Source organism: Leeuwenhoekiella obamensis (genome assembly GCF_055391795.1).
This window is the reverse complement of record NZ_AP029251.1, coordinates 1,104,729-1,220,071: the sequence shown is the minus strand read 5'-3', so window position 1 is coordinate 1,220,071 and position 115,343 is coordinate 1,104,729. Positions and strand designations below refer to the sequence as shown.

General features: G+C 37.7%; 104 protein-coding genes and 3 tRNA genes (2 of these 107 cut by a window edge). 56 read left to right on the top strand and 51 right to left on the bottom strand.

What is annotated here, in order from left to right; translation table 11 throughout:
• The 6 genes from rny to ACZ5L8_RS05415 all read left to right on the top strand — a co-directional run.
• Positions 1–584, top strand: partial view of a ribonuclease Y gene (gene rny, locus ACZ5L8_RS05440; protein WP_464440266.1) — the end only. The gene continues 982 nt to the left of window position 1, outside the view; 584 of the gene's 1,566 nt are visible here — the last part of the coding sequence; its start codon lies off the left edge, out of view; the stop codon is at positions 582–584.
• A 122-nt stretch (positions 585–706) separates the two neighbouring features.
• Positions 707–781, top strand: a tRNA-Pro gene (locus ACZ5L8_RS05435).
• Positions 782–886: 105 nt separating this feature from the next.
• On the top strand, positions 887–1,126 hold the full coding sequence (locus ACZ5L8_RS05430; protein ID WP_464440265.1) for a GIY-YIG nuclease family protein: 240 nt from the start codon (positions 887–889) through the stop codon (positions 1,124–1,126).
• Positions 1,117–1,227, top strand: a tRNA-Pro gene (locus ACZ5L8_RS05425). Before ACZ5L8_RS05430 ends, ACZ5L8_RS05425 begins: the two co-directional genes overlap by 10 nt.
• Before the next feature lie 103 nt (positions 1,228–1,330).
• The gene (locus ACZ5L8_RS05420) at positions 1,331–1,570 is read left to right on the top strand and encodes a GIY-YIG nuclease family protein (protein ID WP_464440921.1); all 240 of its coding nucleotides are present in this window, start codon (positions 1,331–1,333) and stop codon (positions 1,568–1,570) included.
• Positions 1,561–1,671 (top strand) — tRNA-Pro (locus tag ACZ5L8_RS05415). The genes ACZ5L8_RS05420 and ACZ5L8_RS05415 overlap by 10 nt, the downstream gene beginning before the upstream one ends.
• 81 nt (positions 1,672–1,752) lie before the next feature.
• On the opposite strand, the gene ACZ5L8_RS05410 is transcribed toward ACZ5L8_RS05415, so the two are convergent.
• Genes ACZ5L8_RS05410 through ACZ5L8_RS05395 form a run of 4 tightly spaced genes read right to left on the bottom strand, consistent with a single transcriptional unit; the run spans position 1,753 to position 6,834 of the window.
• Positions 1,753–4,389, bottom strand: coding sequence for a carboxypeptidase-like regulatory domain-containing protein (locus ACZ5L8_RS05410; RefSeq protein ID WP_464440264.1), 2,637 nt, complete (start codon positions 4,387–4,389; stop codon positions 1,753–1,755).
• A gap of 1 nt (position 4,390) precedes the next feature.
• Complete coding sequence (locus ACZ5L8_RS05405; protein WP_464440263.1) at positions 4,391–5,194, bottom strand: GLPGLI family protein; 804 nt, start codon at positions 5,192–5,194, stop codon at positions 4,391–4,393.
• Between the two features lie 27 nt (positions 5,195–5,221).
• Entirely contained in the window at positions 5,222–6,013 is a 792-nt protein-coding gene (locus ACZ5L8_RS05400; protein ID WP_464440262.1) for a GLPGLI family protein, read from the bottom strand.
• Positions 6,014–6,033: 20 nt separating this feature from the next.
• On the bottom strand, positions 6,034–6,834 hold the full coding sequence (locus tag ACZ5L8_RS05395) for a GLPGLI family protein (RefSeq protein WP_464440261.1): 801 nt from the start codon (positions 6,832–6,834) through the stop codon (positions 6,034–6,036).
• Between the two features lie 484 nt (positions 6,835–7,318).
• On the opposite strand from ACZ5L8_RS05395, the gene ACZ5L8_RS05390 reads away from it, so the two are divergent.
• Together ACZ5L8_RS05390 and ACZ5L8_RS05385 are read left to right on the top strand one after the other, a co-directional pair.
• Positions 7,319–9,727 carry a TonB-dependent receptor gene (locus ACZ5L8_RS05390; protein ID WP_464440260.1) on the top strand — a complete coding sequence of 803 codons (2,409 nt, stop codon included), beginning with the start codon at positions 7,319–7,321 and terminating at the stop codon, positions 9,725–9,727.
• Positions 9,728–9,748: 21 nt separating this feature from the next.
• Positions 9,749–11,116, top strand: a complete 1,368-nt coding sequence (locus tag ACZ5L8_RS05385) for a hypothetical protein (protein WP_464440259.1) — start codon at positions 9,749–9,751, stop codon at positions 11,114–11,116.
• 85 nt (positions 11,117–11,201) lie between these two features.
• Here ACZ5L8_RS05385 and ACZ5L8_RS05380 read toward each other — a convergent pair whose 3' ends face one another.
• From ACZ5L8_RS05380 to ACZ5L8_RS05370, 3 genes are all read right to left on the bottom strand, one after another.
• Positions 11,202–12,767 (bottom strand): M81 family metallopeptidase, encoded by a 1,566-nt coding sequence (locus ACZ5L8_RS05380; RefSeq protein ID WP_464440258.1) that lies wholly within the window; start codon positions 12,765–12,767, stop codon positions 11,202–11,204.
• Positions 12,768–12,779: 12 nt separating this feature from the next.
• Entirely contained in the window at positions 12,780–14,945 is a 2,166-nt protein-coding gene (locus tag ACZ5L8_RS05375) for an AAA family ATPase (RefSeq protein ID WP_464440257.1), read from the bottom strand.
• Between the two features lie 64 nt (positions 14,946–15,009).
• Positions 15,010–16,536: a glycoside hydrolase family 43 protein gene (locus ACZ5L8_RS05370; RefSeq protein ID WP_464440256.1), complete on the bottom strand. Its 1,527-nt coding sequence runs from the start codon at positions 16,534–16,536 to the stop codon at positions 15,010–15,012.
• A 96-nt stretch (positions 16,537–16,632) separates the two neighbouring features.
• Here ACZ5L8_RS05370 and ACZ5L8_RS05365 point away from each other — a divergent pair, with 96 nt between their 5' ends.
• The 3 genes from ACZ5L8_RS05365 (at position 16,633) to ACZ5L8_RS05355 (ending at position 18,999) form a co-directional block, all read left to right on the top strand.
• Positions 16,633–17,853 (top strand): sulfite oxidase, encoded by a 1,221-nt coding sequence (locus tag ACZ5L8_RS05365; RefSeq protein ID WP_464440255.1) that lies wholly within the window; start codon positions 16,633–16,635, stop codon positions 17,851–17,853.
• Positions 17,850–18,326 carry a monoheme cytochrome C gene (locus ACZ5L8_RS05360; protein ID WP_464440254.1) on the top strand — a complete coding sequence of 159 codons (477 nt, stop codon included), beginning with the start codon at positions 17,850–17,852 and terminating at the stop codon, positions 18,324–18,326. Before ACZ5L8_RS05365 ends, ACZ5L8_RS05360 begins: the two co-directional genes overlap by 4 nt.
• 91 nt (positions 18,327–18,417) lie before the next feature.
• A complete protein-coding gene (locus tag ACZ5L8_RS05355) occupies positions 18,418–18,999 on the top strand; it encodes a TlpA family protein disulfide reductase (RefSeq protein WP_464440253.1) in 582 nt (193 codons plus the stop codon).
• Between the two features lie 85 nt (positions 19,000–19,084).
• On the opposite strand, the gene ACZ5L8_RS05350 is transcribed toward ACZ5L8_RS05355, so the two are convergent.
• Together ACZ5L8_RS05350 and ACZ5L8_RS05345 are read right to left on the bottom strand one after the other, a co-directional pair.
• The gene (locus tag ACZ5L8_RS05350) at positions 19,085–19,438 is read right to left on the bottom strand and encodes a DUF202 domain-containing protein (protein WP_464440252.1); all 354 of its coding nucleotides are present in this window, start codon (positions 19,436–19,438) and stop codon (positions 19,085–19,087) included.
• Positions 19,439–19,504: 66 nt separating this feature from the next.
• Positions 19,505–22,189, bottom strand: a complete 2,685-nt coding sequence (locus tag ACZ5L8_RS05345) for an alpha-L-rhamnosidase (protein WP_464440251.1) — start codon at positions 22,187–22,189, stop codon at positions 19,505–19,507.
• 184 nt (positions 22,190–22,373) lie between these two features.
• On the opposite strand from ACZ5L8_RS05345, the gene ACZ5L8_RS05340 reads away from it, so the two are divergent.
• Positions 22,374–22,817, top strand: coding sequence for a hypothetical protein (locus ACZ5L8_RS05340; protein WP_464440250.1), 444 nt, complete (start codon positions 22,374–22,376; stop codon positions 22,815–22,817).
• Here the strand turns inward: ACZ5L8_RS05340 and ACZ5L8_RS05335 are convergent, their stop codons facing one another.
• Positions 22,818–23,255 carry a c-type cytochrome gene (locus tag ACZ5L8_RS05335; protein ID WP_464440249.1) on the bottom strand — a complete coding sequence of 146 codons (438 nt, stop codon included), beginning with the start codon at positions 23,253–23,255 and terminating at the stop codon, positions 22,818–22,820. It abuts the gene before it with no gap.
• Positions 23,255–24,385: a PQQ-dependent sugar dehydrogenase gene (locus ACZ5L8_RS05330; RefSeq protein ID WP_464440920.1), complete on the bottom strand. Its 1,131-nt coding sequence runs from the start codon at positions 24,383–24,385 to the stop codon at positions 23,255–23,257. Before ACZ5L8_RS05330 ends, ACZ5L8_RS05335 begins: the two co-directional genes overlap by 1 nt.
• A gap of 238 nt (positions 24,386–24,623) precedes the next feature.
• Here ACZ5L8_RS05330 and ACZ5L8_RS05325 point away from each other — a divergent pair, with 238 nt between their 5' ends.
• From ACZ5L8_RS05325 to ACZ5L8_RS05300, 6 genes are all read left to right on the top strand, one after another.
• On the top strand, positions 24,624–27,035 hold the full coding sequence (locus ACZ5L8_RS05325) for a zinc-dependent metalloprotease (RefSeq protein WP_464440248.1): 2,412 nt from the start codon (positions 24,624–24,626) through the stop codon (positions 27,033–27,035).
• Complete coding sequence (locus ACZ5L8_RS05320) at positions 27,014–27,478, top strand: 3-hydroxyacyl-ACP dehydratase FabZ family protein (protein ID WP_464440247.1); 465 nt, start codon at positions 27,014–27,016, stop codon at positions 27,476–27,478. Before ACZ5L8_RS05325 ends, ACZ5L8_RS05320 begins: the two co-directional genes overlap by 22 nt.
• A complete protein-coding gene (locus ACZ5L8_RS05315) occupies positions 27,475–28,740 on the top strand; it encodes a beta-ketoacyl-[acyl-carrier-protein] synthase family protein (protein WP_464440246.1) in 1,266 nt (421 codons plus the stop codon). Before ACZ5L8_RS05320 ends, ACZ5L8_RS05315 begins: the two co-directional genes overlap by 4 nt.
• Before the next feature lie 32 nt (positions 28,741–28,772).
• Positions 28,773–29,021, top strand: a complete 249-nt coding sequence (locus ACZ5L8_RS05310) for an acyl carrier protein (protein WP_464440245.1) — start codon at positions 28,773–28,775, stop codon at positions 29,019–29,021.
• Positions 29,022–29,101: 80 nt separating this feature from the next.
• The gene (locus tag ACZ5L8_RS05305; protein WP_464440244.1) at positions 29,102–29,707 is read left to right on the top strand and encodes a nitroreductase family protein; all 606 of its coding nucleotides are present in this window, start codon (positions 29,102–29,104) and stop codon (positions 29,705–29,707) included.
• Positions 29,704–30,087: a hypothetical protein gene (locus tag ACZ5L8_RS05300; protein WP_464440243.1), complete on the top strand. Its 384-nt coding sequence runs from the start codon at positions 29,704–29,706 to the stop codon at positions 30,085–30,087. Before ACZ5L8_RS05305 ends, ACZ5L8_RS05300 begins: the two co-directional genes overlap by 4 nt.
• A 74-nt stretch (positions 30,088–30,161) precedes the next feature.
• Here ACZ5L8_RS05300 and ACZ5L8_RS05295 read toward each other — a convergent pair whose 3' ends face one another.
• The 3 genes from ACZ5L8_RS05295 to ACZ5L8_RS05285 form a co-directional block, all read right to left on the bottom strand.
• Positions 30,162–30,644, bottom strand: coding sequence for a hypothetical protein (locus ACZ5L8_RS05295; protein ID WP_464440242.1), 483 nt, complete (start codon positions 30,642–30,644; stop codon positions 30,162–30,164).
• Positions 30,645–30,654: 10 nt separating this feature from the next.
• A complete protein-coding gene (gene hpf, locus ACZ5L8_RS05290) occupies positions 30,655–30,957 on the bottom strand; it encodes a ribosome hibernation-promoting factor, HPF/YfiA family (RefSeq protein WP_464440241.1) in 303 nt (100 codons plus the stop codon).
• Between the two features lie 97 nt (positions 30,958–31,054).
• Complete coding sequence (locus ACZ5L8_RS05285; protein ID WP_464440239.1) at positions 31,055–32,029, bottom strand: TerC family protein; 975 nt, start codon at positions 32,027–32,029, stop codon at positions 31,055–31,057.
• 286 nt (positions 32,030–32,315) lie between these two features.
• Between ACZ5L8_RS05285 and ACZ5L8_RS05280 the strand changes: the two genes are divergently transcribed.
• The gene (locus ACZ5L8_RS05280) at positions 32,316–33,173 is read left to right on the top strand and encodes a formate/nitrite transporter family protein (RefSeq protein WP_464440238.1); all 858 of its coding nucleotides are present in this window, start codon (positions 32,316–32,318) and stop codon (positions 33,171–33,173) included.
• Between the two features lie 103 nt (positions 33,174–33,276).
• Positions 33,277–33,474, top strand: a complete 198-nt coding sequence (locus ACZ5L8_RS05275; RefSeq protein ID WP_464440237.1) for a hypothetical protein — start codon at positions 33,277–33,279, stop codon at positions 33,472–33,474.
• A gap of 307 nt (positions 33,475–33,781) precedes the next feature.
• On the opposite strand, the gene ACZ5L8_RS05270 is transcribed toward ACZ5L8_RS05275, so the two are convergent.
• Genes ACZ5L8_RS05270 through ACZ5L8_RS05260 form a run of 3 tightly spaced genes read right to left on the bottom strand, consistent with a single transcriptional unit; the run spans position 33,782 to position 35,560 of the window.
• On the bottom strand, positions 33,782–34,582 hold the full coding sequence (locus ACZ5L8_RS05270) for an ImmA/IrrE family metallo-endopeptidase (RefSeq protein WP_464440236.1): 801 nt from the start codon (positions 34,580–34,582) through the stop codon (positions 33,782–33,784).
• Positions 34,569–34,964 (bottom strand): hypothetical protein, encoded by a 396-nt coding sequence (locus ACZ5L8_RS05265; protein ID WP_464440235.1) that lies wholly within the window; start codon positions 34,962–34,964, stop codon positions 34,569–34,571. Before ACZ5L8_RS05265 ends, ACZ5L8_RS05270 begins: the two co-directional genes overlap by 14 nt.
• Positions 34,943–35,560, bottom strand: a complete 618-nt coding sequence (locus tag ACZ5L8_RS05260; RefSeq protein ID WP_464440234.1) for a hypothetical protein — start codon at positions 35,558–35,560, stop codon at positions 34,943–34,945. Before ACZ5L8_RS05260 ends, ACZ5L8_RS05265 begins: the two co-directional genes overlap by 22 nt.
• Before the next feature lie 152 nt (positions 35,561–35,712).
• On the opposite strand from ACZ5L8_RS05260, the gene ACZ5L8_RS05255 reads away from it, so the two are divergent.
• Positions 35,713–36,960 (top strand): hypothetical protein, encoded by a 1,248-nt coding sequence (locus ACZ5L8_RS05255; RefSeq protein ID WP_464440233.1) that lies wholly within the window; start codon positions 35,713–35,715, stop codon positions 36,958–36,960.
• Between the two features lie 209 nt (positions 36,961–37,169).
• Here the strand turns inward: ACZ5L8_RS05255 and ACZ5L8_RS05250 are convergent, their stop codons facing one another.
• On the bottom strand, positions 37,170–38,261 hold the full coding sequence (locus ACZ5L8_RS05250) for an acyltransferase (protein ID WP_464440232.1): 1,092 nt from the start codon (positions 38,259–38,261) through the stop codon (positions 37,170–37,172).
• Between the two features lie 19 nt (positions 38,262–38,280).
• On the bottom strand, positions 38,281–38,871 hold the full coding sequence (locus tag ACZ5L8_RS05245) for an ankyrin repeat domain-containing protein (protein WP_464440230.1): 591 nt from the start codon (positions 38,869–38,871) through the stop codon (positions 38,281–38,283).
• 221 nt (positions 38,872–39,092) lie between these two features.
• On the opposite strand from ACZ5L8_RS05245, the gene ACZ5L8_RS05240 reads away from it, so the two are divergent.
• The 4 genes from ACZ5L8_RS05240 to ACZ5L8_RS05225 all read left to right on the top strand — a co-directional run bounded on the left by ACZ5L8_RS05240 (position 39,093) and on the right by ACZ5L8_RS05225 (position 42,992).
• A complete protein-coding gene (locus tag ACZ5L8_RS05240; protein WP_464440229.1) occupies positions 39,093–41,174 on the top strand; it encodes a helix-turn-helix domain-containing protein in 2,082 nt (693 codons plus the stop codon).
• A gap of 155 nt (positions 41,175–41,329) precedes the next feature.
• Complete coding sequence (locus ACZ5L8_RS05235; RefSeq protein ID WP_464440228.1) at positions 41,330–41,875, top strand: hypothetical protein; 546 nt, start codon at positions 41,330–41,332, stop codon at positions 41,873–41,875.
• Positions 41,876–41,961: 86 nt separating this feature from the next.
• Entirely contained in the window at positions 41,962–42,363 is a 402-nt protein-coding gene (locus tag ACZ5L8_RS05230; protein ID WP_464440227.1) for a response regulator transcription factor, read from the top strand.
• 104 nt (positions 42,364–42,467) lie between these two features.
• Positions 42,468–42,992 carry a DUF4199 domain-containing protein gene (locus tag ACZ5L8_RS05225; RefSeq protein WP_464440225.1) on the top strand — a complete coding sequence of 175 codons (525 nt, stop codon included), beginning with the start codon at positions 42,468–42,470 and terminating at the stop codon, positions 42,990–42,992.
• 332 nt (positions 42,993–43,324) lie between these two features.
• Here the strand turns inward: ACZ5L8_RS05225 and ACZ5L8_RS05220 are convergent, their stop codons facing one another.
• Complete coding sequence (locus ACZ5L8_RS05220) at positions 43,325–44,020, bottom strand: hypothetical protein (protein WP_464440224.1); 696 nt, start codon at positions 44,018–44,020, stop codon at positions 43,325–43,327.
• A gap of 135 nt (positions 44,021–44,155) precedes the next feature.
• Here ACZ5L8_RS05220 and ACZ5L8_RS05215 point away from each other — a divergent pair, with 135 nt between their 5' ends.
• Genes ACZ5L8_RS05215 through cyaB form a run of 5 tightly spaced genes read left to right on the top strand, consistent with a single transcriptional unit; the run spans position 44,156 to position 50,021 of the window.
• A complete protein-coding gene (locus ACZ5L8_RS05215) occupies positions 44,156–45,388 on the top strand; it encodes a M48 family metallopeptidase (protein WP_464440223.1) in 1,233 nt (410 codons plus the stop codon).
• Positions 45,389–45,440: 52 nt separating this feature from the next.
• Complete coding sequence (locus ACZ5L8_RS05210; protein ID WP_464440222.1) at positions 45,441–47,645, top strand: RelA/SpoT family protein; 2,205 nt, start codon at positions 45,441–45,443, stop codon at positions 47,643–47,645.
• A gap of 23 nt (positions 47,646–47,668) precedes the next feature.
• Positions 47,669–48,133, top strand: a complete 465-nt coding sequence (locus tag ACZ5L8_RS05205) for a Fur family transcriptional regulator (protein WP_464440221.1) — start codon at positions 47,669–47,671, stop codon at positions 48,131–48,133.
• 5 nt (positions 48,134–48,138) lie between these two features.
• Entirely contained in the window at positions 48,139–49,410 is a 1,272-nt protein-coding gene (locus ACZ5L8_RS05200; RefSeq protein ID WP_462598481.1) for an adenylosuccinate synthase, read from the top strand.
• Positions 49,411–49,454: 44 nt separating this feature from the next.
• Positions 49,455–50,021 carry a class IV adenylate cyclase gene (gene cyaB / locus ACZ5L8_RS05195; protein WP_464440220.1) on the top strand — a complete coding sequence of 189 codons (567 nt, stop codon included), beginning with the start codon at positions 49,455–49,457 and terminating at the stop codon, positions 50,019–50,021.
• On the opposite strand, the gene ACZ5L8_RS05190 is transcribed toward cyaB, so the two are convergent.
• The 4 genes from ACZ5L8_RS05190 to ACZ5L8_RS05175 all read right to left on the bottom strand — a co-directional run bounded on the left by ACZ5L8_RS05190 (position 50,016) and on the right by ACZ5L8_RS05175 (position 54,948).
• Positions 50,016–50,534 carry a DinB family protein gene (locus ACZ5L8_RS05190; RefSeq protein ID WP_464440219.1) on the bottom strand — a complete coding sequence of 173 codons (519 nt, stop codon included), beginning with the start codon at positions 50,532–50,534 and terminating at the stop codon, positions 50,016–50,018. The genes cyaB and ACZ5L8_RS05190 overlap by 6 nt on opposite strands.
• A 6-nt stretch (positions 50,535–50,540) precedes the next feature.
• Entirely contained in the window at positions 50,541–53,126 is a 2,586-nt protein-coding gene (locus tag ACZ5L8_RS05185) for a phosphoenolpyruvate carboxylase (protein WP_464440218.1), read from the bottom strand.
• 105 nt (positions 53,127–53,231) lie between these two features.
• Complete coding sequence (locus ACZ5L8_RS05180; protein ID WP_462598485.1) at positions 53,232–53,711, bottom strand: Lrp/AsnC family transcriptional regulator; 480 nt, start codon at positions 53,709–53,711, stop codon at positions 53,232–53,234.
• 61 nt (positions 53,712–53,772) lie between these two features.
• Complete coding sequence (locus ACZ5L8_RS05175; RefSeq protein ID WP_464440216.1) at positions 53,773–54,948, bottom strand: M14 family zinc carboxypeptidase; 1,176 nt, start codon at positions 54,946–54,948, stop codon at positions 53,773–53,775.
• A 277-nt stretch (positions 54,949–55,225) separates the two neighbouring features.
• Here ACZ5L8_RS05175 and ACZ5L8_RS05170 point away from each other — a divergent pair, with 277 nt between their 5' ends.
• From ACZ5L8_RS05170 to ACZ5L8_RS05160, 3 genes are all read left to right on the top strand, one after another.
• The gene (locus ACZ5L8_RS05170) at positions 55,226–55,657 is read left to right on the top strand and encodes a helix-turn-helix domain-containing protein (RefSeq protein WP_464440215.1); all 432 of its coding nucleotides are present in this window, start codon (positions 55,226–55,228) and stop codon (positions 55,655–55,657) included.
• A 41-nt stretch (positions 55,658–55,698) separates the two neighbouring features.
• Positions 55,699–56,076, top strand: coding sequence for a DNA topoisomerase IV (locus ACZ5L8_RS05165; RefSeq protein ID WP_464440214.1), 378 nt, complete (start codon positions 55,699–55,701; stop codon positions 56,074–56,076).
• A gap of 100 nt (positions 56,077–56,176) precedes the next feature.
• Positions 56,177–58,087: a tetratricopeptide repeat-containing sensor histidine kinase gene (locus tag ACZ5L8_RS05160; RefSeq protein WP_464440213.1), complete on the top strand. Its 1,911-nt coding sequence runs from the start codon at positions 56,177–56,179 to the stop codon at positions 58,085–58,087.
• Here the strand turns inward: ACZ5L8_RS05160 and ACZ5L8_RS05155 are convergent.
• The 7 genes from ACZ5L8_RS05155 to ACZ5L8_RS05125 all read right to left on the bottom strand — a co-directional run bounded on the left by ACZ5L8_RS05155 (position 58,084) and on the right by ACZ5L8_RS05125 (position 67,394).
• Complete coding sequence (locus ACZ5L8_RS05155; RefSeq protein ID WP_464440212.1) at positions 58,084–60,138, bottom strand: hybrid sensor histidine kinase/response regulator; 2,055 nt, start codon at positions 60,136–60,138, stop codon at positions 58,084–58,086. The two genes, ACZ5L8_RS05160 and ACZ5L8_RS05155, sit on opposite strands and share 4 nt — an antisense overlap.
• 84 nt (positions 60,139–60,222) lie before the next feature.
• Positions 60,223–62,880: a DNA gyrase/topoisomerase IV subunit A gene (locus tag ACZ5L8_RS05150; protein WP_464440211.1), complete on the bottom strand. Its 2,658-nt coding sequence runs from the start codon at positions 62,878–62,880 to the stop codon at positions 60,223–60,225.
• Positions 62,881–62,913: 33 nt separating this feature from the next.
• Entirely contained in the window at positions 62,914–64,770 is a 1,857-nt protein-coding gene (locus ACZ5L8_RS05145; RefSeq protein WP_464440210.1) for a DNA topoisomerase IV subunit B, read from the bottom strand.
• Between the two features lie 134 nt (positions 64,771–64,904).
• Positions 64,905–65,942, bottom strand: coding sequence for an ACR3 family arsenite efflux transporter (arsB, locus tag ACZ5L8_RS05140; RefSeq protein ID WP_464440209.1), 1,038 nt, complete (start codon positions 65,940–65,942; stop codon positions 64,905–64,907).
• Between the two features lies 1 nt (position 65,943).
• Positions 65,944–66,549 (bottom strand): arsenate-mycothiol transferase ArsC, encoded by a 606-nt coding sequence (locus ACZ5L8_RS05135; RefSeq protein WP_464440208.1) that lies wholly within the window; start codon positions 66,547–66,549, stop codon positions 65,944–65,946.
• Between the two features lie 24 nt (positions 66,550–66,573).
• Positions 66,574–67,047, bottom strand: coding sequence for a DUF6428 family protein (locus ACZ5L8_RS05130; protein WP_464440207.1), 474 nt, complete (start codon positions 67,045–67,047; stop codon positions 66,574–66,576).
• A gap of 17 nt (positions 67,048–67,064) precedes the next feature.
• Positions 67,065–67,394 carry an ArsR/SmtB family transcription factor gene (locus ACZ5L8_RS05125; protein WP_462598496.1) on the bottom strand — a complete coding sequence of 110 codons (330 nt, stop codon included), beginning with the start codon at positions 67,392–67,394 and terminating at the stop codon, positions 67,065–67,067.
• 155 nt (positions 67,395–67,549) lie between these two features.
• On the opposite strand from ACZ5L8_RS05125, the gene ACZ5L8_RS05120 reads away from it, so the two are divergent.
• The 5 genes from ACZ5L8_RS05120 (at position 67,550) to ACZ5L8_RS05100 (ending at position 72,897) form a co-directional block, all read left to right on the top strand.
• Positions 67,550–68,029: a ferritin-like domain-containing protein gene (locus tag ACZ5L8_RS05120; protein ID WP_464440206.1), complete on the top strand. Its 480-nt coding sequence runs from the start codon at positions 67,550–67,552 to the stop codon at positions 68,027–68,029.
• A 200-nt stretch (positions 68,030–68,229) separates the two neighbouring features.
• On the top strand, positions 68,230–69,423 hold the full coding sequence (locus ACZ5L8_RS05115; RefSeq protein ID WP_464440205.1) for a pyridoxal phosphate-dependent aminotransferase: 1,194 nt from the start codon (positions 68,230–68,232) through the stop codon (positions 69,421–69,423).
• Between the two features lie 18 nt (positions 69,424–69,441).
• Positions 69,442–70,599 (top strand): AEC family transporter, encoded by a 1,158-nt coding sequence (locus tag ACZ5L8_RS05110; protein WP_464440204.1) that lies wholly within the window; start codon positions 69,442–69,444, stop codon positions 70,597–70,599.
• A gap of 12 nt (positions 70,600–70,611) precedes the next feature.
• Entirely contained in the window at positions 70,612–71,958 is a 1,347-nt protein-coding gene (locus ACZ5L8_RS05105; protein WP_464440203.1) for a dipeptidase, read from the top strand.
• A gap of 120 nt (positions 71,959–72,078) precedes the next feature.
• Complete coding sequence (locus ACZ5L8_RS05100; RefSeq protein ID WP_464440202.1) at positions 72,079–72,897, top strand: SDR family oxidoreductase; 819 nt, start codon at positions 72,079–72,081, stop codon at positions 72,895–72,897.
• 2 nt (positions 72,898–72,899) lie between these two features.
• On the opposite strand, the gene ACZ5L8_RS05095 is transcribed toward ACZ5L8_RS05100, so the two are convergent.
• The 3 genes from ACZ5L8_RS05095 to ACZ5L8_RS05085 all read right to left on the bottom strand — a co-directional run bounded on the left by ACZ5L8_RS05095 (position 72,900) and on the right by ACZ5L8_RS05085 (position 80,841).
• A complete protein-coding gene (locus ACZ5L8_RS05095) occupies positions 72,900–73,310 on the bottom strand; it encodes a DoxX family protein (RefSeq protein ID WP_464440201.1) in 411 nt (136 codons plus the stop codon).
• A 315-nt stretch (positions 73,311–73,625) separates the two neighbouring features.
• Positions 73,626–75,914 carry a translocation and assembly module lipoprotein TamL gene (tamL, locus tag ACZ5L8_RS05090; RefSeq protein ID WP_464440200.1) on the bottom strand — a complete coding sequence of 763 codons (2,289 nt, stop codon included), beginning with the start codon at positions 75,912–75,914 and terminating at the stop codon, positions 73,626–73,628.
• A complete protein-coding gene (locus ACZ5L8_RS05085) occupies positions 75,886–80,841 on the bottom strand; it encodes a translocation/assembly module TamB domain-containing protein (protein ID WP_464440199.1) in 4,956 nt (1,651 codons plus the stop codon). The genes tamL and ACZ5L8_RS05085 overlap by 29 nt, the downstream gene beginning before the upstream one ends.
• Positions 80,842–81,072: 231 nt before the next feature.
• Between ACZ5L8_RS05085 and ACZ5L8_RS05080 the strand changes: the two genes are divergently transcribed.
• Positions 81,073–81,366 (top strand): hypothetical protein, encoded by a 294-nt coding sequence (locus ACZ5L8_RS05080; protein WP_464440198.1) that lies wholly within the window; start codon positions 81,073–81,075, stop codon positions 81,364–81,366.
• A gap of 58 nt (positions 81,367–81,424) precedes the next feature.
• Here ACZ5L8_RS05080 and ACZ5L8_RS05075 read toward each other — a convergent pair whose 3' ends face one another.
• Positions 81,425–82,174, bottom strand: a complete 750-nt coding sequence (locus ACZ5L8_RS05075; protein ID WP_464440197.1) for a hypothetical protein — start codon at positions 82,172–82,174, stop codon at positions 81,425–81,427.
• Between the two features lie 173 nt (positions 82,175–82,347).
• Between ACZ5L8_RS05075 and ACZ5L8_RS05070 the strand changes: the two genes are divergently transcribed.
• Positions 82,348–83,622, top strand: a complete 1,275-nt coding sequence (locus tag ACZ5L8_RS05070; protein WP_464440196.1) for a carboxypeptidase-like regulatory domain-containing protein — start codon at positions 82,348–82,350, stop codon at positions 83,620–83,622.
• 69 nt (positions 83,623–83,691) lie between these two features.
• Entirely contained in the window at positions 83,692–84,204 is a 513-nt protein-coding gene (locus tag ACZ5L8_RS05065; protein ID WP_464440195.1) for an ExbD/TolR family protein, read from the top strand.
• Here the strand turns inward: ACZ5L8_RS05065 and ACZ5L8_RS05060 are convergent.
• Positions 84,201–86,429 (bottom strand): hybrid sensor histidine kinase/response regulator, encoded by a 2,229-nt coding sequence (locus ACZ5L8_RS05060; RefSeq protein WP_464440194.1) that lies wholly within the window; start codon positions 86,427–86,429, stop codon positions 84,201–84,203. The genes ACZ5L8_RS05065 and ACZ5L8_RS05060 overlap by 4 nt on opposite strands.
• 242 nt (positions 86,430–86,671) lie before the next feature.
• Here ACZ5L8_RS05060 and ACZ5L8_RS05055 point away from each other — a divergent pair, with 242 nt between their 5' ends.
• On the top strand, positions 86,672–87,292 hold the full coding sequence (locus ACZ5L8_RS05055; RefSeq protein WP_464440193.1) for a WbqC family protein: 621 nt from the start codon (positions 86,672–86,674) through the stop codon (positions 87,290–87,292).
• On the opposite strand, the gene ACZ5L8_RS05050 is transcribed toward ACZ5L8_RS05055, so the two are convergent.
• The 8 genes from ACZ5L8_RS05050 to ACZ5L8_RS05015 all read right to left on the bottom strand — a co-directional run bounded on the left by ACZ5L8_RS05050 (position 87,284) and on the right by ACZ5L8_RS05015 (position 95,872).
• On the bottom strand, positions 87,284–89,521 hold the full coding sequence (locus ACZ5L8_RS05050) for an ATP-binding protein (RefSeq protein WP_464440192.1): 2,238 nt from the start codon (positions 89,519–89,521) through the stop codon (positions 87,284–87,286). The genes ACZ5L8_RS05055 and ACZ5L8_RS05050 overlap by 9 nt on opposite strands.
• A 106-nt stretch (positions 89,522–89,627) precedes the next feature.
• Positions 89,628–90,650, bottom strand: a complete 1,023-nt coding sequence (locus ACZ5L8_RS05045; RefSeq protein WP_464440191.1) for an endonuclease/exonuclease/phosphatase family protein — start codon at positions 90,648–90,650, stop codon at positions 89,628–89,630.
• Positions 90,650–91,549, bottom strand: a complete 900-nt coding sequence (locus tag ACZ5L8_RS05040) for a rhomboid family intramembrane serine protease (RefSeq protein ID WP_464440190.1) — start codon at positions 91,547–91,549, stop codon at positions 90,650–90,652. Before ACZ5L8_RS05040 ends, ACZ5L8_RS05045 begins: the two co-directional genes overlap by 1 nt.
• Positions 91,549–92,316, bottom strand: coding sequence for a rhomboid family intramembrane serine protease (locus ACZ5L8_RS05035; protein ID WP_464440189.1), 768 nt, complete (start codon positions 92,314–92,316; stop codon positions 91,549–91,551). Before ACZ5L8_RS05035 ends, ACZ5L8_RS05040 begins: the two co-directional genes overlap by 1 nt.
• Positions 92,313–94,178 (bottom strand): DNA mismatch repair endonuclease MutL, encoded by a 1,866-nt coding sequence (mutL, locus tag ACZ5L8_RS05030; RefSeq protein ID WP_464440188.1) that lies wholly within the window; start codon positions 94,176–94,178, stop codon positions 92,313–92,315. Before mutL ends, ACZ5L8_RS05035 begins: the two co-directional genes overlap by 4 nt.
• A complete protein-coding gene (locus ACZ5L8_RS05025; protein ID WP_462598516.1) occupies positions 94,179–94,463 on the bottom strand; it encodes a riboflavin synthase subunit beta in 285 nt (94 codons plus the stop codon). It abuts the gene before it with no gap.
• A gap of 130 nt (positions 94,464–94,593) precedes the next feature.
• Positions 94,594–95,094, bottom strand: a complete 501-nt coding sequence (gene ribH / locus ACZ5L8_RS05020; RefSeq protein ID WP_464440187.1) for a 6,7-dimethyl-8-ribityllumazine synthase — start codon at positions 95,092–95,094, stop codon at positions 94,594–94,596.
• 16 nt (positions 95,095–95,110) lie between these two features.
• The gene (locus tag ACZ5L8_RS05015) at positions 95,111–95,872 is read right to left on the bottom strand and encodes a tetratricopeptide repeat protein (RefSeq protein ID WP_464440186.1); all 762 of its coding nucleotides are present in this window, start codon (positions 95,870–95,872) and stop codon (positions 95,111–95,113) included.
• Positions 95,873–96,021: 149 nt separating this feature from the next.
• Here ACZ5L8_RS05015 and recF point away from each other — a divergent pair, with 149 nt between their 5' ends.
• The 3 genes from recF to ACZ5L8_RS05000 are packed head-to-tail and all read left to right on the top strand — an operon-like array spanning position 96,022 to position 97,810.
• Positions 96,022–97,101: a DNA replication/repair protein RecF gene (gene recF / locus ACZ5L8_RS05010; protein WP_464440185.1), complete on the top strand. Its 1,080-nt coding sequence runs from the start codon at positions 96,022–96,024 to the stop codon at positions 97,099–97,101.
• On the top strand, positions 97,098–97,514 hold the full coding sequence (locus ACZ5L8_RS05005) for a lipocalin family protein (protein ID WP_464440184.1): 417 nt from the start codon (positions 97,098–97,100) through the stop codon (positions 97,512–97,514). The genes recF and ACZ5L8_RS05005 overlap by 4 nt, the downstream gene beginning before the upstream one ends.
• Positions 97,514–97,810 carry a DciA family protein gene (locus ACZ5L8_RS05000; RefSeq protein ID WP_464440183.1) on the top strand — a complete coding sequence of 99 codons (297 nt, stop codon included), beginning with the start codon at positions 97,514–97,516 and terminating at the stop codon, positions 97,808–97,810. The genes ACZ5L8_RS05005 and ACZ5L8_RS05000 overlap by 1 nt, the downstream gene beginning before the upstream one ends.
• 51 nt (positions 97,811–97,861) lie before the next feature.
• Here the strand turns inward: ACZ5L8_RS05000 and ACZ5L8_RS04995 are convergent, their stop codons facing one another.
• Both ACZ5L8_RS04995 and ACZ5L8_RS04990 read right to left on the bottom strand, forming a co-directional pair.
• A complete protein-coding gene (locus tag ACZ5L8_RS04995; protein ID WP_462598522.1) occupies positions 97,862–98,281 on the bottom strand; it encodes a nucleoside-diphosphate kinase in 420 nt (139 codons plus the stop codon).
• Between the two features lie 96 nt (positions 98,282–98,377).
• Positions 98,378–99,376, bottom strand: coding sequence for an alkaline phosphatase D family protein (locus ACZ5L8_RS04990; RefSeq protein WP_464440182.1), 999 nt, complete (start codon positions 99,374–99,376; stop codon positions 98,378–98,380).
• Positions 99,377–99,484: 108 nt separating this feature from the next.
• Between ACZ5L8_RS04990 and ACZ5L8_RS04985 the strand changes: the two genes are divergently transcribed.
• Genes ACZ5L8_RS04985 through ACZ5L8_RS04975 form a run of 3 tightly spaced genes read left to right on the top strand, consistent with a single transcriptional unit; the run spans position 99,485 to position 102,208 of the window.
• Positions 99,485–100,501 (top strand): DHH family phosphoesterase, encoded by a 1,017-nt coding sequence (locus ACZ5L8_RS04985; RefSeq protein WP_464440181.1) that lies wholly within the window; start codon positions 99,485–99,487, stop codon positions 100,499–100,501.
• Complete coding sequence (gldI, locus tag ACZ5L8_RS04980; protein ID WP_464440180.1) at positions 100,494–101,057, top strand: gliding motility-associated peptidyl-prolyl isomerase GldI; 564 nt, start codon at positions 100,494–100,496, stop codon at positions 101,055–101,057. Before ACZ5L8_RS04985 ends, gldI begins: the two co-directional genes overlap by 8 nt.
• Complete coding sequence (locus tag ACZ5L8_RS04975; protein WP_464440179.1) at positions 101,054–102,208, top strand: peptidylprolyl isomerase; 1,155 nt, start codon at positions 101,054–101,056, stop codon at positions 102,206–102,208. Before gldI ends, ACZ5L8_RS04975 begins: the two co-directional genes overlap by 4 nt.
• A 55-nt stretch (positions 102,209–102,263) precedes the next feature.
• On the opposite strand, the gene ACZ5L8_RS04970 is transcribed toward ACZ5L8_RS04975, so the two are convergent.
• Positions 102,264–103,724 carry an aminoacyl-histidine dipeptidase gene (locus ACZ5L8_RS04970; RefSeq protein ID WP_464440178.1) on the bottom strand — a complete coding sequence of 487 codons (1,461 nt, stop codon included), beginning with the start codon at positions 103,722–103,724 and terminating at the stop codon, positions 102,264–102,266.
• Positions 103,725–103,851: 127 nt separating this feature from the next.
• Between ACZ5L8_RS04970 and ACZ5L8_RS04965 the strand changes: the two genes are divergently transcribed.
• Both ACZ5L8_RS04965 and ACZ5L8_RS04960 read left to right on the top strand, forming a co-directional pair.
• Complete coding sequence (locus tag ACZ5L8_RS04965) at positions 103,852–104,136, top strand: 4a-hydroxytetrahydrobiopterin dehydratase (RefSeq protein WP_464440177.1); 285 nt, start codon at positions 103,852–103,854, stop codon at positions 104,134–104,136.
• Positions 104,137–104,198: 62 nt separating this feature from the next.
• Positions 104,199–104,924: a YebC/PmpR family DNA-binding transcriptional regulator gene (locus tag ACZ5L8_RS04960; protein WP_464440176.1), complete on the top strand. Its 726-nt coding sequence runs from the start codon at positions 104,199–104,201 to the stop codon at positions 104,922–104,924.
• A gap of 50 nt (positions 104,925–104,974) precedes the next feature.
• Here the strand turns inward: ACZ5L8_RS04960 and ACZ5L8_RS04955 are convergent, their stop codons facing one another.
• A complete protein-coding gene (locus ACZ5L8_RS04955; RefSeq protein ID WP_464440175.1) occupies positions 104,975–105,679 on the bottom strand; it encodes a DUF4294 domain-containing protein in 705 nt (234 codons plus the stop codon).
• A 115-nt stretch (positions 105,680–105,794) separates the two neighbouring features.
• Between ACZ5L8_RS04955 and ACZ5L8_RS04950 the strand changes: the two genes are divergently transcribed.
• Entirely contained in the window at positions 105,795–106,883 is a 1,089-nt protein-coding gene (locus ACZ5L8_RS04950; RefSeq protein ID WP_462598531.1) for a M42 family metallopeptidase, read from the top strand.
• An 84-nt stretch (positions 106,884–106,967) separates the two neighbouring features.
• Here ACZ5L8_RS04950 and ACZ5L8_RS04945 read toward each other — a convergent pair whose 3' ends face one another.
• Positions 106,968–107,831, bottom strand: a complete 864-nt coding sequence (locus tag ACZ5L8_RS04945; RefSeq protein WP_464440174.1) for a DUF5694 domain-containing protein — start codon at positions 107,829–107,831, stop codon at positions 106,968–106,970.
• Between the two features lie 291 nt (positions 107,832–108,122).
• Between ACZ5L8_RS04945 and ACZ5L8_RS04940 the strand changes: the two genes are divergently transcribed.
• Both ACZ5L8_RS04940 and ACZ5L8_RS04935 read left to right on the top strand, forming a co-directional pair.
• Positions 108,123–108,683 (top strand): DUF4494 domain-containing protein, encoded by a 561-nt coding sequence (locus ACZ5L8_RS04940; protein ID WP_464440173.1) that lies wholly within the window; start codon positions 108,123–108,125, stop codon positions 108,681–108,683.
• Between the two features lie 163 nt (positions 108,684–108,846).
• The gene (locus ACZ5L8_RS04935) at positions 108,847–109,167 is read left to right on the top strand and encodes a hypothetical protein (RefSeq protein ID WP_464440172.1); all 321 of its coding nucleotides are present in this window, start codon (positions 108,847–108,849) and stop codon (positions 109,165–109,167) included.
• Between the two features lie 34 nt (positions 109,168–109,201).
• Here ACZ5L8_RS04935 and ACZ5L8_RS04930 read toward each other — a convergent pair.
• Positions 109,202–110,439, bottom strand: a protein-coding gene (locus tag ACZ5L8_RS04930; RefSeq protein WP_464438539.1) for an IS3 family transposase whose coding sequence is annotated in 2 segments (ribosomal slippage) — positions 109,202–110,097 and positions 110,097–110,439 — 1,239 coding nt in all. Because the reading frame shifts where the segments join, the coding sequence is not laid out codon by codon here.
• Between the two features lie 170 nt (positions 110,440–110,609).
• On the opposite strand from ACZ5L8_RS04930, the gene ACZ5L8_RS04925 reads away from it, so the two are divergent.
• From ACZ5L8_RS04925 to ACZ5L8_RS04915, 3 genes are all read left to right on the top strand, one after another.
• Positions 110,610–111,299: a hypothetical protein gene (locus ACZ5L8_RS04925; RefSeq protein WP_464440171.1), complete on the top strand. Its 690-nt coding sequence runs from the start codon at positions 110,610–110,612 to the stop codon at positions 111,297–111,299.
• Positions 111,300–111,498: 199 nt separating this feature from the next.
• The gene (locus tag ACZ5L8_RS04920; protein ID WP_464440170.1) at positions 111,499–111,840 is read left to right on the top strand and encodes a hypothetical protein; all 342 of its coding nucleotides are present in this window, start codon (positions 111,499–111,501) and stop codon (positions 111,838–111,840) included.
• Positions 111,841–111,910: 70 nt separating this feature from the next.
• On the top strand, positions 111,911–114,079 hold the full coding sequence (locus ACZ5L8_RS04915; RefSeq protein ID WP_464440169.1) for a TonB-dependent receptor: 2,169 nt from the start codon (positions 111,911–111,913) through the stop codon (positions 114,077–114,079).
• Positions 114,080–114,162: 83 nt separating this feature from the next.
• On the opposite strand, the gene ACZ5L8_RS04910 is transcribed toward ACZ5L8_RS04915, so the two are convergent.
• Positions 114,163–115,343, bottom strand: the 3' portion of a protein-coding gene (locus ACZ5L8_RS04910) for an NAD-dependent succinate-semialdehyde dehydrogenase (RefSeq protein ID WP_464440168.1). 178 nt of this gene lie beyond the right edge of the window; 1,181 of the gene's 1,359 nt are visible here — the last part of the coding sequence; its start codon lies off the right edge, out of view; the stop codon is at positions 114,163–114,165.

The following is a 115,343-nucleotide window of genomic DNA, read 5'->3' as shown; positions in this document are numbered from 1 at the left end:
AGTATCGTTCTTCTTATGGTCAGAATTTGCTGCAACACAGTAGGGAAGTAGCAAAACTTTGTTCTGTAATGGCGTCAGAACTTGGGTTAAACCCAAAAATCGCAAAACGCGCCGGACTATTACACGATATAGGTAAAGTGCCAGAAACCGAAACTGAAATGCCACACGCATTACTAGGTATGGAATGGGCAGAAAAGCATGGCGAAAAACCAGAGGTTTGCAATGCGATTGGTGCTCACCACGATGAGATCGAGATGAAAACACTTTACGCACCGATCGTTCAGGTATGTGATGCGATTAGTGGTGCAAGACCTGGAGCAAGACGTCAAGTATTAGACAGCTATATTCAGCGTCTTAAAGACCTTGAGGATATCGCATTTGGTTTTGGCGGTGTGAAGAAAGCATACGCGATACAGGCGGGTAGAGAACTTCGTGTGATCGTAGAAAGTGAGAAAGTAAATGATGAAAAAGCAGCATCATTATCCTTTGAGATCTCTCAAAAAATTCAAACAGATATGACATATCCTGGTCAGGTGCGTGTTACAGTAATACGTGAAACTAGAGCAGTGAATATCGCAAAATAGGTTTTGGCTTAAAGCCAAAAAGTATAGCGTATAAGCTTGCTCAAAATAAGCTAATACCTATATTTGCAAACCTTCAAAAAAACAAACCTACGCATCGTAGGTTTTGTTTTATACATAGGTATCGGGATGTAGCTTAGTCCGGTTAAAGTGCGCGTCTGGGGGGCGCGAGAGCGGAGGTTCGAATCCTCTCATCCCGACAGTTTTGAACCCAATCATTTAGATGATTGGGTTTTTCTTTTCAGTTAAGAAAAGCTTATATTCAGTATATAGTTCTGTCTTAATTTAAACGTATTAACCTTCCAATGTTCTATGTATACATCTTATTTAGCAAAAGCTTAGATAAATTCTATACCGGGCAGACTGCCAATCTTGAGAGAAGATTGATTAGACATAATTCTAAACTTGTTAGATCTACTAAGAATGGTATTCCATGGGATTTAAGATGGTCTACCCAAGTACCGAGTAGAGCAGAAGCTGTGTTGCTTGAGCAGAAAATTAAGAAACGGGGAGCTAGAAGATATTTAAATGATATTGGGATGTAGCTTAGTCCACGCTAAGGCGTGGCAGGCCTGTCCCGCCAAGGCGGGATTAAAGTGCGCGTCTGGGGGGCGCGAGAGCGGAGGTTCGAATCCTCTCATCCCGACAGTTTTGAACCCAATCATTCAGATGATTGGGTTTTTCTTTTGAGTTAAGATTCTTATATTCAGTCAATAGTCCTTTCTTAATTGAAAAGTATTAACCTTCCAATGTTTTATGTATACATCTTATTTAGCAAAAGCTTAGATAAATTCTATACCGGGCAGACTGCCAATCTTGAGAAAAGATTGATTAGACATAATTCTAAACTTGTTAGATCTACTAAGAATGGTATTCCATGGGATTTAAGATGGTCTACCCAAGTGCCGAGCAGGGCAGAAGCAGTGTTACTTGAAAAGAAAATTAAGAAACGGGGAGCTAGAAGATATTTAAATGATATTGGGATGTAGCTTAGTCCACGCTATGGCGTGGCAGGCCTGTCCCGCTCTGGCGGGATTAAAGTGCGCGTCTGGGGGGCGCGAGAGCGGAGGTTCGAATCCTCTCATCCCGACAAAAATAAAAACCTGCTAATACTAGTTAGCAGGTTTTTTATGTCTTAATATTTCTTGTTGATACAATTTAGTTTTTCAGGTTATAACGTAAATTTCAAACTAGCTAAAGCCTGTGATGGTCGCAGTTGATAGCTACTTTGCACATAGTAATATTCGTTATTGTAAGCATTGATAAATGTATCTGTATTCAGGATATTTCTCCAGCTGATGTTTAGATCCATTTTGGGTTTGTTGAAAGTAAATTGATAACTAAGATTCACAAAATAGTTATTCCCATTATTTGAAAAAGAATTGCCGTAGTATTCGCCGCCAGCGCTTAAATATTGATTTTCTTTAGGATAAAAATAAAGGTCTAGCGTGTGTTTTTGAGTTATAATAGTTTCAAAATCACTATCCTCAAAACCTGATGTATATGTTGAATAATTACCTGAATAATTAGCAATTAACCAACTAGAAACTTCAGTGTCTACGCTTCCGCGAAAATTTAAATTTCTTGTATTTACATCAGCAAGCGTATTGTTTAAAAGCTGTTGTCTTTGAGATAAACTGTAAGATGAATTAAGCTTAAGCGTGGTCTCTATTTTTCTAAAATATTTACTCCCGCCTGCACTAAAACTATGAGTGCTAAAGCTGTTATCGCGAGCTACAGCTTCTAGGATTGTTGTTCCGTTTTCATCAATATTAGAACTGTAGAGTAAATTGTTTTTAGAAAAATTATAAGAATAAGAGGCGTTAAGAAATAGTTGCTTTAACGGATTTCTATAGCCTAAACCAGCACTATACCTCTGTCTTGTTTGCTCAGAAATTGGCGCGTTATATCTATTTAAGTTACGATACCCGTTCAGTAGAAAGCCATAATACAACTGCTGAAGTTTACCAAAATCATAATGCAATCCTGCAGAAGCATTTGCTTCCCAATACGCAGAAAGCCTTTTCTTTAAATCAAAATAAGGTTCAAAGACCAATCGATCAAGATTTCGTTTTTCTTCAAAGTTTTTATCTTCTAGATCAAAACTTTTAAACTGAAGCGGAGTATCTAATCTTAAGTTCCAAGTTTCATCTTTACTTTCAAACTGTAGTGAATTTTTAAAGTATATCGAAGATTCAACAAATTCGGTTCTATTTTTAAAGTCAGTATCTACAACCTCTTTAGATTCATCGAGAAAAATATCAGTGTCCAATTGTTCATTCTTGATCGAGAATCCCAGTCGTGGAGTAATGGTAAATTTGCCTAGCGATTTAGTGAATCCTGCAGCATTATCAGTATAAATTTTTCTGGTTGATACTAATTGTTGAAGATCTTCATATGGATCACCATTATTAAAAATAGCTTCAAATTGACCGGGTTGTACTAGAAGATTCTGATTGTTTTCTGAGAAACCTGTGTTTGAAGTAAAAGTGATCAATTGTTTGCCTAAAGTTCTAAGCAGCCGCAAATCGTTTTTGAATCCGAAGAAAGGATTATCCAGTTGCTGCGTGATCTGTGTATCTGGACGAGTAATCAAACCTCTTTTCGAGTTCCATGATCCATTGAAACCGAATTTGTCTTTAAAATAATTTTTATCAGAATTATTCTCTAATGTTAGTTGACCATCTAACTCACTTAAGAATATTTTGTTATTGGTATTCTCGATCACATCTATGGTATCAGTAGGCGTAAAATAGCGTGTTTGCGTACTTCCATCTTGCTGTTGATAATCATTGAGGTAAGAAATATTCAGTTTTAGGTCTAGATCCTTTTTTACTCGCTGCAAGACATTACCTGAAAGTAAATGAGCGTTATTATCTAGCCACCGTTCTGAAGAGAAAGGTGGTTGTGATACATTTTGTATTGAGAGCCAATTTTCATTATCAATATCAAATCCATCTTCATAATAGTTATATGAAAAATTCATAATCTCACCAGAAACATCACGGCCAGTGTTGTTGCTTTGATAGGTAACGATCGCCTGCCACTTTTTTGTAAAGATCATGGGCGTTACATTAGTTTGCCACAGCAGAGGCGAAGCACCAATCCCGATGGACGCTGTTCCGCTAAAAGTGATATCATTTTTAAGCTTTATATTAATTGAAGCTCTTTCAGAAAACACTAAACTATCTAAGACCTTTACAGGTTGATGGTTTTCAAGTATTTCAACTTTAGAAACAGCATCGGCTGAAAGATTATTATTCGCTAAATTATAGCGACCTTCTAAAAGGTCTAAACCTTCGATGTAATATTTTTCAATGGGCTCATCCTTATAAAAAATTTTCCCGTCGGGTCGTATATCGATTCCTGGGATTTTCTTCAAAACATCAGCGATAACGCGGTCATTTTTGTCTTTAAAAGCCGCTACCGAAAAACTAAGTGTATCACCTCGTTGCTGTAAAATTTCAGATTTAACGATAACCTCTTTTAAAGATTCTGTAGAGGCTGTAAGTTTTACTTCTAAGATCTGTGCCGAATTCTTTATGACTTTCTCAAATGGAGCAAAACCGATGTAAGAAACTTTCAAAAAGAGTGAATCGCTCTTATCTTTTACAGCTACTTTAAATTTACCATTGGAGTCTGAAATGCCATAAGCTAAGATCGAAGAAATTGAATCTTTACTGATCATTACCGTAGCTCCACTCAACTTTTCATTTTGCTCATCTACAACAAGCCCTGTGATCTCAGTTTGCGAATAGCTCGCACATACAAGAAATATTGATAGAATAAGAAAGAAGCCCTTTTTCAACCTACTCTAGTTCTAAAGGATTATTTTCTTTCTCCAGCATTTCGGTAAAGGCCGCTACCATTTTTTTGTGCCATTCGGGATCAAGTTTATTATTAGTGTTATGTCCTTGTGCTCGCATATGTGTCATAGGATCTCTACAATATTCATGCAATCTTTCTGCAATATCTTCTTGAGTACTTTGAACATATTGATTAAAATTCATCTTATAAGTAAGTGCAGGTGCAAGCTTCTCTAGGCCTATAAAGGAGAAAACATAATCATTCCCTGTGTCTGCAATTTCTAAAATCAAACCCGGCAAGCCATTAAATTTATAAGGCCCGTCTGAAACCGGAACCTCTGTAGTAAACCAGGCCACATAATCCCGACCGGCAAATGAAGTAGTAGCTTTTTGAACTTTATAATCTTTAATCATTTTTGTTTCAGGATAGATTTCCCAGTCAAAAAGGCTCAAATCCTGCACATAGAAAAAATCGGTCATTGGAACAAAAACCGAATTATACATTTTCGATGCTTCCCGATCTTTGATGGTTTTGATAAAGAATTTTGTCACCGCCAGACGCGATGTGCTTCCGTTATTTCCATTTATTACAAGGGGATTTTCCAATACATAAGCTCTGCTAGAAAATTGAGAAATCTCATCACCTAAATACAAGATCATAAATTCTGATCTTTTTTCTGTTGAAGTAGAATCCAGTTTAAAATCTAGCTTATAGGTAACCTTATAATCGAATTTTCCTTTTAATTTTTCCTGTGCTGAAATCTTGTAAAAACAGCATAACAATAGTATAAATAGCTTTAGCTTCATTATGGTTGTTGATTGATGATTTTTTGACTATTCCAGTTCTATAGGATTATTCTCTTTCTCAATTAGTTTAGTAAAGGCCTCTATATATTGTTGATGAACTTCTGGTGTGATATGTACGTTAGGATTATTTGCATATGTAAAAGGGTCCTTTCGAAAGCGTAGATAAGTCGTACTAAATTCTTCCGGAGTTGTTTTTATAAGCAGATTCAATTTTAGCTTGAAGTCTTCTTTTGGCGAAAGCCTTTTTAAAGCAAAAAACTCAAAATTCCATTCATTTTCAATATCTGAAATCTCTAGAATTAATCCTGGTAAACCATTGAATTTAAAAGGGCCATCTGAAATGGGAACTTCTGGAGTAAACCAAGCGACATAATCCCTACCCGCAAAGGTTGTTGTGGCTTTTTGAACTTTATAACCTTTTATTTCTTTGGTCTCATTTTCAATCTTCCAATTAAACATATTCTTATCCTGTTCAAAGTAGAAGCGGTCTTTAGCCATATTTTGAAAGTAATACAACTTCTCTTTTTTAATATCCTTAATTATTTGATAACTAAAATTTGTTAGAGCTTTTTTTGAGGTAGTACCAGAGTTTCCTTTTATGTCTACTTCACCTGCGAATTTTTGAGCTCTACTTAAATATCTAGAATAATCATCTCCAAGATATAGAACCATATATTCACTTACGGGTTCAACTTGTGTAGAATCTAATTTAAATGACAGATTATAAATTACTTCATACTTAAAATTATCTTTTATAGTTTCCTGCGCTGATAGGCCTAAGGTAAAAAGGGATAGTAGTAAAATGAGTTTTAGTTTCATAATGTTCGTTATTGATGATGTTAGTGCTTAATTTCTATTGGATTATTTTTCTTTTTATATTTCTTAGCGAGTTCTTTTTTCTGTTTAGCTTCGTCTTCTGCGCTCCAACCAAATTTTATTCCGGCCTTTTGCATGGTGCCAATGGGATCACGATCATAATCATCTCTCACCTGATCAAGCTCTTGTTGAGAAACCATCTTATAATTCTCAAGATTTAATAGTTGATCAACAGGTTTTTGCAATTCCTGAAATCCCGTTAAAGTAAAGTGATACTGATTTTGTAAATCTGAAATTTCTAAAATAAGACCTGGTAAGCCATTAAACTTATATGGTCCGTCTAAAAAAGGTAATTCTGAAGCAAACCATGCATTGTAATTCCTACCTGCAAAGGTTCCCGTAGCTTTTTGAACTTTAAAGCCTATAATTTCTTTGGTTTCAGGCAGAATTTCCCAGTTGATCTGTTTTAAATCCTGCTTGTATTTTAATTCGTATTGAAAAACCTTTTCAGCCAATACAAGTTTGTTTTCCTTATAATCTTTATAGATAGAATACTTAAAATCAGTCATTGCATTATACTCATCCATCCTCATCATTTCTGGAGTAGGCAAATGCTCTAAAGAATCTTTTACCGCTTTACCCAAACTAGAATAACGCGAGTGATCTTTACTTAAATAAAGCACGCCAATCTCAGATTTTATAGAATTTACATCTGTGGAATCTTCCTGATACTGGAGCTTATAAGTTGCTTTGTAAGAATAAGATTCTTGAGCCTGCAAATTCCCTAAACTAAGCAATATGATGGCGAGTAAAAGTTTTTTCATTATTTATAATGCTATTGATTATTCAGTTTTTAAAACATTCTATTAGTGGGAACTATTAAATAACAGTTTAGCGTAAGCTCAATATTAAAATAGATATGCTTTTCAGCGAAAAGGAATTACCTCATAATTATCTATACACCAAAAATGTTTAGTACATACTAGAATGATTCGAACCTTCATTCTCTTTAAAAGTACAATTATTTATAGTTATAAAACTTTTATTTAAACTTATTTCAAAATCGGAAAATTTGAAACTTGGAATATGATCGTATAAAATGTTTCAGTGTTAGTTGGAGTAGAAGAGTTATTACCGATAAATGTCTTAAGATACCTCACGATTTATTTAAACAGCACAATAACTAAATCGATTATTTTTAATTTAATTCGTTGAAAAACAAATAAAATTAAATCTATTTAGATTTATTCCAGATTCTATTTGAACTTAATCTAAATAAGCATAGTTTTGCAATGTCAATAATTACTGATGAAGCAAACTATACTTTTTCTTTTATTTATTCTCCCATTAGCGGCATTTTCACAGCACACTTTAAGCGGTACTATTTACGACGCTAATGGATTCTTAGCCACAAATGCCGTAGTTAAAATATCTAAAGGTGATTTTACAGATGCTGCACAATCCAATTCTTCAGGATTTTACGCATTTCAAAACCTTCAATCTGGCACATATACGCTAGAGATTATTCACGGCGATTTCATCGATTTTGATCAAGTTGTTATCAATAATAAAAGCACCCAGCACAACATTCAATTAAAGAATGAGAAGGATTATGAACTTGATGCAGTCACGCTAAAGGGCGAAAGCATCAAAATGAAAATGGAAAAAGAGGGTTTCGCGGTAAGCGTAGTAAATACTGAAGAAGCTAGCTCTAGAAACATTCAAACTAACGAACTTCTTAATACAACGGTAGGAGTGAAGATCCGTCAAAACGGTGGTCTTGGTTCGCAAGTGCAATACAGTCTCAACGGACTTTCGGGCAGTGCGGTGCGCATTTTTATTGATGGAATTCCTATTTCTACTTTTGGTTCTTCTTTTAATCTTAATAGTATCCCGCCTTCTATGATCAAGCAGATCGAGGTTTATAAAGGTGTGGTTCCTGGTCACTTGTCTGATGATGCGCTAGGTGGTGCAATCAACATCGTCCTAGATAAATCTTCATCAACAAACCTTAACGCATCACTTTCTTACGGTTCGTTCAATACATTGCAAGCAAGCGTTAATGGACTTTACCGCGTTGACAAATCTGGTTTTACGGTTAAGGCTTCTGGTTTTTATAATTATTCTGATAACGATTATAAAGTAAGCGGTAGGAGCGTGGTGGTTACCGGTCTTGGCGGCGTTCAAACGCCTATCACTGCAAGAAGATTTAATGATGCTTATAGATCAGCCGGCGGTATCGTTCAACTAGGTTATACTGACGTGAAATGGGCAGATCAATTCTACGTAGGTTTTACCGGTTCTGATGATTATAAAGAAGTGCAACACGGTGCATTTATGACGATCACTCCATACAAAGGCAGATTTTATGAGTCTGATGTGGCGCTGGCGAATTTGAGTTATCAGAAGAAAGATCTTTTTACAAAAGGTCTAGATGTAAATATAAATGGGTATTACGGAAAGCGCAATCGCAAACTAAGCGATACAGTGGCGTGGGCGTACAGTTGGAATGGTGAACGCGCCATAGACTTTAGAGGAAATGAATTTCAATACACTTGGGGTTCACAGCAAGAAGGCGGCCCAACGCTTTTAAATATAAATCGCAATGTCGCTTCTATACGCACCGGAGTTTCTTTCGCTTTAAGCGAAAACCATAAACTTCTCCTTAACCACGTGTATAGCGGTATTGATCGTGAGGACAGCGATGAACTTCGCCCTCTGCTTGAAAATACTTTTGTGGGAACACGTGATCTACGCAAGAACATCTTGTCTTTTACCTATGAGTTAGATGCTTTTCAAGATCGATTAAAAGCCAGTTTGTTTGCTAAACATTACCAACAAAAAACCATTAGCAAAGATCCTGCGATCGCAACAGATGATAATGGGAATAGGGTAATTGTTGACGAAGTGGTAAGCAGTAATAAAGAATTTGATGGTTATGGTTTTGCTGCTTCATACGGTTTAACTCCAGAGGTTTTTATTTTGGCTTCCGCCGAAAAAGCGATACGCTTACCTAATGAAACCGAAATTTTTGGAAATGATGGTGATAACGTGGTTGCAAACTCAAGCATTAATCCAGAGCAGAGCAATAATTATAATCTAGGGTTTCGTCTAGGAGCATTTAATTTCAAAAAACATCAATTTACCGTTTCAACAAATCTGTTTGCACGAAATATTAAAGATAGAATAGGTCTTCCTATTGAAACCTCTCTTAATGTAAACGATGAGCTTATCGTTTATGTAAATCAAGGCAGCGGAACATCTAAAGGCTTTGACGCACAACTTAATTATAGCTACGATAATAATCTGACGGTAAATTTCAATATTTCAAAATTTGATCTTAAGATCGAGAATCGAGGTACAGAAGTAGCAGTGCCTAACACCCCTTTCTTAACGATGAATGCAAATGCGCGTTATTCGTTAAAAGACCTAATACAGAAGAAATCTCGTCTCGATCTTTTTTACACCATGTATTACACAGATGAGTTTTCTTATCTGGTACCGCAAGGATCTAATACGGTGGGCGATGACTTCTTTAAAGTGCCAGAACAGTTGGCGCAGGATTTTGGCGTAAGCTACTTTTTCCCAAACAAAAGATTCGTACTCAGTTTTGATGTCAAGAACATCTTTGATAAACCGGTGTATGATAATCTTTCTGTGCAAAAACCGGGAAGAGCATTCTATGTGAAACTTAACTATTCAATAAATAAATTTTAATCTTTTAAACATCAATTAAAAATGAAAAGAGTTTTCTTAAACTTTAGAGCATTTGCATATATCACACTTGCCGCCGGTTTAATGACCGCATGTAGTACTAGCGACGATGTAAATGATGATCCTGTAAATCCAGATCCAGATGAGAGTTCACGATGGATCACAGTTGCTGCAGCAAGAATGGGTGATAATCCAGGTGATGGTAATGGCGGGACTTTGATCTATTCACTATCTAGTGAAGATGCAAAAGATCCTTCAGTTTCTATAGCGCCGTTTGATAATGGTTTTATCGTACCATCTAACAGAACAGCACGTTTACAAGCTTCAGAAGATGGTAATACTATTTTTAACATTAGCTATGCAGGTGATACCGGCGGAAATTACACAAAATACACTGTAGAAGGTGGTCAGAATTTCGTGCAAACGGGATCTGAGATCAGTATTGCGCCTTACGTAGGATCTGCACCTAGATGGATCAAATTATTTGATGGAGATCAAACAGGTGCTGCTGTTTATGTTTCAACAGAAAATCAATTTAATGATAACGGAACTCCTGAAGATGAGGCTGATGATTTCTATGAGCGCACTGAGGCAAAAATGGGAATTGTAACGTTAGATCTTCAAAACTCTCAAATTATAGAATTTCAGGAGCATAGCGTGCCACTTACTGCTGAAGAAGAAGCGCAAGGATATTATATCTCAAGAATTGATATGCCTACGCTTAACGCTGCCGGAGACAAATTATACATCGGTGCACGTTTAAGCAAGGTTGACCCAGCAACAGGAGAGCGCGACAGAGATGCAGAACTTCTTGCTGCTAAATCTATTGTTCTTGATTATCCATCATTACTTAATCCTGTAGTGATCACATCTGGTGTGGGGATTGGTAATACAAACGGTTACCGTAGCATCAATGCTTTTGAATATAATGGAAGTGTTTATCAAGCAGGGCAAAGTGATCCTCAAGGTTCTCACATCTTAAAGATCGGTGCTAACAATCAGTATGATGATTCTTACGTATTCAATCTTGACGATGCGCTAGGTGTAGATGACGCTTATATCTTGGCTTGGAGACCAGCAGCAAACGGTAAAGCGGTTCTTGCTTATCGTCATGCAGGTTCTGCAGAAGGTGTTGCAGGTGCTCAAGGATTCTTCGCACTTGTAGATCTTAATACTAAGACAGCTCAAAAAATAACAGATATTCCTTATGATCCAGATTTCTACCTTTTCCAGTATCAAGGTTTTGCGGTAAATGGCGATGAGATCTATGTTACACAGGCGCCTGTGGGACAAAACGGAAATATCTATGTAGTTAACACGGTTACAGGCGAGGTTACTAAAGGTGCCGAGCTTGTTAATGTAGAAGGCAGCCACTTTATTGGTGCATTCTAATTTAATTAGTTTTCCTTCAATTGAAAAGGCTCTCAGTTATTGAGAGCCTTTTTTTATTTTTTATTCTTTGGCTGCAGCCAAAATCTTACTCATCTGATGCTGGGATCAATCTTGCGCTTAGATCTGGTGTTTCCATATCTGCATCCAGCGGAAACATTGGACGTTTAATGTTTTTGTATCCTAATCTTTCAAGATCTTGATCTACTCCGCCAGGCGTTAATGCCATGATCCAGTCGCCACGCATGTTATATAATTCTGGTACGAGATAGCCTATTTTAACGACTACAATATCTGCTTGCGTTGGGTCAAGGCCTAGATCTGTAAAATCTTTCTTGTAGTGATATGGTTTACGCATTTTTGTCACGATCACATGAATACTTCCTACTTTTACAACCACTTCAACTTCTGCATCGCGATCTCCTTTTCTTATGGCTTCAACTGTACCTGTCAATGCTAAGGGTGGTGCATAACGATCATCAACCGCCGCACCCACCATTCCGGTTACGGTATTGCCTTCGCCTGCTTCTAGGGCTTTTGCTATAAGGTCTGGTCCGGGAATTGAAGCATAGATCAATGACGGTCCATTATCCGACTTAAATTCTGAGCGATTCAGTAATTTTTGAAGTGTCCATGTTACATCGCCAGCGCCACCAGCGGTGGGATTATCACCCATATCACTGATCATGAAAGGTTTTTTCTCGCTCTTTAAAGCCAGTTGTAAACTTTCTTCTAAAGTTCCTACGGGAGCGACAAATTCAAATTCATTGCGCACATCCCAAAATGCGTTCGCAAGCTTTTCCGCACCAGCGGTAACCTTATCTTTATCCTCGCCAGTAACCATTACCACGGCATGATTTCTAGGTTCATCTGCCCAAGCATAACCTATCCAGATCGCAGCATCAATCACACCTTCTTGATCTGCAACTTCAGGAACTTTAGCATATAGACTTTTACCAGGTTCAATGCGGGTGCTGGTTTTTTCTCCAGGAAGCAAAATGGGCACAGGAACCCAAGCTTTGTACGCGGGTTTGCCTTTTCCGTTTTCTAAACGTTCTAGCAACAAACGCACAGAACGCTCTTTAGACTCTAGCGCATCTTCATGCGGCGCCATCCTGTAACAAGTTATCAAATCACTTTCTTTAGCCAGCGTTTCTGAAACATTACCATGCAAGTCCATAGAAGTTGAGATCAAAACATCTGGACCTACAACTTCACGAATGCGTGTGATCAAATCTCCCTCTGCATCCTCAATACCTACAACGCTCATCGCACCGTGAATATCAAAGAACAAACCGTCATAAGGTTTGCCTTTTTCGAGCATTTTTAAGGTTTTTGAAACCATGCTTTCATAAGCTTCGCGTGTAACAATTCCGCCAGGAATAGATTTACCTAACAATGTAGGAATCCACTCTGCACGCTGCCTGATGTCGCTATCAGTATCAAAAAATGAATATCGATTAAAAATAGAATCACCTATACGCGCATGAAACGCAGCTTCTTCTGTTTGCGCAGGAGAAAATGTGCTTGACTCGATCCCAATACCCGCAATAGCGATACGTGGTAAATCTTTTTTTTCTTCTTGTTTTGCGCTGTCTTTACAGCTAAAAAACGTTAGAGAAATGAGTAGGAGTAGGAGAGTGGAAGTTTTCATTTGCTTTATTTTTTATCCAATCATTCTTTTGTAATGTTCTTCGTATTTGTTTTCTACAAATACTAATCTAAAAGCCTCTTTGAAATCATTGTAATCGAACTCTTTAATATCAAATATGTTTTGACCTAGGGAATGTGATTCTCTATTTATGTATCTATTAAAAGACTGAAACCTATTCTCTTTCATAATAGGTTTCTGGAAAAATGTTCCTAAATCTCGTTTCTCCACAAAATTGAAGAAATATTCAATTATGTTTCTCATACAATTGGCAATAAGTGCTGGTGATTGCTGTTCATCTTTGACAACCTGCCAATAGGATTGATAATCATTTTGAATTTCTTCATACTTCATTTCAAGAATTTGACTGCCATCATGATTTTTAATTAACCTGAACAAATTTTGATTTTCTTTTCTGCGAGTGTGATTGGTGTCGGTTAATTCGTAGAAAAAATATAAGCTATGAGTTAATATGAAAATTTGCTCATATCTATCATTTCTTAGGAATTCTTCGTGTATTAAACGTCCAATATTAAAAATGTATATGTGGGAAAGACTTGATATCGGATCATCGATTACGATTATTTTCTTTTTATCTTCTTGGTCTACACTTTTTTTACCCCTGCACATTTCAATGAAATAGAGAAAACTAATTATCATTTTCTCACCTTCACTTAGGCTTTTGAAGACTTCATTATTACCATCCTTTCTTTCTACCTTATAGAAACTTTCAGAATGCCTTACTATTTTGAAATCTTGTATTCCTAGATCTAATAAACCGTTATTTATATTCTCAATCGCCTTTTCGACATTCACTGTAAGTTTCTGCTGATCAACAATTATTTCATTTTGAGATTTTAAATAACCTAATAGTTCTTCTTCAGTTTTGTTGTATACTTCAATTTGGTCCGATAACTTTTGGTTTGCTGAATAATAAGCAGAAATAGTCTGATCATATTCCAACCGCATAATTTTCCAAAATTGTGATTTCAACTCATCAAGTGATTTATCGATATTATCAATTTTATCATTATGCTCTTTCGTCGCTTCATTAACTTTGTCAATAATCTTATCTATTTCTGTAATAATACTTGAGGTTGAGTCTAAAAATATCGATTGGCTCGGAGAATCTATTTTGTCTTCGAGAAGTGTTTTGTTTTTAGAAAATACAGCTTCTAATTCCTTGTATTTAGCATTAAACTCTTTTTTATAATCCTCTAGTTTAGGATTCTCTTCAAATTGTGATAATAAGGGAATTGACGAAACTGCATTAGTATATTCACTTTGTATTTCTTGTAATTTTGAAATATCTTTCTCGTAAGATTCATCAAAATATCCCTTTAGTTTTTCAACCAAATCTTCTGTTATTGTTTCTTCTTGACAGAAAGGACATTTTTCCTTAATCTCTATATTTTCAGGCAAATAGTTTAAACCTGTTTTAATCCAATCTGAACTACCTAATCTGGTAATAAATTCTCCCACTGTACTATTATCACTCCCAACAATTACCTTAGATAATATCTCATCAAATTCATTCTTTAAACCTTTAAAATTTATTTTAGGAACGTAAGTTAATTTCTTTGCATCTTCACCTGTCAATGACTGAATTTCTTTCTTTATTTCCTCAATAGTTTTACTCGGTTTAGTTTCTGATTTACTAATTTGGATAATATGTTCAAATAGTTTAGAACTGTTTCCTTTTAAACCAGCTAAGCAGAATTCAAAAACTCTATCACCACCTGTATATTCAGTTTTTATTTCCCATACTTTTTTCTTTGCTATATCTAAAGCATCCTTCTTTTCTTTTGAAAGATTTTCTAAATTTCTTTTATTCTGATCAAATACATTTTGAGTTTTCCTGATCTCATTTCTTGCATTTTGAATTTTCTGTTCAGCGTTCAGATTGCTCTTTGATAAGGTGAAAATTCCTTTCTGATTTTCTGATTCATAGAAATTTTCCTGAATAAATTTTTGATTATAAACTAAAACTTCATTTTCATCACTAAGCCCTTCTATGGAACAATTGATATATTTCGGGTCATCTTGATTGTAGAGATAATTAGAAATTGTACTTTTTCCTGTACCATTCAACCCATAAATTAGATTAGCTTTTCTGTCTGTCTCTAAAACTTTCAAGGTTTTGTAGCTAGCTACTCTTTCTAAGGATATTTTTTTAATCATGCATTTAATAAATTATTCAGTTTAGAAAACCATATAACTATTTCCTTATGTATAATGGCATAGATCAATACTCCACACTAAACTCCTCAAAAACACCTTCATCATCACCGGTGGCGCCGTCTTTGCGTATTTGTAAGCCCACCTTCATACCAGAAGACCACCATGCAAGATTATCGCCATTTACGCTATAGAGGTCTTCATAACTGCTGCCGTCTGTACTGAAGCTAAATGATATCGCACTAGAGTTAGTTACTTTGGCTTTAAGCCAAATTGCGCTCGCGTTTTTTAGCGGTTTTGAGTCCATCTCGATAAACATCCCGTCTTGCACTTTCCATAAGATGATCTTGTCGTCTTTTGTTCCCAGGCCGATGCTGTTGTCTTTTGTAGTGTACAGCACCAAACCTTTAAGCGCGCTATTTGTATTCACCACTTGCGTAGCAAATGTAAAATCTGAGTCGTCGGGAATCACACAAAGTACGGCGCCTGTTGGGTTTTTAGCGTCTGGTTTACTTTCAGTAAGTGTGAGGGTGCTGTTTTTAACTTTAGTCTTAAATTCACCGTTCTTGACGTTATATTTCCAGTGTTTTTTGAGTTGGCTTCCGCCAAAATCATCTTCAATATCTTTCTCTAAACGTTCACCATCAACTAGGTTTTGTTCTACATTAAAATAAGGCCAACCGGATTGCTCATCCCAATAGATCTCACTAAGCACCGCCGCACGACCTAACGATGGAAAACCTTTCGAATTATACGCATGGTATAAATAGTACCACTTGTTATCTTTTTGTACGGCAGTACCGTGACCCGGACACTTCCAGTCTGCATTGCCCACAAGTATGGGGTTTTGCTCATGCTTGACCCATGGTCCTTTCATACTTTTGGCTCTAGCCACACCCACCATATAATCACAATCTTTACCGCAACACGCGTTACCAGAATATAGCATATACAGATAATCGCCACGCTTCACGATCGCCTGACCTTCAATACCGCCACGCTCCCAGTTATCAACCTCTGCGGTAACAACGGTAAATTCTTCACCATCCAACTCCAGCAGATCATCTGAAAGTTTTGCACCTAAGATCGTAATAGGTTTATCTGGCGTTAGACCGTAAGCCTTCCATGTGATATAGGTTGTATTATTCTCTTTATACACATAGGCGTCAATGGCTTCGTCGCCCCAATCAATGATCACGCCTTTGTCTTTAAAACCTTTGGTGATATCCTTTGTAGTTGCTACTCCCACTTTAGAAACTCCGTCAGTGCCGCGAGCGGTGTAATAGCAGTAAAATGTTCCGTTGTCATAATACAATTCTGGAGCCCAGAAACTGCCCATGGTCCATTTTGGCTTTTCTTGAAAAACAGCGCTTATCAACTCCCAGTTCTTAAGGTCTGTAGATTTGTAAATAGGGTAGATAGGTGCCCAGTCGCCAGTAGTTCCTGTGGCATAATATGTTCCGTCAACCTCAATGATAGAAGGATCTGGCAGTTCTCCCGGAATTACTTGTTGCTGTTCAACTTGTGTTTGTGCACTGCTAAAAATGGGTGTTAATAGAAATATGCAAAACCCTAAAGCGTATAAAATCTTCATGTATGTTAAGTGTTTGTATCTTGTGATTTTTATGCGAATAATCGCTTAAATTTAACTTCTTTTATACCATAACCCACAAGCTAAAACGATTTTTCTGTGAATAGACGCAAATTTGTCCGTAAAACTTCTCTCACAACTTTTGCCACCATCATCGGTGCTGATATTGTTTTTGGCAACCTTATGCCCGCTGATTATAAACCACTTGCTCTGCAAGATCCAGATCCGTTTAAAATGTTTTCGCTTAATGCGGAAATGACTGTTCTCAATGATCGTCCGTGGAATATCGAGGCAAAAGCACACTTGCTTGATGAGAAAGTGACGTCTAATAAGAATATGTTCATCAGGAACAATGGTCTAATTCCGCAGGGAATTAATGCTGAAAATTGGCAGATAAAATTTGATGGAGAATCTATTCTTAACCCAAAGACATACACACTTCAGGAGTTAAAGTCAAAGTTTAAGCAATACACGTATCAACTTACATTAGAGTGTGGTGGTAACGGCAGAAGTGAGTTTGACCCACCTGCAAAAGGTAATCAATGGACGATAGGCGCTGTGTCTTGTGCAGAATGGACCGGCGTTAGACTTGCTGATGTTTTACGTGATGTGGGTGTAAAAGATGATGCTGTTTACATAGGTTATCACGCCGCAGATCTTCACTTAAGTGGCGATACCACAAAAGAGCCTATAAGTCGTGGCGTGCCGATGCAAAAGGCGTTTCAAGAAGAGACTTTGCTTGCCTTTAAAATGAACGGAGAAGACATACCGCTGGCGCATGGCTATCCTGTGCGTTTGATCGCTGGTGGCTGGCCAGCTTCGGCTTCAGGGAAGTGGATCAATGGTATAAGCATCAGGAATATTATTCATGACGGTGCAAAAATGACCGGATCTTCTTATCGCGTGCCTTGCAAAACGGTCGCTCCAGGCGAAAAGGTCGCAGACGAAGATATGTGCATCATTGAATCTATGCCGGTAAAGTCGCTGATCACGTATCCTAAGAGCGGCGCGATGATAGATTTTGGCGAAAGCCTAAACATTAGAGGTCACGCGTGGGCAGGAGAACTAGAAGTCAGCAAAATTGAATATTCTATTGATTTTGGCTCCACTTGGAAAACGTGTACACTTGAGAAACCCGCAAACCGACTAGCTTGGCAACATTTTTCGGCTACTATAAAATTCCCAAAAGAAGGCTATTATGAAGTCTGGGCTCGCGCTACAGACAGTAATGGCGTGAGTCAGCCCATGGTTTTACCCGGCTGGAATCCTAAAGGATACCTCAATAATGCAAGCCACAGAATCGCGATAAAAGTAAAATGATGCAAAAAGACAAACGGTGGATGTGGAAGTCGGGATCTCTTAGAAAAAGCATTTGGATCGCTATAGGAATTCTTGTTGTCAATGCGGTGATCGCTTTTATGCTTTTCAGCGAAAAGGACTCCGATGTCGAAACGCAAGGAGAAGAATATTCTACTGAAGGATTCATACAGATCGAAGAAAAAGATATCGTTGACGGCATACACGTTCCCACGGGTTTAAAAAATGCTGAAGGTCTTAAGGCGGTGGTGAATAATTGTACCAATTGCCATTCGGCAAAACTAGTGATGCAAAACCGCATGACCGCTGAGCGATGGGCTGCGACAATAGACTGGATGCAAGAATCACAGAATCTTTGGGATCTGGGAGAAAATGAGCAAGTGATCATTGATTATCTGGTAACCAACTATCCGCCAGAGCGTAAGGGAAGAAGGGCTAGTCTTAAAGACATTGAATGGTACGAACTTGAAGATTGATCTGCGTAACCTTTGTCACCTTCTATTTTTGAGACAAATTCTAATTTCACGGTTTTAGAAATTTGGCGAAAGCCAAAACCTATTATAATCTATGAAAAGGAAAAAGCTCATCAAAAACCTATCGTTTATTGCGGTGGTCATTATCCTTTATGTCACGGGATTACACGTGGAAGTTTTGGGATTCTTTCAACGTGGACTTCTATTTACCGGCATCATAAAGCCTGATATTGAGCAGACAATTACTTCTGAGAAGGACGAAGCTGTTTATCTCGAGGACGTGAATTTTAAAATGCGCGACGAAAACGCCCAAACCGTAAATCTGCAAGATCTAGAAGGTAAGATCGTTTTCTTGAATTTCTGGGCAACGTGGTGCCCGCCGTGTGTCGCAGAAATGCCAGGTATTCAAAACGTTTATGAAGAAATAGGAGATGACGTGGTTTTTGTGCTAGTTGCTTTTAATGAAGATTTCAAAACAGCCCAAGATTTCAAAGCCAGAAAAGACTATGATTTCCCTATTTTTCAACCATTAGAAAACCCATCAGGAATCTTAAGTACGGGTAGTTTGCCATCTACTTTTGTTTTTGATAAAAGCGGTAAAGCTGTGCTTAAACATACGGGTATGGCAGATTATGATAATGCTAAATTCAAGGAGTTTTTAAGATCGTTGATGTGATTTTTTCGCTGCAGCGAAAAGAAAAAAGCATTAAAAAATCCCACAACTATTGCGGGATCGTTCATGTTTAAATTTCGCCGAAAGGCTACTGAGAAGATTGTTCAGGCTCAGAAGGTTTTGTCAAAACATCGTCGTCTTCCTCAAGCCAGTATAGTTTCTTTAATTCGCGCTTGATCTTGATGATACGCACAAGACCGATGATAAAAATGATAGGAGCGATGCCAACGAGCACAAAACCTATCTCTTTGATTTCGATAAGCAGATCGAGCTTAATGATTGCAAATCCGGAACTCATCAACACAATAAAGGTTCTAAAATACGCCAAGAACGTGCGCTCATTAGCAAGGCGTGTTCTGTCTAGCGCTAAACGGTCTGACAGTCTACGTTGCCTGGTAGCTTTGCTGGCGTCTCTGTTTTTTCTTTTTGTGAATCTGCCCATCAAACCAAAAATAAGAAAAGCGCTCGTTGTATTAAGCGCTTTTAATTTTTTATAAGGTTAATATTTTCATTCAGTTATCTCAAAAACGTATTTTCCAGAACTTAAATTATAAACAAAACCTTGTGACCAATCATCATGAGCAGATGTGCTTTTACCATCAACCAAGCGCACATCTTTACCCATTAAAATAACGGTCGCTGTGCTGTTTGGTGGGATTTCGCAGGTATATTTTGTTCGGTTGCCATTCTTTTCCCAAGAAGAAGTGATCTTGCCATAAGGGCCAGTATGCTGTGCAGTGAAATTATCCAGACCCGCAACAATATTCGGTTTTAAGATAACATTCTTGAAACCAGGTTTGCTCTCATCTGGTAAAATCCCGCCAAGACCTTTGTACATCCAAGCGCCCACAGCGCCAAACATAATATGATTAAGCGAGATGTCGCTCTTAGAATCAATATCCCAATTCTCATAAAGCGTGGTCGCACCATTCTTGATCCACCAGCCCCATGAAGGATAGGTGTCTTGCGTAGCGATTCTATAAGCTACGTCAGCGTGGTTATTTTCGCTTAAAGCGCCAAGAATAGATTTTGTACCCAGTAATCCCACATTAAGATGATAATCGTCTTCGGCAACGCGTTTTGCAAGGTTGTCGGCTACTTTTTGCTTAAGATCCTCAGGAACAATGCCCCAATATAATGGCGCGCTGAGTTCTGTTTGAAACCCGCTGCCGTAGATACCTGTTTCGGTATTAAGGTATTTTTTGTTTATCGCAGTTTTGATGTTTTCGGCAAGCGCGGAGTATTTTTCAAAATCCTTTTGATTGTCAAAATGTTTTGCGGCTTTCGCCAAAATGCTTGCGTCCACATAGTAGTAAATCGAGGAGGTAAGTTCTTTAGGCGTTACATCTGCCACCGGAACCCAATCGCCCAATCCCAAATCTGTCAAACCGCCATCATAGCTAATGGCCGTGATATGGTCAACATATTTTTTTAAGGGTTTGTACATCTTATGAAGCGTTCGGTCGTCGCCATAAAACTGGTATAATTCCCATGGAATGATAGCAATCGTACTCGTCCAGTCTGGCCCGTTGCCCCAATCATAACCCCAGCCGCCCCAAGTAGGAATTATAGAAGGAAGCACACCGTTAGGCTTTTGCTCATCGCAATGATCTGCCATCCATTTTTCATAAACGGTAATGGCATCAAAATTATAAAGTCCGGTTTCTACGTTAATGTGAGCATCGCCCGTCCAGCCGTTTTTTTCACGCTGCGGACAATCGGTAGGATATCCAAAAAGATTAGAAAGATAAGCAGCATTAGTTGCGCTCCAGATCTTGTTCAAGATTTCGTTAGACGAATTGATCTTCCCGATAGGTTCAACATCGCTATGCATGAATTCACCTTTCAGGCTTTTCTGCGTAAGCGCAATAGGTTTTTCACTTTTCACCTCCACATATTGAAAACCTTTGTAGTTGAATTTTGGCATAAAGGTTTCTTCATTTCCGCTTAGCGTGTAAATATCGGTTTGAAAAGGATCTAGCGTGTCTTTAGGACGATAATGCACATCAATGTTTGAAAGGTCGATATTGCCTGTGCTGTCCAGTCTTTCAGCATGTGTTACCCAAACGCGAGAACCTTTTTCACCTTTTAGCGTAAGCTTAGAAACCCCAGAAATATTCTTACCCAGATCAAACAGATATTTCTTATCGCTAAACTTCTCCATGTTTACCGGCTCAATTTCCTCAACATTGCGAATGGGAACCATGGCCTGTGCGGTTATATTTTTAGAAGGAGCATTCACGGTAATTGCATTTTGCCAATCTGTGTCATCAAAACCGGGAGAATCCCAACCTTTGATTTCTTTAGTGGCATCATAATGTTCGGCGGTGTAAATACTATTGAAAATTACCGGACTCAAGGCTGTTTTCCAAGAATCGTCTGTGCTTATCGTTTCTGAAGTTCCATCGCTATAATCTAACTTGATATTCATGCAAAAACGAGGTCTTGCACGCCATCCTGCTTTGTCAAAATTCCATACAGCCGTAGATTGATGATTGTACCAGCCGTTGCCCAGCAAAACTCCCATAGCGATATCTTTTTCTTGAAATTGACTTGTTACATCATATGTGACATACAAATTCCGGCGGTCAAAACGTGTGTAAATAGGATCAAGGCGATGATTGCCTACTTTTTTACCGTTTAAGTAGAATTCATAAAGTCCTGCAGCTGTGATATAGGCACGAGCTTTAATCACTTGTTTTTCGGTTTTGATTTCTCTTCTAAAATAGGGCGCAGGCTTCAGGTTTACATCATTCACATCAGTGATCCATTTGCCATCCCAATTTTTCTCCTGCATCATTCCGGTTTCAAAAGAAGCGATCTTCATTTTGCTTTCCGCGGAAGCGACTTTAACCTTGACGCCCCAATAATATTTTGTGAACGGTTCTAATGGTTCGCCATCAAAAACCACAAGATTGCGAGAAGAAGACTCCATCATATTCCATGTTTTTGCGGTCTCATTTGCCACGGCAGCAGAATCTTTGTCTACATAAATATGAAAAGCGCTCTGTTGTATCTGGCTGTCGCCGGAATTGATCCTAAATGTAAATCGAGGCTCTTTTGTATCTAAGCCAATAGGATTCTCTAGATACTCTGTTTTAAGGTCATAAACTTCTATTTCTGGCGGATTTTCACAAGAAATAGGAAAGATTGAGACAGCAATTAACAGCAGAATAAGATGATGAATCTTCATGGAATTTACCTTTTTGATCGAAAAGTGTTAAAGATACATCATAAAGAGTAAAACGTTTAACGCCTTGGAATTGCGCGCTATTACTGCTCTTTTAATAATTGTGAGTGTAATAATATTTTAACAATATTATTCGTAAATTAATAAGGCTTTGATTAGCGTATTCTCACTTAAACACCCCAATATTATGAAGAATGTAATTTACCCTCTCGCATTATTAGTCATTTTAATCACTTTTAGCTCTAGCGATACAAAGCCAGAAGAAGCAAAAATTCTAGGCGCATGGGAGTTAGTCGACTTTTATTTTTATGAAAATAACGAAGTAAGCGACACCGTGATCCCAACAGAAGGATATAGGCAAGTAAAAATGTACACTAAAGATCGTGTGATGTGGACGCGTTCTGCTCCTGTAGATTCTACAGAGTGGTTTGGTTACGGTCGTTACATCACCACAGATGATCGATTGATCGAAACGCTAGAATATGGTTCAAACTCTATGATGCAGATCATTGACACGATGCGCATGTTCACGTTTGAATTGCAAATAGATAAAGATCATTTTAGACAAATAACCCTAGATGAAAACGGAAATAGATTCTCGTCTGAAAACTATAAAAGGATAGATCAATAATTACTTTTTCTTTTCGATCGCTTCAACTTCTTCAAGGGTTACCATTTTTGCAGTGTTACCCCAAGAGTTGAAAATATAGTTTGCTACGTCGCGAACTTCTTCCTCATATAAACCGGGATCTGGCATAGGCGTTTGATAAGAATTACCGTTAACGGTGATCTTTTCAGAAAGGCCATATTTTATCGCCTTAATGCTAAGCTCTCGGTTTTTCTTTATAAAATCTGACTTTGCCAGCGGGGGATATACATTTTCTAATCCTTCGCCTGTAGCCATATGACATTGCAGGCAGAAGTCTTTATACACTTCTGCACCGCGTTGCATACTTTCTTTAAGTTCTTTATTCTCTTGTTGAAGTATAGTGTATGATGTGTCTTCTTTTGGGTTAAACCCAAAAAATAACATACCGCAAACTCCAATAATTACCGTGAATATCTTCATTACTTAGCGATTAGCTTAACGATACCAAGACCTTCAACACCTACATAGATATAACCATCTGGCGCTTGACGCACGTTTCTTACACGACCTACACCATCAATAAGTTTTTCTCTTTTTACAACTTCTTCACCATCAAGATAATCTGCTTCTAGGTATAAGAACTTAAGCGAACCCGTCAATAAATGTCCTTTTAATTCTGGGTATTTATCACCTGTTACAAAAGTCATCCCGCTAGGTGCGATAGATGGTAACCAGTAATAAACTGGCTGTTCCATGTTAGGTCTAGCAGTTTCGTCTGTGATTTTTGTACCGCTGTAGTTAATACCATAAGTGATCACTGGCCAACCGTAGTTTGCGCCTTTTTTGATCACGTTAATTTCGTCACCACCCATTGGCCCATGCTCATGCTCCCAGATCTCACCGGTTTCTGGGTGAACCGCCATACCTTGTGGATTACGGTGACCATAAGACCAGATCGCTTTTTTAGCATTTGGCTCGTTGTAAAACGGGTTATCCTGCGGAATGCTACCGTCATAATTTAAGCGATAAACTTTACCGTTGTCTCTTGTAATATCTTGTGGATTCACATCGCGATCACCACGCTCACCAGCAGAGAAATATACATGACCAGCATCGTCAAAAACTATTCTACTTCCAAAGTGTTGCCCCTTTGTAGTATTAGGCCCAGCTTTATAAAGCACTTCTACATTGCTCAAAGTCGTACCGTCAAGTTTTGCACGCATTAAAGCGGTGTTAGCACCTTTTTCTTCACCTTCAGGAGAAGCGAATGTAAAATAGATCCAACCTGTATTTTCATAATCTGGATGCAATTTTATGTCTAGAAGTCCACCCTGACCACGGCTAGAAATTTCAGGAAGGCCCGTGATGTTCGTTTTTGTTCCGTTTTTAAAATGGATGAGTTCACCACCTTTTTCTGTGATAAGAATGCTACCATCCGGTAAAAAATCCATTCCCCATGGGTTTGTAAGGTCAGACACCACAACTTCATGTGTGTATTTGTCAGAAACCGTGATAGGAACATCATTTTCTTTTACTTGTTCTACATTCTGTGCGCATGCAGAGCTAATAACTATAGAACTTAGCGCAACGATAGTATGCTTTATATTCATGGTGATGGTTTTTCTCATTGGCCCGAAAATTAAGGTTTTTCCAGCAATTAATGTGTTTTGATTTGGCTGCAGCCAAAATAAATCTGCTATCCGCCTGATTTTGACGATTGATAATTTAAGACTGTATTCATTACTGATTTAGGATTGGAGTAGGGCAACTTTTGGCGAAAGCCTAAAAAAAATAGCTTTACTAGCTGTGAGATTAATTTGAATTACCTTTAAAGACCAATCCTCATGTATGAAAAACATTTTTACCCTAATTGCTTTGCTTGTGATTCAGGTGGCGAGCGCGCAATTTCTTACTGATAAAAAGAATGTGTCGTCTCAAGATGGCTTCTTTAAATTCTATTATAATGACGATGAAGGGAAGCTGTTTCTTGAAGTCCCACAAGATAAGATCGATGCAGAATTCATCTACGTTCATTCTTTAAAAAGTGGCCTTGGTTCTAATGATATTGGGTTAGATCGCGGTCAGCTGGGCGGAACTTCAATCGTGAAGTTCATCAAAGCAGGCAATAAATTATTGCTGCTAGAACCTAATCAAAAATACCGCGCCGTCACTGATAATGCGGCCGAAAAGAGATCAATTGAGCAGGCCTTTGGGAAATCAATTCTGTATGGATTTAAGATCGAAGAAACTAAGGATAAAAAATACTTGGTCGATCTCACTGATTTTCTTCTGGAAGATGCTCACGGGATAATTTCTACCTTAAAAAGAGCAAAAGAGGGCACGTATAAAATTGATAAAAATAAGAGTGCCATTGCCATGGAAAATACCAAGGCGTTCCCTAAAAACACGGAGTTTGAATCGTGGATCACACTCACAGGAGAACCCACAGGAAAACTAGTACGCACCGTAGTTCCTGATGCAAACAATATTACTGTTCTGCAGCATTTTAGCTTTGTAGAATTACCAGAATCAGGATTTGAGCCTCGTGAATTTGATCCAAGAAGTGGATCTTTCTCTATTAGTTATGCTGATTATTCTTCGCCGGTTTATGAACCTATTGAGAAAAGATTTATCACAAGACATCGCCTAGAGAAGAAGAATCCAGAAGCTGCGGTGAGTGAAGCCGTTGAACCCATTATTTATTATCTCGATCCAGGAACTCCAGAACCTGTGCGCTCTGCTTTGATAGAAGGCGCTAGTTGGTGGAATCAAGCTTACGAAGCTATTGGTTATAAAGATGCTTTTCAGGTAAAAATGTTGCCAGAAGGCGCAGATATGATGGATTTGCGATACAATGTCATACAATGGGTGCATAGAAGTACGCGCGGCTGGAGTTATGGCGCCAGCGTTACAGATCCTCGTACGGGCGAGATCATTAAAGGGCATGTAAGTTTAGGAAGTTTAAGAATTCGTCAGGATTTTATGATCGCACAAGCCATGATGAACAAACCGTTTGCAGATTCTGATGAGAATTATCAACCCATGCTAGATTTGGCTCTAGCCAGAATACGACAATTAGGTGCACATGAAGTGGGACATACATTAGGTTTTGCACACAATTTTGCCGCAAGTGTAAGCAACAGAGCTTCAGTGATGGATTATCCACATCCTACTTTGACGCTTAAGGATGGTGAAGTAGATTTTAGCAACGCTTATGACACAGGAATAGGCGAGTGGGACAAGATCACGGTGGCGTACAGTTACAGCGATATCCCAAAAGGTGAGCAAACAAAAACCTTTCTTGATTCTATTTTAAATAGCGCTCAAGAGCAAAATCTACAATTTATCTCTGATGCAGATGCTCGCGCTGCGAGTGGCGCACATCCAGATGCGCATCTTTGGGATAACGGTGCAGACGCGGCGCAGGAGTTAAAAGATGTTTTGGCTTTACGCCAAAAAGCTATCCAGAATTTCTCGCTAGATAACATCAGAACTGGCGAGCCGTATACGGTTTTAGAAGATGTATTTGTGCCTTTATATTTTTACCATCGTTATCAAACGGAAGCCGCGGTAAAATCTGTTGGTGGAGTAGATTATCGCTATGCGGTAAAAGGCGATATGCAGAAAAAGCCAATGATCTTGCTTTCGCCAAAAGAACAAAAAACTGCTCTTGATGCTGTTTTATCTACGCTTCAAGCAGAAAATCTTGCGATCCCAAAAGATAAATTAGATCTTTTTCCGCCTAGAGCGTACGGCTACGGAAGCACCAGAGAAAGTTTTAAAGGTAAAACCGGGATAACCTTTGATCCACTTGCTGCTGCTGAAACTGCAAGCGACATGACACTTACATTTTTGCTTAATCCAGAGCGCATGAATCGTATCGTGGCGAATCATGGGATGGATGACAAGCAATTCTCTGCTAAAGAAGTGATCAACGAACTTATTAAAGAAACATTTGAAGTAAAGCAAAAAGACAGTTATCTTGTAGAAGTTCAACAAACTATAAATTCACAAGTGGTAAGACATCTTAAGAATTTGTTTGTTCATAAAAATGCAACTCCGCAGGTAAAGGCAGAAGCGATGAGCGGTTTGCTTAAGATCGCAGGTCTTGAAAATGAGAATATGGCTTACGCTAAATATTTAAAATATGATATCGCTCAATTTCTAGAGCATCCAGAAAAATTTGAAAGTATACCATCGCCAAAAATACCAGATGGTTCACCAATAGGCACCTACCAATGCATCAATCCCAAGTTTTAACTTCAGAAGAAATAATTGAAAAACTGCCGTATTCAAAACCATTTTTGTTTGTAGACGCAATAGATGAGATCAAAGACGATTACATAGAAGGTCATTATACCTTCCCGACAGACTCTTATTTTTATGAGGGACATTTTGTGGGGAATCCTGTTACGCCAGGCGTAATTCTTACAGAATGTATGGCACAAATAGGTTTAGTTTGCCTTGGTATTAATATTCTTGCAGCTAAGGATTATGACCTTAAATCTAATGCGATGGTCGCAATGTGCGAAACTAACGTGCAGTTTTTAGCTCCTGTTTATCCTGATGAAAAAGTTATTGTAAAATCTGAATTACAATACTTTAGAATGCATAAGTTAAAGTGTACAGTTAATCTTTATAGAGCTAATGGCGAAAAAGCGTGTAAAGGCACACTATCAGGAATGCTAATTCCTAGCAAATGAAAAATAGAGTAGTAGTTACAGGTTTAGGCATTTGTGCTCCTAACGGCACCACCATTTCAGAGTTAACTGATGCACTTAAATCAGGTAAGAGTGGAATTCGGTTTTTTAGCGAACTTGAAGAACTTAATTTTTCTTGTCAAATAGGAGGGATGCCGCTTGTTTCAGAAAAGCAAAAAGAGCAATATTTCACACCGCTTGAACTTCGTAATTTTAATAGTGCTGGTATTCTTTATGGCGTTATTGCAGGAATGCAAGCCTGGGAAGACGCAGGCTTAGAGATCAATAAAGAGACTTGTGATTATGACAGCGGATCCATTTTTGGTTCCGGGTCATTGGGTGTGGATAAATTTCGCGAAAGCGTTTATAAAGTAGATGCTGGTAAAGTTAGACGTCTGGGAAGTACGAGCGTGCAACAAACCATGAGCAGCGGCGTGAGCGCATATCTGGGCGGTAAAATTGGTTTAGGAAATATTGTCACAACTAATTCTTCTGCCTGCACAACAGGAACAGAAGCGGTTTACCTTGCGTATGAGCGCATTAAAAACGGAAAAGCAAAACGCATGCTCGCCGGTAGCACAAGCGATGGCGGACCTTATGTTTGGGGAGGCTTTGACGCCTTGCGAATTCTTCCATCCAAGTTTAATGATAATCCTGAAGCTGCGAGTAAACCTATGGATGCAGAGGCGCAGGGTTTTGTGCCGGGATGTGGTGCTGGAGCGCTTGTTTTAGAAAGTCTGGAATCTGCAGAGGCGCGTGGAGCAACTATTTATGCAGAGATCTTGGGTGGCGATGTGAATAACGGCGGTCAGCGTGATGGAGGTACAATGACAGCGCCTAATCCGCATGCGGTAAAGCGTTGTATACAAAATGCTTTGGCTGATGCCGAAATTAACCCTTCAGAGATCGATCTTATTAACGGTCATCTCACAGCAACAACAAAAGATGGTCTTGAGGTTTTAAATTGGTCTGAGACGTTAGAAAGAAAGGGAAAAAACTTCCCGTATATCAATTCAATTAAAGGAATGACAGGGCATTGTCTTGCCGCTGCCGGAAGTATAGAATGTGTCGCTTCGGTGATACAATTAAAGGAGCAATTTATTTTCCCAAATATAAATCTAGAGAATCTGCATCCAGAAATCGCAGAATGCATTGATCCAGAAAAAGCTCCGAAGGAATATCTTGAAACTGAAATTACGACTTTGGCGAAAGCCAGTTTTGGCTTTGGAGATGTTAATTGTTGTATTGTTTTTAGAAAATTCTAACTTAGGCGACAATTAAACTAACAACCTACACAATGAATCAGGAAATCTACACGCAACTTGAAGAAATTATCAAACCATATTTACCAGAAGATGTAGACCCTTCTCAAATTCAACCTACGAGCCATCTTGTTGATGATCTTAATATAAACAGCACTCACCTTGTAGACATTGTACTTGATGTAGAAGATGCTTTTGACATCACGATAGAAGAAGATGAGCTGCCTAAAATGGACACCGTAGAACATTCAATCGCGCTTATCGAGTCAAAAACCGCTAGTTAAACATCCGTTAAGCCCTGTTAAAAAGGCCGTTCAGGTTTTAATTTCGTTTTATCTTTTTGGGGTAAAACTTATTTAAAACCATGACAAACGACACTGCGATACAAAAAATCACTCCCACAGATCACGATCTTTTACCACAGATCAAAGAACGCTGGAGTCCCAGAGTTTTTTCAGATAAGGCTGTAGCCAAAGAAACGCTTGAACTTCTTCTAGAAGCTGGAAGATGGGCGCCAAGCTCAAATAATCTTCAACCTTGGGTCATTATTTATGGCATGAAAGGAGATGAAGTTTATGACAGGATCTTTAACTGTTTCGGAGAATTTAATAGATCATGGGCGGGCAATGCGCCTGTTTTAATGTTAGTCGCTTACAACAAACTAGGAAAAGACGGTAAATCTGAAAACTTCCATGCGACTTACGATTGTGGCCAGTTTATGGCGATGTTAACCATACAAGCAGAAAATGAAGGTATTGCTTTGCACCAAATGGCAGGAATAGATCATGAAGCTGCCGACAAAGAATTTAAACTTCCTAAGAATTATCACGTAGCAACCGGTGTTGCCTTAGGATATTATGGCGGTGATCCTTCAGTGTTGCCAGATGATCTTGAAGAACTTGAATTAAAGGTAGAGCGCTCTAGAAAAGAACAAAGCGAATTTGTATTTAACGGAGATTTTAAATCATGAAAAAGCTAATTTTTACTTCAGTTATGATATTGAGTTTGGGTTGCCTTTCGGCGAAAGCCCAACAAGGATTTTTTACAGACCTTAATGAAAGACAAGAAGTCATTGTAGATTCTCTCACAAAGATCTACACGTCAAAATTGGTTCTTACAGGAGATCAAGAAATGTTATTTTCTCAAAAATTAGGTGAGTATTACTTGAAAAAACAAGAGAAAAGAAAAGAGATGAACGGCGTTGCAAAATTAGATGCGCTTAACGAATTAAGCATGCAAGAAAACGGCGAGATGCGCGACATTCTTACAGATGAGCAGTTTGATCTTTATACAAGAATTAAAGCTTCCATTCAACCGCTAGATGTTGTAACTGTAGCAGATAAGAATTAGCAGAACTAATAAGACACTAAAAAAGCCACAATCTTAATAATTGTGGCTTTTTTATTTTGGCTACAGCCAAATAATTATTGCGCTGCAGAGTCTGGCTTATCGATAAATTTCTCGCCATTAGTTTGTCTACTAATATCTGGCTCGTCTTGCATCATATTCTGTTTTAAACCGGCAGAATCTACTTCAAGAAATTCTTGAATTTCTGTAGGATTCTCGATCAGCGTTACTCTCTCGCCCAGTATCACAACTGGATGTACAAACGCCTTAGGATTATGATTTAAAATATTGATGTAATCATTCTCATCATAATCTGAGGTGTCATCTATTTCAAGATTTTCTTCTATCTCATCCATGCTTACAAGCGCTTTAATAGGTTTATTAAGACCATCTGCGATCTCTGCCCATTGCGTGCCTGTAAGTTTCTGCTTACTAATATCTATATCTTGCAAAACCTTGTCATCAAGACCTGCAATTTGCGCGCGGGTTCTTTGACCTACGCGCGTCTCACTGCTATAAATAAGCGTGAGGGTTCTGTTGTCTCTTGCTATACTTTTCATACTCATTGTATTAATGCGCTTTCATTTTGTCTTTGCGCTTTCTCAGTTGGCTATCAAGCTCTTTCACTGTGCTCGCTGCAGACTCATAAAAGTCTTTAGTGCTACTCTCTGCAAAAAGTCTTGGTCCTGGAGCACTAAGTCTAATACCTACTTTTTTACCGGTCTCGTCGCTTGACGTGTTTTCAACTTTAAAAAAGACATCTGCTCTTACAAGAAAGTCGTATTTGTTAACCAGTTTATCCACTTTTTCTTTCACAAACGTTTCTAGCGCTTCGCTAGCGTCAACGTTATGGTATTCAAAATTATAGTTCATTTGTATATTCTGTTTCCTTAAAATTAAGGAATAGCAGAGGTTGAAAAAACGCTTTTAAGTTTTCTTTGGCAGGATAAACACGTTTTTTAAGGAAGCTTTAATCTTCGGTAGAATTCTCGATCTTTTCTGGCTCGTCTTCCTTTGCAGGGAAAACTATTGAAAGAATAATTCCTGCGGCAAGCGAAAGGATTATCACCGCAAGCGATAACCATTCTGGGATTTCCATATTGTGCGCAAGGATCATTTTTACACCCACAAAAGCAAGAATTACCACCAGACTATAATTGATGTATCTAAATTTTGCTAGCATACGCGAAATGACAAAATACATAGATCGCAATCCTAGAATCGCAAGAATATTAGAACTAAAAACAATAAAAGGATCCGAAGTAATAGCAAGTATCGCCGGAATACTGTCTAATGCAAAAAGTACATCTGTAAATTCTATAATAATAAGTGCTACAAAAAGGGGAGTGGCTGCTTTTTTTGCGCCTTGTTTGATGAAGAATTTATCACCATCAGTTTCGGTGGTAACTGGGAAAAGCTTCTTAAGATTCTTAAATATAAAACCATCTTTAGGATCAAAACTATCTTCATCATGCTTGATCATTCTAAAGGCAGTGATCAACAAGAATGCCCCGAAAACATAGGTGATCCAATCAAATTTATGGATAAGCGCAACGCCAAAAACGATCATCAATCCTCTAAAGAGAATTGCTCCAATAATTCCCCAGAAGAGGACTTCATGTTGATATTTTGGTGGAATTTTAAAAGCTGAGAAGATCACAGCGATCACAAAGACGTTGTCTATACTAAGCGATAACTCAATTAAATACCCAGAAATGTACTTGAGTACGGCAGTTTTTGGCGCAAGCCCATCAGGATTTTCTACAAGACCTTCTGTAAAAAGCCAATAGATCACACCACTAAAAGCTAGCGCAACACTTACCCAGATCGCCGTCCAGATACTTGCTTCTTTAGTTTTAATTTCGTGCGCTTTACGGTTAAAAACACCCAGGTCTAAAGCCAGACATAAAATTATAAACGCAATAAAAATTCCCCAAACAAGCATCGTAGTGATTTAGTTTTGCAAAAATAGAATTCCTCTGCGCTGCAAGCATATCACACATTCTAAATTGCTGTTAAATAATTGTGTCAGCATCTATTTCTGCTTAATTTCTCAAAGTTCAAAAAATGCTCCCGGCTAAAATAGACCATAAATACTTGGTAAAATAATAGGGTAGTGCAGAACATTAAAAAATAGCGAGCGCAGGCTTATTGCGCATTGTATTTTCCTGGATCTCCCCAAAGATTAGATTGCTCTTTGGGGGGATTTTATTTTAAAAAATACCTTAAAAATGACAAAAGAGGAAAAAGAAAAAAAACAAGAAGATATTGACAGAGAGATCAAAAGCTCTGATCACAGTGATAAAGACAGTGCAAAAAGTCACGGCGAGATCTTAAAAGAACAATTATGCCAAGGTCAAGAAGTGTATAATAGAAGTAACCGCAGCATTTTATTAAGTTCTATCGCTGCCGGGCTTGAGATAGGTTTTAGTTTCTTGCTCATCTGCAGCGTATACGGATTTTTTAATGGCAAAGTAGAGGAGGAGACCATTTTTAAAATTTCGGCATTTGTGTATCCTGTGGGATTTATCATGGTGATTCTTGGCCAATCAATTTTATTTACAGAGCAAACTTCATTACTCACATTGCCGGTTTTAAACAAAAAACGATCAGTAAGCAGTTTATTAAAGTTATGGGGAATCGTGATCGCGGGAAACTTAGTTGGCGGCTACATTATGGCTTTTGTTGTAAAATGGGTTGGCATGCGCATGGATCTATTTGACGCAACAGCAATAGAAGCCATAGGCCATCATGTTACAGATCATAGCAGTGCGGTGATCTTAGTGAGTTCAATACTTGCGGGATGGTTAATGGCGTTGCTTTCTTGGTTGGTTTCTAGCAGTAAAGAAACGATCAGCAGACTGTTTGTAATTTTATTGATCACTACTGTTATAGGATTTACAGGTTTACATCACAGTATCGTGGGCAATATTGAGGCTTTCGCCGGAATGCTGGTTTCACCAGAAATTCAGTTTGTAGATTATCTTAGATTTCAAAGTACGGCGTTGATAGGTAACGCATTAGGCGCTGTGATCTTTGTGGCAATTCTTAAATACAGAGCTTTTGTGTATAACGTAGATTCTTATTAATCAGCGAGAAAGCTTTGAATTAACGTTAAATGAATGGTAAAAATCTTAATTGATCAATGTGTTTAACAATGAGCGACTAATTTTAAACAAAAAAAGAAACGCTATGGAAACTGAACACAAAAAAACACACGCTGATTTTCAAGATGGTTATAGAAGATCATCAAATTTTAATAACGTGATCAAGAAAGAAGACTTTAATGTAGAAGGCGACGGAGAATTATCTATGAGCGCTGCTGCGAAAAAAGATCAAGAAGAAGATCAACGCATTGAAGATGTAATGAAATCATTAAAAGATAATTAGCAAATTCTAAAAAAATGTTTCATTTTCTGAGAAACCAGTATTAATGAAACATCGTATACATGGCAGTAGTAAATTCTATACTTTTAACTAGTGTAACTGCCTTGACACCCTAAAAACCTAACATTTTGAAACGACCCCTAATTTACGTTTTGATTATACTTATCGTCTGTGCATTTATAATGTTCTACGGTACATAAAAAGAGGAGGATTTTGCGATCTTCTTCTTTTCTTTAATAATTTCTATTTTACATAATATAAATTATAGGGTTAATGTATTCTGTAAAAAATGTACATTTTAACGATGAAGTCAGGCTTCCCATACGATACTGATAATAGTTTTATATTGTTTATTCGGAATACAATATTCCATGAAATCCGAATCTTCTTGATAATCGCCCAATTTAAACCAAGTTGAACGGCTAATTTCTTGAGCCTTTTCCTTTCCTTTATAAATAAAATCATAGTTAGCATCAATATATTCAGCTGCCACAGAATCTTTTGGAGGCGGTAATTTTGTTATATCCTCAACCCAACATTTAAAATCTGAGGATTTTCTCCAATACTTTACAATGCCATCGTTTATAAAAACTACAAATAAAGGATAAACATCTAAAGTGATTAATCTATAAACAATTGATGTCAAGCTAGTTTTAAATCTAAAAGAAAGTTCTTTAAGTAGATTTGGACCAAAATATTTTCCAGTTACAAATTCTTTAAAGATTGTTTCCGGCATTAGCAATTCAGAGGCAAAATCATTCGCTTCAAATTCTTGTATTCCTCTTTTAGCTTGGTTTTCAACATTAAACCAATTTAAGGTATTAGAATTATCTGTATGTAATTCTAATTTGTCATGTAAGAAAAAATGACCTAATTCGTGAGCAATGACAAAACGGATTCTTTCAGGATAAGGAATTGAGGAATTAACCTTTATAATTGTTCTTTTCTTCCCTCTGATAATTTTACCATCTGCATTGTCTAAATATTCAAAAATATAGATTATTCCAAATCCTCTTATCAAATCTTCATTGGTTAATTCTGTGATTTCATCAAAACCGATTTCTTCAAGAATTTCTTTTGCTTTATTCTTTCCTTTATTATTCGTCTTCAAGTAACTCAATGATTTCAATCAAATTTTGGTCTTTTATGATTTCTTTAATTTCATCTTCACTTAATTTGTCAAGTTTGTTGAATTGAAATTCCACTTGATTTCGTTTTATAAGCTGATTTAAATAAGCAATTGGCTTATCAAGTCCTTTTTGAATAGCATCCTGAAAAGATTCTACAGCTTTTTTTAATAAAGCATTGTCTTTCTCTTCATTTATTGAGGCGCGCAGTTTAAATTTTAACTGTTTTATTAATTTATCTTGACGTTTTGAATTAATATCTAAATCAACACCATATTCAGATAAACTTTCGCGAATATCATTGATATCACCAGAAAGATGACTTTCGGTAAATCCCTTGTCAATTATTTCTTTAAGTCTATCCACTTTTCTTGTAGTTTTAGTTGTTTTCTAGACAGTCTTTTAGTTGCAATATTAACTTCTAAAGTTGTAATGTTATTAAGTTCAGCAATCTCTTTGGGTTTAAAATACCCAGAGAGCCAACATTCGAATACAGCCAATTCTAAATCATCAGCTCCTTGTTCTTTTAATGAGTTCAATGTATCTATTGAGATTTCATCAAAGTCTATAACTTGTGGTTCATCCTCTGCTTCCATTTCACTTAATTCGATATAATCATCGACTTCAATTAAATAGATTTCATCATTGTTTTGAATATCATTTTCCTGATAAGAGCTTTTACTTTCATTATTAAGCTTTCTAAAAAAGTTATGCAAATCACTTTTCAAAGAACCAAAAACAAAATTTTCAAAAGACGTTTTATCCTTGTCCCAATTTCTAGTTCCATTACATGATTTAATGAGAACATTATAACAAAAATCTAAATAGTCAAGACCTTTTCTAGCATTTTCAGATTTATTATAAAATCGACCTCGAACATAATGTTCCATCCTATCTAATAGTTCTTTTATATTGATAGAATCTAGGTATTCCAGTATTTCTTTTTTAGTTGCTATAGCCATGCTTCATAAGAATATGCTCATGTAGAACAAAATATTTCCATAAAGATGGCAAAAAAAAATAACTAGTGAGCATATACTATTGAAAGACATGTGAATAACCGGTTTAATGCGGCACAGTCTGAAATTAACAATTTATAAATCCAAAAAATGTCATGGTAGAAAAATTTAAACAAAAACAGTTGTTTCTTGAACCTGGAAAGAGTTCAGGAAAAATCAAAATCGAAAAGCTTTGTGCTTTGATTGAAAGTCATCCTTGTAAAGAAGATATTTATAAGGTTTTTGATATTGAAAAAATTAAAAATAACTACATATCAATTGATTATGTCGATGTAGTATATGATAGAATTTGGTCGTTACTATCCAATTTTAAACGCCATAAAATAATAGCTGAAACTAAAAATATTGATATATACGAAGAAATTGGTGCTGATAATAATGAAACTCAAATAGTTTTTAATTTTGAAGAATATTTAGATATAGATGAAGTAAAAGAAGACTTAAAAGCAATAGCGATTTATGATTCGAAAAATACATTTCTTGACGAATATGTGATGACAAAGTATGCTAATAACTTGTTTAAAATTGGACAACCAGAACTTGCAAATTATAATGTGAAATATTTTAAACAAATGGCAAAAAGTAATGATAGTTATAATAAAGAAAGAAGCTATCGTTTAGTAGATTTTGATGGAACAACTTATGTTCGTGGCATAACTTCTTTGAGATACTATGAATATGGTATTGAATTCACTTTCGTTGTTGGAATATTAAGTCTTTATAAAAACATGCAAAACAATCCTGGTGTTGAATACGAAATTAAAAGTGCAGCAATTAGTGAATCTAAATTAGAAATAATAGCTGCGGAGAAGTTTCCTAAAAAAGCTGACTCCTTTGGTTATATAACTTCAGCTGTTAGAATGACAACAAATGATTTAGGGACAGGCTCTTTAAATTTTAGTAACATAATTAATGTTTTGATAAAAGATTCTACTGGTTTTTATCTAATACCAAAAAAGAACTCAACGGTAGAAAATAGCTCTTTGGTTATAAATCATAATACAAAACCTGATAACGTTTTTGAATCTTTAAAAGGAATGGATGGTATTTTAAATACAACTGATAATTTTATAGAAGAGTTAAAAAGCGTAAAAACAATTAATACGCCAGATGAATTGAGAGTGAAAATACTTTCTAAAATTCAATCGCCAAGAAGCAATTTTAAATTTATTAAAAAACTTTCCGACATATTTAATAGAAAAATAGATAATGAAATAAGCAATTTCAATAAGCTTTTAGAAATGTGTAATAAAGCTGAAGAATTAGATATTGAGTATGATTTAAAAGATAAATTGAGATATATAATTTCAGATATAATTCTTTATGGTATGTCTAGAGATTAAGTTTAATAGAAGAATAGTGTAATTGTGGGATAATTACAATTTCTACAAATTACACTACTCTCCTATTCTTATTTTGTATCAAAGGTATTCTATTCGTCTTATCCCCAACACCCAAAACTCCCTTTGGCTACAGTCATAAAATAAAATCCCTGCTCAAGAAAATCTTAAACAGGGAAATTACCGTTCGTATTTTGATTGATTGAATGATCCTAAGCCTTTTCTATAAGTGCTTCGGGCGCTTTAACTTCTCGTGGTTGTATTTTGAGACCAAATAACGGTCTTAAAATTCTCACTCTGCGTATGACCAACTCATATAACCCAAAGCACACTAAGAATGTAAATAATGTGATGAGTATGAATTCTAAAAATGGATCAATGGCTAATGGTGAAATGATCAACGTCCCAAGATATAAAACCGCCATGTGTATGATATAAACAGGATATGCCGCCTGGCTGAGATAATTAAGGATCTTGCTGGGTTCGTTCAAGAATCTGTAAACAAGACCAAAAACACCCATGATCCAACAAATAGATTCTAAAGACATTAAATATCCCGGCGCTTCTGAGTTGAATTCTACAAAGCGAACGCCAAATAAAATAGCACCAAAAACAAGGTATAACCCACTGAATTTCTTCACAGTGAACCAAAATTCATTACCGCTATATACTAAGATATATCCTAAGAAAAAAGCGATGGCTCCTAAGAAGAATCCGTGCCAGGTCTCAGCATAAATTGAATAGATCTGAGGTTGTACAAGCAAAGCTTCGGCAATAAAGAAAACAGAGATCAGCAAAGGGCCGGCAGGGTTTTTCATCATAATGTTGATCCATTTTTTAAGCCGCTCCCCTTTTCTGTTTTTCAACAAATAAAAGGCTGGCAAAAAGAGTAACACATAAATGAAAATATTCCCTAAAAACCACAAATGACCAGCATGCGGATAATATTGCATGGGCAACCCAAAAAACCGCTGAAAAACAAACATATGAAGGGGTGAAATGGCGATAAAACCAAATACAAAAGGTAATAAAATACGCTTTGTACGCTCTGCAATAAGTTGTTTGTAATTACGCTTACGCATGGCAAAAAACAATCCCATACCTGATACAAAAAATAAAATGGGAATTCGCCAAACGTTAAGTATGGTCATAGGCACCCACAGCGCTGTTAAAGGCTCCTCACTGCGCACAAATCCCACAAACATTGCCCACGGCTGAAAAACGATCGCAATGTGATAAATAAGCAGCAAAGCGATAGCAATTACCCGCAACCAGTCAATATCATGTCTTCTCTCTGTTTTCATAAGTATTGTCTTGATCGATTTATTGTAACATCACAGCGATGGTAGGACGCGTTTTCTCAATACGCGCAAGATCTATTTGCAGACCTACCGGCGCAAGTTGCTGTTTCATCATTTCATACACCGGTTTCATATCTGCAAAATTCGCAGTCACAGTTTCGCGCGGTGTTGCGCCATAATTGTTCTTAACAGTTTTGTCTGCACCGGCTTCAAGAAGCATTTTTGTAGCATCAATACGGCAGAAAAATGCAGCAACATGCAAAGCTGTAGAACCGTCGTTATTTTTGATAGACAAGTCGGCACCGGCATCTATCAAGGCTTTTGCGATGTCTGTTTTATCAAAGGTGATCGCAGTAAGCAAAGGAGTTCCGCCACTTAGTTGATCTTTTTCGTTTAGGTCTGTTCCTGCGGCGATATGCTTTTTTACCGTTGCAAGATCTCCCGCAACAATGGCTGCATTTAAAGGCAGGTCTGGAGCTTTGGTAGTAGTTTTGGCGACAGCCGTATCACCATCATTTTCCTTTTTTTGTTGTCCACATGCGGTTAGGCTTAAAGCCAAAATAAGCAAGATGAATTGAATGTTTTTTACTGATTTAATTTGAAAATTTCTCATGATTTAATAGTTGATGAATTGAACATTAAAATTTGTGAAGCAAAGATTCTACAATGCCTGAAGCAAGGCGTAAAAGCTGTGAAGCGAAGTATATAAAGGATGCACAGTATATGTAACTTATGACGCAAGGGTATAAATTATGATGCAAAAGCTGCATTTTGTCGTCTGATGTTAAGGCTTATCTTTGTTTTAACAATTAGACAAAAACCAACCAAAACTCAATGTCAGACCAACCGCAAAACTTGAAGTTCACTGAGCAAGCAAAGCAAATTGTGCTGGCGCATTTAAGCGATGAGAATTTTGGCGTGGCAGAACTCGCAGATGCGATGCACATGAGCAGGTCTAATTTGTTGCGAAAATGTAAAAAGCAAACGCAGCTTTCTGCGAGTCAATTTATACGCGAGATCAGGCTTGAGCAAGCAAAGCAAATTCTGCAGGATTCTGAGAACACCGTTTCAGAAGTTGCTTATCAGGTGGGTTTTGGGAGCGCATCTTATTTTATAAAATGCTTTCGCGAAAAGTACGGCTTCTCTCCTGGCGAGATCAATAAACACGAAGAACAACAACCAGAACCTGAAACTCCAGCCGAACAAAAAACTGAAGAAGCATCAAAAAGTAAATTACCTTTTATACTTGCTGCAGTTTTTATTGTAGCTATTATAGGAGCCTTTATTTTCTGGCCCACCACTACTCCACCATCTGCAGTTACTGAACATTCAGCACCAGAAAAGTCTATCGCAGTGCTACCTTTTAAAAACGAAAGTAGCGATTCTACCAATCTCTATTTTGTAAACGGACTTATGGAAGCCGCACTGGGCAATCTCCAGAAGATCGAAGATCTGCGTGTCATAAGCCGTACATCTGTAGAAAAGTATCGCAACTCTGGTAAAAACATTAGTGAGATCGCGCAAGAACTGGGTGTTAATTATATCGTAGAAGGCAGCGGACAAAAAGCTGGTAATGAAGTTCTTTTAAACATTCAACTTATTGATGCGTCAACAGACACCCGACTTTGGGGAAATCAATATGCTCATCAGATCGTGGATATTTTTGCATTACAAAACGAAGTTGCAAAGAAGATCGCAGATGCCGTTGAGGCAAAAATAACTCCGGCAGAACTTGAGCAAATCGATAAAAAACCAACCCAAGATCTTGTGGCGTATGATTACTATTTACAAGCGCAAGAACCGTATTTTAGAAGAACTACAGAAGGACTGTTAGAGGCAATTCCGTTATTTAAAAAGGCGATAGAGCAAGACCCAGAATTTGCATTGGTTTATGCAGATCTGGCGATTTCATATTACCATTTAGACCTGTATAAAAAGGAAAAGGAATATACAGATGTGATCAATAACTATGCGGATAAAGCATTGTTATACGATTCAAAATTAGCCGAAAGCCTTATCGCAAAAGCGCTGTATTACATGCACACAGGAGATTATAACCTTGCGGTTCCTCATCTGGAAAAAGCGCTGGAGTACAATCCTAATTCGTCAGATACTGTGCAGTTGTTGGCGCTCTTATACTCAAACTTTCTTCCTGATACGGCACAATATTTAGAATACGCACTTAAAGGACTTCAACTGGATGTTGCGACAGAAAACACCGTTGCCAGAAGCTACATTTATCTCACGCTCAGTAACGCTTTCATTCAGGCGGGTTTTACAGACGAGGCGCTTGAGTATATCAACAAATCACTAGAAGCAAATCCTGAAAATTATTACGCGCCTTACGTCAAAGCCTATATACTTTACACAAAAAACAAAGACCTTGAGGCTACGCTTATTTCGCTTAAAGCGGAATTAAAAAAAGACACATCTCGCCTAGATATTCTGCAAGAAGTTGCGAAACTACATTACTATAAAAAGGAGTACGACAGCGCTTATAAATACTACAGAAGGTTTGATAACATTAGAAAAGAGCGAGGTTTAGACGTGTATCCACAAGAGGATATTAAGATCGCGATCGTATATCAAGATCAAGGTTTTGCGGAAGAATCAAAGCAACTTTTTGACACATACGCCGCCTATTGCGAGGCTGATACTTCTATCTATCAACCGGCGAGTATGGCGGTGAAATATGCGTATGAAGGTGAATTAGATAAAGGTATTGACCAACTGAAAAAATTCGCTAAGCAAGATCACTTTCAATATTGGATCTTATTATTCATGGAGCTAGATCCTGCGTATGAACCACTCCGCAAACACCCAGAGTACGATAAGATCGTTCAAAAAATAGAAGATCGCTTCTGGGCAAACCATAACGAACTCAAAGCTGATCTTGAGGATCAAGGTTTGCTTTAGAAACTTTCTTTGGTGAGTTCTGCGTTTTTTACAATGAAAATCCCCACAACCTTTTATTATTCAGAAAAATCAAATATTTTGTGGGAATGTTAAAGACCAATCACTGCAGGCTGTGTGACCATCAAAAGATCGATCTTAAAACGGGGACGATCTGCATGCAGACCAATACCAAACCTCAATTTCACAAACAATGCTCATGGCTATCGCTAGGAGAAAAGTTTGAGCACAAGCTTATGGAGGTAAATGTGAAGTATAAAGAGATCTTAGATAGAAAACTGAAATGTATAGCTTATGTCACAGCGCTTTATCTTGGCGGTATTGCAGTAATTTTAATAGGTGTTTTATATCTTGATTATATATATACCGTTTATGAAAAAACATTTGACGCATATCCTAGACGTTCTAAAGCATATGCAATACCAGCATTCATATGGGGATTTGGTGCTACTTTACTAATCACAGCTACTACTCTACTGAGCAGGTATTTAAATGAATATAAAGCGCGCAAAAGAGATAAGAAAACGGTGGATGATGTTTTGGCGCTCTACAAAATTCCTTACATCCTTGGCATCAAATTTAATAAGGCATTTCATGGCGTTACTGAGGTTGATCTATTGCTGCAATATAATGGTGAGGAGAAGTATTTTATAATGAATTACAATTCTTGGGTTTTTCAACAGAAGCGCACATCTTTGATGTGATAAATAGTATTTTGACTGCAGCCAAATAAAAAATCAGACTACCTATCAAACCGCTTTACAAACATATCTTGCTTTATGGTGCTGCAATGGCATTGTTGCTATTTGCCTTAAAATGGTTGCAATGGAAATATCTAATTGCAGATTTTTCGCTGGACATCTACATGGGGCTGATCGCTTTATTTTTTACCATACTGGGCATTTGGGTAGCAAACCAACTTACAAAAAACAGGTCTCAACAAACCCTTGCAAAAGATCAAAAAACGCAGAAAGTAGATCTTCTAACTCGGTTTGAATTAACAGAAAGAGAATTTGAAGTTTTACAACAATTGATAAAGGGACATAGTAACGCACAGATCGCTGAAAATTTGTACTTATCTGTAAGCACGATCAAAACGCATGTGTCTAACATTTATATAAAACTAGATGTAAAAAATAGAGCGAGCGCCATACACAAGGTAAACGAACTAAATCCTATCTTAGGTGTATAAAAATACTTTAGGATGATGCTGTTTTTAGCATTTTGGTACTAAAGTATGAGTAGCAAAACTACTGCGAACACTAGGTTTGCATCGCATTAAACACAATCTCTCTTATGAAAAGAACTATACTAATTTTTGGTCTAATACTAGGTGTGATCCTATGTAGTAATATGTTGTATATGACGTATCAGGTTTACAATAACCCTGATCTTAACCCTAATGATCTTATGGGATATGTTGCGATGATCGTGGCATTCTCTCTTACATTCTTTGGGATATTAAATTATAGAAACAAAGTTCAAAATGGATATATAACATTAGGTAAAGCCTTTAAAGTGGGAGCATTGATCGCCCTTGCTGGTTCAACTATGTATGTGATCGTATGGCTTTTTGATTATTATCTTTTTGTGCCAGACTGGATGGAAGTTTACAGTCAGTGTGTACTAGATATCGCTGAAAAAAATGGCGCAACTGCTCAGGAATTGGCCGCCAAGAAAGCTGAAATGGATCAATTTAGCGAGCTGTATGAAAATCCGCTATTTGTGATACTCATTACTTATGCAGAGGTCTTGCCAATAGGTCTAATTGTTTCTTTTATCAGTGCGCTAATTCTAAAAAAGAAACCTAAAACAACTTAAGAGCTTTCACCCTTATTTTATTTTTAAACACCTCATTAGATTACTAATGAGGTGTTTTTGTTTCAATATCTAGCTCCATTAAATATTAACCCCGGCAATACTTCTATTTGTCCCCGTTATAAGGGTGATCGATTTACACCTAAATATGCTATTTTAATAGCTTAGATAGCCTATTTACCGGTATAATTCATCATTTTAAGTACAAATTTGCTAGCTGAACGCGATAATTATTTATCCCCGTTATAGAAATATTTGTCCCCGTTATAAGGGTGGCTATATTTTTATGTGGAAGACTATTTATACTGGTTTTGATCGCCATTTACTTTTACGATTCATTTTCTGTATGCGCTAAGATATCCTGCTTTTTTCGCGGGATTATCCCTATAGACATATTGACCAACTTTACGAATACCGTCAACCGCAATTTTGAAATAAGTAAAAGCTTTATTGCGTAAAATGAGTTGATCTTGATCGGTTGCTTTTGTATGTTTTGCTTCAGCATGAGCGGTGCTTAATGCCACTATAATTTCTTCTGCTTTGGGTAAGGCGTTTGCGTTAAAGTTTATTTCGCTTAAAAGCGTAACATTACTCTGCCCCAGAACTACAAGGTCACTCAAGTCTTGTATAAGATCGCTCACTCCACTACCCTGTTTTATTGCTCTCACGGCGATAAGCAAATCTTCTCGCTCTCTAAACGCATAGGTGTATGCATGTTGAAGTTTTGCTCTTAACGCTATTGCCTGTGGCCGGAGATTTTTATAAGTCTGGCGGGCATCCCCGCGACCACTGCGGCGCTCTTTATAGATGCTTTCTGCGTGTCGCAATGCGCCAATACGGGCAGGCAACGTGTCAAAATATTCTTGTACAACGCCTACTGTAACTAATTCCTGCTGATCTTCTAAGCTCCACAAATGCAAGTCTGCTGCTTCTTGCAAGAATGTAGCTATTGGGATTTTTGGCGACTGTATGGCAGCCGTTGTCATTGCCTGATATACGGGTAAAAGCGTATTGTAGTCCTGTTGTGACATGGTAAGGTTTATAAGAGTTATTAAATATAATAATTATTGATAATCAATACATTAACCTTTTATCACACGGCTTAACAGTGGGATGCGTGTTTCTTGTGCATTAATAATTACCTTTACCCTTTAATAAAAATTGCAATGAACCCCACTACCCTGTTTTATATCATTATAGGTATTATCGTGATCAGTTTTGTGATAGATCAATGGCTTGATAGGCTTAACGCAAAACACTTTGACGACCCTGTACCAGAGGAGTTAAATGATGTGTATGATGAAGACTCGTATCGCAAATCACAGAATTATAAGAAGGCTAATGCCAAATTCTCTGCGATAAGTTCCACATTTATGCTCATCATTACTTTAGCCTTTTTCTTGCTAGATGGTTTTGCTTATGTAGATAGTTTCGCCCGAAGCTTTACAGACAATGAAATCCTGGTAGCATTGATATTTTTTGCAGTGATCATTCTGGGTTCTGATATTTTGACAACGCCATTTGCTTATTACAAAACCTTTGTGATCGAAGAAACGTTTGATTTTAACCGCACCACCCGCAAAACCTTTGTTTTAGACAAATTAAAAGGTTGGCTTATGATGGCCATTCTAGGCGGCGGACTTCTATCGCTTATCATCTGGTTTTATCAAAGCACCGGTAGTAACTTCTGGATCTATGCATGGATCGTTTTTGCTGTTTTTGCACTGTTTATGAATATGTTTTATGCAAAGCTCATCGTGCCATTATTCAATAAACAAACGCCTCTGGGAGAAAATAGCTTACGCGAAAAGATCGAACGCTACTCTGATACCGTAGGATTTAAACTAGATAATATCTTTTTAATTGATGGTAGCAAGCGCAGCACAAAAGCAAATGCTTATTTCTCTGGATTTGGTAGTGAGAAGCGCATCACGCTTTATGACACACTGGTAAACGATCTTGAAGAAGAAGAGATCGTTGCTGTATTAGCACATGAAGTAGGCCATTATAAAAAGAATCACATCATCGTGAACCTTGTGGTTTCAATTCTTTTAACGGGATTTACACTCTGGTTGCTTAGCCTTTTTGTGAGTCAGCCTATATTCTCGCTTGCGCTAGGCGTTGAAAATCCGTCATTTCATGTAGGATTGATCGCTTTTGGAATTTTATATTCACCTATCTCAGGCATAACCGACTTCTTTATGAGTTTGCTTTCGCGAAAATTTGAATATCAAGCAGACAACTACGCAAAAGAAACCTACGCGGCACAACCTTTGATCCAATCCTTAAAAAAATTATCTCGCAATAGTTTGAGCAATCTTACTCCGCATCCATTGTATGTGAAGTTACATTACTCGCATCCCACACTATTGCAGCGATACCGTAATTTAAAGGCATAAAATTCTGTTACCAGAACGTATAAATATCCTTTTATAATTGTAATTTTATTCAATGCAGGAAATTGACATTCAGAAGGAAAATAAAGAGCTGGCAAGGCAATATAAAGAGTTGCTGCGCATTAGCTATCGCACCCTTTCGGATGATGATAAAAAGCTTATAAGACATGCCTTTGATGTGGCAGTAGATGCGCACAAAGATCAAAGGAGAAAATCTGGTGAGGCGTATATTTTTCATCCTTTGGCTGTAGCCAAAATAGTTGCGAGCGAAATAGGCATGGATGCTACTTCTATCGCCGCCGCGCTACTACATGATGTTGTAGAAGACACGCCATACACCATTGAAGACATTGAGGAAATGTTTGGAGAAACCGTTGCCCGTATTGTTGATGGGCTTACAAAGATCTCAAACTTATCTACCAATAAAGATGTCTCCCTACAAGCAGAGAATTTCAGGAAGATGTTACTTACCATTAACGATGATGTTAGGGTAATTATAATCAAGATCGCAGACCGTTTGCACAACATGCAAACTATGGATAGTATGCGTCCTGATAAGCAGGTAAAGATAGCCAGCGAAACTTTATATATCTACGCTCCACTAGCCCACAGAATAGGGCTTTATAACATTAAAACTGAGCTTGAAGATCTAGGTCTTAAATACACGGAACCTGATGTTTACAACAGCATCGCCCGTAAAATGAAAGACACTAAAGAAGAGCAGGATAAATATATTGAAGAGTTCACTCAGGTTGTACGCGATTCGCTAGATAAAGAACAGCTAGACTATGATATTAAAGGTAGACCAAAGTCTATTTTTAGTATTCGTCGTAAGATGCAAAACCAGAAAATACCTTTTGAGGAGGTGTACGACAAGTTTGCTATCAGGATCATTTATAAAAGCGCACAAGAAAGTGAGAAATTTCTAGCCTGGAAGATATATTCAATTGTTACAGATCACTTTAGACCTAATCCCACAAGACTAAGAGATTGGATCAGTTCGCCAAAATCCACTGGTTATGAGGCGCTTCACATCACAGTGATGGGCTTACGCGGTCGCTGGGTAGAAGTACAAGTGCGTAGTGAACGAATGAACGAGATCGCTGAAAAAGGTTATGCTGCGCATTATAAATACAAACAAGGTGATGATGGTGATATCGCTCTTGATCAATGGCTTAACCGTTTACAAGAAGCGCTTGAAAATCCTGAGTCTAATGCGGTAGAGTTTGTTGAGCACTTTAAACTCAACCTTTATAATAAAGAGATCTTTGTCTTTACTCCGCAAGGAGATCTTAAGTCTTTACCAAAAGGCGCTACACCACTTGATTTTGCTTTCAGTATTCATACCGAAATTGGAATTCACACTCGTGGCGCGCGAGTTAATGGTAAACTTGTACCCTTATCGCATACGCTAAAAAGCGGTGACCAGGTAGAGATCATAACTTCAGAACACGCTAAACCTAATAATCATTGGCTTGATTATGCGACAACCGCAAGAGCCCGTTCTAAGATAAAATCTTCTTTAAAAGACGAGAAAAAAGGCATTGCCGAAGATGGTAAAGTGATCCTTCAGCGTAAGTTAAGATCACAAAAGATTACCATGGATGAACGTGTGATCAATGAGATGGTGGTTTATTTCAAACTGAAGACCAGTCTTGATCTTTTTTACCGCGTGGGCATTGGTACGATAGATAATAAAATGATCAAAGAATACGCATCTAGCCGTAGTAATGCGCTGGTGAGTTTCTTTAAGAGTAAAATACGCCGTCCCGCTGTCGCGGAAAAACTAAACCACGATGAGATCACAGAAAAATATGATCTTCTTGTATTTGGTAAAGACGAGCAAAAGCTTGATTATACGTTAGCTCAATGTTGTAACCCAATTCCTGGTGATAAGGTTTTTGGCTTTACAACTGTAAATGAAGGAATTAAGGTTCACAAACAGAACTGCCCTAATGCCATTTCGCTGCAAAGCAATTATGCATACAGAATTATCCCCGCAAAATGGATTGACAGTTCTGCGCAAGAATTTAGAGCAGAACTTGAGCTTACAGGTATCGATAATCTAGGATTAGTTAATGAAGTTACACGTGAGATCTCAGAGCATATGCATGTTAATATGCGATCTTTGAATTTTACTACGAATGATGGCGTGTTTAAAGGAAATATTACCGTTATTGTGAAAAATAAGGAGCATTTGCGTAAGCTTATTGACAACCTGAAAAAAATAGGTGGTATAGATAAAGTCATTAGACTGTAATCCTTAAATTTGCACCCTTACTTATGGCAATAAAAGCATCAATAAATAAAGATCAAGACGTTGTAAAGAACGTATTCACTAAGTTCTTAGAAGAAAAAGGACACCGTAAAACGCCAGAGCGTTATGCGATTTTACAGGAGATTTACAACCACAATGATCACTTTGATATAGAATCTTTGTACATAAGTATGAAGAATAAGAACTACAGAGTTAGTAGGGCGACTTTGTATAATACTATTGAGCTTCTGCTAGATTGCGGCTTGGTGCGTAAGCATCAATTTGGTCAAAATCAAGCGCAGTATGAGAAGTCATATTTTGATAAACAACATGATCACGTTATCCTTACAGATACAGGAGAAGTGATCGAGTTTTGTGACCCTCGCATACAGTCAATAAAGAAAACCATTGAAGAAGTTTTTGATATTGAAATACAGAAGCACTCCCTATACTTTTACGGCAATCGCAAATCAACCAAAGACAACGCATAGCATAAATGGCAGTAGATTTACTTCTAGGTCTCCAATGGGGAGATGAAGGAAAAGGTAAAATCGTTGACGTACTTACCAAGGATTATAACATTATAGCACGTTTTCAAGGAGGACCTAACGCAGGGCACACGCTTGAATTTGATGGTATAAAACACGTGTTACACACCATCCCTAGTGGAATTTTTCATGACGAGGCGATAAACCTTGTAGGAAATGGAGTTGTAATTGATCCGGTAATTTTTAAACGAGAGCTCAACAATCTTGAGCAATACAACATAGACTTTAAAGAAAAGTTACTGGTTTCGCGTAAAGCGCACCTTATTTTACCTACTCACAGATTGCTAGATGCAGCGAGTGAGGCTTCTAAAGGTAAAGCGAAAATAGGTTCTACTCTTAAAGGTATTGGTCCAACCTATATGGACAAAACCGGTAGAAACGGTATTCGCGTAGGTGATCTTGAGCTTGATGACTGGAAAGAGCGTTACACCTCTCTTCGCGATAAGCATCTTGCAATGATCGATTTCTACAACGCTGAGATAGAATATGATCTTACTGAGCTTGAAGTAGAATTCTTTAAAAGCGTAGAAACACTTAAAACATTAACCTTCATAGACTCTGAAGATTACTTACACACTGCAGAGCGTGAAGGAAAATCAATTCTTGCCGAGGGTGCACAAGGATCATTACTTGATATTGATTTTGGTACGTATCCTTTTGTTACTTCTTCAACTACTACAGCAGCTGGAGCTTGTACTGGTTTAGGTATCGCTCCTAACAAGATCAAAGAAGTTTTCGGGATTTTTAAAGCGTATACCACTCGTGTGGGTAGCGGCCCCTTCCCTACTGAACTTTTTGATGAAGCTGGAGAAACCATGGGACGCGTGGGTAATGAATTTGGAGCAACCACAGGAAGACCACGCCGTTGCGGTTGGTTAGATCTTGTTGCTTTAAAGTATGCCGTACGTGTAAATGGTGTTACACAACTTATGATGATGAAGGCAGATGTACTTTCTGGATTTGATACTTTGAAGATCTGTACAGCTTACAAATATAAAGGTGATCGCATCGAGCATTTACCATACAATATTGAGCCAGAAAATGTAGAGCCTATCTACTCTGAGATGAAAGGATGGCAATCTGATCTTACTAAGATGACAGATGAGTCTCAACTTCCACAAGAGTTGATGGACTATATTCATTTCTTAGAAAAAGAACTTGAAGTACCCATTAAGATCGTATCTGTGGGACCAGACAGAACACAAACAATTCTTAGATAAAACAAAACCCGGAGTAAATCGCTTCGGGTTTTTTATTTTGCAATATGCTAGAAGTAGAACTCACCGCAGTATTAAACCATCCAGAACAGGTTTTTAAAAAACTTCAGGAATATTCAATCTATTCAACGCATAGATATTTTGATCGGTATTATGATCAAGAGAATAAGTTGAAAGAAAGAGATCAAGAATTGCGAATTCGCACAAAAGAGAATCTCGAAACCGGAGAGCAAAAAAATGTCTTCACACTTAAAGATGCTCGTTTTGATGAAAAATCCAGATCAAAACCAGAATACGAAACTATAATTGAAGATCCAGAACAAAATGCTAATATTCTTGAGAAGTTAGGCTTTCGCCAAAAAATAGCTTACACAAAATACTGCCGTTTTTTTTCATTTCGCTACAGCGAAAAAGATATAGAGATCTCCTATGTAACCTTTGATGAAATACCAGAAACCTTCATAGAAATTGAAACGCTAGCTAATGATCACAATGAAACTGAAGAAGCTTTTAAGGTTGTCTATAAAATTCTAGAAGAACTAGAAATACCAGAGTCTGACTTGACGACGCTCACGTATCAAAAGAGAATTAAAAACGCCAGAGAGAATTTATAAATAGCGTTCTTGAATAATGTTAGCATGATGAATTTCATGGCCTAACATAATGAATGCAGCAGCGCGAGCCGTCATTCTACCACCGCTAACAATGGCTTCATTTTTAAAACATTCTTCAGGAATCGCCTGGATCATATAAATATTGCTCGTTCTCAAAGCACTGTATTCTTCAAGCAGATCTTCAATATTTCTGCTGTTTGCCTGAGATGGCTTTATGTAATCATCTTGATCAAAACCGGCCAATTCGGTTTTATCATTTCGCGCAATGCGCAATACTCGATACGCAAAAATGCGCTCTGTGTCGATCACGTGTTGTAACACCTCAAGGATCGTCCACTTTCCTTCCGCGTAAGCGTAATTAAGTTTATCATTAGAAATAGCTCCATAAAACCTGATCGTTCGCTCTTTACCTAGATAAAGAGAATCTAAAAGCGAAGCATCATCATCTACCAATTTTAAATAATTATGATAGAATGAATTGCATTCTTCAGGATTTATGGAGCTTTTTTTCATATCTAATTATGCTGAGTTTCTACTCGCATTAATGTTACCAAATAGAGAACGTGTTACCATTTTCTCAAACATATCCAGTTTCTCTGTATCTGCATTAGGATCTTTTCTTAGATCTTGAATTTGCTTCAACGCAAACTGCTGGATAGTCAATAACGGGAGAACGATACTTTCGCGCTCTTGAATTGAAGCACGACCAGCTGGCTCTTCCTGCATCAATTCGTTATAACCAGTAAGCTTAAGAAGTAATCTTTTGGTCAATTGATATTCTTCATGGATCAATGTCCAGAACTCACCAAACTCTTCATCATTCTTCATATAAGCCGTAAGCCCGAAGAAAGATTTAGTTAAGCTCATCATACTATTCTCTAGCAAAGTTTTAAAGAATAAGCTATTGTTATAAAGCGATTTAACCTTGTCAAATTCACCTTTTTCTTCAAAGTTTTTAAGTGCAGTTCCTACACCATAAAAACCTGGCACATTTTGCTTCAACTGGCTCCACGATCCCACAAACGGAATTGCTCTAAGTGCTGAGAAATCTAATTTATCACCGCCACCTCTTTTACTAGGACGACTACCAATATTTGTCTTAGCATAATATTGCAACGTACTCATTTTCTCCAGATATGGAAGGAATTTAGGATGCGCTTTAAAGTCAGAATACGTTTGATAGCTTATTTCTGCTAATTCTTGCATCGTTTCTCTATCACCATCAACAAATGCTGGTTGCTTTTCAGAAAATACTCCGTTAAAAATACCAGAACTCAATAATTGCTCAAGGTTGTATTGGCAAGAATCTACCGTACCAAAGTTTGAACTAATGGTTTGTCCTTGTACTGTAAGTTGGATTTGCTCATCCTCAACTGTACTACCTAGAGAAGCATAGAACTGGTGAGTTTTACCTCCCCCACGTGCTGGTGGTCCACCTCTACCATCAAAGAATATTACTTTGATACCATATTTTCTAGAGATCTCTGTAAGCTCTTCTTTAGCTTTAAATATACTCCAGTTTGCCATCAAGTAACCACCGTCTTTAGTACCATCACTAAATCCTAGCATGATCGTTTGACGGTTACCACGACTCTCAAGATGTGCTTTGTACGCCTCGTTGTTATAAAGTTTTTCCATCACACCGGCAGCTGCCTTAAGATCAGGAACAGTTTCAAATAACGGTACGATATCAGCCGTAGGATTATCCCAACCACATAAGTGAAGCATTGCAAAAGCTTGCATCACGTTAAGAGTTGTCTGGTTATTACTGATAATGTATCGGTTAGAACCACGCTCACCGTTTTGTTTTTGAATGGTTTGCATCGCATAGATAGACTCAAGGGTCTTTCTTGTAATATCGTCTACAAATTTGGATGTATCCAAATTACCTTTAACTCCTTGAAGCACTTTGATCTGATCTTCAACTTCAAGTTCAAGATAATTATCTGGGAAGATATCAAGACCGTCATGCTTACATTGCTTGAATATCTCTTCCATCACATGCATATGCACTCTACTATCCTGACGAATATCAAGTGTCGCAAAGTGAAAACCGAACATATTTACCTTATTGATAAGATCATCCAGTTCTTCAACAAAAAGACCTTCGTGCTCCTCAACAACAATTTTGCGCATCTTTGCAAGAGTTTCTTTTAACTCTTCAAGCGAAATTTTCAATTGATCACCTGGCAAGAAGATGCTGTCATATAATCTCTTCTCAAGATCAGCAAGAGGTTCTTCTGTTCCCACAAAAGTGATACGACGTCTTATTTCGCGCATATCGCGATAATAATTCTTTATCACGGTATTACGCAATCTTGCAGCAACTTTTAAAGTGATCTCCGTTGTCACGAAAGGGTTGCCATCACGGTCACCACCTGGCCAGAAGCCTAGGTCTATAATTTGATTATCTATAAACTCACCGTCAAAAAGGTTTTGCTGTAGATAATTGTAAATGTAACTAGCCGAATCATAGAATACATTCTCTAAATACCACACAAGACTTACAGCCTCGTCATAAGGTGTAGGTTTTTCTTTCTTGAAAAATGGAGTTTTACCTAGCTGTGCTAGTAAATTCTTTATCATCTCAAGATCATTAGCGTTGATCGCGTCGCTAAGATCATTGATAATACCAAGAACAGCTCCAGGATAGAACTGTGTAGGGTGTGCTGTAAGTACAGGACGGATCTTAAAATGACTTAAGTAGTCTTTAAGTTTATCTGTTTTGTTCTGAGCCTGTGCTTCTTCTTTAATGTTACGCAGTGTACCACGACCGTCCATATTATTAACGATACGGTAACTAGCATCTTCAATCGCGTCAAAAAGAACAACTTGTCTTTCTATATATTGAATAAAACGGAAAAGAAGATCATAACGATCACTTTCAGGGATATCACGTTGATATTTATCAAAGAAATATTTCACTATTTCTGTGGGAGTATGATTCTCCTTGTATCCACGTTGACAGATCATATCAAATAGCGGCAATAACACTCCGGTATTTGAAATTCCCTGAAAAGGTAAAGTCATAAACAGACTATTGTAAACCTCATACTTGGATTTTACATGATTATTAAATCTTTCTAATTTTGGTTGCCTTGACATAAAAGCTTGACTTTTGTTTTTATTGGTTGAAATATTACATAAAAAAAACCCTTTAACCGTAAAAGCCAAAGGGTTTAATAAAAGATTATAATTTCTTAATTGGCTTTACAGGTCTTGAAAGATAGAATGCATCAAACGCTTCTTGTCGTTGATACTTTCTTCTAGTGAGATCATCGTTTCTGTACGATAAACACCATCAATATCATCTAATTCAAAGATCACGTTCTTAGCATGCTCTGTATTGCGCGCTCTGATCTTACAGAAAATATTGAATTTACCTGTTGTAACGTGTGCTACGGTAACATAAGGAATTTGGTTTATTCTTTCAAGAACAAATTGCGTTTGACTTGTCTTGTTGATATAGATACCCACGTAGGCGATAAAAGAATATCCTAGTTTCGCATAATCTAAAGTAAGAGAAGACCCCACAATGATTCCTGCTTCTTCCATCTTTTTAACTCGCACGTGCACCGTTCCTGCAGAGATAAGCAACTTTTTTGCTATATCTGTAAAAGGGGTACGCGTATTCTCAATAAGCATGTCTAGGATCTGATGGTCGACCTCGTCTAATTTAAATTTCGCCATTATTCAATCATTAAATTGTGTTAAACGCAAAAATAACACAAATTGATTGAATTATTCATAATTATTTATCTAAAAATAACGAAAACGTTGTAGGACTTTCACCATTCACTGTAATTTCTTCAAGCACCTCTCCCACTTCCCACTGAATATCATTTGGTTTGAGAATTTTTTGACTAAATCCTTTTAGCTCTTTATGACCTTTAAAATTTTCTAATTCACCTATTTGAGCGATTTTCGGAATGAACTGCACCTCATTTTCAGCTAGTTTTTCTTCGTATTGTACCGCAACATCAGTCAAACCAACACCAGGAATTTCAATTTCTCTTAAAATGATGTCATAAAACAATTTTTCGTTCTGAGGGATTTTGGCGTAAGCCAGATCAGAATCATCTGCATGCTCATTTGTATTTGCGATATACAAAAACGCCTTTATATAAGAGACAAAAAGCAACTCACGCGTGCGCACGCGATCATAATCGTTTGCCGAATGACCAGCCTCAAACAAGATAGTATGCGCCCCGAGACTTTGAAATGTGTCGCCTGAGCAGTTAATATTAAAGCTGTCATCATAGCGGCCCACCTGCCCTGGTATAATTTGCTGCAGAGTGTCATTCATAGCATTTATCACTGCCATTCCCGCTTTACGCGAAAAGGTCACAGATCGTTCTGTGTCTTCTGCCGGTGATAGAAAGGACAAAGTCGCAATTTGTGGCGGATTATTAACGCTGAAAATGGTACGCTGCCCATGAAGATTAAAGCAATATTGAGGTTTAAATTCATTATAAACGTTGCGAAGCACAACACTTTCGGGCTGTGAGAGGTTTTGTGCGTCTCTATTGAGATCAACTTCTACCGCATTGAGACGTGTGTAGCGCTGCGCTCCATCTGGACTAAGCATTGGGATAGCCAGAAATTGTACTTTGTCTTTTAATACAGTTACAACGTCTGAATTTCCTTCAAGCCATTTAAAGAAGTCAAAAAGAGCTTTAGTAGTTGACGATTCATTACCGTGCATTTGCGACCATAGCATAATGCGCTTTGGGCCATTTCCCCATTTTATGGTGTGAATATCTCTGTGCTCTACAGATTGACCTGCAACGTCAACTTTAAAATCTGCAGACAGATTTTCTATCAGTGGAAGTATCATTTGCTGATTAATGTAACGTCCCTTTAAAGAAGATTCAAAGTTCTCCTGATGCCAATCTAGCAAAGCTTGATAATCGAAGTGTTCATTCATGTTACAAATGTAAACACAACAATATTTACAAATGTGAACAGTGAAAATTAACTTTGTTGTTACTTCTGTAAACATAGATTGTTTGGTTTGATAATATCATTTAGGACATATTCCTACATTTAAATAGTATTATAATAAATACCATAATTAGAGTTAATTAGATGTAATCACTTAATCCTAAACTTTATGATTATCTACCGGTTATACAGATTAAATTGCTAAATAATCTCTTATTGTTTACATTTGTAAAAGTATAATCGATTTAAATTTGTTTACAATGGTAAACAGTGCTGATTTTGGAAAAAGACTTCAAAAGATCATGGAAGAACATGATCTTAATGCCACTTCATTTGCTGATGCTGTAGATGTAGGCCGCTCTTCAATTTCGCATATTTTGTCTGGAAGAAATAAACCGAGTCTTGAATTTGTCTTAAAGGTTGTTGACGCATTTCCTGAAGTAAATATCTACTGGCTTCTTAATGGTAAAGGAACCTACCCTAACTATGCAGATCAAAAACAACCCGAAGCAGTTAAACCTATTGCGCCAAAATCTACGCCTTCTTATCAGCAAGGCTTATTTACCGAAGAATCTGAACAGCCAACTTTAGAAGTTGAAAATCCGCCTACAAGAAATAATCATCACGATGAAGAAATAGAACGTATCGTGATCTTCTATAAAGACGGAACTTTCAAGAACTTTTTACCTTAAATCTTTTTTATCTCAGCATAGGATTATCGTAATTTTACAGTATGAAAAACAGACTTCTACTCATACTTCTTTGCCTTTCTTTTACTGCCTGTTATACTGTAGAAAAAGACTGCAAATCCTTTAAAATTGGAACTTTTGAGTTTGAGACGTATATAAATGGCGAGGTAAACAAAACCACATTTACCCGTAACGATACATTAGAGATAGATTACTATAAAAATCAAGCCGACTCTTCTTCTATACGCTGGCTTAACGACTGTGAATACATCGCGACAAAGATCAATCCTAAAAACAGGGATGAGCGCAGAGCATTACAATTCAAGATACTTTCAACTGATGGCGACAAGTACACTTTTGAATATTCTATTGTAGGCGAAACCAAAAAACAAAATGGAACAGCCAAGAAGATCAAAGATTAGATTGCTACTAGGCTGCATTTAAACCGTTTTCCCAGCATATTATAGACTTCCACTTTCTGCTGCGGTAAGATTTTTTATCTTAGCTATCATTTTCAGGCTCATGATCTTCAAGAAATTTTACTGCTTCTCTCTTATATTTATTTTTTTCGCTGCAGCGAAAACAACTCAAGCGCAAGAAAATCTTGAATCTGCCGGTTCTAAGAATCTTATGGAAGTTTTTTCTAAACTTCAAAGCAAGCGCTACGATACTGTTTACCTCAAAAATTTTGCTGAAAGAAGCGAAAAATTGAAAAATGGCTTGGGTCAGGCTGTCGCGTATAACTTTTTAGGAACATATTTTAGAGATAAAAGCAAGTATGATAAGTCGATAAATTATCATGAGCAAAGTCTAGAACTTGCGCAAGAAATAGGTAATACAGATCTTGAGATCATTGCTCAAAATATGCTAGGCGTTGTGTATCGTCGCATGGATAATGTGAAGATCGCTGTAGATTATCATCAATCAGCATTGGCGCTCGCTGAAGCTAAGCCTGTACAGGATTCTATTACAAAAAAGAGCACTTCTGTTTCTCTTAATAGTATTGGTAACATCTACCTTTCGCTAAACGAGAATGATCTTGCTGAAACTTATTTTGAACGCGCTATTGAATATGAATCTGATCTTAATAGCGATCTGGGTCTTGCGATAAATTATGCAAATCTTGGGATCACTTTTGAGCAACGTGATCGTTTTGACGAAGCAATTGATAGCTATAAAAAGTCATTAGAATATAACCGCAAACTTAACTCTGATCTTGGCGAAGTGATTTGTCAAAACAGTATTGCGCAAATCTATTTAAAGCAAGGAAAACCTGAAGAAGCGCTTGAGTTAATTGAGCCTACGATACCTATTGCAGAGAAGATAGGTGATGAATTTTATATCGCCATGAGTTATATAAATCTTGGCTGGGCATTTACAGATCTTGGTCGTTTGGCTGAAGCCGAAATGTATCTTATTGAAGGTCGTGACCTAGCAAAAGGCAACGATAATCTGCAGTTTTTAAAGATGGCCTATGAAGATCTTTCTCATCTTTATGAACGCAAAGGAAGCTATAAGCTTGCACTTGAAAATCAGCGTCTTGCTCAAGAAACTCAAGCCGAATTCTTAAATGAGCAAAACCATAAATATGTTACTTACCTTAATTTAAAATATGATTCTGAGAGCAGTCAGGCGAAAATTAAAATTTTAAAGGCTGAGAATGCTGTCGCTAATATGCAGATCGATAAGAGCAAGCAAAATTTGAGGTTTGTAATTGTGATCGCTTGTATCTTACTGTTGCTATTTTATATTCTGTACAGGCAGTTTAAATTAAAAAAGGAAAAAGAAGTTTTAAGCGCAGAGCAAAAATTGATGCGCTCTCAGATGAATCCGCATTTTATTTTTAATGCATTGCTAAGCATTAAAATATACATGGAGCAAAATGCTGTGAATGAGGCGATAAATTATCTTAATCAGTTTTCTAAACTTATACGCTCTATTCTTACCAGTTCGCTTGAAAAAGAGATAACTCTTGAGGAAGAAATTCTTACAATGAAACGTTATGTAAGTATTGAGAATATGCGACTTAACAATGAGATCGATTTTGAGATAAATATTGACGATGATCTTGACTTGTCTGAGATCAAGATTCCTTCTTTGATCTTACAGCCATTTGTTGAAAATGCGCTATGGCACGGTCTTCAACCTAAAGAGGGGCACAAATGGTTGAAGCTTGATGTGAAGCAAAAAGACTCAAACTTTGTAGAGATCACAATTTTAGACAATGGTATAGGTCGCAAAAAAACCATGGAAATTCCTAGCGACAAGCGCAATACGCAGAAGAAATCTATAGGAATTAAACTTACAATGGACCGCTTACAAAACTTCTCAAAGAATTTTGCTCACATGCATTCTCTTAATATTATTGATCTTTACGACGATTCTAAAAATCCAAAAGGAACCAAAGTCCTTCTCCACCTGCCGGTTCGCTAAGAATTCTTAACAGTATAGATCGATAAAACCTTATGTAGTTTTGTTTTGTCGATAGGTTTTGTAAGGTAATCGCTCATCCCAACGCGCATTCCTTCTTGCACAGAATCTTGTGTTGCATCTGCCGAAAGTCCTAAAACAACAGTTTCTCGCTTTAAACTTTTGATCTGACGTGTAGTTTCAAAACCATCCATTCCTGGCATATGCACATCCATAAAAACTAAGTCGTAGTTGTTTTTTTGAATAAGATCGATGGCACCTTTTCCATCAAAAGATTGATGAACATGAACGCCAAGATTATCAAGCATTTTTGCAAGAATCACAAGATTCAATTTATTATCATCCACGGCTAGCACCTTTAAACCAGAATAATTACTAGCCTCATGTTCTTTATTAATGTCTGCTAACTCATTTGTTTTGGCTACAGCCAAATCTAACTTCACAGTAAAAACAGTTCCTACTTCAGGCTGACTTTTTACTTTGATCTTACCGCCCATGAGCTCCACAAATTGGCGTGTGATCGAAAGTCCTAATCCACTACCATCATGACGTCTTTTTGCTCCACTTTCTAACTGTTTAAAACGTTCAAAGATCAAAGATTTGTCTTCTTTTTTGATACCTATTCCAGTATCTTTTATCTTAATCTTTAGCTTTAAACTGTCTTCTTTAATCTTTTGATTATAAATTATTTGAATTTTTCCACTGTCTGTGAATTTGATTGCGTTTTTAACCAAATTCACCAACACTTGTTCAAACTTATTTCTATCACCAGAAACGATTGTTGACTCTGGGGTAGAATTATAAGTAAGCGTAAAATTCAAGCCTTTTTGCTCGGCTTCTAATCGGTAAAAATCCGCTACGTTTTGCACTACAGAAAGTGGATCAAAATCCTCAACTTCAAGAACACTTTTACCCGCTTCTATCTTATCAATTGTAAGAATATCGTTTACGAGCTTCACCAGGATTTTTGTTGATTCTCTTAGAAGTTTTAAATAATCTTTCTGTTGTTCAGAAACACCTTCATCTTCTATCAAATGCGTGATGCCAAAAATTCCATTAAGCGGCGTTCGGATCTCATGGCTCATGCTAGATAAAAATTCTGACTTCGCTTTAGAAGCTTTCGCAAGTTTTATCTGCTGTTTGTTGAGCTTAATATTCGCTTTTTGAAGTTTGAAATTGGCAATCTTGCTCTCTTTCGCCACATGGCGAGAAACCAAAGTGAAAAACAACAGAAACCCAATTAAGATCGAAAGTAAAATACCTAGATACAAACCATACGTAGAATTCTGAAGGTTGTCTTTAATAACATGAGGATCTGTAAATGTAAACGTGAATAGCCATTGATCATCCTGATCAGGATTTACAATAATATCAGATTGATACACTAATCGTTTTGAGAATTGATCATCATTTGGCGTGTTATTTTGGTAGAAAATTGATTCTTTTTGATCTTTAATCACAACCGTATAATCACCTAAATATGTAGAAAGCTTATCAAACGAAGATTTAAAATCCATCCCGGCGGTTATTGTGCCGTGATATGTGCCATTGTAAAAAAGCGGCATATCTATAAGAAAAACATTACCGCCTTGCACTAGATCAACCCAACCCGTAAAATTTGTAAGGCTGTCAATTTTAGTATTATTCCAGTCATTAGCCCTATAAGCTAAAGTATTCACATCAAGACCCACAGCTTTTTTATTGGCTTTCGCCGGAATAACCTCTTGAATAACGCCAGTGCTGTCTATATATTCTATGAGCTTGACCGCAGATTGCTGGTTGACGATCCTTAGCGCGTCTTCTTGCCAAACGTCAAGAAAAGCACCGTTTGTCATTTCAATACGCTGTTTAAGGTTTGAAAGGAAGAAAAGATCATTCTTCACCTCTTCTTCTATGCCGGATGCGGCTAGTTTACCTGTGGTAGAAAGTTGTTCTTCAAGCCGAGCTACATTATCATTTAATCTATTGACGAATAGTAAATAGCAGACAAGGAGTAATACAAGGGATACACCTACAGAAATCCAGTAGAACTTATAAGGGACGTTCTTTGTCATCTGACTTTATAAAAACATTAACAAAATTAATGATTTTATTTCATCGATTGATAAAAATATTACTGTAAGATATTATTTACAATATTAGTCGAATAAGGAACCTTGTCCACTGCCATTAGATTCTTCGTTTCCAGCATTTCCTGATGTAGAATCTCCCGTATTTTTATCAGAAATATCATTTTCATCATCACTATCATTAGAATCTGTAACATCTTCTACAGGTTCTTCTTCGTATGGCAATGATTCTAATCTATTGATCTGTTTTAATTTTCCTACATGAAGCTGATTTCCAAGAGCTGTAATACCTTTTACCGAAATAAACTCTTCAAGGTTTACTTCCTCTGGATCTTTTTGATCTTTACCTCTTTCTTTGTAGAAAATCATCTCGATAACCGGCCTCCAATCTGTAGCAATGATCTCAAGATGACTATCTGGATGATCTGTTATGATCAATTCTTCTTTTTCTGGATTGTCGATCAAGAAACGCTTTACATAATATCGTTCTTTATTACCATCCCAATACACCGCAGAAAGAGGTTTTTTAGGGTTCCATTTTTCAAGAATGATCATATTATTCTCAAAACGCTTTGTAAGTTCTGGTTTAATTGTTCTTACAACTGCATCTTGAGTTACGATAAGTAATCTGTCTTCTGCTCTAAATTCTCCAAGCAATTCTCCACGACCGTCCACATTGAGACGCATCACAGTATCATCAAACCAAATTTTCCTTGGTTTTAATGTTGACAGACCTTTCTCCTTAAGCTCTACCGTGCGTACAGAGTGCTTAGAAACGAGATTCCCTTTCGCCGTACGGCTCTTAATTAATTGATCTGCAAAATCTAGATCAAATTTTAATTTTTTGATATTACCTATGGCTCTAAGGTAAATGGTAACAACCTCTGCTTCGCCATTGGGGTTTGCCGTAAAATAAAAAAGCGTACTTCCCTTTTTACCTTGTGTAAGATCGTATTCGCGATCACGTGTCATGCTCGTTACGTTAAAGCGCTTCACATAGGTTGCGCCACCTGTACCATCGCGATAGATCAGGTTATACGTAGTGCGTTTATCTTTTTTCTTGAATACCGCAACGTGAATAATATCCTTACCTACAAAGGTTTTAGTATCCACTTTTGTAACCATCATTTTACCTTCTCCGGTAAAAACAATGATATCGTCAATGTCAGCACAATCAGTTACATATTCATCGCGACGCAAACTTGTACCCACAAAACCTTCTTTGCGGTTTACATAAAGTTTGGTGTTTCTTATAACAACTTTAGTCGCCTCAATATCATCAAATATTCTGATCTCAGTTTTGCGCTCACGACCTTTGCCGTATGTTTCTTTAAGATTCTTGAAGTACGCTATTGCGAAATCTACTAAGTGCTCAAGATCATATTTTACCTGAGCGATTTGATCTTCTAGCGCATCAATTTTCTGTTGCGCTTTATCGATATCAAATTTTGAGATACGCTTGATCCTGATCTCAGTTAATCTTGTGATATCTTCCTCTGTGATCGCGCGTTTTAAATGCGTGATGTGCGGTTGTAAACCTTTATCGATCGCAGCAATTACACCTTCCCAGGTTTCTTCTTCTTCAATATCACGGTAAATTCTATTTTCAATAAAAATTCGTTCTAATGAAGCAAAATGCCATTGTTCTTCAAGTTCATTTAACTTGATCTCAAGCTCTTTTCTAAGAAGTTCTTTGGTTCTTTCGGTAGAGCGTTTGAGCATTTCTGTAACACCTATAAATAATGGTCTGTTGTCTTCAATAACACAGCCCAGCGGCGAAATAGAAACTTCACAATTTGTAAATGCGTATAAAGCGCCAATGGTTTTATCTGGCGAAAGTCCAGAAGGCAAATGCACAAGGATCTCTACATTTGCCGAAGTATTATCTTCAATCTTCTTGATCTTGATCTTTCCTTTATCATTTGCTTTAAGAATAGAATCGATCAATGAAGATGTGGTTGTACCAAAAGGAATTTCGGTAATAACCAATGTATTTTTATCCTGCTGAGAGATCTTTGCACGCACACGAACTTTTCCGCCGCGCTTACCATCTTTGTAGTCTGTAAAATCAGCAACACCAGCAGTAGGAAAATCAGGAAGAATAGTGAATTTCTTTCCTTTAAGATGTTTTATAGATCCATCGATAAGTTCAATAAAGTTGTGCGGAAGAACCTTTGTACTAAGACCTACGGCAATACCTTCGGCGCCTTGTGCTAGCAGCAGAGGAAATTTCACCGGAAGGTTAATAGGCTCATTTTTACGACCGTCATACGATGATTGCCACTCGGTAATTTTTGGGCTGTACAGTACCTCTAAAGCAAATTTAGAAAGTCTTGCTTCAATATATCTGGGTGCTGCCGCGCCATCGCCGGTAAGGATGTTTCCCCAGTTACCCTGAGTATCAATTAGAAGATCCTTCTGCCCCATTTGAACCATCGCATCACCAATACTCGCATCACCGTGCGGGTGATATTGCATGGTGTGTCCCACAATGTTCGCTACCTTGTTATAGCGACCATCGTCAAGGTCTTTCATACTGTGCATGATACGGCGCTGCACAGGTTTAAAACCATCTTCAATAGCTGGTACGGCACGCTCCAGAATTACATAAGAAGCATAGTCTAGAAACCAATCTTTAAACATACCCGTAACGCGGGTAATGGTTTCACCGTTATTGTTTTCTTCTTCTTCCGGGTTGAGTTGTGGATCTTCGTAGTTTTCGCTCATGGTTTCCTTAGCGGAAAGATTTTTGGAATTCTATTATTTTTCGAGAACAGGATCTAGTTCTACTTTAAGATTGTCTATGATGAATTTTTGCCTGTCTGGTGTGTTCTTACCCATATAAAATTTAAGGATCTCTTCAATAGACATAGTCTTGTCTAACATCACTGGCGCAAGACGAATATTCTCACCTATAAAATGTTGAAATTCATCTGGCGAGATCTCACCTAAACCTTTAAATCGGGTGATCTCTGGCTTTGCTCCTAGTTTATTTAAAGCATCTCTGCGCTCTTCTTCGCTATAACAATAAATTGTCTCTTTCTTGTTACGCACTCTAAAAAGCGGAGTTTCTAAAATATAAAGATGTCCTTCTTTTATCAATTCTGGGAAGAACTGAAGGAAAAAAGTGATCAATAATAATCTAATATGCATTCCATCAACATCAGCATCTGTTGCGATCACAATATTATTGTATCGCAGATCTTCCATGCTTTCTTCAATATTCAGCGCAGCCTGCAGAAGGTTGAATTCTTCATTCTCATACACAATTTTCTTACTCATATTATATGAGTTCAAAGGCTTTCCGCGTAAGCTAAAAACCGCTTGTGTATTTACATCTCGTGATTTTGTGATACTTCCTGATGCAGAATCACCCTCTGTGATAAAAAGCGTACTCTCAAGGTAGCGCTCTTTTTTATTATCTGTGAGATGCACGCGGCAATCTCTAAGTTTCTTGTTATGAAGATTTGCTTTCTTAGCACGATCTTTTGCTAGCTTTCTAATTCCGCTTAACTCTTTGCGCTCGCGCTCTGCTTGTAATATTTTTCGCTGCAGCTTCTCTGCCGTTTCTTGATGCCTGTGTAAGTAATTGTCAAGTTTTGTCTTAACAAAATCATTTACATACGTACGCACAGTGGGAAGCTCGCCACCCATATCTGTAGAACCTAATTTTGTTTTTGTCTGAGACTCAAAAACCGGCTCCATCACTTTAATACTTATCGCAGACACAACAGATTTTCTAATATCTGCCGCATCGAAGTTCTTATTGTAGAACTCGCGCAATGTTTTTACTATCGCTTCGCGAAAAGCAGCCTGATGCGTACCACCTTGTGTGGTATGCTGACCGTTAACAAAAGAGTGGTACTCCTCTGAATATTGTGTGCGGCTGTGCGTGATCGCAACTTCAATGTCATCACCTTTTAAGTGAATAATAGGATAAAGTCTGTCGCTCTCCGCAATGCTTTCAGAAAGAAGGTCTTTAAGTCCGTCTTTTGAGAAGAACTTTTCACCATTAAAAACTATCGTTAATCCCGGATTGAGATAAACATAGTTTTTAAGCATGCGCTCTACATACTCATTACGGTACTTGTAATTCTTAAATATTGACTCATCAGGAACAAAAGTTACTTTAGTTCCTTTTCTACGTGAAGTTTCTTCAAGAAACTCTTGATTTGTAAGTTCACCACGCTCAAACTCTGCAGAAGCAGATTGCCCATCTCGCGAACTCTCAACTCTAAAATAATCTGAAAGTGCATTTACAGCCTTTGTACCTACACCGTTAAGACCCACACTCTTTTTAAAGGCACGCGTGTCATACTTACCACCCGTGTTCATCTTGCTCACCACATCTACAACCTTACCTAGCGGTATCCCACGACCATAATCGCGTACGATAACGCGAGTACCTTGTATACTCACTTCAATGGTTTTACCAGAGCCCATAACAAACTCATCTATAGAGTTGTCAAGAACCTCTTTAAGCAAAATATAAATCCCATCATCAGCACTAGAACCGTCACCCAACTTCCCAATATACATACCAGGACGCATACGGATGTGTTCCTTCCAGTCTAACGATCTAATATTATCTTCGGTGTATTGTGTTTCTTGAGTCATAGAAAAAATGCGGGATGTGTGCTAATATAGGGTTTCGCAACGTTTTCTTAAAGCTCAGAACTTCATTTTAATTAACAATTTTAAGATAATACCTGTTGACAAAACAGTTTTAAGGGGTTGTGTCTTTTTTTCGCTTACGCGGAATAGAATTTCTTTCGTAACCAAAACGAAACTCTAACCAACAAAATAAGAGCAGGAACTTCTACCAACGGACCAATAACGCCCGTAAATGCCTCCCCAGAATTAAGCCCGAAAACAGCGATAGCCACAGCAATAGCAAGTTCAAAATTGTTACCCGCAGCGGTAAAAGCGATCGCGGCATTTTTATCGTAAGATGCGCCCGAAGCCTTTGTAATAAAGAATCCCACGAGAAACATCACCGCAAAATAAATAAGTAACGGTATTGCAATGCGCACAACATCCATTGGGATTTGTAAGATCTTTTCGCCCTTGAGCGAAAACATTAAAATGATCGTACCAAGCAACGCAATTAAAGTAATAGGTGATATCGCCGGAATAAATTTTGTCGTGTACCACTGCTCTCCTTTAAGTCTTACTAAGATCAATCTGCTTAGAATTCCCATCGCAAAAGGTATCCCGAGATAGATCAAAACGCTCTCTGCAATTGTTGCGATAGAAATATTTACAACAGCACCTTCATAACCCAGCATAGGTGGTAATTTTGTGATAAACAACCACGCATAAAAACTATACGCAAACACCTGAAAAATACTGTTTAAAGCCACTAAACCTGCACCATATTCACTGCTTCCTTCGGCGAGATCATTCCACACAAGCACCATGGCAATGCAACGCGCTAAACCTATTAAAATCAAACCCGTCATATATTCTGGTTGATCGTGCAAAAAGATCAACGCAAGAACAAACATCAGAACCGGCCCGATCACCCAGTTTAAAAGCAATGAAATTGACAGAACTTTTACATTTTTAAAAACTTGTGGTAAAAGTTTGTAATTGACTTTGGCCAGCGGTGGATACATCATCAATATCAACCCAATTGCCAGCGGAACATTCGTACTTCCTGATGAATACGAATTGATCGTATCTGGAATTGATGGAAAAAAGTTTCCTAAACTAACACCAATCAACATCGCAACAAAGATCCAAAGGGTTAGGTTTCTATCAAGAAAGCCTAGTTTTTTACCAGCCATTTTAAGCGTTTTTTATTTGCGAGAACACATATTTCATTTCGGTGGCGATTTGCTTGCTTCGCTCTAAATACGCTTCAGATTCTTGTGGTGTATCGTCAAAAGCTTTTGGGTCTTCATACGTCACAGAAATTCGCTGAGCTCCGGGAATAAAAGGGCAATTTTCATCTGCATGTGAGCAGGTCATGATGGCCGCAAAATCACTTTCAGGATTAACCTCGTTGTCAAATTGCTTTGAAAACAACTCAATTGCGGGTGCATTTTCACTGTAAGTAACTTGATATTTCGGATTTTCTCCACCGGGATTTTCAATAGCAAAACCTGTTGTTTCAAGTGCCTTGATCGTGCGCTCGTTGCAAGCGGTCACTTCTACTCCACCAGAAAATGTTTTTATTTGGCTATAGCCAAAAAATGCTGCAACAACTTTACCCCAAACTTGCCCAAATTGACTTCTACGTGAGTTATGTGTGCAGATGTAATTAAGATTGATCTCTTTATCAGACAAGTGCTTATGAATGTATTCTATAAGCGGTTGAAGCGTTTCTTTTCGCGCTGGATCTAGGGTGTTCTCGTCCAGGCCTTCGATGAAAGCTGAAATTTTTTGAAACATTATTTTGCGATTTAGTTAGTTGTTCTAGCAGCAGCCGTTACCAGGAATGCAAGGATCGCTAGCGGCTTGTATAAGCTTAGAGAGTTTTACTTTTGGCTTCTTTTCTGGGATTCCGCAATTGTCTTTTGCAAGACAGTCGGTCATTGTAGTTGTAAGCTGAAAATACTTACCGTCGAAGTCTAGACCAAATTTATTGATCGTGCTTCCTTGATATTCTACTTCGATCTCAAGATCGCCTATTCCTAGTTTTTCTTGTGATAATTCAAGAATGTCAATAAGCTTTTCTGGATGCAAACGGTGGTTATAATCATCTGCGCTCCATAATTGTAGATTAACGCGTTCTTCATGGCGCATGGTTCCGCCACAATCGATAAAATCTTTTACCACCTTACCCACTTCTGTAACATGAAAGTGACCAGGAACTAATTTACCATCTGGCAGTTGAAAACCGATCTTTGATGATTTTTTAAGCTGTTCTTTAAATGCATTGATCTTCATAACAATTTAGATTTTAGTTAGCAGCATGATTTATTAGTGTGCAGCAGCTCAAAGAAATTAGCGAACTCCTGCATGAATTCATTCCATTTTTCTTCATTAATACAATAGCAAACGGTCGTGCCTTCTATCGTACCTTTTATTAAACCTATGTTTTTCAACTCACGCAAATGCTGTGAAATGGTAGGTTGAGCTAATCCTATTTCTTCTACTAAGGCTCCACAAACGCAAGAATCCTGCTTCAGCAGATATTCTAAAATGGCTACACGTGCCGGGTGCGCCAATGCTTTTGCAAAGGTTGAGATCTCATTCTGCTTTTTTGTAAAAAGCTCATTCTTCGTTAATCCCATTATTCATTTATTTATTGCAATATTACGATGAAGATATTTTTGGCGCAAGCCTTATTAATAAAATTAACACAGGGTTAATGTTGTCTCAAATAGCACTTCATTAAGAATCACGCGATGAGATACTTGCTAATTTTAATCAAAATAAAAATTTAGCTATGAAAACCACACTTGAAAAAGCAAACGAAAGACGTCATGAAGAAATAAATAATAGTCTTCAATCTATTCTTGAGAAGAATTATGACGCAGAAAAAGGATATAAAAAAGCGATGGAAGAAGCTGATAGCAGCAACTTGAAAGAGTTTTTAAAACATCAAGCTTTACAGCGCAATCGCTTTGCAACAGAGATAAGTCATGAGATCTTTGAGATCGATGAAAAGCCTAAAGAAGGCGGAAGTGCCGCAGGAACTTTACACCGCGCGTGGATGGATATTAAAACCGCTTTTACTGGCAATGACGACGAGGCGATCTTAGAAGAAGTGATCCGCGGTGAGAAAGCGAGCGTAGAAGAATATGAGAATATCTTGAAGAACGAAGAGAATGCTTTACCACTTGCTACTTCTAACGTGCTAAAAAGTCAGTTAGATGAGATAAATTCTACTCTTAATCGTGTAAAAACGTTGGAGGATATCGCTTAAAGCGAAAAGAACATAAATAGATTTAAGAACCCTGAGCATAACCGCTCAGGGTTTTTTATTGCATTGAGAATCTAAAAAAATGAGGTGTCTTTAATTTTTGAATTCATAATTAGAATGGCCGATTTTTAAATTATTCGCACGAGTTTCGAGTGTTTTATTAACTATTTTTAAGGAAATCTGAACAAACACCACCTAATTATATGAGTAATAAAAACCTGAAACGTAGAGACTGGCTCAAAACGAGTTTATTATCTATGGGAGCGATTGCCGTTGCTCCTCAAATTTCTTGGGCAGAAACTGTAAGATCTGCTCAGAAACAGAATAAAAAATTCCTTTATGGTAATCCTTTCTTTGATGAGTATACTCCGCCTCAATTTCCAGATCTAGACACTGTAAAAGCAAGACTGGTATGGAATGAAAATCCACACGGACCTTCTAAAAAAGCAGCGGCTGCATTTCAGGAAAAAGTTTTTGATGGCAATCATTACTCATGGAATAGCCTGGGCAAATTAGTTTCTAAAATTGCCGATTATGAAGGTTGTAAACCAGAAAATATCATGATGGGCCCAGGATCATCAGATCTTCTTGAAAAAACAGCAATGGTATATTTTCAAGATGGTACTGGTAATGTGATCAGCGCAGATCCTAGTTATATGTCTTTAGTTTCTGTAGCAAAAGCCTGTGGCGGCAACTGGAAGAGTGTAAAGCTTACCGCAGATTATCAGCACGATCTTAAAGCTATGGAAGCTGCGATTGATGCAGACACAAAGTTGGTTTACATCACAAACCCAAACAATCCTACAGCGACCATCACGAATACTAAGGACTTAAAGGATTTCTGTAAACGTGTTTCTAAAAAAGTTCCTGTCTTTGTTGATGAAGCATATATAGAATTATCAGATGGCGGACTTGATAATAGCATGGCGCCGCTTATCGCAGAAGGATATAATGTCTTAGTAACGCGTACATTTTCTAAAATTCACGGTATGGCTGGCCTTCGCGTGGGTTATATGCTAGGTCTAGAAGAAACGCTTGAAAAGATCAACGAAGTAACTCGCGGCGGAATGGGAATTACAGGTCCTAGTATTGCAGCAGCTTCGGCAAGTATGGACGACAGCGACTACTTAGTTGATTGCAGAAAGAAATTGATCGATGCGCGCAATTATATGACAGCGTATCTTGATGATAAGAAAATGGATTATATGCCATCACATACCAATTTTGTGATCTTCCCTATTAATATGAGTGGTGATGCATTTTTAGAGCAGATCTATAATCGTAAGATCGTGGTTCGTGCATTTAAATTCTGGGATCAAGACTGGTGTCGTGTAAGTATGGGAACTATGGAGGAGATGAAAGTCTTTACCCAGGCACTTGACGAATTTTACGTTTAATAAGCAAAAAGATCCTTTATGGATATTACGCTACAAAAAACAATAACCTTCATGCTTTTTATTGGTGTGGGGTTATTGTTAAAGCTTAAATTCTCAAACAAAGCCGAAGTTACCGGCATTAAAAAGATCATTCTCAATCTGGCATTACCCGCCACGATCTTTATTGCACTTCTGGGTATCGAGATCAATGCAGAACTTCTCGCCTTGCCTCTACTCGCGCTTGTGCTCAATGTTTTTCTGTTTTATGTTTTTCCTTTTGTGTTGCCATTGCTTGGCGTGCAAAAAGATTCAGCAAAATATAGAACTGCACGATTGTTGATCCCGTCACTTGCTCCTGGGCTTTCCTGTTTTCCATTTGTGCTAGAGTTTCTGGGCGATAACGCTTTGGCGAAAGCCGCAATGGCAGACTTAGGGAACAAATTCTTTGTGCTCATTTTTCTCTACATCATGGCCATGCGCTGGTATTATGAGAAGAACAAGATCGCAGGTACAACGCAAGGATCTAAGGTAAGATCCTTATTAAAATCCTTGATCTCAGAACCGGTAAACTTGTTTATCGCTGCAGCTTTGATCTTAGTAGGATTAGGCATAAATATGCAAACCTTACCATTTTTTGTAAGTGAAGGTCTATCGCGATTAAGCGTGATGATGACACCGCTCGTTTTACTATTTATCGGGCTTGCTGTAAATGTAAAAAAGCGACAATTCGTTCAGGTTTTTGCGATGTTATTGTTGCGTGCCGGGATAGTGATGTTGCTGTGTATTGTTTTTATGGCTTTCGCCAAAATCACGCTGCAAGAAAATATTTTACTAATGATAGCCTTTGCGCTTAGCGCTTGCAGTTTCTGGCCTTTTGCGCATATTTCGGCAATTGATCTATTAGAGAATAAATCTGAAAAGAAAACTGAAGAACCCACATTTGATTCGGGATTTGCTGTGAATATTCTAGCATTGAGTTTCCCGGTTTCGGTGGTTTTAATTCTAGGCATCCTCTCTGCCGGAAGCTACGTTGCAAATATTCCTGCATTGCTCACTATTGCATTTGCATTGATAATTGCTGGCTGTGCCCCTGTTGTATACCTTATGATAACAAGAAAAAAGATCGTCTTCTGGAAAAAATCATCAGAAGATATCTATGATCCAAATATTACACCTGCAATTCCTGCAGAAGAATAAATCAAAATAAACATGATTAAAAATTTCACCCATCCCCTAATTCTTTGTTCTGTTCTCACGCTTCTATTTTCTTCTTGTAAAGAAAAGGAAGCGGAGGTTCAGGACGTTTCTGAAGATGAACTTATCGCAAAAGCAAAAGAGATTCACCATAATGTGATCACACTTGATACACATGATGATATAAATACTTCAAATTTTACAGACAGTCTTAACTACACGCAAGAACTAGATACACAGATCACGCTCCCAAAAATGAAAGAAGGTGGTCTTGACGTAGCATGGTTTGTAGTATATACTGGGCAAGACACGCTTTCGCCGCAAGGCTATGAAAAAGCATACGCAAACGCCATTGATAAATTTGAAGCAATACACAGATTATGTGATTCTATCGCTCCAGACGAGATAGAATTTGCAACCACATCTGAAGAAGTGCGAGACATTCACTCTCGAGGTAAGTTGGTCGCAATGATAGGTATTGAGAATGGTTATCCGGTGGGAGAAGATATTTCTCGAGTAGAAGAATTTTACAATATGGGAGCGCGCTATATGTCGCTTGCGCACAACGGGCATAGCCAGCTTGCAGATAGTAATACTGGCGAACAAGACAGTATCTGGCTGCATAATGGTCTTAGCGATCTGGGTAAAGAAGTGATCAAAGAAATGAATAGACTTGGGATGATGATCGATGTTTCGCATCCTTCAATTGAGTCTTTTAATCAAATGATCGAGTTGAGCAAAGCGCCTATTATCGCTTCTCATTCTTCTGCAAGAGCTCTATCAAACCACAGCCGTAACCTTAACGATGATCAATTATTAAAACTTAAAGAAAACGGTGGCGTAGTACAGACCGTGGCCTTTAGCTCTTATGTTGATGGAGATAAACATGCTGCCAGAGCAGATTATGAAACCGAAATAGGCAAAAAAATAATGGATTCTCTGGGTTATGAATGGATAGATCGAAGTGATTTTGGCAGTTTAACGCCAGATGAGCGACTTGTTTATTTCAAGAATTATGACTCCATGAGAAAAATAAGAGACAGCAAATTAGAAAAAATAACCGATGCTCCAGCAGCGGTGAATGTGGCTGATTTTGTAGATCATGTAGATTATTTGGTTTCGCTTATAGGCATTGACCATGTGGGAATCAGCTCAGATTTTGACGGCGGTGGCGGCGTTGAAGGTTGGCGAGATGCTTCAGAGACGTTTAACGTGACTTTAGAGCTTGTAAAACGCGGATATTCAGAAGAAGAGATCGGTAAATTATGGAGCGGTAATTTGCTTCGTGTTCTTGACGAAGTGCAACAAGTCGCAAAAGATATTCAAGCTGGTAAAGAGAGTGTTTTGGCTGCAGCCAAATAAATCCTAACCGAATTTATTTTAATTTTTTGAATAGCTGTTAAATGCACGCTAAAGCCTGTGTTGACAACCGCTTATGTGATTTCTCTTGAGTAATTTTAAGTAATTACAAAAGATAAAAAAATGCAAAAGCCTAATGAAAGATTAGCCGGTCAAACTGCAATTGTAACAGGTAGTAGTTCTGGTATTGGTGCCGCTGTGGCGCTTGGTCTTGCGAGAGATGGAGCTAATGTTACGGTAAATTATCACTCTGATAAAGAAGGCGCTGAAGATATCGCGCACAAGATCAATACAGATGATGTGTGTGGCGAAGCGATCGTCGTTAAATGTGATGTAAGCAAAGAAGATGAAGTGCAGGAAATGTTCAAAAGAACAATTGATCACTTTGGCACTGTAGATATTGTAGTTCCTAATGCGGGTATGCAAAAGGACGCTAAATTTCACGAGATGAGTCTTGAAGATTGGCAGATCGTGATAGATGTAAATCTTACAGGACAATTTCTTTGTGCTCGCGAAGCCATCAGAGAATTTTTGAAAAGAGGTATGCGCAAGGATGTTTCTAAATCACTAGGAAAGATCATTCACATGAGTTCTGTGCACCAAATTATCCCTTGGGCTGGTCACGCAAATTATGCTGCTTCAAAGGGCGCGCTTACCATGCTTATGGAAAGTATTTGCCAAGAATATGGGCCACAAAAAGTGCGTTGCAACAGTATTGCGCCGGGAGCGATAAAGACAGATATTAACACAGAAGCCTGGAAAACACAAGAAGCACGCGACAAACTCAATAAGCTTATCCCATATAAACGAATAGGAGAACCAGACGATATAGGTAGTGTTGCCGCTTGGCTCGCTTCAGATGAATCTGAATATATAAATGGAACCACCATCTATGTAGACGGTGGTATGACGTGTTATCCTGGATTTACAGATAATGGTTGATCCTACTTTTTCTTGAAATAGAAATCCAGTGAGTATTTTCCGGGACCTGTGATGAGCAATACAATATAACTCACAAGATAAATTGCTCCCATTTCTTGTCTTCCCCATCCATCAGCCGCATGAACGATCAAAACTGCAACTGCCATTGTAATTATTAAAGGAATTGCAGCCAAACGAGTCGCTAAGCCTAGAATAAGCAATACACTACAGATAACTTCTGCGAAAACTGCAAGCGCTAAACTTGCTGTTTGACCCATTCCAATAGGATCTGCAAATTCAATAGGATCTGCGGTAAAAAGTGTGATCATTTTTGGCACACCGTGTACGAGCATCATTGCTCCTATCGCTACTCTAAAAATTAATAATGCAAGATCAGCTTTGGCTGGACTAAGATTGGTTTTGTAAAGTGACATTGGGTGGTTTTAAAGGGTTTTTATAAAATTAAGAAAAGCAGATAAATTACTGTTAAGTAAAAATTTACTTCTTGAACAATCCTTTAATTTTAAAAAAAACTAAAACTAATCAACTATGAAAAATCTACTTAGATGGATTGCTGCCTTTTGGGGAGCAAAGAAATTAGGCGGTGGCCGTTGTGGATGTATAGGTACAATTATACTAGCAATAATTTTATACGTTTTACTGGGTCCCGTTTTTAATTTGTTTTAAAACGAAAAAAGAAAAGCGCTTCCTTACCGAAGCGCTTTTTTATGTTCTTAAGTTTATCTTGCTTAGAACGGATAACCTATCGCAAAATTGAAAATAGGATTTCCAAAATCGTTAACCCACCTTTCGCCGGAAGGCAAAGAAGGATCGTGCATAGGCGCAGCAAGATCAAAACGAATTACAAAATTCTGAATATCTACTCGCACTCCTACTCCAGTACCGATCCCGAGTTCATTCATAAAACTTGAAGAGAATTTTCCTCCAGGCACTGATTCATTTTCTGAGGTGTTCCACACATTTCCCGCGTCAGCGAAAACAGCTCCAAAAACATAAGGAAACAGCGGAAAACGATACTCAATATTTGCTTCTAATCTCAAATTTCCTGTTTGATCAAAAAAGGCTCCGTCGTCATTATCACCGGGATTATACGTTCCTGGACCTAATGAACGTATTCTAAAAGCACGCACGCTATATGGTCCTCCAGAAAAATACTGTTTTGTATAGGGAACAACATCGCTATTACCATAAGGAATGCCAATGCCGGCAAAAAGTCGGGTAGCGATCTTATTACCTTTTCCCATATTGAAATGGTATCTAAGATCTGCATCTATCTTAGCATATTGCGCATATTGAAGTCCTAAAAAGTTCTTCTTATCATTTTCTGTCGCTCCGCTAAAAAGACTTATCGTGTTTCCTGCTGTATCTAGATTTGCATTAAGAAAAAATTGATGTGTGGCATTCTGATCTACCATCCCGTTATACGTAAAAGAATAGGTCATCCCAGAAATAAACTCTTGATCAAAACTGCTTTGTAAAAACGGATTATCATCAAGGATCTGCTGAAACTCTGGAGTGGTGTTCGCCAGATTCACATAATTGATCGAGATAGGATTATATTCATGCGTAACATATCTATTGGCTTGCCAGATATAACCAAATGACGCCAGACCAGAAATAAGCGTGTATAGCTGACTTCTATTAAGATAATCTGCAGATAGACTTACTTTAGTTTTAGGAATATCATATTCAAAAAAGTCTGTGCTGATCTTTATAGGGAATATAACTCGCGGAAAGATCAAATCTGCTCCCAGACCCAATTGCAAACTACTTAAACCAGCATTATTACCGCCGCCCATTTGTAATTCATAACCCACTTTACCAGTAAGATTAAGCGTTTCTCCACCTTTAAAAAGATTTCTATTTGAGAATGTCACCGCTAGATTAGGCCCAGCAAAACCATTAGATTTTTGCACCGCTTGTAACTCGGCTCTCACAGAGCGCTTGTTCAACGGCGAGAGATAAATATTTGCTTCAAGTTTTCCAAGACTGTCACCTTCTGCTTGCGTCTCGATCTCGTTGTATTGAATATTCACATATTTATACGCGCCTATTGCGCCAAGCCTTCTGCTCGTATTACGCGACACATCTGGACTGTATAATTGCCCTTCTTTTAATTGAATAAAAGGGTCAAGACGATCTGGTCTAAAAAACAATTCTTCCTGATAATAATTCTTCTCATTGTAACGATTTCCCTCAGTTTGTGTGCTGTCTTGATCAAGCGTGTAATACGGGTAAACATTAACTTCAGCGATTGTATAAGGGATCACAGATTTCTCAGGAACGTCCTTTTTCAGGCGTAAGAACATATCTACACGCTTATTATCATACTGATTGCTATCTGCCTCAAACACTAAAAATCCCGGGTTAAAGTTGTAGTATCCTTTTGACTTTAAGTCAACATCAATACGGTTGCGCTCCGCTTTCATAGCGCTTAGATCAAAGCGATCATTCTTTTTTATAAGGCTTTCGCCAAAATTCTCCTTGATCGCACCACCTAGGATCAACGAATCTATATCCAGATTGTAAGTAGCAACTTTATAAGGATCCATCACTTTAGTAAAATACTTAACGCGCGCAGTTCTGCTGGAAGAATCTGTAACCACTTCAGAACCTATATTGTTATAAAAGAAACCGTTGTTCTCAAGTCTATTTCTAAGAATTTCTTCTACCTCATAAGGTTCTACATCGCTGAGATAAACAGGCTCTTCACCCATTTTCATGCAGAAAAACCTATTCAAGAAACCAGGGTTTTCCTTTTGATTTTTATAATAGAAATAAAGACCAGGACGCATGCCTAAAAATTTCTTGTTTGGCTCTGGTCTCAATACAGTTTCTAGCTCTGTAGTTAAGGCCGCTTTTTTCTCAACCACAGTGTCTGAGGTTACATTTACAGCAGCGCCTTCATACAAATATTCATCTTCTGGGATAAACTTCTCAACGCTACACGCTGCCAGAAATGCACAAAAAACCATTATTGCCAGCGCTCTAATTTTCATCATCAGTAGTTTTTTCATTTTTATCTTCTGCAGCTTTAGAAGTCGTTTCTTCCTCATCTTTCGCCTGACTTTTAAATAATGACGCCCAGAGTTCTTTAAACTCATTAAATTCTTGCGTGAAGATCAACGCAATCCCGTTAACTATGAGTTGGCCATCAATAACGTTTTGAAACTCATTTTGGCGAAAGCCCTTTAAACGATATCTACCATCCTCTGTAAGCACATATTCTAAACTTACATTTCCTATAAGCGGAGAAGCCTGACCCGGCTGGGCGCTACCTTCAATATCTACTTCGCTTCCTACACGAACGATCAACCTATCATTAAACAGCTTTTTCTGAGCAGCAACATCTAATGTTGTGCGTTGCTGTGCAGATTCGCCTTGATAATCTGTGTAACTGTCTAGACCAAAATCCAACTGAATTCCTGTATCACCCAACAGTTTCTCTCCAAAGACATTTAATTGATCTGACAGCGCATCGTTAATGTTGTCTCGAGCAATAGTCGCGGTTCCGCCGGTGCTACCGTCACTTCCTGAGCTTGGGAAAAATCTGTTTAACACTAGAAGTGAAAAGACTTGCTTGTTGAGTTCGTTTTCTTGCGAGTTAAGCTGTTGTACTCTACCATAAACCTGACCACCCAGAGCACCGCGATCATCTTGTGGCATATCTAGATTGAAGCTGATCTTAGGCTCCATGATCTCGCCGTCTATATTGAGATACACATAAAATGGCAAGCGACGGCGGTATTCATTTTGTACACTTATATTAGTTCCTGAAGTTTGAGAAGACATCAACGCAGATGCAGAAGTTTTGACGTCGTATTTCGCTTTAAGCGCAAGCTTCGCATCCAGAGGATCACCAGACCAACTTATACTGCTACCTTTAACCAAATCAAATCTGCGATTTACAATGCTATACAAACTCATCTCATAATACCCATCTGTGATTGTGTATCGACCGCTTAGCGTGGTGCGACCATTGGGATACATATTAAAATAAAGATCGCCATTACCTGCAACGCGCAAATTATCCCCCGTTTGCTCATCGATCACAATATTTACCGCAGCATCATCACTAATTGAAAGAATTGCATCAATATTAAAACCTGTGATGGTATAAGATTCTTCTTCAGTTTGTGTGAGAATATCATCGGGATTTTCTCTATTTACGAAGATCACAACACCTTCTCTAGACTCTACCGCAACTTCGCTAGGAGGCAAAACATAGGTTACATCTGTGCCCTCGCCTACTTCAATTCTTCCTTTTACTTTAGGAACATTTAAATTACCGGTAATGCTCGCTTCTGCATCAAAAACAGCTGTACCATAAACAAGATCAAAATCATCTGCTGTAGAGTTTAAAACCTGAAAATCATTTGCGCTTAGATTAAGATCAAATGTAGGATTAAGCATATCTTCAGTTCCTATGGAGCCGTCAACAACAAAGCTGTTCTGTTTTTCATCCCTTACGGTGAAATCACTAAAATAAAGTCCGTTGTTGTCTATCTTAAGTTGTTCATTATTCAAAACAAAAGGCGCATTGAGCTTTGAAACCTTAAAGCCGGCGTTATTGAAGTTGATCGTTCCGTCGTATTTAGGTTCTAGCGTTGTTCCAGAAATATTGATCTTACCTGAAAGATCCCCGGTACCATCTTCTAACTCACCCATGCTGAAACCAGCAATTGCGCTGGTTTTTATTTCATTAATATCGAGTTGTAGATCAAGGTTTGCAGCAGTTTGTGAAGATTGATATTTACCAGTAAGATCAAGATCTGCTTGACCGCCTTTTACCGCCATATTAAAATCATAATCAGCGCCATTAAGTGATTTTGCATCTAGGCTTAATGTTCCTAGATCCACTTCCATCACTTCAAATTTATTGATCGCTAGATCTGCGAGCATTCCCGGTTGGGTAAACGGATTCTCAACTATAAGTTCTCCCTGCAATCTTCCCGAAGCCAATGTTTGCTCTGGGTTATAAAAGGTGAGAATACTGGCGAGACTAAAATTCTCAAAATCTATCGCAATATGTTCCTCTTCTACATTAGGCTTATCGTTAGAAACAGTAAGTCTTTGACTATTTCGCGAAAGCGTGAAATCTCTAAATTTTAAAACCTCTGGCGCTAAGGTGATCTGGTTGTTTGCATCCATCGTCCAGCTGTTTCTGTTTAGTACAAGATTCTCTGGATTAACATGCACTCTCAAAGTGTCTCGACTACGCGTAACATCAGTATTTATGCGCATCAACGTCACTGTATCATTTGTAGATCTAAAATCTAAGGCCAGTTTTTTATCCTGAACAAGACCGGTAAGCGTTGTTCTTTTTATATCTATAGGACCAGATTTCACACCATTTAAACCTAGCGCAAATGATAGATCTTCTGGATCGCTTTGCAGCGAAATGGCCAAACTATCGATAATGCTTCCGTTGTAGTTTATGTAAGGTAAAGTGACGTTTGCTGAAAGTTTCCGCGCAAGCTCATCAAAATCCATAGAGATGTCTACCGTGTCAAGCTCCTGAAGGTTTGCGACTAGAACCTCGTTAAGAATAGGCGCCGAACTCAAATGCCCGCGCATTTTGATCTTCACAGGTTTTGAAAGCGTGTCAGTCGCAGGAACATCTGAGAGATACGTAACAAAGTGGCGCTTTAAAGCTTTTGTAAAATCTACGGGACTCGCATTACTCTCCAGATCAAGATCAAGAATTCTATTTTTCACATTAACCGCCGTGGTATCTGGAGTTACATGCGCATTGAGCTTAACATCACCCAGCAAATACGTGCGATTATCATACACCGCAACGCCGTCATCAATGTTAGAAGTGATATCGTAAGTCGTGGCGTTACCTTTATAGGTAGCATTAATTTTTAAAGCGGTTTTCACACTGCGAGAAGCAAGCCCTAGCGCTTGTAAATCTGCCCCACGAATATCTGCATTGAGATCAACCTGTGGAGCCACCGAATCAAGAATTACATGCGCAAGAAGATCAATATCTAGATTATCATCTTTGTAACCTGATTTGAGATCTCCTACTCCATTTTTAATATTTCCGTTAAGTTTTAAATCATTGATTTTATAATCATTGTAACTAAAATCTTCAACTAAAACATTAACATCTGCATTTAAGCTATTTATGTCACTTCCATGTCCTTTTGCGTCAATTTTTAAAGTAAGATCGCCTAGTGTTTCATTCTGTAGAATTTGCGATAATTTGATCTTTGACGCTTGAATATTTCCGTCAAACTGAATCTCATTTGATATATCTACAAAGCCTTTTAAAGCAATTTCTCCTTGATCTGTGAGCAACTTTGCATCTGCATTAAATTTCTCTGTAGTTCCTGCGAGAGTTCCTTTTAAAGTGAATTTTGGCGGAAGCTTAATACCTAATTCCTGCTCATCGATAAATTGAGTGAGATCGCGTCGTGTAGAACTTACATTAAACGGTGTTAACTCAAATTGCAAACGATCAGAATCTGTTGCGTTAATTATTTTTCCTTTTGCGCTAATTCTTGTGGATGCCCAGTTAAAATTAGCATTATAAAGATTTATTCTCCCTAAGGTTCCTTGCGCCGAAATATTACCATTTATCGGTCGTCGAGCAAGTTTCACAAAGTATTCATTATTCTTTAGCTGTGGCGAAAAGAGGTAGAACTCGCTAAGATCTGCATTGATGTTTGAAAGATTTGCGGTGATCAGAGCATCTTCAGGATTTTGAATGAATTTTTCAAGATCTGCATATTTAAGCTGTAGATTTCCTTCTGCTCTATTTTGATTCAATTGAATCTGTAGATCATCCAGATTCAGGTTATTTTCATCAAGATGAAGGTTAAACTGAAAGACATCTAAATTTAGCCCTGAAGTTTCTGTAAAACTAAGCGAATTTAAATCGGCATTTGCTTCGTATTCCTTAAGAAGTACATTTGTGATATCAAGATTAAGATCCTTGATCTCGATAGCTTCTGGATTAAATCTTCCTTCTACCGCCTTCCGATCATTTGCGTAATAAGCAACATCAGAATTATTGATCTTAAAATCATCAACATTCACTGTGAATGGCGGCCAAATCGACTTTAAAGTCATTTCTGCTGCGCTTTCTGCTGTTGTTGCAGTTGTTGCAGGCATATTGCTTTTTAACTCGATCTGAGAATCGTTTAGCGCGAGTTTTGAAACGTCAATTTTATTCTTGCGCAGATCGATCAGCGGGATTTTTGCAATTAATTCTGTGAGATTAGCTTTCGCCGAAAGGCTATCATCAACACTTTTATAATCTGCATAAATATTACTAAGCAGAACATTTTTTAAAGCAAGACGCGGCATGGGCGCTGCGCTGGTGGTATCTGGAGGATACAGCGGTGAGGATTGCTCTACATTGATCCTCGCATCTTTGAATATCAATTGAGAAGCTTCAAAATCCATACTGTCAAGATCTGTTTTGCTCATTGACAATTTCAATTCTTGAAACTTGAACTTGCTATTGATGCCGGTGACTTTGTCGTTATAAACGATATTAAAATCCTGAAGATCAAAATCGCCTAAACGTATTTGCATCGTCGCAGTTGAGTCGACCACAGTTTCTGCAGCGGCTTGATCTGCCGGTGCAAAAGAATCCATTAAAAACTGAAAATTGAATCCTGAAATGGTATCCTGACGAGTGACATTTGCCGTAAGACCTTCCCACTGCAAATCATCTAGAGAAAAACCATCACCTTTAATTAATGGCCATAACGGAATATCTGCATTGAGATGTTTAGAATAGACCAGCGTATCGCCTTTTGTGTCTTCTAAATAGAGTTTATCGATCTGAATATTACCGCCAAATGTGATAAAAAGTCTATCGAGCTCTACCACGGTTCCGGTTTTCTCAGAAATGCTCGTAACCAGTTTATTTTTAATAATGTTCTGACCCCACGGACTTCTAACAAAAAGAATTATTAGGAGTAACAAAATGAGAATTGCGGCAAGGGTTTTTGCCAGTATACGTAGAGTTTTAAATAAAATTTTTCTGCCTTTGCTCACAAATATTCATCACTTCTTAATGAATGCTAAAAATAATACTATAAAGCAACGGCCTACCTACCAAAACTGCTAAAACCTTGTTATAATTTCTGTTAAACGCAGTTAAATGAAGTTAGGTTTTAAGCGCATCTGCATAATTTCAATCTAAAATTATAAGCTATGACAACTAAGAAGAAAAATGAGAATTTAGATTACGATCCTAATCTAAGTAAAGAGGAAGAGAAAATGCTTAATGATGAAAACATACACAAAGATGGCGGCGGTGATGATGAATTGCGCGGTCGTGTGGACAATGTAGATTTTACCGGTGAGGATCTTGATGTGCCAGGAACAGCAATAAATAAAAATAGAAAACCTGGTAATCTAAAGGACGAAGAAAATCAAGTTTATAGCCAAGGTGGCGAAATGGAAAATCATGATCTAGAAGAACAGAATCGTGATCTAGTGAAATAATATTTAAGAATTTTGGTGGTAGTTGTAATGATCTCCTGATAACTTTTTCAGGGGATCATTATTCTTTTATAACCACAATGTCTGCTTGTGCTCCGGTAAGTAAATTCCAGCCGCTTGAAGAAACTAACTTGCCTTTATCATCATAAACCACAAGATCTGCCGTGTTAGGTCCAGAACTTCCTTGATTAAGCGCTTTAAACGAAATCTTATTAAAACCTTTCTTCAGCGAAACGTAAAAACCTCTGTAAGATTCTGTAAGCCACACTTGCTCTACAATAACTTCGTCATTTAATAAAATGGCAACTTTATCTCCATCTACAGCCTGATAGTCTCTGCACATAATTTGCACTTTATCTCCGCCAGTTCTAAATGTCCCTAAGTCCATATCCTTTGCCATTTCTGCTAGGATCGCTTTGTCTTTCTTAGAATAATTGGGTTCAGGTTTTCGGTTTAAGCGCTCAAGGTGACGCTGATTAGGATCTGCAAATTCTTCTTTTTTGAGCATGAAGAATTTTTCATTTTCCATATCATTGAGGCTACTCAACTTTGCATCCATATCTGCTTTTACCTTTTCAGGATCTTCCATTGGTATAGCAGATGGATTATTTTCTGGTTTTATCTCTTTATTCTGACTTTCAGCTTGCTCTGGCTGTTTCTGCTTAGTAGTATCTACAACGGCAGGAATTTTAAATCCTCCTGAGGTATTATCTATCTGGGCGTTCATTTGGGTGCACCCAAAAAAAGTAAACAGCGCTACAAATAGCGCCTTGCAAATAGATGCAGTATTTATATGTGAAGTTTTACTCATAAAGTATTGCGATGCAAATTTATAATAACTGTATTACAATGATCAGACCATTGTACTTAATAGTTTAATAAAAATTATTATCGCTTGTTTAGGGGTTTGTTTGATATACGTGAAATAGCAGGAAATGTTGCATTTTTTCAGTATTTTAGGGTGGTTAAAGAAAAATTACTACAATGAAGAAATCCCCTACTCTCACAAACACAAAAGGTTATTCAAAATTTGGACTTTCTGTTCTTCTTGCCTTATTCTCTTTCGCTTTAAGCGCACAACAAAATTTTAAAGAATATAAAGGCACTGTTACTGACGTAAATAGCAATGATGAACTACCTTTTGCGAATGTAACTCTTACCGGTACGAACATCGCCGTGATCACAAATAGCGAAGGAAACTTTGCCATAAAAGTGCCAGATAGCCTGCAAAATGGTCAATTAGAGATTTCATTTTTAGGTTATTACCCAGAAACAATGAAGCTTGAAAATTTTGATCAAGAAATTACAACGATTGCGTTAAAACCTAGAACTACAGAACTGCAGGAAGTAAACGTAAATCAATACAAGGATGCTGAAGGTTTACTTAAAAAAGTAATGGCAAAACGCGGCGATAATTATACTAATGAAGCCTCTGCAATGACCGCCTTTTACAGAGAAAGTATCAAGCGTGGTCGCCGAAATGTTTCTTTGGCGGAAGCCGTAGTAATGATAGACAAAAGTCCTTATACTACAAATGCTCGCGACCGCGTAGATCTTTATAAAGCCAGAAAAAGCACAGATTATAAAAGACTTGACACCATTGCTTTAAAACTACAAGGCGGACCGTTAAATGCACTTTATATAGACCTGATCAAGTATCCTGAGTATTTCATTACGCCAGAGACAATGCCGTATTATGATTTTTCTTTTGGTCAGCCTACAACGGTAGATGGAACTTTAGTACACGTTATCAATTTTAAGCAAAAGAAAAACGTACTTGAGCCTATGTACTACGGCAAGTTGTACATCAATTCTGAAACGCTGGCGCTTACAAATGCGGTGTATTCATTGAATGTTGAAAACAGAAGTTTAAGCAGTAAATTATTTGTGCGTAAAAAGCCTAATGCTGTAAAAGTTTGGCCAGATCATGTAGATTATCGTGTGGATTATAGAGAAAAAGATGGCAAATGGTATTTTGCTTACGGCAATGTACAGTTAGAGTTTGTTGTTAACTGGAAGCGTAAATTATTCAATTCTCACTATACAATTAGCAGCGAGATGCTCGTGACAGATTGGGAATCCTCAGAAGGTGTTTATGCTAATAACTTAAAAAGATACCGCTCTAATGATATTCTAGTAGATGAAGCTGATGGATTTACAGATCCAGATTTCTGGGGAGCGTATAATGTGATAGAACCCGAAAAGTCAATTGAGTCTGCAATTGAGAAAATTCAGCGACAGCTAAAAAAGGAAGACTAGATAGAATTGTTTTTTTGGAACAACTCTTGATACCTGTTTTAATACACTTAACAATTAAAATCAAGTATTATGAAACGTTCAGTACCCGTTAATGCCGGCTCAATGGCCGACATTGCATTCTTGTTGCTAATCTTCTTTTTGATCTGCACCACCATCAACACAGACGCCGGCGTGCCGCAAAAACTCGCAGAGCCTTGCTTAACTGAAGATTGCGCTAGCAAAATTGAAGAGCGCAATTTGCTTAAAATTGACCTTAATGAAAATCGTGAATGTCTAGTTAATGATGAGATCGTTCTGCAAAATGATTTTACAGAAGCTGTTTATGATTTTATCGCAAACAAAACTAAGAGCGAAAACAAACCCTTTAAACCGGGTGATGCTGTAATCTCTGTGAGTTCGTCTCGTGAAACTCCGTATGACTTTTATGTCGCTACGATGAGTAAAATTAAGTTGGCTTACACCAAAGTAAAAAATGAGTATGCCCTAGAGAAATTCAACAAAGAATTTGAAGCGCTAACAAAAGCTCAGAAAAAAGATGTGCTAGAAGCGATCCCAGAAAAGATCGCTGATAGATCGCTTTAAATACTTAGCGGTTTATTTGCTTTATGAAGGTGGGATACAATGGTATTTACAAACTCATGCATTGAGTATGGTTTTACGATATAACCATTCATCCCGCTTTCTTCCATTTTTTCAGTGATCTCTCCAAGATTTGTAGCGGTTAAAGCTATAACAGGAATATACGTATCAAAGGTTCTAATAGCTGCTGTGGTTTCAAAACCGTCCATTCCTGGCATATGCACGTCCATAAGAATAAGATCAAAGCTTTGCTTCTTAAGCAACTCTAATGTGTCTTCACCGCTTTTTGCCTCGCTCACATTTGCGTCAAGGCCTTTTAATATCTTACTGGTTACGAGACGATTGATCTTATTATCATCTACTATCAAAATAGATGCATTCTTGATCAGTTTTTCTGAAGCCGAGTTTTTCTCTAAACTGTGTGGCTCTTCATAATTAATTACATCCTGCAACGTCGCTTCTTTAAAATCTATAGAAAAATAAAAGGTAGACCCATCACCTACTTTACTCTTAACCTTGATGGTACTATCCATTTTATTCAATAACTTTTTTACTATCGCTAGACCTAAACCAGTACCAATACCTGACTTGCTCTTCCTCTCTTCTACTTGACTAAACTCGTCAAAAATAGATTTCTGGGCTTTCTCATCAATACCAATACCCGTATCTTGAATAGAAAAATTAATGGTGTATTTTCCATTTTCTAGTCGCTTACCATCTAATCTTACCCAAATATTCCCATCATTGGTGAACTTTAAAGCATTGCTTAAAATGTTTATAATGATCTGAGAAAGACGTCTTGAGTCGCCCAGAAGATAATTAGGCAAATCTTCATCTATATGCAAAGTGAGTTCTGTATTGCCTTTGTAAGCATATTTATCAAAAGAACTCAATATCTCTCCCATCAAGATCTTAAGATTAAATGGACGGATATTTAATTTGAAACTTTTATCATCAAGCTTAGTGATATCAAGAAGATCATTGATGATATCAAGAAGGTGATTTGTGCTAAACTTTAGCGAACTGATCTCTTGATTATACCTTTTGAGGAATTTCTTGTCTTTCTCTAACAATCCTGCAATTCCTGTAACGCTATACAGCGGTGTACGCATTTCATGACTTAGCGTCGAAAAGAACCTTGCCTTAGTCGTCGCACTTTCTTCAAGAAGGGATTTTGCTTTGGTAAGTTCTTTATTATTCAATTTTAATTTTCTGATGTAGCGCTTACGAGCTCGCATACTCAAATAGAAATAGAGTATAAAAACGCCACCCATGGTACATAGGATCCATAGCAAAACATCTTCACGCTCTTGGCGCTTAAGATCTGCTTTTGCAACTTCCGCCTCAATATTAGCCTCGTTGCGCTGTCTTTTGTATTCTTCCGCATCGCTTTTGGCTACAGCCAAAAGAACAGATTCGCGCTGCGCCATATCTTTTACATCCTGCAAATAATCATTATAAGCCGTCTGTACTTTGTAAGCCTGCGCAGGATTTCCTATTTCATACAAAAACTCTGCATATCTATCATAAAATGAAAGGGCTAGTTGAGGCATGCTGCTTTTTTCAATTCGATTAAAAGCTGCATAATAATACACGGTAGTAGAATCTAGATTACCTAGAACGCTGTAGTAATCGCCCTTAAGAATATCTATTGAAACTTGCGGAATATCAGTCTCTACATTCTTGTTATTCAAACTTTCTTGAGCAACCTCAATGTATTGCATCATCTTAGTGTACTCGCCTAGATCTTTATAGATCGTAGCAACTTCAAGAGCCGGTTTTAAAAATTTTTCTGGATGCAGTTCTTTATGGATCTGCAATGTCTTAAGGTGCAGTTCAAGAGCTTTGCGCTGTGCATCTGGAGAATTGTCTAACGTAGCCGCAAGACCGTCATAAGCAATAGCGATCAAAGAATCATTCTCAGTTGCTTTAGCGATCTCTAAAGCTATCTCAGAATATTCTAACGCTTTCGCGGAATCTCTTAAACGCAGAAAATTCTTGCTTAATAAATTGTATCCAAAAAATTTATAGGTGTCACAATCGTGAACTTCTGATTGATAGAGCAGCTCTTGTGATTCGTTTAAGGCAAGATCGTACCTGAAAGCCTCCATTGCGATTTTGATACTACTAACTCGCTTGCTAAGTTCTGCAAGGTCGCATGAAGAGTTATTTTGAGCATAAACGACATAATCTGAAAAAAAACCGATTAATGAAAAAATTACGCACAAAAAGCATTTGTAATATGCTTTACTAGTAGGAATCAAAGTTTGAACAATGGGTTATGAGTATTTCAACGGCAAAATTAACACTTTTAACCTCAATTTACAAGTAAATAATCGCGCTAAGGTCAATGATATCAAGGAGAAAGAAGTAATACAAATATAATTAATCGCAATACTTAAATCACATGCATGAAATATATTTGAGTTAAAAATCTACAGTATTTAAATTTGTGATCTAATATTATAATGTGAAAAGTATTCTTCTTCAGCCGTGTTATTTTGGTGATATAGCATATTATGCACACGTTGTGCAGAATAACCCTATAAAAATTGAGGTTCATGATAACTATCAAAAGCAAACCTATAGAAACAGATGTATCATCGGCACAGCTAATGGCACGTTGACGCTTACCATACCCGTAAAGCACACGGGTAGTAAAGGTCATAAGAAAACATCAAATGCTATTATTGAGAATAATTTTCATTGGCAAAAAGAGCATTGGAGATCGATACAAATCGCATACAGAACTTCTCCTTTTTTTGAATTTTATGAAGATGACATCAAATTTCTCTTCACCGAGACATTTACAAATCTTCTTGAGTTCAATCTTAAAACTTTTGATGCCGTACTTGATATTCTGCAAATAGAGAAAGACATCTCTCAAACAGAGTCCTACGAAAAAGAACCAGAGATCTTTGACGGAAGATTTTTGGCGAATGCCAAAGAAAAAAGAAGCGTTGAGTTACCTGAATATATGCAGGTGTTTGATGACAAAAATGGATTTATACCACATTTAAGCATCTTAGATTTGATATTTAATCTTGGTCCGCAGGCGCTTACTTATCTTGAAGAATTAGACCTAAACTAAAACTTGATTTGTAGGCTTTAAGCAAGCGATCAAGGTATTGAAGAGATCCTTTTGATTATACGGTTTTGTAACCAGAGCGCATAATCCATACTCTTTTACCTTTTTCTTAAGGTCTATGGTCTCAGCGGCAGATAGCGCTATAATTGGCATATCTGGATAAATATTCATGATCCTCGTCGCAGTCTCAAAACCATCAATACCAGCTGGCATATTGATATCTGTAAGCACAAGATCATAACGTTTAAGAAGCGAATGCTCTACAGCCTCTTCCCCACTCTTTACGGTAGTTACATTTATTCCCTTTGTCATCAGGATCTTCTTAGTAACCATCAAGTTGATAGGGTTATCATCAACTACAAGAACTTCTTTGTCTTTTAATAAGTCTTTAAAACGCTCAAAGTAATCCTCAGTATTTTCTTTCTCGATCTTAAGAACTTCTTTTACAGATACTTCTTTTAGGTTTAGCTTAAAGCTAAAAGTACTACCTTTTCCTTTTTCAGTTTGAAGCTCGATCTTAGAGTCCATTTTCTTAAGGATCTTTGCTACAATGGTTAATCCTAAACCGGTACCGATTGCCTGAATAGACAATTTATGGTCACCATCAACCTGATTGAACTCTTGAAAGATCTTGTCCTTAGCCTCTTCATCAATTCCTTCTCCTGTATCTTCTACTGCAAAACAGATCTCGTTCCAACTTTCTGCAATAGGTGAAGAATTTATATGAATTGTAATATCGCCGTTATGTGTAAACTTATTAGCGTTACCTAGAAGGTTAAACAATATTTGAGATAAACGCTTAGGATCACCAGTAACAAACTGCGGTACGTTTTCACCAATACTGAGATGAAAGGTGTTATTGTGGTTTATTTCGCCCTGAGCGAAAGCAGAATAGATCTCACGCATAAGATGCGGAAGATCAAACGACTTTTGCTGTAATATAAACTCTTGCGTCTCTAATTTTGAAATATCGAGAAGATCATTAATGATCCCGAGAAGATGCTGCGAACTGAATTTAAGAGATTTCATCTCCTGTTTAGTAAGTTTTCTATCGTCACGCGCTTCAAGCAAAGATATTACTCCGGTCACTCCATAAAGCGGAGTCCTGATCTCGTGACTTACTGTACTAAAGAATCTGGTTTTATCTTCTACACTCTTCTCTGCGATTACTTTAGCTTCGGCAAGTTGTTTATTTTTAGACTTCAAGTTATTGATGAGTCTTTGTCTGATCTTTACGTTACGATATAACAGAATTAAGAAAACGATCAAGAAGATCACTACAAGCCCAAAGATCACAAGAAGCATCTTACGATTTTTAAGCGTAGAAAGCGCGATTTCTTCTTTAAGCGAATTTTCTTTTTTGATCCTAGCGAGTTCCTGCTGTTGTGACTCTACCGCAGCTCTAAAGATTTTATGCTGCTCGCTACTGGCATGCTCTTTTTTAAGATGCTCTATTAAAGCCTTATTTACTTCATTAGATGTTTTAAAGTCTTCATTATCCTCTAACCTTTGTACATAACGTGGATAATAATCAACACCTAGGTATGAAAGAGAATCTTGCTGAATACTCTTAAAAGCTTTTTTTGATAAACTTAGACTTCGTTTAACATCACCTTTATTGTAGTAATAATCACTCCACAACATATCCAGATAGATCTGTGGATCATCAAATTCTTCAATAGATCTAGATAAGCTCGCTTCTGCCTCACGCAAATAAGGCGGCATTTTATCATATTGATTTCTCATAAAATAAATCTCAGCAATATTCAATGCCGGATTTAAGAAAACGCTGTCATTTCTTTTTCTATCTAGTACGAGCGCCTTTTGATAAAGATCAAACGCTTCATCAATTTGAGCTTTAGATCTTCCCAATGTTGAAGCTAAGTTATTATAAGCTCCGCTTATTACCGCTTCATTGTTAGTCTTCAAAGCATAGGTTAGCGCTTGTCGAGAATAATACGTAGGTTGTACTGTATCGTTGATCTTATCATAGATCTCAGAAAGCATGTTGTATCCATAATACAGATCAAGATTGTTAGAGCGCTTCCTGGCTAATTCTATAAGTTCAGAAGTTCCCTTGATCGCTTCTGCATATTTAAACTGCGTAATATTGATTGCTGCAGTATTGTATAGGGAATCTGCTTTTTTGTAGTATTTCTCAGCTTCGTTCTGGGCAGAGATGTTTTGGCTTAAAGCCAAAAGAAAAAAAACAACGCATAGAGATTTCTGCAAAGATTGCCAGCTACAAGGACTTGTAATGTTACTAGATGAAAAGTACAATTTCGCAGATTAGGTGCGCGCAAATATAATAAAATGCTTGTATTAACCAATCATCTTGTTAATTTTTTGAAACCCTGCGTATTGTAGCCATTATAGGATAATGATCGCTGTAGTTAACCTTAAAGCGCTCAAAGCGTTGTGTTTTATAGACTTGATCATCTCCTAAGATAAAGTCTATACGCAACGGGATCACATCAAAAGTGAATGTGCGCCCGAAACCTTTACCCGCTTGCGCAAAAGCGTCAAATTTTTCTCCCTTTATCTTCTGATATGTATATGAGAAGACCGTATTATTAAAATCACCTGTCACAAAAACGGGATATTCACAATGTTTTTCATTTTCTAAAAAGATCTCTACTTGCTCTTGTTGCTGGACGAATTTCTCTCCCAGACCGCTAATGAGTTTCTTTTTATTTTCTTGCTGAATTTCAGCTATTTCAGGCGTTAGAGACAGTGATTGCATGTGCAAATTATACACTCGCACTGTATCTTTTTTAATAACCAAATCAACATATATGCCGTTATTAAAAGAATCTGGAAAATCAAGCGAACCCTTATTTATTATGGGGAATTTAGAATAAATGGCAAGTCCGTTTCCTTTACCTTTTACCGGATCTTGTAAGTAAACATGTGGATATTTAAGAGGCGATTTTTTATCTGTGGGATACTCTTGAAGGCAGATTATTGAAGGGTTCTGGCGCTGTAACGTTGACCAAATTCCTTCTGTTTCATTTTCTGATGTATCAAGAATAAAGCGCTTTGTATTGTAACTAAAGATGGTAAAATCATTTTCTTCAGGAGAATAATCCTTTTCACTGATGTTATATAACGTCACGTTACAGAACAGCCCAGAAAGTAGAATAATCCCTGATAATAAAACTTGTTTTTTGAATAATAAAAGCCAGTAAAGAGCAAAAAGAATATTCGCTACAATTAGCACCGGAATTATTAAAGTCAAAACAGAAAGTGCAGGAAAAACCTTTGGTGGAATGTATGGAAGTGCGTAGCCTACAAGAAGTAAAAACGCTATAAGCAGATTTAATAAATAGACGAGTTTATTAAAGAGATTTAGATTTTTCATCAAGAATTTTTACCCGCCTTGAATAAAAAATCCTTCTCTTGCTGACTCAAACTATCGTAGCCACTTTTGCTTATTTTATCAAGAATATCGTCTATTCTTCGCTGATGTTCTGATTTTGAAAGTTTGCTTGATGCTGCAGAACTTCTATTAGTTGATGAAGCTGATTTTTGTTTGCGATAAACAGTTTTCATCTTAGATTTTTTCTCGCGCTTCTTAAACATCGTCGCAAAACCATCTATCATATTTTCCCACCAGATGCCTATGTCGTTGCCTTTAGCAAGTTGGGTTGCATAAATATACCCGAACAAAGCTCCGCCCAGATGAGAGATAAAGCCGCCAGCGTTGCCACTAGTTGGAATTCTAACAAGATCCATCACCACTAAGAAAACACCTAACTGCCACATTTTCACATTAAAGAAAATCACACGCACTTCTGTATTAGGCGTGTAAGCGGCAATAAAAATAGTTATCGCCATTACGGCAGCAGACGCTCCTTGCAGCGTAGCAACATCTGTAGCTCCACCAAAAACAGGAAAAAGATTATAAGCTAAAATAAAGAATACAGCTCCAGATATCGCTCCAAGAAAGTAAATAGTAAGAAAACGTTTCGGAGTAAAAAGGTTGAGAACGATCTGACTAAACCAGTACAGGATCAACATATTAAACAAAATATGCAAGATGTCTGCATGTAAGAAAGAATATGTTATTAAAGACCAAGGTTGAAATAGCAGGTCACTTAATTTGGCTGGGAGCCAAAACCATTGTATTAAAAATCCAGAAGGCCATTGAAAAATAAACGCTATCAATTCAAAAGCTATAAAAGCCAAAGCATTGATCACGATAATTTTTATCGCGACGTTTGCCATTTTAAATTGATATCCTAGATTATTTGCCGCCATTAATTCCAGCGATTTTGATTAAAACTATTTTTCTTCCAGTACCAGATCATTATAAACCCGAATAGCGCTCCACCTATGTGTGCAAAATTTGCAATATTTTGACCAAATAGTGAAAAACCAGTTACTCCAGAAAACAAGTCTAAGAGGATTAAAGCAGGAATAAAATACTTTGCTTTTATAGGCACAGGAACAAAAATCAAGAATAATTCAACATTAGGAAACATCATCCCAAACGCAACCAGAATACCATATATTGCTCCAGAAGCTCCTACGGCTGGTACTAAATATGACTCAACCATAGAATTTAGAACTCTTGCATATTCTCCATTAAAAACATAATAACCTTGACTTGAATTAAATGATTCAACTTGCTTTTGAAGCATTTGTGCAATTTGTTGGGGTGTTTCACCCAGTTCAATTAAAGTATTATATCCTTGATAAAAATGAAAATATCCAACAGCTGTATGAATCAAAGCAGCACCTAACCCGGCAGAAAAATAGAAAAAGATAAATCTATTTCTTCCTAGCATAGACTCTACCGGACTTCCAAAAGCCCACAGCGCATACATATTAAAAAGAATATGCATGATACTGCCTTGATCATGCATAAACATATGTGTAACAACCTGCCAGAATTTGAAATTTCCATTTTCAGGAAAGAATAGCGCAAACATGCTTCCATGATCTGGAAGTAGGAATTGCGATCCTAAAAAGAATATTACGTTGACTATAAGAAGTACCTTAACGGTCTCTGTTATTCTACTCATTTAATTTCAAATTTCCTTTCAAGTTCTTCTACGCTTATTGTTACAAAGGTAGGCCTATTAAAGGGTGATAACATGGGATCTTTGCACGCAAATAGTTTATTTAACAAATATTCACAACTCGCAGCGTCCAGCTTTTCGCCATTGCGAATTGCCATACTGCGCGCCATACTTTTTGCCAGTAGATCTGTTTTGCTAAAGCCTGCATCTGGCACCTCATGTTCTACATCGTTAAGTAACTCCTCTAGCACACGTTTAGAATCGTTTTCACTAATTCCCATAGGTAAACCGGTAACTTCTAGCGTTTCTTGATCTACAGTATTAAAAATAAAACCAGTGTTCTCTAGCGATTCTTTAAGTTGTAAGAGTGTATTTATTTCTCTTAAAGAGAAATCTAATCGCAACGGAAATAGCAGCTGCTGACTCACAGATTCCTTTACTGTGATATTCTTCAACAGATCTTCATAAAGAATGCGTTGATGCGCTTTATTCTGATCTATGATCACCATGCCACTTTTTATGGTACTAACTAAGAATTTATTATGCAGTTGGTAGCAATTCGCTTCCGCGGAAGCGGTATCCTCATCAAAGATCGTCTCTGGAGTAGGATTGCTCTCTATCTCTACTCTACTGAAGGTATCATCTGGTGTGTTGCTGTGTTTCTCAAGACCAGCATAAAGATTCTCCCAGCCTGCAGCACTTTTTTTCTCGTAATGCGGTGTACTTTTTGAAACTGATATTTTACCTGGATTATTTTCCTTAAACGGATTGTAATCACGATCTACCTCTACTTGAGGAGTTTCAATAGGTTTGTTTTTAAAAGAATATGGCGTATCAAAACCTGGCTCACGATCAAAATCGAGAACAGGAGCAATATTAAATTGCCCTAAACTGTGTTTTACCGCAGCACGCAGCAAGGTGTAAATTGAATGTTCATCCTCAAATTTCACCTCAGTTTTTGTGGGGTGAATATTGATATCTATCGTTTTAGGATCAACTTCTAAGTACAGAAAATAACTCGCTCTTGCTCTATCTGCAAGCAAACCATCAAAGGCCGCTGAAACCGCGTGATGCAGATAAGAATGCTTTATAAATCTGTCGTTAACAAAGAAGTATTGTTCGCCTTTAGTCTTCTTAGCAAATTCGGGTTTAATGATAAACCCTTGAATTTTTACGATTTCGGTTTCTTCTTCTACCGGCACTAATTTTTCATTAGTCTTAGGCCCGAAGATATTTACAATACGCTGTCTTTTGTTAGAAATAGGCAGATTAAAAACCTCGCCTTCATTATGGTACATCACAAAAGCGATTTGCTCATGCGCCATCGCCACACGATGAAATTCATCAATTACATGACGCATCTCAACACTATCAGACTTTAAGAAATTGCGTCTTGCAGGTATATTAAAAAACAGATTTTTAACGGCGATAGAAGTTCCCTCTGGTGTAGCGATCACTTCTTGAGATTTTACTTGGCTACCCTCGATCTCAATTTGTGTTCCTACATCCTCGCCTTCTTGCCGTGTTCTAAGATCGATATGTGCAACCGCAGCAATCGAAGCTAAAGCCTCACCACGAAAACCCTTAGTATGCAACGCAAAAAGATCTTCGGCATTTTTGATCTTAGAAGTAGCGTGACGCTCAAAACTAAGACGCGCATCTGTAGCACTCATCCCTTTACCGTTATCTATAACTTGTATAAGGGTTTTACCGCTGTCTTTTACAATAAGTTTTATAGAAGTAGAACCAGCGTCAATCGCATTCTCAAGTAGCTCTTTTACTACAGAAGCCGGCCGTTGTACGACCTCTCCTGCGGCTATTTGATTTGCAACATGATCTGGTAAAAGCTTTATTATATCTGCCATTTATTGTGCTTGCGTAAATAATGATAGGTCAAAATCTATCATAAATAAAAACGCAAAAATAAGAAGCAAAACGATAATAAGAATGCGACGGTTAGCCTTTTGATCAGGATTATTTTTGTAGTCATCCCAGGCGTTATTAAACTTGTTTTTTATCCCCTTGGTTTCCAAGGTTGCTTTGCGATAAGAATCAAACTTATGAGACATTTTATAAGGGTTTCCCTCGCCCTGATAATATCTAGGGCTGTAGTCAAATTGTTTGTTCTTTCTAGTTTTTAAAATTCCCATAATACGTGCCTGTTCTCAAAATTAATAATTTACTACGGGAAATGCCATCCCTCTTTGTTAACAACAATATCCTTGCCGTTTTCTTGAGAGTGTATATTATTTTATTTCTTTTCGCTTAAAGCGAAAAAAACTAACCCTTGTAAAAGTTAGCGTCTTTGCGTAATTGTGCCATCTTTATGGCTGCAATTGCGGCTTCTGTTCCCTTATTTCCCAGTTTACCACCGCTACGGTCTATTGCCTGTTGCATGTGATTATCTGTAAGCACGCAGAAGATCACAGGAATATCACTCTGAATATTGAGATCTTTAATGCCTTGCGTTACACCGTCGCACACAAAATCAAAATGCTTTGTCTCGCCCTGTATCACGCTACCTACAGCGATGATGGCATCTAGCATCTCAAAGGATTGTTGCATTTTTTTACAACCATAAATAAGTTCAAAACTTCCGGGTACATTCCAGCGTACGATGTTTTCTTTGATCGCGCCACAGTCTAGAAACGCATCAAAAGCACCTTGAAAAAGGCCTTCAGTGATTTTGTCATTCCACTCAGAAACAACAATCCCAAACCGAAAATCTTTCGCGTTTGGGATTGTCTCTTTATCGTAAGCCGACAAGTTTGTTGTCGCCATATATTTTAATTTTAGGTTATTCGCTAACCATTCCTAAATACAGTTCAGCATCTTTTGCTTCTGCAGATTCAGGATACTCTTCAGTAATTTTTGTAAGATATTTTGCTGCTTTGTCTTTTTTACCAAGATCAATAGCAACAAGACTAGCTTTGAATAAGAAACGTGGAGCAGTAAAAGAGTTATCTCTCATGTTTGCTGCTTCTTCATAATATCCTAGAGCTTCGTCTAACTGATCAAGCTGAGCAAATGCATCACCTATACCACCTTTTGCAAGTGGAGCAAGCATCTGATCTTCGCTTTTAAAATCTTCAAGTTGATCAATAGCTTCTTTATACTGGTTCATATTAAGATAAGCCATACCTGCATAATAATGCGCAAGGTTTGCAGATTTAGTCCCGCTGTAGCTATCAATAATATCTAAGAAACCATATTTACCTTCACCACCATTAAGCGCTAGGTTAAAAAGAGAATCTTTTTGTGCTGCACCAGCGATCGCTTCATTAAAATAATTCTGCGCTTGATACATCTCGTTACTTGCGTCTATGTTCTTAGGCTCCTGGATAAATTTCTTATATCCCATGTATCCTAAAACGCCCACAACTATCACACCTATAAAGATCAATAGATATTTCCAGTTGCCTTCTACCCAGGCTTCTGTCTTACTTGCACCTTCATCTAAGGTATCAAAAACTTCTGCAGTTGTGCTCTCTTCGTGCACTTCAACCTCTTTTTCTACCTTGGTTTGTGGCTTGTAACCCCTCTTCTTATATGTGGCCATGCTTTAAAATTTGTTGCGCGCAAAAATAAAATTTTTATTCAAATTCAAAAGCGTATCAATTTGTTATTTTTCGATAATTTGCACGAAACGTTGCTAAATCTCAACATCCTTAGAACAAACAAAATAGCAAATTAAGAAGCTAATTTTCAATGATCTTAAAAGCACTTTCTCTTATAAATTATAAAAATATCGTGTCTCAGGATTTTGATCTTGACGATAAGATCAACTGTTTTGTGGGGAACAACGGTGTGGGAAAAACTAATGTTCTGGATGCGATCTATCATCTTTCTTTTGGCAAAAGCTACTTTAACCCCATTACTGTACAGAATATAAATCATGATGCTGATTTCTTTGTGGTTGAAGGACTGTATGAAAAAGATGCCCGTGTAGAAAAAGTGATCATCAGCGCAAAACGAGGAGCAAAAAAGATCATTAAACGCAACGGCAAAGCATACGAGAGATTTTCTGAACACATCGGTTTTTTGCCGCTTGTGATCATTTCGCCAGCAGACAGAGACCTTATTATAGAAGGTAGCGAGACGCGCCGCAAATTTATGGATGGCGTGATCTCACAAAGCGACAAGGCATATCTTAATGATCTGATCAATTACAATAAAGTACTTTCTCAGCGCAATGCTTTATTAAAGTATTTTGGAGCAAATCACACCTTTGATCAAGGCACGCTTTCTATTTATAATGAGCAGATGGATGCGCTTGGCGCGAAAATTTATCAGAAACGTCAACAATTCCTTGAGCGCTTTGCTCCTATTTTTCAGGAGCGCTATCAATACATAAGTGGCGGCAAAGAAGAAGTCAAGCTGAAATATAAAAGTCAGTTGCACGAAAAGACGCTGAGAGAACTTTTTGATGAAAATCTTCAAAAAGACCGCATGCTGCAATACACGAGTGTGGGTACGCATAAAGATGACCTAAGTTTTAAGATAGAAGGTCATCCTGTGAAGAAATTTGGAAGTCAAGGCCAACAAAAATCGTATCTCATCGCTTTAAAACTTGCGCAATTTGATTTTATAAAAAAAGAAAGTGGCACCGCTCCCCTACTTTTGCTAGACGATATTTTTGATAAACTTGATGAAAACCGAGTGACGCATATCGTTTCGCTGGTAAATGATGAAAATTTTGGTCAGCTATTCATCAGTGATACGCATCCTGAGCGCACAGAAGCAATTGTAAAAAAGATTCATCAATCCTCTAAGATCTTTAAACTATGAGAAAACTTTATTTCATTTTATTTCTTTTTGCGGTAAGCTGTGCAAAACAAGCTCCAGAAGATATGATCCCAATGCTTAACGGCTACTGGGAGATCGAGGAAGTTGTTAAGCCTGGCGGCGAAAAGATTAAATTTGAGATTAACGAAACTGTTGATTACATTCATATAGTAGATTCTACCGGTTTTAGAACTAAATTAAAACCACAGCTAGACGGAACATACGAAGACACAGAATCAAAAGAAGGGCTTAAAGTAAAGGTTGAGAACGATTCTTTAAAAATATATTATACAACACTTTATAACAATTGGTCAGAAACCGTGTTAAATGCAAGCGAAGAAAGCTTTGAGGTTATAAACGATCGAAATATAAAGTACAAATACAAGAAATTTACACCTATAAACGTTACCCAGTAATGACAAAAAGAGACGCAGATCCTATATCATTAAAAGACGCGCTAAGCGGTTTTGTAGAAAAGAACAAACTACAAAAGGGTCTGGATAAAATAAGTGCAGAAGACGCCTGGAAGAATATTATGGGTCCTGCAATTTCAAAATATACAGAGCAGGTAAAATTAGATGGAGATAGGCTTATTGTACGCTTAACATCATCAGTCTTAAGAGAAGAGTTAGGCTACGGTAAAGAAAAAATTATCAAGAACCTTAATGAAGAAATGGGCCGAGAAGTGATAAAATCACTAATGCTTAGATAAAAAAATCCCCGCAAATTGCGGGGATTTTAATTTTATATAAAGAAGCTTTTCTTAGAACTGCTCTCTACCTGCAAAGTGGAAGTTACCTTCAATTGCAGCGTTCTCATCACTGTCAGAACCGTGTACCGCGTTCTCACCTACAGATGTAGCATACATTTTTCTAATAGTACCTTCAGCAGCTTCAGCCGGGTTTGTAGCACCAATTAACGTACGGAAATCTTCTACAGCATTTTCTTTCTCAAGAATTGCAGCAACGATAGGACCGCGTGTCATAAATTCTACAAGCTCACCAAAGAATGGACGCTCTTTATGCACAGCATAAAAAGTCTCTGCATCCTGCTGAGTCATTTGAGTAAGTTTCATCGCTACGATTCTAAAACCAGAAGCGTTAATCTTGTTAAGGATCGCGCCTACGTGTCCTGCTTCTACAGCATCAGGCTTGATCATTGTAAATGTTCTGTTTGTTGCCATTTTTTTATTTTTTTTCGCTACAGCGAAAATTATTTTGTTTTAAAAAAATCGGGGCAAAAGTAGAGTTTTTCTGCATAAAACCTAATTAAGTAAACATTAATTATAGGTTTGTTCAATTTCTTCTAAGACTTCATCCTCTGCACCACGTATCTGCATTTTTATCTTTTTCGCCGCAAGGTCAAAATAAATAACACCATAACTCAAATCGCTCACCGTCTCTCCTACCTTATATTCATTGGGCTCGCCGCTATATTTTTTATAAGCATGTGTAAGACCGCTGCTGGTAAAATCTAATATTGGATCTTCCACACCATCTACAGTGATCTTAGAAAACTCTGAAATATGCCTATCACCACTCACAACGATCACATTATCAGATTTTGTGGTTTTTAGCAGATCAAAAAATCGCTGGCGCTCACCCGGGAAGTTTGCCCATTTTTCAAAACCATGCTCATGACTTACAAGCTGAATACTGCTCATGATGACAGTAAAATCTGCCGAAGTGTTCTTTAATTTATTCTCAAACCATTGCCATTGCGCTTCACCTAGCAAAGTCCCTTTTTTGCTGGCTGCATATCTTCTTCCGGCTTTGTTGCTGCGTTTTAAATCACTTCTAAAATATCTTGTATCTAGCGAGATCACTTTTATAGAACCGTTTTCTGTTTCAAAAACTTGAGAGAAATAGACTCCTTCTCTACTCCAGCGGGGATCAGTTTTTGGCACATCCAGAAAATCAAGCAAAAGCTGCTGACTTTCGGCTTTCATTTTATAATCGCTACCGCCATCATTTTTACCAAAATCATGATCATCCCACGTCCCGATGATTTTTATACTGTCAACAATTGCGGCATATTCTGGCAACGCTTTTTGAGCTGCATACATCACAGCCATTTTATTCATATCTGCAGTATCTGCATAAATATTATCGCCACCCCAAACAAAAACATCTGGATCCAATTTTAGAATATGCTTCCAGAAGGGATTAGGCAATTCGGTTTTATTACACGATCCCACGGCCATCACAAAATCTTGAGCATGGCTACTTTTGGCGCAAAGCCAAACAGCAATAACAGCTAGAAAATATCTACTACGCATTTTTAAATTTTGTGCAAAAATACATCGTCAATTGCTGCGTTGGGTTATAAAATAATTAAGCTTTCGCCAAAAGGTGACCTGTAATTTTAAATTGTATCTTCGCCCCTTATGAAAAAAGCTGATGCAGATAAGCTCCTGGAATTACTGAAGGAGCCAAAGAATATCGCAATTATACCGCATAAAAATCCGGATGGAGACGCCATGGGCTCTACGCTGGCCTTAAGAAGATTCTTGAATAAAAAAGGACATACTGCGACCGTGGTTTCGCCTAACGATTACCCAGAATTTTTAAAGTGGTTACCAGACGAAGAAACGGTGGTGAAATATGATCTTCATACAGCAAATGCAAAGCAAACGCTAGAGCATGCAGATGTGATTTTTACGCTAGATTTTAATTCATTTTCACGTTGTGGCGACTTGCAACCTTTGCTAGAAAAAAGCAATGCAACGTTTGTGATGATAGATCATCACCAGCAACCAGATGATTATGCTGAGATCACCTATAGCGATGTGAATGTTTGCGCTACAAGCGAAATGGTCTACCATGTGATCGATGCGCTTAACGAGCTAGATTTAATTGACAAAGACATTGCGACCTGCCTGTACACAGGAATCATGACCGATACGGGTTCGTTTAAATTCAATTCTACAACATCACTCACGCATCGTGTTATCGCCTCATTGATCGATAATGGCGCTAACAATTCTGAAATTCACGATAAGATCTACGATACCTTTAGTCACAACAGATTGAAGTTGCTGGGCGTTGCGCTTAACAATCTTAATTATTTACCAGAATATAAGACCGCTTTTATAACATTGAGTCAAAAGGAACTTGATGAGCATGGCTTCCAAAAAGGAGATACTGAAGGTTTTGTGAATTACGGTCTATCGTTACTTGGCGTGAAAATGGCGGCGATCTTTATTGAGAATAAGCAAGAAAATATTGTGAAGATCTCACTACGTAGTAAGGGAGAATTCTCAGTTAATGAATTGTCCCGACAGCACTTTCATGGTGGCGGTCACACAAACGCAGCTGGAGGAAGAAGCGATGTAAGTTTACGTGAAACGGTTGACTATTTTATTAGTATCTTACCGCAGTACAAAAACGCCCTAAATGAATAAGATCTTTGTAGCAATAGGCATCCTATTGGTTGTTGCTTCATGTAAAACAAATCCTGAGGCGCGACGCCCGGTTTCTCACGGTGGCGGCTCTTATATTGACGAGAGTATCGCTCGCAATATAAAACTCAACGAGGCTGAAGAAGAGCTCATAGAAAAGATCATTGCTAAAGACAGCGCAACAGAATATATCGCATCTAGCAAAGGTTTCTGGTATTTTTATAACAAGAAGGATACTACAGCTGCTGCCACACCACAAGTGGGCGATCTTATCACCTTTTCTTACAACTTAAAAACGCTAGATAACGAGGTAATTCTTAGTCAAGATAAATTAGGCAAACAAACGTATCAAGTTGATCAAAGCAATCAAGAGCTCATGCCTGGTTTGCGTGATGGCGTTAAGCTACTAAAACCAGGAGAAACGATCACGTTTTTGTTTCCTAGTCATAAAGGCTATGGATATTATGGTCTTGATGATCTAATAGGTAAAAATCTACCGTTAAAATCTACAGTAACGTTACATACAATCGAAAATAAAAACCCTGAAGACAAATTATGAAGAAGTTTAGTTTATTATTTCTGCTCTTAGCTGCAGTATTTGTGGGATGTGATGATAAATACCCAGACCTAGAAGATGGTATTTATGCGGTGATCACAACAAATAAAGGTACAATGGTATCGCAGTTATACTACCAGAAAACACCTGCTACAGTAGCAAGTTTTGTTTCTCTGGCAGAGGGTGATAGTAAAGTAGTAGATAGTGCTTATAAAGGCAAACCATTTTATGATGGTTTATCAATTCACAGAATTCTTAAAGGATTTGTGATACAAGGTGGTGATCCTGATGGTACAGGAACTGGCGGCCCAGGATACAAATATCATGACGAACTTCTACCAGAACTTAAGCATGACACAATAGGTGTAATGTCTATGGCAAATGGAGGTTTTGAAACTAACGGTTCTCAATTCTTCATCACTCTTGGCGCTCAGCCGCACCTTAATGGTTATGATGAGAACGGGACACTTAAGAATTGTGAAGATCCTAGAACAAGCTGTCATACTGTTTTTGGTAAAGTTGTAAAAGGTTTTGATGTGCTTAGCGAAATAGAAAATGTTGAAGTGAATAACCCACGTCAAGGCGACCCAAAAAATCCTGTGATAATCGAGAAGATCCAGATCGTAAGAAAAGGAGCTGATGCAAGACGTTTTGATGCAAATGAAGTGTTTGCTGAAGAAACTAATAAGTACGCAGAAGAAAAAGCTAGGATCGAAGCTGAGAAACAAGCAAGATTAAAAGCTATCGCTGATAGATTTGTGGAAGAAGAAACAAAAGCAGATTCTCTAGACAGCGGACTTAAATTATACTTTAAAGAGCGTGGTGATGGTCCTGCTCCTAAGCAAGGTCAAACTGCTTTGTTGGACTACGCAGTGTATTTCACTAACGGAGAATTGCTTGATACAAGTATGAAAGACGTTGCAGAAGAAAACGGACTTTCGAAGCCAGAGCAATACCTTAAGCCTTATGGCGTGAAGGTAAGTCCAGATGCACAAGCGATCGCTGGTTTTATAGAAGCTGCAAAGAATATGCGTGTTGGCGACAAGGTAACAGCTTTTGTTCCTTATTATTTAGCCTACGGCGAAAGAGGTAATCGTGGGATCCCTCCTAAAACTGATCTAGTTTTTGACCTGATCTTAACAGAAGTTCAGTAAAACTGAAAAGACAAAAACAAAAAAGGCTCGCAATTCGCGAGCCTTTTTTTATGCATTATGCTTCTGGGAAGTCCTTTAAAGTTGCTAGAGTTAATTTCCAGAATTTCTTTACTGAAGATATACTCGCTTTTTCATCTGGCGAATGTGCTCCTCTTATGGTTGGACCAAAAGAGATCATTTCCATTTCTGGGTAATTCTGACCTAAGATCCCACATTCTAGACCAGCGTGGCAAGCCGCTACATGAGGCTCTTCATTAAATAATGATCTGTAATTATTTTCCATCACTTTAAGAATACTGCTTTGCATATTAGGCTGCCATCCTGGATATTCTCCGCTTAATTCTACAGAGAATCCAGCCAACTCAAAAACGCTTTCTAAACTACGTACGATATCATTTTTAGAAGAATCTGAAGATGATCTTGACAAACACAAAATATCGATCGCTCCATTCTCAACCGTAACTTTAGCTACGTTATTAGAAGTTTCAACAAGGCCTTCAATATCTGGGCTCATACGATAAACACCATTATGTGCCGCTTGTAAAGCTTTAAGCAATGCTTCTTGACTTTCTGTGGTCAATCCTTGTTTTGGAGTTTCTGTAATATCAAACTCTACTTCAAGATTAGGTTCAAGAGCGCTGTATTCTTCTAGGATCTCAGCAGCAAGACTTTCCATAACATCTAGAAATTGCTCCTGATTACTTTTCGCCACAGCGATAACAGCATTACTCTCTCGCGGTATCGCATTGCGCAGTCCGCCGCCATTGAGCTTTACAAGGTGCATCTCTCCTACCAAGTGCGCCTCAAGCAAAAGACGATTCATCAATTTATTAGCATTACCAAGACCCTTAATAATATCCATCCCACTGTGACCTCCTTGCAAACCTTTTACGCTCACCGTGTAGCCCAGGTGATCTTCAGAGATCTCTTGAGTTTCATAAGATTTAGAAGCTGTAACATCAATTCCACCGGCGCAACCCACGCCAATCTCATCATCTTCTTCAGTATCTAGATTCAATAGAACATCACCTTGCAAAATGCCAGATTTAAGTCCCATAGCGCCTGTCATCCCAGTCTCTTCATCGATGGTAAACAGCGCCTCAATCGCAGGATGCGGTATAGAATCGCTCTCAAGAATCGCCATGATCGTTGCAACTCCCAGACCATTATCTGCGCCCAGCGTAGTGCCTTTTGCGGTAACCCAATCGCCATCTATCATCATCTCGATACCTTGAGTGGCAAAATCAAAATCAGTGTCATTATTCTTCTGGTGCACCATATCGAGATGCGATTGTAAAACCACTTTTTTTCTGCTTTCCATCCCGGCGGTTGCTGGCTTCCTAATGATCACATTGCCCACTTCATCTTCAATGGTCTCTAGGTTTAGGCTTTCGCCAAAATTCTTCATAAACGCGATCACCTGCTCTTCTTTTTTAGAAGGTCTCGGCACAGCGTTAAGGTCGCAAAAGTTCTTCCAAATGCCTTTAGGCTCTAATTCTCTTATATCTTCGTTCATCTAATTATTTTTTACAAAGGTAGGAGTTCTGAAAGCTTTAGATTTCGCCGTAAGGCAAAAGTTAATCTTACTAAAAATACATTGCGAAAGCATAAGTCGCTTTATACCTTTAACCAAAACAATACAGATGAAAAAACTAACAGAAAACGAAATACAAGAGAAACTGGAAACCCTTGACGGATGGTCATATAGCGACAACGCGATACACACCTCGCTAGAATTTGAAAACTTTAAAGAAGCATTTGCCACAATGACGCGCATTGCCTTTGAGGCAGAGAATATGCAACATCACCCAGAGTGGACTAATGTTTACAACACGCTAGAGATCTCACTTTCTACCCACGATGCAGATGGCGTTACAGAGAAAGATTTTAAGTTGGCTAAAGCAATTGAAGAAATATTAGGGAACTAGTTTCTTAAAATTTAGAAACGAGTAGGATTTTTATATTTTTGCCCAATAATTAATCAACTTTTATGGGAAGAGCATTCGAGTTTAGAAAGGCACGAAAAATGAAACGCTGGAGCGCGATGGCAAAAGCCTTTACGCGTATAGGTAAGGATATTGTAATGGCTGTTAAAGATGGTGGCCCTGATCCGGATAGTAACTCCAGATTAAGAGCGGTAATCCAGAACGCGAAAAGTGTTAACATGCCAAAAGACAATATAGAACGTGCTATTAAACGTGCTTCTGATAAAAGTCTTGGTGATTATAAAGAAGTCCTTTTTGAAGGATATGCACCTCATGGTATCGCTGTACTTATTGAGACCGCAACAGACAATAATACCAGAACGGTAGCTAATGTGCGTTCTTATTTTAATAAGAGTAACGGTAGTTTAGGAACTTCGGGTTCTGTGGTATTTATGTTTGACCATACGTGTAACTTTAGAATTGAAGATACAGGTATTGATCTTGAAGAACTAGAGCTAGAACTTATAGACTATGGTGCTGAAGAGGTTTTTAAAGATGATGACGGTGTGATTATCTATGCTCCTTTTGAGAGCTTTGGTTCGCTGCAAGCTTATCTAGAAGAGAACGATTATACTATTCTTTCTTCTGGCTTTGAGCGTATACCACAAACTACTAAAAAACTTTCTGCTGAGGAGGCTGAAGAAGTTGAAAAGCTTCTTGAGAAACTTGAAGAAGATGATGATGTACAGAACGTATATCACTCTATGGAAGAAACTACAGACGAAGAGTAATTATTACTTCTCTATAAAACAAAAAACTCGCAGTATCCCTGCGAGTTTTTTTATGACTTTTCTGGAGCGTTGCCTATACCTTGCGAGGGTTTAGGTTTATTCCATTTGGCAGCAGCCTTATAATAATCAAATTCTATTTCTGGCGGTGCAGACTCTAAGACATTAGATTGAAATGAGCGCTGCAAAATGTCTTCTATTAAATAATCTTCTTCTACCGTTTCAGGGTCGTAGCCTTCTTTCATCGAGATGTCAAAAAGTCCAGCGGTGGTATTTAACCAAAAAGCCTTCCAACCGCTTCGGTATTCTTTAACAAGATCAAAGGTTGTTGTAGCTGTCTGGCGATAAACCAGCTTTACTAAGATCTGCCCTTCTGTGCGTGTGAGTTTTTTAAGCTTTGGCCCAAACTCATCTTCTACATAGCGCTGAATGATCTTAGTGTATTTCTTTTTGTCTCTTTTAGACTCCATACTGTCCAGACGCGCATTTAGCTGCATTAAGCGCTCACCAGCCAGTTTTGCAAATGGCCAGACCTTGCGTGTCTTGCGACGTAAAATAAGATAACGACGACGCTCATCGTCACCGTTAAAATGCAATCTTCCCAGCAGTTTAACCTCTTCCAGTTCTACAGCATCTACCGCGATAGAGTCTCCATCTATAATATAATACTGCACACTGGTAGAATCTTCTACCGCACTATCCTGAGCCCACAGCAACGGACTCACAAAGAATAAAATTGGAGCAAAATATTTTATCAAAACAATAATTTTTATACCAGTTAGTACGAAAACCGTTCCAAAAGTACGCATATCCATGCTAACGATGGTTTAATGATTTTAATATTCATACTTTCGTGAAAATTAAAATTGAATTATGGCTGAAAGTATATTGAACGACAAATCAATTGATTTTCTTGAGAAATATTTAAACAACGCCTCTCCTACCGGTTATGAGTGGGGTGGGCAAAAATTATGGATGGATTACCTTAAACCGTATGTCGATGAATTTATCACAGATACGTATGGTACCGCAGTGGGTGTTATCAATCCAGATGCAAAATATAAAGTGGTAATTGAAGGACATGCTGACGAAATTTCATGGTATGTAAACTACATTACAGATAACGGACTGATATACGTTATTCGCAATGGTGGTAGTGATCACCAGATCGCACCTTCTAAGATGGTAGATATTCATACACGCAAGGGCATCGTTAAAGGTGTTTTTGGTTGGCCAGCGATCCACACCCGCGATAAAAGCAAAGAACAAGCACCACAATTAGATAATATCTTCATTGACATAGGCGCAAGTTCTAAAGACGAAGTAGAAGATTTAGGCGTACATGTAGGTTGCGTGATCACCTATCCAGACACCTTCACCATTCTTAATGAGAATAAGTTTGTGTGCCGCGCGCTAGATAACCGCATGGGTGGTTTTATGATCGCAGAAGTTGGTAGACTGCTTAAAGAGAATAAGAAGAAATTAGATTTTGGTCTTTACATTGTAAACAGCGTGCAGGAAGAAATAGGTTTACGCGGTGCGGAAATGATCACACAACGTATTAAACCTAACGTTGCTATCGTTACAGACGTAACACACGATACCACTACCCCAATGATCAAAAAAGAAACTAACGGTCTTGCTGAAATAGGTAAAGGTCCAGTAGTTTCTTACGCGCCAGCAGTACAACAAAAACTACGCGACCTTATCATTGATACGGCCGAGGAAAAAGAGATCCCTTTTCAACGTATGGCGAGCAGCCGTATGACAGGTACAGATACAGACGCTTTTGCATACAGCAATGGCGGAGTTGCATCTGCGCTCATCAGTTTACCGTTGCGCTACATGCACACCACGGTAGAGATGGTTCACAGATATGATGTTGAGAATGTGATCAAATTGATCTATGAGAGTGTTCTTAAGATCAAAGATGGAGAGACATTCAGCTATTTTGAGGATTAGGCTTTCGCCAAAAGAATAAAAAACCGCCCATCGTGGCGGTTTTTTTATTATTACCATTTCTTATCTACTTTGAAGTCAATTTTATCAATCAAAATACTCCGAGGTTTTAATGATCTTAAATTTAGAATTGTCTTCTAATAGATCACGTAAAACACCTATATGCAATTGCCCCATAAACAGAACTATTCTTTCAGCTTTGTGCTTCAACTGCGTATTTAAAATGTTAGTATAAATTTTAAGGTTTCTGTTGTAGAACAATGTAATATATTCTGCTCCTATATATTTATTATCGATCTCTCCTATATCCACCGTATTGGTAGCATTTTCAGAAAACTCTCCATTCATTACATAAGCCGGCATATTAAAAATAAGTTTATGTGTTAGATCAATAAGTTTATCTCGATTCATGATTTTAATGTACTCATAAATAGACAAACTGTCTTGCTGTACTTTTGCCTTCATGGGTCTAGCCGTATTCATAAGAAGCTGAAGTCCATTTTTAAAAATCTCAATATTCTCTCCAGAACTTAACAAGGATTGCGAAGTAGATTCATAATGATCTATGCCTTTTACACCGTTTAAACCTAATTCCTTTGCTAATCTAAAACCTACTTGATAAGTTTCTGAAGCACCGTTCTCAATATCTGACAATTCAAGATTACCGTTTTTGTATGCCATAAATAAGCTATCTAACATCTCTTGCTCATCAGGTTCTTTCTCAACCATTATCATAGTGGGTTTAAACGCCGCAAGTTTATCAGCGATCAACTTAATTTCTTGCTGTTTTTTAGCACTAAAAATATTAGATGTAGGTGTCCCATTATCCATCTGGCTTAAGTGATCAAAACCAACTAATAAGATCTCTACTTGATTATCGCTTTGCGCGAAAAGAACATGGGTAAGTAATAGAGTAACTATAACTGCTAGAAAATGTTTCTTAAAATTCATTTGACGATTTTTAATTTGATGAAAAGCAAAAGAGTCTGAAAATTATTTCTTTATGTTCTAAAAGTAATCGAAGCAGAACCTTTTAACAACAAAAACTGCATTTAGTATCAATTAGAAAATCTCGCCGATTATTCGCGTGTCATCTATTAGGCAATCTTTAGTAATTCATTGAACTTCAAAACAATGTCATATTGAAGTGCCAATTTGTGAATATCTCCTTCCATTTTGCTCTTGTTGACTATTTCCAAACGGCTATTTTTGGCGTCCAAAAATTTTTAAAGACCTTCACACATGAGCGTAACTTGGTACGAGTGCAAAATAAAATATCCTAAACTAGATGAGGCTTCTGGCCTACGCAAAGTAAAAAATGAACCGTTTCTTGTGGATGCTGTTTCATACACTGAGGCAGAAAAACGGATTACAGAAGAAATGCAACCATACCTTAACGAAGATGAAGGTATGTTGATCACAAATATTAAAGTGGCCAACTTTGCTGAGGTACATCCTTTTGAAAATTCTGACCGCTGGTTTAAGGCTAAAGTATCACTTATCGCCTACGATGAAAATAGCGGCAAAGAACGTAAAATGAATCAATACTTGCTCGTGCAAGCCAATGATGTTAAAGAAGCTTTTGAAAACACTGCGCATGTAATGCGAGACACCATGGGAGAATACAGCATTCCTGCGATCGCAGAATCTCCTATCGTTGATGTCTTCCCATATTTTACCGGCGAAGAAGATAATGCAGAACGCATGGAAGAATTCAATCGCATCAAAGAATCAGTGCCTAGTTATAGTAAAGACGACGAAGCATTAGAATTAGAAGATTCATATCAAGATGTTGAAGCATAAAAGCATTTAATTTTCAATCTTATAAAAAAGAGGTAGTTTTTACTACCTCTTTTTTTTTTAATTCAACCTCAATTCAAAAAGTAGATTTTCACCTGTTTTATAGAAAATCAACCCATAAGTATATAAAATGCATTCTATATCTTTAAATCAAATAAGATCTGATTTGAATAGAGCAAATTTATATACAGGAATAATACTTCTCTGCCTACTCATTTGTAGTTGTGATCCTCCACACTCAATACATTTTGAGAATAACGGTAATTCTGAGCTTAATGTATTATTTGTTTTTGATACTACTGCATCACACCATGATTTTTATAATTTCAAAGATGAAATAGAGGATACTTTGAATATTAAAATTCAGCCAGGAGAAAGAGATTCCATTTATTTTGGAATAGGAACTTGGACTAATCATGAAATAAGGATTCAAGCGAAATCTTTACAAAGTTTTACACTAGAAAATGATGATTTTAAAACCCAGTGAGTCGTCCTAAAATAGGTTGACAGTTTTTAATAATTTAAATCAATCCCTTGAAGCTAGCTTCAAGGGATTTTTTGTTGTGTATAAAATTAGGTGTTTTGTAGTTAAGGCTTAGATGTGGTCTTTGATTATTATAAGTTTTAATAGACTGCTGAACTAGCAGGCTAAGTTCTTTGCTTGTATTGCATTTGTTTATCAAGAACTCTCCCTTCAATATCCCGTTAATTCGTTCTGCTAATGCATTTTGATAACAGTCATATCCATCTGTCATTGAAGGTATCGCATTTGATCGCTTCAATTGAGTTTGATACAACGAAGAACAATACTGCAAGCCTCTGTCAGAATGGTGTATTACCTCGCTTGATGTGGTTCTACTCTTATTAGCCATTTTCATTGCTTTAACTACATTTTCTGCACTCATGTCATCACTTAGATGATAGCCCATTATTTTTCTGCTAAAAGCGTCTGTCACCAAGGAAAGATAATGTGTCCTTTCTCTACTCTTGATGTAAGTAATATCGCTTACAAAGTATTGCTCTGGTCTTACGGGTGTAACATCTTTCATTAGGTTAGGGTGTTTTTTTAGCCAATGCCGAGAGTCTGTTGTCCTTGTGTAATTCTTTCTTGGTTTTATAAGCATTGATTCTGACCTGAGATAATCAAATAAGGCGTCCCTGCCTATTTTAACTCTCATCTTTTCAAACTCAACGTTGAGTAAATAATACAGTTTACGAGTACCTAGTCTTGGCATTTGCTGGCGCACCCTTAAAATCAGCGGTTTGATCAAGGCAAGTTCATCAGCTCTTGTCCTTTCTCGCATTTCTGCTTGATAGACAGCCTGTCTGCTTATCCCAAACAATCTGCAACAACGTGACAGGCTTAGTCGGTGTTCTTGCCGGATTCGTTGGATTGATTGGGCAAATACTTTTTTCGAATAGAAGTTCCGTATTGCTGATCTGAGATATCGATCATCGTGTTGAGAATCTTATTCTTAAGCTTCTCATCTGACAGCTCTTTTTCAAGCCTCTTGATCTTTTGAGCAGGTGTTTCTTTCATTGTATTACAGCTAAGTCTTGTCTTTGGTTTACTCCAGTCTAAGGTACCGTGTTTGCGCAACCAAACCAAAACAGTACTCCTTCCTTGAATACCGTACGCTTTTTGGGCTTGCTTATAAGTCATTTCGCCCTTTTCTACCTGAGATACAACCGCTAATTTAAAGCCTAAATTGTAATCACGCTGAGTCCGTTTCTGCTCAGCTCCTTCTGAGTCTTTCATAAATAAGTCGAATTTGTGTCAACTTATTTCAGGACGGGACACAGTTTAAAACAAAAAAGGCGATAGAAAATTTTTTAAAAGCACATATAGTTGATGATTGGGGCGGGGATACCGAGATTCAAATAAAAGTTGATTAAGTGAAACTTCTTCTCCACTTCGTCATGATAATCATGCTTACCATTCTAACGCAAATAGGTGGTATTATTTATTTAATCATTTTACTAGTCTTCCGTAAGAAACAGGAGAAACGAAGGTTAAAAAGAGTACTAGCTTTTACAGCTTTATATCTAGTCGCTACATTTTTAATTGTTCCTTTTGTAGCTCCGATCTTTGGCAGAGAAAAGATCAAAAACACTGAGCATTTACAATCGCACTTTTTCTTCTATACTTTAGCCAATCGTAATTATGTAAAACCAGAAATGAATGCTGTCTTAACAGACGTTGCAAATCTTTTCGCCGAAAGGCATCCAGACATCAAAGTCGTTTATTATGATGCTTGCTTTCCATTTTTTGATAGGTTCCCATTACTGCCGCATTTATCGCACAAAGACGGCAAAAAGGTCGACCTAGCTTTGATCTATAAAAAAGATGGAAATCCTACAAATAAAAAGAAGTCCGTGAGCGGTTATGGTGCATATGAGGAGCCCACAAGTCAAGAAGTTGATCAAAATGAATTTTGTAAATCTCGAGGATATTTTCAGTATGATTTTCCTAAATATTTTACGCTGGGTACGGTGAATGAAAATATGGAGTTATCAGAATCAGTAACTGCAGATCTTATAAATATCATTTCCGCTAGAAGCGAAATAGGGAAAATCTTTATTGAACCTTACCTCAAACAACGCGAAATTAAACAGTGAAAAAATACGCTTTCATGGCTGCCAGGCCGTGCGCCATGATGATCATATTCATATGCAGGTTAATTAAAACTCTTTTTTTTAAAATCAGAATAATTTATTTAGAACACAACTCCTCTTAGCGAAAGATGAATACCCTGTTTCAGCGCAATAGACAGTTTATGAATAAAATTATGTTCTTTAAGCAGTTTTAAATTTTTGGATGTCTTTATTTCAATTTTGTCTTACTTTTGAAGTGATGAAAATCCTAGTGATACTTTTTGCGCTACTTACTTTTTCCCTTTCGGCGGTTACTTGCTGCGTGGGGAATATCGCGGGTGTAGAGTATCTCGAAGATGTAGAGGATGATGATTGTGAAAAAGGTCCTTGTGAGGAGCCTTGTTCTCCATTTTTCAACTGCGGTACTTGTACAGGATTTTCTGTGCTAGAGTTTGAAAATCTTGACTTTAATCAAGTAAAAATCCCTACTCAAAAAATCATTTCAATCAGTTATTTAAGAGCAGGAGAATTTCACGATTCTTCCTTTAGGCCTCCACGGGCGTGATTAAAATTTGCTTTGTTTTTTTCGCTTTAAGCGAAATGAAATCTCATTTTAATCATCTTAAATTCTTTAAATGAAACATCTTCATTTATGGCTGTTGCTGCTGTGTTGCAGTGCGGCTTTTGCCCAAAATACCTTTGTGGCAACCCTTAAAAATGCCGAAACGCAAGAACCGCTTTACGGAGTTTCGGTAAGTATCAAAGCATTAAATAAAGGCGCAATTTCTAACGCTGAAGGACTCGTGCGCATCGAGAATATTCCTAACGGAACCTATTCGCTTGAGCTGCGCTATGTGGGTTTTGAAACCCAAAACATCACCAGAACTTTTCCGTTGAGTGCGGAAGAAAACGATCAGACGTTTTACCTGCATCACGCAGAAGAAGAAATGGAAGAAGTCGTGATCCAGTCTACCCGTAGTTCGCGTACCTTTCAAGATATTCCCACACGTTTGGAATTTATTGCCGGCGAAGAACTTACCGAAAAAGGCAATATGAAACCGGGCGATATCCGGATGTTGCTCAATGAAAGTACGGGGATTCAAACGCAGCAAACCTCTACAACCAGTTACAATTCTAGCATTCGTATTCAAGGATTAGACGGTAAATACACGCAATTGTTAAGAGATGGACTGCCTCTCTACTCTGGATATTCTGGTGGACTGAGTTTGATGCAGATCGCCCCGCTAGACCTCAAACAAGTTGAGGTGATAAAAGGAGCTTCGTCTACCCTTTACGGTGGCGGAGCAATTGCAGGACTCGTCAATCTGATCTCAAAAACTCCAGAAGACGAACCCGAATTGAGTTTTATGGCAAATGGGACTTCTGCTCTAGGACTGGACCTTAGCGGATTTTACTCCCAAAAATACGGTAAAACCGGAACGACCGTCTTTGCTTCCTATAATCTGGGAACACCTTACGACCCCGCAAATAATGGACTGACGGCTATTCCAAAATTTGAGCGTTTTACGTTGAATCCAAAGTTTTATCTGTATCTCAATGAGAAAACCAATTTGAATGTAGGTTTTAACTATGTAAACGAGGACCGCCTGGGTGGCGCGATGGACTATGTAAAAGGCGATAGTGAAACCGGTTATTTTGAGCGGAATAAAACAGATCGACTTTCAACTCAATTATTGGGTAATCATAAGTTAAGCGATAACACGGAACTAACGGTTAAAAATAGTATCAGCATTTTTGAACGTGAAATTGAAATTCCCAGTTACGCTTTCGCCGGAAGGCAGACTTCATCGTTCTCTGAAGTCAATATTGCTACAAGTTTAACCAATACAGAATGGGTTGCCGGCGCTAACTTATGGACCGAAAATTTTAAACAACAACAAGGTGATCCCGCTCAGGACCTAAGTTTTAACAATTATACCGCTGGAATTTTTGCTCAAAACATCTGGGATATTGAAGAACAATGGACGCTAGAAACCGGTTTGCGCACCGATTACCAGAGCGATTATGGTGTGTTTGTTTTACCCCGTTTATCGTTGATGTTTGAGCCTACTAACTTGCTCACCTTTAGAATAGGTGGCGGTATGGGCTATAAAACGCCCACAGTTTTTACTGAAGATGTGGAGCGCTTGCAGTTTAGAAGTGTAAGACCCATTAATATTGACAAGACTGACGCTGAACGTTCGCTTGGCTTTAACCTAGACGGAAATTACAAATGGTCAATCACTAATGACCTGAATTTATCAACTAACGTTCTTCTATTTTACACGCGTATTGACGATCCTTTAGTTCTAAACCGCACCTCAGGAGCATTATATGAATTTGTTCAACCGGGCGGTCATATTGAAAGTAATGGGATTGAAGCAAACATGCGCTGGAAATATAAAGACTTTAAACTGTTTGTGGGATATACCCTAGCAGATGTCAATCAGCATTACAACGGGGCAAGCGAGCAATATCCTTTAGTGTCCCAGCATCGATTGAATAATGTGTTGATGTATGAAAAACACGACAACTTCTGGATAGGTTTAGAAGGATATTATTACAGTCCGCAGAAGTTGAATGACGGCACCACCGGTCAATCCTATTGGATTTTAGGCGTGATGACCGAAAAGAAACTCGGTGAGAAATTTTCAATATTTCTCAATTTTGAAAACTTTTTAGATACGCGTCAATCCCACTTTGACACAATTTATACCGGTACGCGGAATGACCCGAATTTCAGAGATATTTACGCTCCCGTTGATGGCTTTGTGATCAACGGTGGTTTTAAATTAAAGTTATAAATTAAAAATATAAAACCCGCCAAGAGCACTCTTGGCGGGTTTTATATTAAAATGTTGTAGTTAGATTATAGTCAAAAACTATATTAGTATTTATTAAAATAAACTGTTTTCTTGTTTACAAACTCCTTGATCCCGTCATCAGAGAGTTCGCGGCCGTAGCCAGAAATCTTGGTTCCGCCGAAGGGTAAGCGAGGATCACTTTTTACGAGTTCGTTTACAAACACAGCGCCGTCTTCAAACTGCGGTACTAATGTTTTGGCTTTCGCCAAATCTTCTGTAAAAATAGAAACTCCGAGTCCGAAGTCGCTCATATTTACCAAGTCGACAGCTTCTTTATCAGATTCAAAAACAGTAATCCCGATCACCGGCCCAAAGGTTTCCTCTTTAAAAATCGTCATGCCTGAAGTTACGTCACCCACCACCGTAGGTTCAAAATAAGCATTCTGGCGATTGCCGCCTAGCAAGACCTTTGCTCCAGCCTTAACCGATGCCGCCAATTGTTTTTCAAGATCTTCGGCGAGATCTTTTCGCGCAAGCGTACCTATGTACGTTTCCTCATCCATAGGATCACCGCTTTTTAATTCGCGTACAGCCTTCACAAATTGCGCTGTAAAATCTTCTGCGATACTCTTATGCAACAATAGGCGTTTACCGGCAATACAGCTTTGTCCTGTGTTTTGAAACCGCGCCTGCACGCAGGTTTTAACCGTTTCTTCAATATTTGCATCCTTAAAAACGACAAGCGCATTGCTTCCGCCCAGTTCAAGAACCGACTTCTTAATTTCTGCGCCAGCAGTGGCTGCCACTGCACTGCCAGCAGGTTTGCTACCCGTTAAGGTTACCGCTTTGACCTTAGGATTTTTGATCACATCTTCAATCATTGCACTGCCCACAGGAAGATTTGTAAAACAGCCTTCTGGGAAACCTGAGCGTTTAAAGATCTTCTCAATATTCTCTGCACATTTCATCACATTGCTAGCATGCTTTAAAATCCCAATGTTACCCGCCATAAGCGCAGGAGCAGCAAAACGAAACACTTGCCAATACGGATAATTCCATGGCATGACGGCGAGCACAACACCTATGGGTTCGTAGCTCACATAACTTTCGTGCGCATCTGTCTCGATTGTTTTATCAGCCAAATGTTTCTCTGCATTCTCAGCATAATATTCACAAACCCAGGCACATTTTTCAACTTCGGCGATGGCTTGGGTGATGGGTTTACCCATTTCTAGCGTCATTGCTTCTGCATATTCGCGAGCGT

Coding starts and splice junctions, on each gene's coding strand:
- ACZ5L8_RS05285 (WP_464440239.1), bottom strand. CDS start 32,029: ATGCTTGTTTGGGGAATTTTTATTGCGTTTATAATTTTATGTCTGGCT.
- ACZ5L8_RS05320 (WP_464440247.1), top strand. CDS start 27,014: ATGCATCAATCCCAAGTTTTAACTTCAGAAGAAATAATTGAAAAACTG.
- ACZ5L8_RS05405 (WP_464440263.1), bottom strand. CDS start 5,194: ATGAAGCTAAAGCTATTTATACTATTGTTATGCTGTTTTTACAAGATT.
- ACZ5L8_RS05335 (WP_464440249.1), bottom strand. CDS start 23,255: ATGAAGATATTCACGGTAATTATTGGAGTTTGCGGTATGTTATTTTTT.
- ACZ5L8_RS05325 (WP_464440248.1), top strand. CDS start 24,624: ATGAAAAACATTTTTACCCTAATTGCTTTGCTTGTGATTCAGGTGGCG.
- ACZ5L8_RS05045 (WP_464440191.1), bottom strand. CDS start 90,650: ATGAAAAATCTAAATCTCTTTAATAAACTCGTCTATTTATTAAATCTG.
- hpf (WP_464440241.1), bottom strand. CDS start 30,957: ATGAACTATAATTTTGAATACCATAACGTTGACGCTAGCGAAGCGCTA.
- ACZ5L8_RS04940 (WP_464440173.1), top strand. CDS start 108,123: ATGAGCGTAACTTGGTACGAGTGCAAAATAAAATATCCTAAACTAGAT.
- cyaB (WP_464440220.1), top strand. CDS start 49,455: ATGCTAGAAGTAGAACTCACCGCAGTATTAAACCATCCAGAACAGGTT.
- tamL (WP_464440200.1), bottom strand. CDS start 75,914: ATGAAAAAACTACTGATGATGAAAATTAGAGCGCTGGCAATAATGGTT.
- ACZ5L8_RS05225 (WP_464440225.1), top strand. CDS start 42,468: ATGAAAAGAACTATACTAATTTTTGGTCTAATACTAGGTGTGATCCTA.
- ACZ5L8_RS04975 (WP_464440179.1), top strand. CDS start 101,054: ATGAAGAAGTTTAGTTTATTATTTCTGCTCTTAGCTGCAGTATTTGTG.
- ACZ5L8_RS05115 (WP_464440205.1), top strand. CDS start 68,230: ATGAGTAATAAAAACCTGAAACGTAGAGACTGGCTCAAAACGAGTTTA.
- ACZ5L8_RS05295 (WP_464440242.1), bottom strand. CDS start 30,644: ATGAAAAGTATAGCAAGAGACAACAGAACCCTCACGCTTATTTATAGC.
- ACZ5L8_RS05305 (WP_464440244.1), top strand. CDS start 29,102: ATGACAAACGACACTGCGATACAAAAAATCACTCCCACAGATCACGAT.
- ACZ5L8_RS05400 (WP_464440262.1), bottom strand. CDS start 6,013: ATGAAACTAAAACTCATTTTACTACTATCCCTTTTTACCTTAGGCCTA.
- ACZ5L8_RS05000 (WP_464440183.1), top strand. CDS start 97,514: ATGACAAAAAGAGACGCAGATCCTATATCATTAAAAGACGCGCTAAGC.
- ACZ5L8_RS05280 (WP_464440238.1), top strand. CDS start 32,316: ATGACAAAAGAGGAAAAAGAAAAAAAACAAGAAGATATTGACAGAGAG.
- ACZ5L8_RS04960 (WP_464440176.1), top strand. CDS start 104,199: ATGGGAAGAGCATTCGAGTTTAGAAAGGCACGAAAAATGAAACGCTGG.
- ACZ5L8_RS05110 (WP_464440204.1), top strand. CDS start 69,442: ATGGATATTACGCTACAAAAAACAATAACCTTCATGCTTTTTATTGGT.
- ACZ5L8_RS05275 (WP_464440237.1), top strand. CDS start 33,277: ATGGAAACTGAACACAAAAAAACACACGCTGATTTTCAAGATGGTTAT.
- ACZ5L8_RS05420 (WP_464440921.1), top strand. CDS start 1,331: ATGTTTTATGTATACATCTTATTTAGCAAAAGCTTAGATAAATTCTAT.
- ACZ5L8_RS05065 (WP_464440195.1), top strand. CDS start 83,692: ATGAAACGTTCAGTACCCGTTAATGCCGGCTCAATGGCCGACATTGCA.
- ACZ5L8_RS05375 (WP_464440257.1), bottom strand. CDS start 14,945: ATGATTAAAAAAATATCCTTAGAAAGAGTAGCTAGCTACAAAACCTTG.
- ACZ5L8_RS05015 (WP_464440186.1), bottom strand. CDS start 95,872: ATGGCCACATATAAGAAGAGGGGTTACAAGCCACAAACCAAGGTAGAA.
- ACZ5L8_RS05070 (WP_464440196.1), top strand. CDS start 82,348: ATGAAGAAATCCCCTACTCTCACAAACACAAAAGGTTATTCAAAATTT.
- ACZ5L8_RS05255 (WP_464440233.1), top strand. CDS start 35,713: ATGGTAGAAAAATTTAAACAAAAACAGTTGTTTCTTGAACCTGGAAAG.
- ACZ5L8_RS04920 (WP_464440170.1), top strand. CDS start 111,499: ATGTCTTTATTTCAATTTTGTCTTACTTTTGAAGTGATGAAAATCCTA.
- mutL (WP_464440188.1), bottom strand. CDS start 94,178: ATGGCAGATATAATAAAGCTTTTACCAGATCATGTTGCAAATCAAATA.
- ACZ5L8_RS05025 (WP_462598516.1), bottom strand. CDS start 94,463: ATGGGAATTTTAAAAACTAGAAAGAACAAACAATTTGACTACAGCCCT.
- ACZ5L8_RS04950 (WP_462598531.1), top strand. CDS start 105,795: ATGGCTGAAAGTATATTGAACGACAAATCAATTGATTTTCTTGAGAAA.
- ACZ5L8_RS05150 (WP_464440211.1), bottom strand. CDS start 62,880: ATGAGCGAAAACTACGAAGATCCACAACTCAACCCGGAAGAAGAAGAA.
- ACZ5L8_RS05005 (WP_464440184.1), top strand. CDS start 97,098: ATGAGAAAACTTTATTTCATTTTATTTCTTTTTGCGGTAAGCTGTGCA.
- ACZ5L8_RS05130 (WP_464440207.1), bottom strand. CDS start 67,047: ATGAAGATCAATGCATTTAAAGAACAGCTTAAAAAATCATCAAAGATC.
- ACZ5L8_RS04915 (WP_464440169.1), top strand. CDS start 111,911: ATGAAACATCTTCATTTATGGCTGTTGCTGCTGTGTTGCAGTGCGGCT.
- ACZ5L8_RS05175 (WP_464440216.1), bottom strand. CDS start 54,948: ATGAATGAACACTTCGATTATCAAGCTTTGCTAGATTGGCATCAGGAG.
- ACZ5L8_RS05350 (WP_464440252.1), bottom strand. CDS start 19,438: ATGGGCAGATTCACAAAAAGAAAAAACAGAGACGCCAGCAAAGCTACC.
- ACZ5L8_RS05345 (WP_464440251.1), bottom strand. CDS start 22,189: ATGAAGATTCATCATCTTATTCTGCTGTTAATTGCTGTCTCAATCTTT.
- ACZ5L8_RS05100 (WP_464440202.1), top strand. CDS start 72,079: ATGCAAAAGCCTAATGAAAGATTAGCCGGTCAAACTGCAATTGTAACA.
- ACZ5L8_RS05210 (WP_464440222.1), top strand. CDS start 45,441: ATGCAGGAAATTGACATTCAGAAGGAAAATAAAGAGCTGGCAAGGCAA.
- ACZ5L8_RS05155 (WP_464440212.1), bottom strand. CDS start 60,138: ATGACAAAGAACGTCCCTTATAAGTTCTACTGGATTTCTGTAGGTGTA.
- ACZ5L8_RS05340 (WP_464440250.1), top strand. CDS start 22,374: ATGAAGAATGTAATTTACCCTCTCGCATTATTAGTCATTTTAATCACT.
- ACZ5L8_RS04985 (WP_464440181.1), top strand. CDS start 99,485: ATGAAAAAAGCTGATGCAGATAAGCTCCTGGAATTACTGAAGGAGCCA.
- ACZ5L8_RS05230 (WP_464440227.1), top strand. CDS start 41,962: ATGGCATTGTTGCTATTTGCCTTAAAATGGTTGCAATGGAAATATCTA.
- ACZ5L8_RS05165 (WP_464440214.1), top strand. CDS start 55,699: ATGAAAAACAGACTTCTACTCATACTTCTTTGCCTTTCTTTTACTGCC.
- recF (WP_464440185.1), top strand. CDS start 96,022: ATGATCTTAAAAGCACTTTCTCTTATAAATTATAAAAATATCGTGTCT.
- ACZ5L8_RS04990 (WP_464440182.1), bottom strand. CDS start 99,376: ATGCGTAGTAGATATTTTCTAGCTGTTATTGCTGTTTGGCTTTGCGCC.
- ACZ5L8_RS05310 (WP_464440245.1), top strand. CDS start 28,773: ATGAATCAGGAAATCTACACGCAACTTGAAGAAATTATCAAACCATAT.
- ACZ5L8_RS05315 (WP_464440246.1), top strand. CDS start 27,475: ATGAAAAATAGAGTAGTAGTTACAGGTTTAGGCATTTGTGCTCCTAAC.
- ACZ5L8_RS05125 (WP_462598496.1), bottom strand. CDS start 67,394: ATGGGATTAACGAAGAATGAGCTTTTTACAAAAAAGCAGAATGAGATC.
- ACZ5L8_RS05330 (WP_464440920.1), bottom strand. CDS start 24,385: ATGAATATAAAGCATACTATCGTTGCGCTAAGTTCTATAGTTATTAGC.
- gldI (WP_464440180.1), top strand. CDS start 100,494: ATGAATAAGATCTTTGTAGCAATAGGCATCCTATTGGTTGTTGCTTCA.
- ACZ5L8_RS04965 (WP_464440177.1), top strand. CDS start 103,852: ATGAAAAAACTAACAGAAAACGAAATACAAGAGAAACTGGAAACCCTT.
- ACZ5L8_RS05205 (WP_464440221.1), top strand. CDS start 47,669: ATGGCAATAAAAGCATCAATAAATAAAGATCAAGACGTTGTAAAGAAC.
- ACZ5L8_RS04945 (WP_464440174.1), bottom strand. CDS start 107,831: ATGAATTTTAAGAAACATTTTCTAGCAGTTATAGTTACTCTATTACTT.
- ACZ5L8_RS04970 (WP_464440178.1), bottom strand. CDS start 103,724: ATGAACGAAGATATAAGAGAATTAGAGCCTAAAGGCATTTGGAAGAAC.
- ACZ5L8_RS05380 (WP_464440258.1), bottom strand. CDS start 12,767: ATGAAAACTTCCACTCTCCTACTCCTACTCATTTCTCTAACGTTTTTT.
- ACZ5L8_RS05105 (WP_464440203.1), top strand. CDS start 70,612: ATGATTAAAAATTTCACCCATCCCCTAATTCTTTGTTCTGTTCTCACG.
- ACZ5L8_RS05120 (WP_464440206.1), top strand. CDS start 67,550: ATGAAAACCACACTTGAAAAAGCAAACGAAAGACGTCATGAAGAAATA.
- ACZ5L8_RS05235 (WP_464440228.1), top strand. CDS start 41,330: ATGCAGACCAATACCAAACCTCAATTTCACAAACAATGCTCATGGCTA.
- ACZ5L8_RS05430 (WP_464440265.1), top strand. CDS start 887: ATGTTCTATGTATACATCTTATTTAGCAAAAGCTTAGATAAATTCTAT.
- ACZ5L8_RS05390 (WP_464440260.1), top strand. CDS start 7,319: ATGAAGCAAACTATACTTTTTCTTTTATTTATTCTCCCATTAGCGGCA.
- ACZ5L8_RS05185 (WP_464440218.1), bottom strand. CDS start 53,126: ATGTCAAGGCAACCAAAATTAGAAAGATTTAATAATCATGTAAAATCC.
- ACZ5L8_RS05075 (WP_464440197.1), bottom strand. CDS start 82,174: ATGAGTAAAACTTCACATATAAATACTGCATCTATTTGCAAGGCGCTA.
- arsB (WP_464440209.1), bottom strand. CDS start 65,942: ATGGCTGGTAAAAAACTAGGCTTTCTTGATAGAAACCTAACCCTTTGG.
- ACZ5L8_RS05080 (WP_464440198.1), top strand. CDS start 81,073: ATGACAACTAAGAAGAAAAATGAGAATTTAGATTACGATCCTAATCTA.
- ACZ5L8_RS05035 (WP_464440189.1), bottom strand. CDS start 92,316: ATGAGTAGAATAACAGAGACCGTTAAGGTACTTCTTATAGTCAACGTA.
- ACZ5L8_RS05095 (WP_464440201.1), bottom strand. CDS start 73,310: ATGTCACTTTACAAAACCAATCTTAGTCCAGCCAAAGCTGATCTTGCA.
- ACZ5L8_RS05395 (WP_464440261.1), bottom strand. CDS start 6,834: ATGAAAAAACTTTTACTCGCCATCATATTGCTTAGTTTAGGGAATTTG.
- ribH (WP_464440187.1), bottom strand. CDS start 95,094: ATGGCGACAACAAACTTGTCGGCTTACGATAAAGAGACAATCCCAAAC.
- ACZ5L8_RS05385 (WP_464440259.1), top strand. CDS start 9,749: ATGAAAAGAGTTTTCTTAAACTTTAGAGCATTTGCATATATCACACTT.
- ACZ5L8_RS05170 (WP_464440215.1), top strand. CDS start 55,226: ATGGTAAACAGTGCTGATTTTGGAAAAAGACTTCAAAAGATCATGGAA.
- ACZ5L8_RS05040 (WP_464440190.1), bottom strand. CDS start 91,549: ATGGCGGCAAATAATCTAGGATATCAATTTAAAATGGCAAACGTCGCG.
- ACZ5L8_RS05370 (WP_464440256.1), bottom strand. CDS start 16,536: ATGAAGATTTTATACGCTTTAGGGTTTTGCATATTTCTATTAACACCC.
- ACZ5L8_RS04925 (WP_464440171.1), top strand. CDS start 110,610: ATGCTTACCATTCTAACGCAAATAGGTGGTATTATTTATTTAATCATT.
- ACZ5L8_RS05215 (WP_464440223.1), top strand. CDS start 44,156: ATGAACCCCACTACCCTGTTTTATATCATTATAGGTATTATCGTGATC.
- ACZ5L8_RS05135 (WP_464440208.1), bottom strand. CDS start 66,549: ATGTTTCAAAAAATTTCAGCTTTCATCGAAGGCCTGGACGAGAACACC.
- ACZ5L8_RS05200 (WP_462598481.1), top strand. CDS start 48,139: ATGGCAGTAGATTTACTTCTAGGTCTCCAATGGGGAGATGAAGGAAAA.
- ACZ5L8_RS05240 (WP_464440229.1), top strand. CDS start 39,093: ATGTCAGACCAACCGCAAAACTTGAAGTTCACTGAGCAAGCAAAGCAA.
- ACZ5L8_RS05300 (WP_464440243.1), top strand. CDS start 29,704: ATGAAAAAGCTAATTTTTACTTCAGTTATGATATTGAGTTTGGGTTGC.
- ACZ5L8_RS04995 (WP_462598522.1), bottom strand. CDS start 98,281: ATGGCAACAAACAGAACATTTACAATGATCAAGCCTGATGCTGTAGAA.
- ACZ5L8_RS05250 (WP_464440232.1), bottom strand. CDS start 38,261: ATGAAAACAGAGAGAAGACATGATATTGACTGGTTGCGGGTAATTGCT.
- ACZ5L8_RS05220 (WP_464440224.1), bottom strand. CDS start 44,020: ATGTCACAACAGGACTACAATACGCTTTTACCCGTATATCAGGCAATG.
- ACZ5L8_RS05360 (WP_464440254.1), top strand. CDS start 17,850: ATGATGCAAAAAGACAAACGGTGGATGTGGAAGTCGGGATCTCTTAGA.
- ACZ5L8_RS05180 (WP_462598485.1), bottom strand. CDS start 53,711: ATGGCGAAATTTAAATTAGACGAGGTCGACCATCAGATCCTAGACATG.
- ACZ5L8_RS05355 (WP_464440253.1), top strand. CDS start 18,418: ATGAAAAGGAAAAAGCTCATCAAAAACCTATCGTTTATTGCGGTGGTC.
- ACZ5L8_RS05245 (WP_464440230.1), bottom strand. CDS start 38,871: ATGAGAAATTTTCAAATTAAATCAGTAAAAAACATTCAATTCATCTTG.
- ACZ5L8_RS05160 (WP_464440213.1), top strand. CDS start 56,177: ATGATCTTCAAGAAATTTTACTGCTTCTCTCTTATATTTATTTTTTTC.
- ACZ5L8_RS05260 (WP_464440234.1), bottom strand. CDS start 35,560: ATGGCTATAGCAACTAAAAAAGAAATACTGGAATACCTAGATTCTATC.
- ACZ5L8_RS05145 (WP_464440210.1), bottom strand. CDS start 64,770: ATGACTCAAGAAACACAATACACCGAAGATAATATTAGATCGTTAGAC.
- ACZ5L8_RS05190 (WP_464440219.1), bottom strand. CDS start 50,534: ATGAAAAAAAGCTCCATAAATCCTGAAGAATGCAATTCATTCTATCAT.